The 115,343-nt window shown below is 56.0% G+C and carries 102 protein-coding genes, 1 tRNA gene, 1 other RNA gene and 3 pseudogenes (2 of these 107 cut by a window edge); 41 read left to right on the top strand and 66 right to left on the bottom strand.

The window, feature by feature from the left end; translation table 11 throughout:
- Together BN3002_RS08225 and BN3002_RS08220 are read left to right on the top strand one after the other, a co-directional pair.
- On the top strand, positions 1-2,437 hold the 3' portion of the coding sequence (locus BN3002_RS08225; protein ID WP_058237427.1) for a family 78 glycoside hydrolase catalytic domain. The gene continues 449 nt to the left of window position 1, outside the view; the window shows 2,437 of its 2,886 coding nt (coding positions 450-2,886); the start codon falls outside the window, past its left edge; it ends in the stop codon at positions 2,435-2,437.
- 86 nt (positions 2,438-2,523) lie between these two features.
- Positions 2,524-5,496, top strand: a complete 2,973-nt coding sequence (locus BN3002_RS08220) for a glycosyl hydrolase (protein ID WP_058237426.1) — start codon at positions 2,524-2,526, stop codon at positions 5,494-5,496.
- 94 nt (positions 5,497-5,590) lie between these two features.
- Here BN3002_RS08220 and BN3002_RS08215 read toward each other — a convergent pair whose 3' ends face one another.
- Complete coding sequence (locus tag BN3002_RS08215) at positions 5,591-6,880, bottom strand: glycoside hydrolase family 1 protein (RefSeq protein WP_058237425.1); 1,290 nt, start codon at positions 6,878-6,880, stop codon at positions 5,591-5,593.
- A 22-nt stretch (positions 6,881-6,902) separates the two neighbouring features.
- Positions 6,903-8,303, bottom strand: coding sequence for an MFS transporter (locus BN3002_RS08210; protein ID WP_058237424.1), 1,401 nt, complete (start codon positions 8,301-8,303; stop codon positions 6,903-6,905).
- A gap of 179 nt (positions 8,304-8,482) precedes the next feature.
- Here BN3002_RS08210 and BN3002_RS08205 point away from each other — a divergent pair, with 179 nt between their 5' ends.
- The 6 genes from BN3002_RS08205 to BN3002_RS08185 all read left to right on the top strand — a co-directional run bounded on the left by BN3002_RS08205 (position 8,483) and on the right by BN3002_RS08185 (position 15,451).
- Positions 8,483-9,070 carry a TetR/AcrR family transcriptional regulator gene (locus tag BN3002_RS08205; RefSeq protein ID WP_058237423.1) on the top strand — a complete coding sequence of 196 codons (588 nt, stop codon included), beginning with the start codon at positions 8,483-8,485 and terminating at the stop codon, positions 9,068-9,070.
- A 129-nt stretch (positions 9,071-9,199) separates the two neighbouring features.
- Positions 9,200-9,295, top strand: an RNA gene (ffs, locus tag BN3002_RS10800) — signal recognition particle sRNA small type.
- Positions 9,296-9,363: 68 nt separating this feature from the next.
- Positions 9,364-12,351 carry a DNA polymerase III subunit gamma and tau gene (locus BN3002_RS08200; RefSeq protein ID WP_058237422.1) on the top strand — a complete coding sequence of 996 codons (2,988 nt, stop codon included), beginning with the start codon at positions 9,364-9,366 and terminating at the stop codon, positions 12,349-12,351.
- Between the two features lie 9 nt (positions 12,352-12,360).
- Entirely contained in the window at positions 12,361-12,957 is a 597-nt protein-coding gene (recR, locus tag BN3002_RS08195; RefSeq protein WP_058237421.1) for a recombination mediator RecR, read from the top strand.
- A 101-nt stretch (positions 12,958-13,058) separates the two neighbouring features.
- Positions 13,059-14,375 (top strand): aspartate kinase, encoded by a 1,317-nt coding sequence (locus tag BN3002_RS08190; protein WP_058237420.1) that lies wholly within the window; start codon positions 13,059-13,061, stop codon positions 14,373-14,375.
- A complete protein-coding gene (locus tag BN3002_RS08185) occupies positions 14,372-15,451 on the top strand; it encodes an aspartate-semialdehyde dehydrogenase (RefSeq protein ID WP_058237419.1) in 1,080 nt (359 codons plus the stop codon). Before BN3002_RS08190 ends, BN3002_RS08185 begins: the two co-directional genes overlap by 4 nt.
- A 92-nt stretch (positions 15,452-15,543) precedes the next feature.
- Here BN3002_RS08185 and trxA read toward each other — a convergent pair whose 3' ends face one another.
- The 3 genes from trxA to BN3002_RS08170 all read right to left on the bottom strand — a co-directional run bounded on the left by trxA (position 15,544) and on the right by BN3002_RS08170 (position 17,444).
- On the bottom strand, positions 15,544-15,909 hold the full coding sequence (gene trxA, locus BN3002_RS08180) for a thioredoxin (protein ID WP_058237418.1): 366 nt from the start codon (positions 15,907-15,909) through the stop codon (positions 15,544-15,546).
- A gap of 161 nt (positions 15,910-16,070) precedes the next feature.
- Entirely contained in the window at positions 16,071-16,841 is a 771-nt protein-coding gene (locus tag BN3002_RS08175) for a TetR/AcrR family transcriptional regulator (protein ID WP_058237417.1), read from the bottom strand.
- 114 nt (positions 16,842-16,955) lie between these two features.
- Positions 16,956-17,444, bottom strand: a complete 489-nt coding sequence (locus tag BN3002_RS08170) for a (deoxy)nucleoside triphosphate pyrophosphohydrolase (protein WP_307781422.1) — start codon at positions 17,442-17,444, stop codon at positions 16,956-16,958.
- Positions 17,445-17,521: 77 nt separating this feature from the next.
- On the opposite strand from BN3002_RS08170, the gene BN3002_RS08165 reads away from it, so the two are divergent.
- A tRNA-Gly gene (locus BN3002_RS08165) sits at positions 17,522-17,595 on the top strand.
- Positions 17,596-17,744: 149 nt separating this feature from the next.
- Here BN3002_RS08165 and BN3002_RS08160 read toward each other — a convergent pair.
- The 15 genes from BN3002_RS08160 to BN3002_RS08090 all read right to left on the bottom strand — a co-directional run bounded on the left by BN3002_RS08160 (position 17,745) and on the right by BN3002_RS08090 (position 35,790).
- The gene (locus BN3002_RS08160; protein WP_048707901.1) at positions 17,745-19,136 is read right to left on the bottom strand and encodes an ABC transporter ATP-binding protein; all 1,392 of its coding nucleotides are present in this window, start codon (positions 19,134-19,136) and stop codon (positions 17,745-17,747) included.
- Entirely contained in the window at positions 19,133-19,819 is a 687-nt protein-coding gene (locus BN3002_RS08155) for an energy-coupling factor transporter transmembrane component T family protein (protein ID WP_005395771.1), read from the bottom strand. Before BN3002_RS08155 ends, BN3002_RS08160 begins: the two co-directional genes overlap by 4 nt.
- Positions 19,812-20,408: an MptD family putative ECF transporter S component gene (locus BN3002_RS08150; RefSeq protein ID WP_058237416.1), complete on the bottom strand. Its 597-nt coding sequence runs from the start codon at positions 20,406-20,408 to the stop codon at positions 19,812-19,814. Before BN3002_RS08150 ends, BN3002_RS08155 begins: the two co-directional genes overlap by 8 nt.
- 36 nt (positions 20,409-20,444) lie before the next feature.
- Positions 20,445-22,193 (bottom strand): ABC transporter ATP-binding protein, encoded by a 1,749-nt coding sequence (locus BN3002_RS08145; RefSeq protein WP_058237415.1) that lies wholly within the window; start codon positions 22,191-22,193, stop codon positions 20,445-20,447.
- Positions 22,190-23,977: an ABC transporter ATP-binding protein gene (locus BN3002_RS08140; RefSeq protein WP_058237414.1), complete on the bottom strand. Its 1,788-nt coding sequence runs from the start codon at positions 23,975-23,977 to the stop codon at positions 22,190-22,192. Before BN3002_RS08140 ends, BN3002_RS08145 begins: the two co-directional genes overlap by 4 nt.
- Before the next feature lie 85 nt (positions 23,978-24,062).
- Positions 24,063-25,640 (bottom strand): recombinase family protein, encoded by a 1,578-nt coding sequence (locus BN3002_RS08135; protein WP_048707915.1) that lies wholly within the window; start codon positions 25,638-25,640, stop codon positions 24,063-24,065.
- Complete coding sequence (locus BN3002_RS08130; RefSeq protein ID WP_048707918.1) at positions 25,637-26,887, bottom strand: recombinase family protein; 1,251 nt, start codon at positions 26,885-26,887, stop codon at positions 25,637-25,639. The genes BN3002_RS08135 and BN3002_RS08130 overlap by 4 nt, the downstream gene beginning before the upstream one ends.
- Positions 26,888-26,933: 46 nt before the next feature.
- A complete protein-coding gene (locus BN3002_RS08125) occupies positions 26,934-27,143 on the bottom strand; it encodes a hypothetical protein (protein ID WP_048707921.1) in 210 nt (69 codons plus the stop codon).
- A 512-nt stretch (positions 27,144-27,655) separates the two neighbouring features.
- Positions 27,656-28,471, bottom strand: coding sequence for an N-acetylmuramoyl-L-alanine amidase (locus tag BN3002_RS08120; RefSeq protein ID WP_048707924.1), 816 nt, complete (start codon positions 28,469-28,471; stop codon positions 27,656-27,658).
- A complete protein-coding gene (locus BN3002_RS08115; protein WP_048707927.1) occupies positions 28,468-28,929 on the bottom strand; it encodes a phage holin family protein in 462 nt (153 codons plus the stop codon). Before BN3002_RS08115 ends, BN3002_RS08120 begins: the two co-directional genes overlap by 4 nt.
- A gap of 80 nt (positions 28,930-29,009) precedes the next feature.
- A complete protein-coding gene (locus BN3002_RS08110) occupies positions 29,010-29,201 on the bottom strand; it encodes an acetyl-CoA carboxylase (protein ID WP_227469296.1) in 192 nt (63 codons plus the stop codon).
- 26 nt (positions 29,202-29,227) lie between these two features.
- Positions 29,228-29,650: a DUF1617 family protein gene (locus BN3002_RS08105; RefSeq protein ID WP_048707932.1), complete on the bottom strand. Its 423-nt coding sequence runs from the start codon at positions 29,648-29,650 to the stop codon at positions 29,228-29,230.
- 16 nt (positions 29,651-29,666) lie between these two features.
- Positions 29,667-32,348 carry a phage tail spike protein gene (locus tag BN3002_RS08100; RefSeq protein ID WP_058237413.1) on the bottom strand — a complete coding sequence of 894 codons (2,682 nt, stop codon included), beginning with the start codon at positions 32,346-32,348 and terminating at the stop codon, positions 29,667-29,669.
- 71 nt (positions 32,349-32,419) lie between these two features.
- Positions 32,420-33,112 carry a hypothetical protein gene (locus tag BN3002_RS08095; RefSeq protein WP_048707938.1) on the bottom strand — a complete coding sequence of 231 codons (693 nt, stop codon included), beginning with the start codon at positions 33,110-33,112 and terminating at the stop codon, positions 32,420-32,422.
- Positions 33,112-35,790: a phage tail protein gene (locus BN3002_RS08090; protein WP_058237412.1), complete on the bottom strand. Its 2,679-nt coding sequence runs from the start codon at positions 35,788-35,790 to the stop codon at positions 33,112-33,114. Before BN3002_RS08090 ends, BN3002_RS08095 begins: the two co-directional genes overlap by 1 nt.
- Before the next feature lie 77 nt (positions 35,791-35,867).
- Between BN3002_RS08090 and BN3002_RS08085 the strand changes: the two genes are divergently transcribed.
- Together BN3002_RS08085 and BN3002_RS08080 are read left to right on the top strand one after the other, a co-directional pair.
- Positions 35,868-36,053: a hypothetical protein gene (locus tag BN3002_RS08085; protein WP_048707943.1), complete on the top strand. Its 186-nt coding sequence runs from the start codon at positions 35,868-35,870 to the stop codon at positions 36,051-36,053.
- A complete protein-coding gene (locus BN3002_RS08080; RefSeq protein ID WP_048707946.1) occupies positions 36,050-36,673 on the top strand; it encodes an alpha/beta fold hydrolase in 624 nt (207 codons plus the stop codon). Before BN3002_RS08085 ends, BN3002_RS08080 begins: the two co-directional genes overlap by 4 nt.
- A gap of 190 nt (positions 36,674-36,863) precedes the next feature.
- Here the strand turns inward: BN3002_RS08080 and BN3002_RS08075 are convergent, their stop codons facing one another.
- Together BN3002_RS08075 and BN3002_RS08070 are read right to left on the bottom strand one after the other, a co-directional pair.
- Positions 36,864-37,289 carry a polysaccharide deacetylase family protein gene (locus BN3002_RS08075; RefSeq protein ID WP_048707950.1) on the bottom strand — a complete coding sequence of 142 codons (426 nt, stop codon included), beginning with the start codon at positions 37,287-37,289 and terminating at the stop codon, positions 36,864-36,866.
- Positions 37,290-37,304: 15 nt separating this feature from the next.
- On the bottom strand, positions 37,305-37,913 hold the full coding sequence (locus BN3002_RS08070) for a major tail protein (protein WP_058237411.1): 609 nt from the start codon (positions 37,911-37,913) through the stop codon (positions 37,305-37,307).
- 60 nt (positions 37,914-37,973) lie between these two features.
- Here BN3002_RS08070 and BN3002_RS08065 point away from each other — a divergent pair, with 60 nt between their 5' ends.
- Positions 37,974-38,486, top strand: a complete 513-nt coding sequence (locus BN3002_RS08065; RefSeq protein ID WP_048707958.1) for a VanZ family protein — start codon at positions 37,974-37,976, stop codon at positions 38,484-38,486.
- Between the two features lie 312 nt (positions 38,487-38,798).
- Here BN3002_RS08065 and BN3002_RS08060 read toward each other — a convergent pair whose 3' ends face one another.
- Positions 38,799-39,500, bottom strand: coding sequence for a TetR/AcrR family transcriptional regulator (locus BN3002_RS08060; protein ID WP_048707960.1), 702 nt, complete (start codon positions 39,498-39,500; stop codon positions 38,799-38,801).
- Positions 39,501-39,593: 93 nt separating this feature from the next.
- On the opposite strand from BN3002_RS08060, the gene BN3002_RS08055 reads away from it, so the two are divergent.
- The gene (locus tag BN3002_RS08055; RefSeq protein WP_048707963.1) at positions 39,594-40,817 is read left to right on the top strand and encodes an MFS transporter; all 1,224 of its coding nucleotides are present in this window, start codon (positions 39,594-39,596) and stop codon (positions 40,815-40,817) included.
- 161 nt (positions 40,818-40,978) lie between these two features.
- Positions 40,979-41,731 carry a GIY-YIG nuclease family protein gene (locus BN3002_RS08050; protein ID WP_053086214.1) on the top strand — a complete coding sequence of 251 codons (753 nt, stop codon included), beginning with the start codon at positions 40,979-40,981 and terminating at the stop codon, positions 41,729-41,731.
- Here BN3002_RS08050 and BN3002_RS08045 read toward each other — a convergent pair.
- The 7 genes from BN3002_RS08045 to BN3002_RS08015 are packed head-to-tail and all read right to left on the bottom strand — an operon-like array spanning position 41,728 to position 46,644.
- The gene (locus BN3002_RS08045; RefSeq protein WP_048707966.1) at positions 41,728-42,075 is read right to left on the bottom strand and encodes a hypothetical protein; all 348 of its coding nucleotides are present in this window, start codon (positions 42,073-42,075) and stop codon (positions 41,728-41,730) included. The genes BN3002_RS08050 and BN3002_RS08045 overlap by 4 nt on opposite strands.
- On the bottom strand, positions 42,072-42,509 hold the full coding sequence (locus BN3002_RS08040; RefSeq protein WP_048707968.1) for an HK97-gp10 family putative phage morphogenesis protein: 438 nt from the start codon (positions 42,507-42,509) through the stop codon (positions 42,072-42,074). The genes BN3002_RS08045 and BN3002_RS08040 overlap by 4 nt, the downstream gene beginning before the upstream one ends.
- Complete coding sequence (locus BN3002_RS08035) at positions 42,509-42,841, bottom strand: phage head completion protein (protein ID WP_058237410.1); 333 nt, start codon at positions 42,839-42,841, stop codon at positions 42,509-42,511. The genes BN3002_RS08040 and BN3002_RS08035 overlap by 1 nt, the downstream gene beginning before the upstream one ends.
- A 15-nt stretch (positions 42,842-42,856) precedes the next feature.
- Positions 42,857-43,174 (bottom strand): head-tail connector protein, encoded by a 318-nt coding sequence (locus tag BN3002_RS08030; RefSeq protein ID WP_048707971.1) that lies wholly within the window; start codon positions 43,172-43,174, stop codon positions 42,857-42,859.
- A 29-nt stretch (positions 43,175-43,203) separates the two neighbouring features.
- Positions 43,204-44,424, bottom strand: coding sequence for a phage major capsid protein (locus BN3002_RS08025; RefSeq protein WP_048707976.1), 1,221 nt, complete (start codon positions 44,422-44,424; stop codon positions 43,204-43,206).
- 25 nt (positions 44,425-44,449) lie between these two features.
- Entirely contained in the window at positions 44,450-45,334 is an 885-nt protein-coding gene (locus tag BN3002_RS08020) for a head maturation protease, ClpP-related (protein WP_048707979.1), read from the bottom strand.
- Positions 45,331-46,644, bottom strand: a complete 1,314-nt coding sequence (locus BN3002_RS08015) for a phage portal protein (RefSeq protein ID WP_048707984.1) — start codon at positions 46,642-46,644, stop codon at positions 45,331-45,333. Before BN3002_RS08015 ends, BN3002_RS08020 begins: the two co-directional genes overlap by 4 nt.
- A 78-nt stretch (positions 46,645-46,722) precedes the next feature.
- Between BN3002_RS08015 and BN3002_RS11165 the strand changes: the two genes are divergently transcribed.
- A complete protein-coding gene (locus BN3002_RS11165) occupies positions 46,723-47,349 on the top strand; it encodes a hypothetical protein (protein ID WP_048707989.1) in 627 nt (208 codons plus the stop codon).
- Between the two features lie 3 nt (positions 47,350-47,352).
- On the opposite strand, the gene BN3002_RS08005 is transcribed toward BN3002_RS11165, so the two are convergent.
- The 7 genes from BN3002_RS08005 to metK form a co-directional block, all read right to left on the bottom strand.
- The gene (locus BN3002_RS08005; protein WP_048707993.1) at positions 47,353-48,957 is read right to left on the bottom strand and encodes a terminase large subunit; all 1,605 of its coding nucleotides are present in this window, start codon (positions 48,955-48,957) and stop codon (positions 47,353-47,355) included.
- Between the two features lie 75 nt (positions 48,958-49,032).
- A complete protein-coding gene (locus BN3002_RS08000) occupies positions 49,033-49,317 on the bottom strand; it encodes an Nmad4 family putative nucleotide modification protein (protein WP_048707996.1) in 285 nt (94 codons plus the stop codon).
- 106 nt (positions 49,318-49,423) lie between these two features.
- The gene (locus tag BN3002_RS07995) at positions 49,424-49,873 is read right to left on the bottom strand and encodes a hypothetical protein (protein ID WP_048707999.1); all 450 of its coding nucleotides are present in this window, start codon (positions 49,871-49,873) and stop codon (positions 49,424-49,426) included.
- Positions 49,867-50,082: a hypothetical protein gene (locus tag BN3002_RS07990; RefSeq protein ID WP_048708001.1), complete on the bottom strand. Its 216-nt coding sequence runs from the start codon at positions 50,080-50,082 to the stop codon at positions 49,867-49,869. The genes BN3002_RS07995 and BN3002_RS07990 overlap by 7 nt, the downstream gene beginning before the upstream one ends.
- A gap of 88 nt (positions 50,083-50,170) precedes the next feature.
- Positions 50,171-51,691, bottom strand: coding sequence for a DNA cytosine methyltransferase (locus BN3002_RS07985; protein WP_048708004.1), 1,521 nt, complete (start codon positions 51,689-51,691; stop codon positions 50,171-50,173).
- A gap of 3 nt (positions 51,692-51,694) precedes the next feature.
- Entirely contained in the window at positions 51,695-52,951 is a 1,257-nt protein-coding gene (locus BN3002_RS07980; RefSeq protein ID WP_048708005.1) for a site-specific DNA-methyltransferase, read from the bottom strand.
- Positions 52,923-54,113, bottom strand: a complete 1,191-nt coding sequence (metK, locus tag BN3002_RS07975) for a methionine adenosyltransferase (protein ID WP_058237408.1) — start codon at positions 54,111-54,113, stop codon at positions 52,923-52,925. The genes BN3002_RS07980 and metK overlap by 29 nt, the downstream gene beginning before the upstream one ends.
- 113 nt (positions 54,114-54,226) lie before the next feature.
- Here metK and BN3002_RS07970 point away from each other — a divergent pair, with 113 nt between their 5' ends.
- Positions 54,227-54,436, top strand: coding sequence for a hypothetical protein (locus BN3002_RS07970; protein WP_257525580.1), 210 nt, complete (start codon positions 54,227-54,229; stop codon positions 54,434-54,436).
- A 22-nt stretch (positions 54,437-54,458) separates the two neighbouring features.
- On the opposite strand, the gene BN3002_RS07965 is transcribed toward BN3002_RS07970, so the two are convergent.
- From BN3002_RS07965 to BN3002_RS07930, 8 genes are all read right to left on the bottom strand, one after another.
- Positions 54,459-55,031, bottom strand: a complete 573-nt coding sequence (locus tag BN3002_RS07965; RefSeq protein WP_058237406.1) for a P27 family phage terminase small subunit — start codon at positions 55,029-55,031, stop codon at positions 54,459-54,461.
- A gap of 245 nt (positions 55,032-55,276) precedes the next feature.
- Entirely contained in the window at positions 55,277-55,654 is a 378-nt protein-coding gene (locus tag BN3002_RS07960; RefSeq protein ID WP_058237405.1) for an HNH endonuclease, read from the bottom strand.
- A 139-nt stretch (positions 55,655-55,793) separates the two neighbouring features.
- Positions 55,794-56,252: an ArpU family phage packaging/lysis transcriptional regulator gene (locus tag BN3002_RS07955; protein ID WP_058237404.1), complete on the bottom strand. Its 459-nt coding sequence runs from the start codon at positions 56,250-56,252 to the stop codon at positions 55,794-55,796.
- A complete protein-coding gene (locus BN3002_RS07950; protein ID WP_058237403.1) occupies positions 56,243-57,616 on the bottom strand; it encodes an SNF2-related protein in 1,374 nt (457 codons plus the stop codon). Before BN3002_RS07950 ends, BN3002_RS07955 begins: the two co-directional genes overlap by 10 nt.
- Complete coding sequence (locus BN3002_RS07945; RefSeq protein ID WP_058237402.1) at positions 57,597-57,875, bottom strand: VRR-NUC domain-containing protein; 279 nt, start codon at positions 57,873-57,875, stop codon at positions 57,597-57,599. Before BN3002_RS07945 ends, BN3002_RS07950 begins: the two co-directional genes overlap by 20 nt.
- Before the next feature lie 140 nt (positions 57,876-58,015).
- Complete coding sequence (locus tag BN3002_RS07940) at positions 58,016-60,277, bottom strand: phage/plasmid primase, P4 family (protein ID WP_058237401.1); 2,262 nt, start codon at positions 60,275-60,277, stop codon at positions 58,016-58,018.
- Positions 60,274-60,711 (bottom strand): DUF7768 domain-containing protein, encoded by a 438-nt coding sequence (locus tag BN3002_RS07935; RefSeq protein WP_048708031.1) that lies wholly within the window; start codon positions 60,709-60,711, stop codon positions 60,274-60,276. The genes BN3002_RS07940 and BN3002_RS07935 overlap by 4 nt, the downstream gene beginning before the upstream one ends.
- Complete coding sequence (locus BN3002_RS07930) at positions 60,708-61,481, bottom strand: phage antirepressor (protein ID WP_048708034.1); 774 nt, start codon at positions 61,479-61,481, stop codon at positions 60,708-60,710. The genes BN3002_RS07935 and BN3002_RS07930 overlap by 4 nt, the downstream gene beginning before the upstream one ends.
- A 156-nt stretch (positions 61,482-61,637) precedes the next feature.
- On the opposite strand from BN3002_RS07930, the gene BN3002_RS07925 reads away from it, so the two are divergent.
- A complete protein-coding gene (locus BN3002_RS07925) occupies positions 61,638-61,820 on the top strand; it encodes a hypothetical protein (protein WP_058237400.1) in 183 nt (60 codons plus the stop codon).
- Positions 61,821-61,823: 3 nt separating this feature from the next.
- Here the strand turns inward: BN3002_RS07925 and BN3002_RS07920 are convergent, their stop codons facing one another.
- The 7 genes from BN3002_RS07920 to BN3002_RS07890 form a co-directional block, all read right to left on the bottom strand.
- Positions 61,824-63,791 carry a DNA polymerase gene (locus BN3002_RS07920; RefSeq protein WP_058237399.1) on the bottom strand — a complete coding sequence of 656 codons (1,968 nt, stop codon included), beginning with the start codon at positions 63,789-63,791 and terminating at the stop codon, positions 61,824-61,826.
- 77 nt (positions 63,792-63,868) lie between these two features.
- The gene (locus tag BN3002_RS07915) at positions 63,869-64,426 is read right to left on the bottom strand and encodes a DUF2815 family protein (protein WP_082628603.1); all 558 of its coding nucleotides are present in this window, start codon (positions 64,424-64,426) and stop codon (positions 63,869-63,871) included.
- Positions 64,427-64,441: 15 nt separating this feature from the next.
- Positions 64,442-65,578: a DUF2800 domain-containing protein gene (locus tag BN3002_RS07910; protein WP_058237398.1), complete on the bottom strand. Its 1,137-nt coding sequence runs from the start codon at positions 65,576-65,578 to the stop codon at positions 64,442-64,444.
- Complete coding sequence (locus tag BN3002_RS07905) at positions 65,565-65,978, bottom strand: hypothetical protein (protein ID WP_058237397.1); 414 nt, start codon at positions 65,976-65,978, stop codon at positions 65,565-65,567. The genes BN3002_RS07910 and BN3002_RS07905 overlap by 14 nt, the downstream gene beginning before the upstream one ends.
- Positions 65,975-66,211 (bottom strand): hypothetical protein, encoded by a 237-nt coding sequence (locus BN3002_RS07900; RefSeq protein WP_058237396.1) that lies wholly within the window; start codon positions 66,209-66,211, stop codon positions 65,975-65,977. Before BN3002_RS07900 ends, BN3002_RS07905 begins: the two co-directional genes overlap by 4 nt.
- 5 nt (positions 66,212-66,216) lie before the next feature.
- Complete coding sequence (locus BN3002_RS07895; RefSeq protein WP_058237395.1) at positions 66,217-66,906, bottom strand: sigma factor-like helix-turn-helix DNA-binding protein; 690 nt, start codon at positions 66,904-66,906, stop codon at positions 66,217-66,219.
- A gap of 351 nt (positions 66,907-67,257) precedes the next feature.
- Positions 67,258-67,401, bottom strand: a complete 144-nt coding sequence (locus tag BN3002_RS07890) for a hypothetical protein (RefSeq protein WP_257525579.1) — start codon at positions 67,399-67,401, stop codon at positions 67,258-67,260.
- Positions 67,402-67,635: 234 nt separating this feature from the next.
- Between BN3002_RS07890 and BN3002_RS07885 the strand changes: the two genes are divergently transcribed.
- The 7 genes from BN3002_RS07885 (at position 67,636) to BN3002_RS07855 (ending at position 78,200) form a co-directional block, all read left to right on the top strand.
- Complete coding sequence (locus BN3002_RS07885; protein WP_058237394.1) at positions 67,636-68,493, top strand: NBR1-Ig-like domain-containing protein; 858 nt, start codon at positions 67,636-67,638, stop codon at positions 68,491-68,493.
- A complete protein-coding gene (locus BN3002_RS07880; protein ID WP_058237393.1) occupies positions 68,490-68,720 on the top strand; it encodes a helix-turn-helix domain-containing protein in 231 nt (76 codons plus the stop codon). The genes BN3002_RS07885 and BN3002_RS07880 overlap by 4 nt, the downstream gene beginning before the upstream one ends.
- The gene (locus BN3002_RS07875) at positions 68,720-70,372 is read left to right on the top strand and encodes a site-specific DNA-methyltransferase (protein WP_058237392.1); all 1,653 of its coding nucleotides are present in this window, start codon (positions 68,720-68,722) and stop codon (positions 70,370-70,372) included. The genes BN3002_RS07880 and BN3002_RS07875 overlap by 1 nt, the downstream gene beginning before the upstream one ends.
- Positions 70,373-70,384: 12 nt before the next feature.
- The gene (locus BN3002_RS07870; protein ID WP_058237391.1) at positions 70,385-73,027 is read left to right on the top strand and encodes a DEAD/DEAH box helicase; all 2,643 of its coding nucleotides are present in this window, start codon (positions 70,385-70,387) and stop codon (positions 73,025-73,027) included.
- A 31-nt stretch (positions 73,028-73,058) separates the two neighbouring features.
- Complete coding sequence (locus BN3002_RS07865; RefSeq protein ID WP_007000771.1) at positions 73,059-73,979, top strand: HamA C-terminal domain-containing protein; 921 nt, start codon at positions 73,059-73,061, stop codon at positions 73,977-73,979.
- Entirely contained in the window at positions 73,972-76,611 is a 2,640-nt protein-coding gene (locus BN3002_RS07860; protein ID WP_231723461.1) for a DEAD/DEAH box helicase, read from the top strand. The genes BN3002_RS07865 and BN3002_RS07860 overlap by 8 nt, the downstream gene beginning before the upstream one ends.
- 707 nt (positions 76,612-77,318) lie before the next feature.
- Positions 77,319-78,200, top strand: a complete 882-nt coding sequence (locus BN3002_RS07855) for an Abi family protein (RefSeq protein ID WP_082628689.1) — start codon at positions 77,319-77,321, stop codon at positions 78,198-78,200.
- Positions 78,201-78,344: 144 nt separating this feature from the next.
- On the opposite strand, the gene BN3002_RS07850 is transcribed toward BN3002_RS07855, so the two are convergent.
- From BN3002_RS07850 to BN3002_RS11495, 6 genes and pseudogenes are all read right to left on the bottom strand, one after another.
- On the bottom strand, positions 78,345-81,362 hold the full coding sequence (locus BN3002_RS07850; RefSeq protein WP_257525578.1) for a type I restriction endonuclease subunit R: 3,018 nt from the start codon (positions 81,360-81,362) through the stop codon (positions 78,345-78,347).
- Complete coding sequence (locus BN3002_RS07845; RefSeq protein ID WP_074026216.1) at positions 81,362-82,618, bottom strand: restriction endonuclease subunit S; 1,257 nt, start codon at positions 82,616-82,618, stop codon at positions 81,362-81,364. The genes BN3002_RS07850 and BN3002_RS07845 overlap by 1 nt, the downstream gene beginning before the upstream one ends.
- Positions 82,615-84,669, bottom strand: a complete 2,055-nt coding sequence (locus BN3002_RS07840; RefSeq protein WP_058237387.1) for a type I restriction-modification system subunit M — start codon at positions 84,667-84,669, stop codon at positions 82,615-82,617. The genes BN3002_RS07845 and BN3002_RS07840 overlap by 4 nt, the downstream gene beginning before the upstream one ends.
- Positions 84,659-84,862: a type II toxin-antitoxin system prevent-host-death family antitoxin gene (locus BN3002_RS07835; protein ID WP_257525577.1), complete on the bottom strand. Its 204-nt coding sequence runs from the start codon at positions 84,860-84,862 to the stop codon at positions 84,659-84,661. Before BN3002_RS07835 ends, BN3002_RS07840 begins: the two co-directional genes overlap by 11 nt.
- A gap of 527 nt (positions 84,863-85,389) precedes the next feature.
- Positions 85,390-87,396, bottom strand: coding sequence for a SpaA isopeptide-forming pilin-related protein (locus tag BN3002_RS07830; protein WP_154955719.1), 2,007 nt, complete (start codon positions 87,394-87,396; stop codon positions 85,390-85,392).
- Positions 87,397-87,757: 361 nt separating this feature from the next.
- A pseudogene (locus tag BN3002_RS11495) lies at positions 87,758-87,863 on the bottom strand (DNA-binding response regulator); the annotation flags it as partial.
- Between the two features lie 82 nt (positions 87,864-87,945).
- Between BN3002_RS11495 and BN3002_RS07825 the strand changes: the two are divergent.
- Entirely contained in the window at positions 87,946-88,839 is an 894-nt protein-coding gene (locus BN3002_RS07825) for a TIGR01777 family oxidoreductase (RefSeq protein WP_058237385.1), read from the top strand.
- A gap of 454 nt (positions 88,840-89,293) precedes the next feature.
- Here BN3002_RS07825 and BN3002_RS07820 read toward each other — a convergent pair whose 3' ends face one another.
- Both BN3002_RS07820 and BN3002_RS07815 read right to left on the bottom strand, forming a co-directional pair.
- Entirely contained in the window at positions 89,294-91,201 is a 1,908-nt protein-coding gene (locus BN3002_RS07820) for an alpha-glucosidase (RefSeq protein WP_058237384.1), read from the bottom strand.
- Positions 91,198-92,565, bottom strand: a complete 1,368-nt coding sequence (locus BN3002_RS07815; RefSeq protein WP_058237383.1) for a glycoside-pentoside-hexuronide (GPH):cation symporter — start codon at positions 92,563-92,565, stop codon at positions 91,198-91,200. The genes BN3002_RS07820 and BN3002_RS07815 overlap by 4 nt, the downstream gene beginning before the upstream one ends.
- Positions 92,566-92,944: 379 nt before the next feature.
- On the opposite strand from BN3002_RS07815, the pseudogene BN3002_RS11490 reads away from it, so the two are divergent.
- Both BN3002_RS11490 and BN3002_RS10930 read left to right on the top strand, forming a co-directional pair.
- A pseudogene (locus BN3002_RS11490) lies at positions 92,945-93,208 on the top strand (helix-turn-helix domain-containing protein); the annotation flags it as partial.
- Positions 93,178-93,843 carry an IS3 family transposase gene (locus BN3002_RS10930; protein ID WP_117394374.1) on the top strand — a complete coding sequence of 222 codons (666 nt, stop codon included), beginning with the start codon at positions 93,178-93,180 and terminating at the stop codon, positions 93,841-93,843. The pseudogene BN3002_RS11490 and the gene BN3002_RS10930, both read left to right, overlap by 31 nt.
- On the opposite strand, the pseudogene BN3002_RS10790 reads toward BN3002_RS10930, so the two are convergent.
- Positions 93,840-94,961 (bottom strand): annotated as a pseudogene (locus BN3002_RS10790) (IS3 family transposase). The gene BN3002_RS10930 and the pseudogene BN3002_RS10790 sit on opposite strands and share 4 nt — an antisense overlap.
- A gap of 170 nt (positions 94,962-95,131) precedes the next feature.
- Here BN3002_RS10790 and BN3002_RS07795 point away from each other — a divergent pair.
- The 9 genes from BN3002_RS07795 (at position 95,132) to BN3002_RS07755 (ending at position 105,739) form a co-directional block, all read left to right on the top strand.
- On the top strand, positions 95,132-95,314 hold the full coding sequence (locus tag BN3002_RS07795; RefSeq protein ID WP_058237381.1) for an LPXTG cell wall anchor domain-containing protein: 183 nt from the start codon (positions 95,132-95,134) through the stop codon (positions 95,312-95,314).
- Positions 95,315-95,649: 335 nt separating this feature from the next.
- Positions 95,650-100,134, top strand: a complete 4,485-nt coding sequence (locus tag BN3002_RS07790; protein ID WP_058237380.1) for a G5 domain-containing protein — start codon at positions 95,650-95,652, stop codon at positions 100,132-100,134.
- Positions 100,135-100,162: 28 nt separating this feature from the next.
- Complete coding sequence (locus BN3002_RS07785) at positions 100,163-101,224, top strand: YPDG domain-containing protein (RefSeq protein WP_058237379.1); 1,062 nt, start codon at positions 100,163-100,165, stop codon at positions 101,222-101,224.
- Between the two features lie 195 nt (positions 101,225-101,419).
- The gene (locus BN3002_RS07780) at positions 101,420-101,653 is read left to right on the top strand and encodes a hypothetical protein (RefSeq protein ID WP_016455163.1); all 234 of its coding nucleotides are present in this window, start codon (positions 101,420-101,422) and stop codon (positions 101,651-101,653) included.
- A 670-nt stretch (positions 101,654-102,323) separates the two neighbouring features.
- Positions 102,324-102,641 carry a hypothetical protein gene (locus BN3002_RS07775; protein ID WP_058237378.1) on the top strand — a complete coding sequence of 106 codons (318 nt, stop codon included), beginning with the start codon at positions 102,324-102,326 and terminating at the stop codon, positions 102,639-102,641.
- A complete protein-coding gene (locus BN3002_RS07770) occupies positions 102,638-103,765 on the top strand; it encodes a hypothetical protein (RefSeq protein ID WP_058237377.1) in 1,128 nt (375 codons plus the stop codon). The genes BN3002_RS07775 and BN3002_RS07770 overlap by 4 nt, the downstream gene beginning before the upstream one ends.
- Positions 103,766-103,962: 197 nt before the next feature.
- Positions 103,963-104,511: a hypothetical protein gene (locus BN3002_RS07765; RefSeq protein WP_058237376.1), complete on the top strand. Its 549-nt coding sequence runs from the start codon at positions 103,963-103,965 to the stop codon at positions 104,509-104,511.
- On the top strand, positions 104,511-105,017 hold the full coding sequence (locus BN3002_RS07760; RefSeq protein ID WP_058237375.1) for a hypothetical protein: 507 nt from the start codon (positions 104,511-104,513) through the stop codon (positions 105,015-105,017). Before BN3002_RS07765 ends, BN3002_RS07760 begins: the two co-directional genes overlap by 1 nt.
- Entirely contained in the window at positions 105,014-105,739 is a 726-nt protein-coding gene (locus tag BN3002_RS07755; protein WP_058237374.1) for a hypothetical protein, read from the top strand. The genes BN3002_RS07760 and BN3002_RS07755 overlap by 4 nt, the downstream gene beginning before the upstream one ends.
- A gap of 105 nt (positions 105,740-105,844) precedes the next feature.
- On the opposite strand, the gene BN3002_RS07750 is transcribed toward BN3002_RS07755, so the two are convergent.
- Both BN3002_RS07750 and BN3002_RS07745 read right to left on the bottom strand, forming a co-directional pair.
- Entirely contained in the window at positions 105,845-107,044 is a 1,200-nt protein-coding gene (locus tag BN3002_RS07750) for a sensor histidine kinase (RefSeq protein ID WP_082628601.1), read from the bottom strand.
- Positions 107,041-107,709, bottom strand: a complete 669-nt coding sequence (locus BN3002_RS07745) for a response regulator transcription factor (protein ID WP_058237373.1) — start codon at positions 107,707-107,709, stop codon at positions 107,041-107,043. Before BN3002_RS07745 ends, BN3002_RS07750 begins: the two co-directional genes overlap by 4 nt.
- 248 nt (positions 107,710-107,957) lie before the next feature.
- Between BN3002_RS07745 and BN3002_RS07740 the strand changes: the two genes are divergently transcribed.
- The 5 genes from BN3002_RS07740 (at position 107,958) to BN3002_RS07720 (ending at position 113,210) form a co-directional block, all read left to right on the top strand.
- Positions 107,958-108,524, top strand: coding sequence for a hypothetical protein (locus BN3002_RS07740; protein WP_154955717.1), 567 nt, complete (start codon positions 107,958-107,960; stop codon positions 108,522-108,524).
- Positions 108,525-108,529: 5 nt separating this feature from the next.
- Positions 108,530-109,684: an efflux RND transporter periplasmic adaptor subunit gene (locus BN3002_RS07735; protein WP_058237371.1), complete on the top strand. Its 1,155-nt coding sequence runs from the start codon at positions 108,530-108,532 to the stop codon at positions 109,682-109,684.
- Positions 109,681-110,445 (top strand): ABC transporter ATP-binding protein, encoded by a 765-nt coding sequence (locus BN3002_RS07730; RefSeq protein ID WP_082628600.1) that lies wholly within the window; start codon positions 109,681-109,683, stop codon positions 110,443-110,445. Before BN3002_RS07735 ends, BN3002_RS07730 begins: the two co-directional genes overlap by 4 nt.
- Complete coding sequence (locus BN3002_RS07725; RefSeq protein WP_058237370.1) at positions 110,429-111,646, top strand: ABC transporter permease; 1,218 nt, start codon at positions 110,429-110,431, stop codon at positions 111,644-111,646. Before BN3002_RS07730 ends, BN3002_RS07725 begins: the two co-directional genes overlap by 17 nt.
- 112 nt (positions 111,647-111,758) lie before the next feature.
- Positions 111,759-113,210, top strand: a complete 1,452-nt coding sequence (locus tag BN3002_RS07720; RefSeq protein WP_154955716.1) for a DUF4232 domain-containing protein — start codon at positions 111,759-111,761, stop codon at positions 113,208-113,210.
- A 94-nt stretch (positions 113,211-113,304) separates the two neighbouring features.
- Here BN3002_RS07720 and BN3002_RS07715 read toward each other — a convergent pair whose 3' ends face one another.
- The 3 genes in view from BN3002_RS07715 to BN3002_RS07705 are tightly spaced (at most 5 nt apart) and all read right to left on the bottom strand, a layout consistent with a single transcriptional unit that may run on beyond the window.
- Entirely contained in the window at positions 113,305-113,913 is a 609-nt protein-coding gene (locus BN3002_RS07715) for a response regulator transcription factor (RefSeq protein ID WP_058237368.1), read from the bottom strand.
- Positions 113,910-115,193 (bottom strand): sensor histidine kinase, encoded by a 1,284-nt coding sequence (locus BN3002_RS07710; protein ID WP_058237367.1) that lies wholly within the window; start codon positions 115,191-115,193, stop codon positions 113,910-113,912. The genes BN3002_RS07715 and BN3002_RS07710 overlap by 4 nt, the downstream gene beginning before the upstream one ends.
- A 5-nt stretch (positions 115,194-115,198) precedes the next feature.
- Positions 115,199-115,343: the end of an ABC transporter permease gene (locus BN3002_RS07705; RefSeq protein WP_058237366.1), read on the bottom strand. It continues 683 nt past the right edge of the window; 145 of the gene's 828 nt are visible here — the last part of the coding sequence; its start codon lies off the right edge, out of view — the gene reads right to left on this strand; the stop codon is at positions 115,199-115,201.

Here is a 115,343-nt window from a genome sequence, read left to right as displayed (position 1 = left end):
TGTAGTCGTGAGGACAGTAGATATTCCGAGCGGAGCGAAGGCAGCTAGAATCTCGGCCACAGCAGGGGGAATATACGAGATCTTCATCGATGGCCGAAAAGCAGGCGACACGGAGCTTGCGCCAGGATGGACTGAATACAGTTCACGCTTCGTTGTTTCTACCTATGATGTGTCAGAGTTCCTGACCCCGGGATCGCACGAAGTGGCGATAATTCTTGGTAATGGATGGTACCGAGGACGACTCACGTGGGAACCAGGTCGCGCCAACGTTTACGGCGATGAATTGTGGCTGCTTGCTGATGTCTCATACCGCGATTCCGATGGAAAACGTGAGACAATAGGCACTGATGAGACGTGGACATGGCGTCCCAGCAATGTCACGAAAAACGATCTGTACGATGGCCAGACGATCGACTTGCGGAGGCCCCATTTAGGTGACCCAGCCGAGGCACGAGAAGTAACCGTCCGCGCATTGTCTCACGCAGCTTTAGTCCCCGAGGTGCTCCCTCTGCCGACAGTGGTACAAACTATTAAGCCGCAGGAAGTAATTACAACGCCGAGTGGGAAGAAAATCCTCGATTTCGGACAGAACTTGACTGGACATCTACAAGTGACCATCCCCAGAGGAAAGAGTGGAGATGTCATCACCATACGGCATGCTGAAGTGCTTGAAAACGGAGAACTCGGTGTCCGACCGTTGCGTAACGCTGAAGCGACTGATCAGATTATTCTGAATGACATCGCGGAAGGCTCGGACGTGAAAGTCCGCCCCACTTTGACTCAGCACGGCTTCCGGTATGCTGAAATCACGGGGTTCCCAGGCGACGACGGTGAGCTAGCCGATTCCATCGAGGCAAAGGTCATTTCCGCCAAGCAACAACGAACAGCATGGTTTGACAGCTCGAATCCAGAACTCAACCGTCTATTTGAAAACGGCTTGTGGTCTACCCTCGGTAATTTCATTACCATTCCGACTGACTGCCCTCAACGAGACGAACGACTTGGCTGGACAGGTGACATTGGCGCATTCGCTCCGGCTGCGCTTGCGCTGACTGATTCAGCCGCATTCCTCAACTCATGGATGGATGACGTAGCAACATCACAAGCCCCTGATGGCGGCATCCCCGTGGTAGTCCCGGACGTCTTGGATGGTTCCAAATTGACATGTGCGTGGGGCGACGCCTGCATCCTGGTGCCTTGGGCTGTCTACCAGGCGACGGGCAACAAGCAGGTGCTTCAGCGATACATTCCTGTAATGAGCGCATTTGTTGACGGTGTGCACGCAATATCCACTGATTACCTGTGGAAAGGCGGTTTCCAGTTCGGCGATTGGCTCGACCCGGATGCTCCGCCGGAAGATCCAGCGGCTGCAAAGGCACACCCAGATGTGGTAGCGACTGCGTATTTTGCGCACTCTGCAGAAATCGTCGCAAACGCATACCGGATTTTGGGAGACAGCAATCGTTCCAAGCAGTACCAGGATCTGGCTGGCAACGTCCGTCAAGCCTATTGCGATGCTTATGTGACTGCTGCAGGGTGGATAGTCTCCGACTGTGCGACTGTCTATTCTCAGGCGCTGTGCTGGAACCTATTAGGTGATGATCGACAGATTCAGGGAGCAGGCGACCGGCTGGCAGACCTTGTCAGACAACGGAATTTCCGTATTTCAACCGGATTTGTTGGAACTCCGTTGGTTCCGCCAGCACTGGTGAAATCGGGGCATCCGCAGGTTGCAATTCGGCTGGTGCTTGAGAGGGGGTGTCCGTCATGGCTCTATCCGGTAACAATGGGAGCGACAACCATTTGGGAGCGATGGGACTCGATGCTGCCCGACGGATCCATCAACCCAGGGCACATGACATCATTCAATCACTACGCGCTGGGCGCAGTAGTTGAATGGCTGCTGACAGACCTGGCGGGCCTCTCAGCTGGAGAAGCAGGCTTCACAAAGACGCAAATCAGGCCACTCCTGACCCGCTCTCTCGACTATGTGCATGCATCACGAATGACGCCAGTAGGCCAGATTGAAAGCGGATGGCGCCTCAATGATGACAAGTCGACTGCGACGGTGAGCGTTGTCATTCCAGTAGGAGCAACCGCCACAGTGCAGCTTCCAGGAATGGAAGAACAAGAGGTCGGTCATGGTCAATACTCATGGACAGTCGAGATTCCCGATTTCCAGCCGATTAGGACTGTGAGAGACGTGATTGACCATGTTGAACTCTGGGAACAGATCTTGGAAGTGATCAAGCAAACTGATGTCAATGAGTTTCAACATGATCCAGAATTCGCCATGATGAACTTCCTCAAGATGGCGTTTGACGCTCCTGCCAGTGAGTTTTCAAATGCTGCCACAGGAGGAGGCTTCATCATCGGAGTCGAGGAAACAAAATCACAGATTGACCAGCTCGTCAGCAGCTATATTGCTCGCGACTAGAACGGAATAGTGGAGGGGGAACGCCAGAAAGCGTTCCCCCTCCACCAATTACTCAACAAACCACCAAGATTCGAAGGAGAACCACCGTGTTTGAAGACCAACACTGTAATGCTTTGTTGGATCCACCAATCGAATTTCGTCCAGAGGTGAGATGGTGGCTGGCTGAAGGTCTCCATACTGATCGCACGCTGCGGCACGAGATCGATTCCGCCCACAAACTTGGATTTGGCGGTATGGAATTTCTTGCAATGGATGAAGGAAATATCGACCATTCACGATATGGATGGGGAGCCGAAGAATGGGTGCATGATTCGCAGATCGTTGTGGAAGAAACAACGAAACGCAACATGTCTTTCAGCTTCACATCTGGAACAAACTGGTCAAACGCCAACTTGCCGACAATCGATCCGGATGATCCAGCTGCTGCTCAGGAACTGGACTATTGCACGGCGGAGTGCACCGCCAAAGAAGGATTCGTCGGGAAAATCCCTCAGATCGATCTGGAGGATGTCAAAGACCTAGGACCAATACCTCTCGGACGCGTTGCGCCAAAGCAACAACACCTTGTCGCAGTAGTAGCGGCACCCATGGCCGAAAGTGACGACAGCGATGAGGCGGAAATTCTTGATATTCATGCGGCAACAGATCTGACTGACTGTGTCCATGATGAGCAACTATCATGGAAGCCTTCTGAAACAGATGACCGAACATGGAAGATCTTCTTCTTCTGGTCGCACGGAACCGGACAAACAGCTTCTCCGTCTGCAAGCGTGAACTACACCGTCAACTATCTTGACAAAGAAGGTGTAGACGCAGCCATTGATTACTGGGAGCATGTCGTTCTGACCCCGGAGCTCCGCAAGCAAATCCAGCAAAATCCCCGAGCGCAGATGTATATGGACTCGCTGGAACTCAACACGTGGGGACGAGGAGGAATGTTTTGGGGGCGTTGCGTTGCCGAGGAGTTCGAAAAACGTCGCGGATACCAGATAACCACGTGGCTCCCCTTCCTCGTGCGCACAACCGGTTTGATGGCGGCGGACACGACTTATCACTATGAAGCATTGGGAGCAGAGGAACAACAACAAGTCGAGAAAGTGAGATTTGACTACGTTCGTACGCTGACCGACCTGTATATCGACCATATGCTCCGTCCGTTTGCAGCTTTTCTCCACGAAAACGGGATCCAACTTCGTTCGGAGATCAGCTACGGACTTCCTTTCGAGCTCACCTGTCCAGGACCTGAAGTTGATGGCATCGAAACCGAGTCTCTAGAATTTGGATCGCAGATCGATGCATACAGGCTCCTCGCAGGGCCGGCTCATTTGTTCGGAAAACAGTATTCATCCGAAACTGGCGCCACTACGCGTAATCACATGCTGGAGCATCGCTTTTATGACCAGATCATTGCGACACAGCTTGCGGCCGGTATTACGAAGACGGTGCTTCACGGGTGGTCAAGTATGGCCGGTGCGCCTGGTGCGACATCCTGGCCAGGCCATGAGGGAATGTGGCCGATGTTCTCAGAGAGATTTGATCTGCGGCAACCTGCTTCAGAGTTCTATCCGCTGTGGAACAAAGCAGTTGGACGCAAACAGTACATTCTGCGTCAGGGCAAGCCGCGAATCGATGTTGGAATCTTGCGTACCGACCACTTCACCGACAACACGTCAGGCACCATATTTCTCGATTCCAGTGGAAAACGAATTCCGGATGAATACGCCTATGGGCACATGTGGATGAGAAATCGGGAAAACCACTGGTGGCAGGATCTGGGCATGCAGGATGCCGGATGGACGTATGAATTCTTTGATCCGACTCTTCTGCTCAGAGACGATGTCTCATGCGATGGAAACACTGTTCAGGAAGACGGGCCAGGATATCAGGCGTTGATCGTCTATCAGGAAGCTCTTGATCTGGATGTCGCTGAGCTCCTGTATCGTTGGGCGCGCCAGGGGCTACCAATTCTCGTTGTCAACGGAGCTCGCGAGCTCAAACTCCTCGCAAAACAGCAGTACATCGTCCATCATCATGCAGCTTCACGAACACCGGGATTAGATGGAAAAGATGATGAACTTCGCGAGGTCATCACCAAGCTTGCTCAGCTGTCAAACGTGGCAGTAACAGACGATCCCGCGCAAACAATCAATGCGCTGCGGGCGTTGGGTGTGCAGGGGCGAGCTGAATTTACCGAGCCTAACCGGCAGCTGCTCACGCACATGAGGCAGGAAGGTCGATACCGGTATCTGTACGTCTACAACTTCCTGTACGAAAACAATGATCGCGCACAGGCGGATATCGTTATTCCTGCCCGTGCCACCGTCAAAGACATCGATTGTTGGACAGGGAAGCTTTACGAGCATCATGGCGTTCAATATCGCGATTCCTCGACCCTTATTCATGTGGATCTTGGTCCAGGTGAAACGGCGATTATGGTGATCGATGAAGAGGCTGCTGACTCATTGATGGAGACTAGCCCGTCGAGTGTCAGGGAGCTGGCTCTGCTCAATCAGTGGGAAATCGAAGTTGAAAGCTGGGACGCTGGCGAAGATGAAGAAGTAACAGAAGATCGCGGCCTGGGATACGTCACTACCGAAGTGCGTCCCACAACCGACATCTCGACAATCAAGGTTTCTGACAGTGAGCTCAAGCCATGGTGCGAACTTGAAGAAGTCGGACCAGAAGTAAGCGGTGTGGGAGAGTATCGTGCAGTCTTCACGATGCCGGAAGAGTGTAACTTGAATGAGCTTGGACGGCTCATTCTGGACCTAGGCAACACAAGCGGCGGACTGGGGTCAGTACAAGTCAACGGAAGTGATCCAGTCGGATTTGATACGTCAAGCCCGACAATTGACATTTCCGGCATGGTGCACTCAGGCAAGAATGAAATTGTCGTGCGCGTGTCGTCTTCACTCAATAATCGTTTGATAGCTCGCGGTTATTACGATGACATTTTCGACGTGATCACGCTTCAGGTCACCGGAAAACAACAACTGCATCAGACGACTGTCAAGGCATACGGTCTACAAGGACCGGTCAGGTTGCTCTCTGTCAAATGATTGAGGGAACGTCAAGCGTGTGTCTTGTCGTTTAACCCTAATTGGACATAATTGTGGGGCTGCTCTGAATTGAGCAGCCCCACAAGCTGTCAGATCAGGCTGACTCAGTCAGTGCACCCCCATTGGTTCGTGAAATCTGACCAATGAGATATCCGGAGGGATTGACGCTGCGCTCGAATGTTGAGCGATCAACGCTGATTACGCCGTATCGCGGCCCATAGCCGAAGATCCACTCAAAATTGTCAAATGCGCTCCAACAGATCCAGCCTCGAACATCGATGCCGTCATTCAAACAGCGTCGTACGCCTAGGAGTGCTCGTCGAATATAATCGACTCGCTGAGCGTCATCATCAGTTGCCAGACCATTTTCTGTTACCAAGACAGGTACACGGGCAATTTCCGCTGCTTGACGGATTGTGGCCTCCAATCCTTCGGGATAGATCTCTTCCCCCGTAGCGGTGGTCGATGCACCTTCCGGTACAATTGCCGGGCCCTCAGCACCCATGAGGTGACGACCATATGTCTGGATCCCCACGAAATCATCATCTCGGCTGACCTCAAGGAAACGCTCGTTGACCTCAGCGCGCATATGCCTTGCACGTTCTTCTCCACCCTCTGCAGCCTGGATATCGGAATTTGCAAGTGTCCATCCCACCGGTGTGTCAGGGCACACAGCCTTAATTGCCTGTCGAGCTTTGCGGTGGGCCTCGACCTTGATGTCAAACCCTTCGCGCGTTGCCGTGAACTGGAATGGTGCAATTTGAGTTGGAAGCAGGTCAAATTGACGGGCTGCTTCCACGAATGCCGGATTATGCTTGCGCTGATCAGGGCTCTTTTCGACAAGTCCCATCTCAGCAAGAAGCCACGGTAGATTTGGTTCATTCAGAGTGCACGCCCAGTCGATGAGGTCACCCAGCTGTTCCATCACAAATGTGCAGTACCGGGCAAAAAGCGCTGGGGTATTACTTGATTCCCAGCCCCCTTGCCGCAGGAGCCAGAGGGGAGAGGTGAAGTGATGCAGAGTCACGACTGTTGTCAGATTGTGTGACTTGCAAGACTCAAGCATTCTGCGGTAGTGGGCGATTGCAGCAAGGGAAAAATGTCCTTCCACCGGTTCAATGCGCGACCATTCCAGAGAAAAGCGATATGTGTTCAGGCCGAGAGATGCGATCAAGTCGATGTCTTCTGCAAAGCGATGATAGTGGTCAATGGCATCGAGAGAAGGCTCATGAAAAAACGTGTCATGCAGGTTTTCGAGGAACCATATGTCGTTATTCGCATTACCTCCCTCGACCTGATGGGACGCTGTGGCAACACCCCACAGGAATGAGTCGGGGAAGTGTGGCGCGCCGGCGGTGGTATTCGTAGATGACGTGGCATACATGAGTTGGCATTCCTTTCTGGACTTACTTGACGCCCTTGATGAGAGGCATCAAAACGAGGTTGAAGGCGCACAAAATGGCCGCAATAATCCACAGCAGCATGTAATTCTTACCGGATCCGATAGCCAGGATCATCGGTGCGACCGCCGGGACGACGATATTGGGGATGTTGAGCGCCAGACCGAAGACAGCCATGTCTTTACCAACGTCTTTCTGATCAGGCAGAACTGACGCGCAAAGTGCCAAGTCCACGGTCAGATACATTGCTTGTCCTACTGCGAATACCAGCCACGCAACGATGAACATTCCAAAGCTGTGTGAGAAGGCTCCGATGACGAGCGCCAGAGACATGAATACTGCTGCAGCTGCGACGAAAGGTTTGCGTGCTCCAATTTTATCGGATAGCCAGCCGGACCCGGTAAAGAAGATGACGGAAATCGGCGCTGACAGCAAAGTGAGCAGACCAGCTTTTTGCCCAACCTCAGGTAGTGGAACATGGATAACGTCGATGAGGTAATACACGAAATATGTCAGCAAAGCAGCCATGGCGATGCCTGCGAGGAATCGTGCGAGCCAGGTGATGCCAAAGTTCGGATGCTTTCGGGGATTGACGAACATTCCTTTGAACATTTGTCCCACGTTCATGTCGGGCACTTGACTGTGGCCGAATTGAGGATCCTTATAGAGAAGCAAGAGAGGAATCGACGTAAGCGCAGCAAGCAGCACCGGAGCACTCATCAAAAGAAGAGGTACCCCAACAAGTGCACCAGTGAGGTAGGTACCGCCGGAAAATGCCAATGCGCCGAACAGCCCCATGATCCCCATCACTCGGGCGCGCATGCGGTCAGGAACTGCTTCAACGGGAATTGCTGCATACGCATTGAAACCGGCCTGCATCGAGCACACGCCAATCACGTATGCAATACCGATGAGGACGACATTCGACGTTGCTCCGACAACGAGTGCGCATACCAAAGTTGTCACAAGACCGGCAATGATCCACGGGCGGCGACGGCCGAGACGTGAGGTTGTACGGTCAGATAACGCCCCCACTAACGGGACAATGACCAACATGAGGAGCGAACCGATTGACACGATTCGTGAATAAATAACATCTTTGGTGTCAGGGGCAACTGAAGCGATTCTCAGCGAAAGTGCGGTGCCGAGACTCATTGCCATGATGTACATTCCGACAGCCGCGATGAGAACGAGGATGATAGTCCGCTTGGGGATACCGAAAACCTGGACAATTCGCGCCTCCTCTTCTTGCTCAGGTGTGAGCTGGGGCGTGTCGTCGTGGCCGATCGCGGCGGTTGTTGCATGGATATTTGCTGGATTTGCACCGGCACTGATCGTGGAAAGCTCGGCCGCAGTGTCGTCCGCAGCTAAAGCAGGATCGGGTGCCTGATTCTTTTCTGGTTTCATTCGAACTCCTTTGAACGATAGTCGGAAGCTGAAGCTCGTCATCAAGCTGTTCCTTATTGAAAGTGAACCAATATGGCACACCTTCGTGTTCTAAAAATACACTATTTTGGAACAAGATGAAAGGTTTCATTTCTACTGTCTTGTAGACTTGAGGTCATGCGCACTGTCGAGGAGGGAAGATGACCGGAAAGCAGCGTGGTCCTTATATGAACAGTCAGCGTCGACGAACAAGGATTATTGCTGCTGCTGCTAAAGCCATCGGTGAAAACGGATTTCGTCACCTCTCGATGCGTCAACTTGCCGATGAAATAGGCATCTCGCATACGACGCTCTTGAGATATTTCGGCTCAAAAGACGGTTTGCTTCAAGCTGTGCTGGAGCAGCGCGAAGAAGGTGAGAGAGACTGGCGATCTGAATTGATTGAACAGCGGGGGCTCTTAGCTGCTCTACCTGAGGTCTTGGCACACAATATGACCATGCCGGCCATTATCAGGTTGGACACAACCTTGACGCTGGAGGCGATCGACGCTGAGCATCCCGCCCATGACTTCGTCCGCCAGCGCGAGGAGGACTTTCAAGAATCATTGTGCATCGAACTGCTTCGGGAACAGCGTGTTGGCAGGCTGTCAAACGACGTTGATGTTGAGCAGTTGGCGCATGAAATTAGGGCGTTAGTCGAAGGTTTGCAGCTGTTGTGGCTCAATGACCCCTCTCTGGATATTGCTGAAACGATGCGCGATTTTATCCAGCACGTGACCGCCTCGTGAATGCCAGTGAGAAAGGGTATGAGGAAACGATTCCTGAATTATCAGCTGGCAACTCATGGCCTCATTGGTCGAAGTAATTGACGAGGGTGACGCGGCGCGCTGAGTGAGCTGGAATTGTGTAGACTAGATGGCGGTCCTCCGCGTGACGGTACCGTCCGAACCTCCCCAGGGCTGGAAGGCAGCAAGGATAAGGGCGCTCTGCCGGGTGCGCGGAGGATCTTTATTATCATCGTCGTTGCTGTTCAGGACGGTTGGTGTCGCCAAATGCCTATGGATACCTTTAAGGTTCGAGTGTGACCACAGCTCTGTACCGCCGCTATCGGCCCGATACGTTTGATGAGATGATCGGCCAGGACCACGTGACGCAGCCGTTACGTGCAGCTCTTCGTGCCGACCGAGTGACACATGCCTACTTGTTCTCAGGACCACGCGGATGTGGAAAGACCACGTCGGCACGAATCCTGGCACGCTGTCTGAACTGCGCGGAGGGGCCGACCGACACCCCATGCGGACAGTGCGAATCATGCCGCGAACTGGCAACTGGCGGGCCCGGTTCCCTCGACGTTGTGGAAATTGACGCAGCCTCACACCGCGGCGTTGACGATGCCAGGGATCTGCGTGAGCGCGCCACCTTTGCGCCCGTGCGCGACCGCTACAAGGTGTTCATTATCGACGAAGCCCACATGGTCACCAAAGAGGGCTCGAACGCGATGCTGAAGCTGGTTGAAGAACCCCCTGAGCATGTGAAGTTTGTGTTCGCCACGACTGAGCCCGAAAAAGTGATCGGGACGATTCGTTCGCGTACTCATCACTACCCGTTCCGACTGGTGCCGCCGGACGTGATGCAACCGTATCTGGAGCATCTGTGTGAGGAAGAAGGGATTCATCCAGACGCGGGCGTGCTTCCCCTCGTGATGCGGTCGGGTGGAGGGTCTGTGCGCGACACGTTGTCGGTCCTCGATCAGCTGATGGCTGGCGCAGTGGAGGGGGCGCTGAGCTATGACCTTGCTGTTGCGTTGCTGGGGTACACCGACACTGCTCTGCTTGATCAGACGGTTGATGCGCTCGCGGGCGGTGATGGTGCTGCCGCTTTCCGAGTTGTGGAGCACATGGTGGAGTCGGGCCATGATCCTCGTCGGTTCGTTGAGGACCTCCTGCAGCGTTTGCGTGACCTCCTGATTATCGCCGTGTCGGGAGATGCGGCAGTCGATGTCCTGGCGGGAACGCCCAGTGACCAGTTTGAACGCATGCAGGTGCAGGCCCGAAATTGGGGGCCGTACCACCTGTCGCGCGCAGCCGATCTGACTGATAAGGCCTTGCGTTCCATGGTGGGCGCGACATCTCCGCGTATACAGCTGGAGTTGTTGTTGGGCCGAATCCTGGTGCCGTCACAGACTTCACCTGCATCCCGCACAGAGGTGGCAGCGCCGCAGGACCAGGAGGGCTTCCCCGGAACGGTGGGAACAGTCGGCGGAGGCGCACCGAATTACCAGTCGCCAGGCGGTGATGCTGGACATGGCAGTGCCGGAAGTGGCAGCGAGTCTGGTCGTGCGAGTGGTGCTGGCGATGGTCAGTATGACCACGAGCGCGGCGGAACTTATGGCGCGGCTCAGGCGAAAGCGGATCTGCGTCGTCGTCGCGAGCAACAATCTCAGCATTCCCAGCAAACCGGGGAGACGCAGGGAGCACCTAGGCCCCAAGCCGGCACGCAGGACAGGCCGGCACACGCAACGCGGGCATCTGACGTGGCACCGGGAGCCGAGCACGGTCAGCCAGAACACAGCCAACATGGCCAGAGCCAGGCTGAACAGCGCCCGACTGAGCAGCGTCAGGCTGAGCAGAGGCGTCCTGAACCTGACCGTCCCGGCCACCACCCTGCGCCTGAACAGCACGCTGTGTCCGAACAACCTCATCGAAGCGGCGCGGTTGCAGATTCGATTCGCATGCGCTGGCAGGAAATTGTCGATCGTATCGCTTCGCTCAGCCGAGCCACATGGTCGCTCGTGGACTCTCACGCCCAGCTGGGAGGAGTGGACGAATCTACCGTGATTCTCAGCTTCACCACTCCAGGATTGGTAAAGGCATTCGACTCGGGTTCCCGAGCCCAGGACGTCGCCCGCGCAGTCCACGACGTGTGCGGTGCAGACGTGCAGGTCAGGGCTCAGATCGCGCAGTCAGTAGGCGGCGCGTCGCTGACTACGCCTGCATCGGTTCCACAGCAATCGCAACGCACTGATCATCAGGCACACGGGCCCAGTAACGAGGGCACGCCCCAGCGCACTGCAGGTCACGAGCCGCCCTTGTCCACTCAGCAGCACGGCGCGATGCCCAGCCAACAGTCGATGCGCTCTGAACAGGCAACGCACGACGAACAGGCAGCGCAGGCGCCGTCACGCCCACAAATTGATCAGCCTTCAGCGCCGCCCTCACCCTCGACTCCGACAGTTAACGACGATGACGATGATGACGGCTGGGGGCCGGTAGCCATACCCGGTGGCGGACGTGCCGAGGCATCTGAACCGGCCGCATCGGCGTCTTCCTCCGAGCCCGTCCACTCTGACCCGGTAGCGCGTGATCACCAGTCAGAGCGTGACGCTCATCCGGCAGCACGCCAGCATCGTCCATTTGAGCGCGAGAATGGCACAGAACAGCCACCTCGAGCCGCACATGGCCCGATCTTTGATGACGAGGACGACGAAAACGACGAGGGCGAGGGAGACGGAGCGACTTCCGGTCGCGCCGAACCCTTGCGCGACCGCGACCATGACGAGCAGAACGCCGAGCACGCCGCACAATTAGTGGAGCAGAAGATCGGCAGTCGCCCTCAAGGAGTGGCACACGCTGTTGAGGACGTGCGTGACAGTGACGACACAGACCAGGCCGTCCCGTCGACAGCTCGCACATCCACACCACCTGAACCGCAGGGTGAGAACACCCCTTCACCAGGCAGCGTGGAGGAGATGCGCGCCGAAGCGATCCGTGAAGTGCAGCAGGAACGAGCTGACGAAGCAGGGGAGCAGGGCACAGGCGATACTCACGCCCACGAGGCAGAGGTGCGCGGTACACGGCCGCATCGCCAGCAGGAGCATTTCGCTGCCCCGTACGGCCACGACGCACCTGGTGGTGAACCTGACCCAGTTATCGTGCCGCCCAATGAGGATGACTCGGCCAGCATGGATGACGTGGATCTGGAGATGTCGACCAGCGTCGGGTTGCCGGCCATACTGGAGATACTCGGCGGTACAGTGATCGAAGAAAAAGACCAGAGCGAAGAAAGATGAGTGTGACTCGTGTTTGAAGGCGCCTTACAGACCCTGATCGATGAATTGGGAATGCTGCCCGGTGTCGGACCCAAGTCAGCTCAACGCATGGCCCTGTATCTGCTCGACGCTGAACCCGATGACGTGACGCACCTGGTGGACGCCATCCAGGCCGTGCGCGAAAAAGTACACCACTGCGAAATCTGCGGTGATCTCACCGAAGCCGACCAGTGCACCATCTGCCGTAACCCCGCGCGCGACGGATCAGTGATCTGCGTTGTCGAAGAGCCCAAAGATATTCGTGCCATTGAGAATGCGAGAGTGTTCAAAGGGCGCTATCACGTCCTGGGCGGAGCGATCGACCCGATTCATGGCGTGGGGCCTGATCAACTGCGTGTGCGTCAACTGCTCACTCGCCTTCAGGACGGCACGGTTCAAGAAGTTATCGTGGCCACGAACCCCACCATTGAAGGCGAAGCAACCGCCTCCTACCTCTCGCGCACCCTGTCCACAATCGGCGTGGTGACCTCGCGCCTGGCTATGGGACTGCCAATGGGTGGCGACCTGGAATACGCAGATCCCGTGACGTTGGGGCGCGCGCTCGAAGGCCGCCGTCGCGCCGAATAACTCCACGCGACCGCATAGCGGGCACCTTTCCGTCACGAGTCGCAGACTCATAGGATGAAGGGGAAACCCATCCCAGGTTGATCACAAGGAAACGAGACAAAGTGGCACTGATTGTTCAGAAATACGGTGGCTCATCTGTCGCAGACGTAGACGCGATGAAGAGGGTCGCCCAGCGTGTCGTGGACACTCGAAATGCAGGACACCAGGTCGTCGTGGTGGTCTCAGCGATGGGTGACACAACAGATGATCTGCTGGACACAGCCGCCCAGATCACCAGCGCGCCACCTGACCGCGAACTCGACATCCTGCTCACAGCCGGGGAAAGAATCTCCATGTCACTGCTGGCGATGGCGGTCAATGAATGCGGCGTGCCTGCACAGGCCTACACCGGTGCACAAGCCGGCATCCGTACCGACACTCACTTCGGTAAAGCGCAAATCGTCGGCATGGTGCCCGAACGCGTAGCGCGCTCCATCCGTGACGGTCAGGTCGCCATCGTCGCAGGATTCCAGGGAATATCAGAAGATGACGAAACGACGACGCTGGGTCGCGGCGGCTCCGATACGACAGCGGTCGCCCTGGCTGCCGCTTTGCACGCCGACGTGTGCGAAATCTACACCGACGTTGACGGGCTGTTCACTGCTGACCCGCGCATCGTGCCGACCGCGCGGCGCGTGCGCACCATCAGTCAGGAAGAAACACTCGAACTTGCCGCACATGGAGCAAAGATTCTGCACCTTCGGGCAGTGGAGTTCGCTCGTCGATACCACGTTCCGCTGCATGTGCGCTCATCTTTTTCCGACAAGAATGGGACATGGATTTCCGACAGACCCGCAAACCCTGCACTGGCCGGCCTCGTCCCTCAAGCTGCGTTAGCTGCCAACCAGGAGGACCCAATGGAAGAGCCGATTATCTCCGGCATTGCTCACGACCGGTCACAGGACAAGATCACCGTGGTCGGCATTGCGAATTCACCCGGCATGGCCGCACGCCTGTTTGAACTGGTGGCGCAGCAAGGTGCGAACATTGACATGATCGTGCAGAACATTCCCGTCACCTTGGAAAATCGCGCCAACATCTCCTTCACACTGCCCGCCGAGGACGCCGACCACGTCATGCAGGCGCTGGAAGCTGCGCGCGAAGAACTGGGCTTCAAGGAACTCAAGTACAACCCCGATATCGGCAAACTGTCCCTGGTTGGAGCTGGCATGCGAACCAACCCCGGCGTATCGGCCAAACTGTTCGGCGCACTGTCCCAGGCCGGCATCAACATTGATCTTATTTCCACCTCAGAGATCCGCATCTCTGTGGTGACCAAGCTGGAAGACCTTGACCGCGCCGTGCAGGCAGTGCACACCGCTTTCGGTCTGGATTCCACCGAATCTGAAGCCGTCGTATATGGAGGAACAGGACGATGACCACGCCTGAAACCCGTAGTCACACCCAGCGCGACTTGAGCGTCGCCGTCGTAGGAGCCACCGGCCAGGTGGGCTCTGTCATGCGCACCCTGCTCGATGAGCGCGACTTCCCGTTGACCAGCCTGCGTTTTTTTGCCACCGCACGTTCAGCAGGCAAGACACTGACCTGGCGTGACCAGGACATCGTCGTCGAAGACGTGGCAACCGCTGACCTGTCCGGTATCGACATCGCAATCTTCTCCGCCGGAGCCACCGCCTCACGTACCTACGCCCCACGTTTCGTTGAAAAAGGCGCGGTCGTGGTGGACAACTCCTCCGGCTGGCGCAAGGATCCGAACGTGCCGCTGGTCGTGTCCGAAGTTAACGGCGAGGATATCGCGCAGCGTCCCAAAGGCATCATTGCGAACCCGAACTGCACCACGATGGCCGCGATGCCGGTACTGAAAGTCCTGCACGACGAGGGTGTCCTGCGCCGCCTCTTCGTCTCCAGCTATCAGGCTGTCTCCGGATCCGGGCTGAAAGGCGTGCGTGAACTGGAAGAAGGTATTCGTGCCGGCGCGCACCAGGATCTGAGCAAACTGACACTGGACGGCCAGGCCGTCACCTTGCCGGAACCGTCCACATACGTCGCACCGATCGCCTTTGACGTGGTGCCCTTCGCGGGGGCGCTCGTCGATGACGGGTCAGACGAAACCGATGAGGAGCAGAAGCTGCGCAATGAGTCGCGCCGCATCCTGCACGTCCCGGATCTGAAGGTGTCGGGAACGTGTGTGCGCGTGCCCGTGTTCACTGGTCACACTCTGACGATCCACGTCGAGTTCGACCGCGCGATCACTCCTGACCGTGCGCGCGAACTGTTGGCCGAGGCTCCCGGAGTGCGCCTGGTGGATGTGCCCACACCGCTCGAATGCGCCGGCATTGATGACGTGCTGGTCGGCAGGATCCGCCAGGATCAGGCCGTTGATGACGGTAAGGGTCTTGTGCTCGTTGTGGCCGGTGACAACCTGCGTAAAGGCGCTGCATTGAACTCGGTGCAACTGGCCGAACTGGTCGCTCAGGAGCTGCTCGCCGGCTAGCTTCCATCCACCTGCGCCCCAGACAAACAGCGTCGCCCTCGTCAATCAATAACTGACGAGGGCGACTGCGTTCACGCGTGAGTGCGAAAAGCCTACTGGTTCTTCTGCTCTGCGATCTTGGCGCGCACATCATCCATGTCGAGGTTCTGAATCTGAGTGATCAGATCCTCCAGCGCGACTGCCGGCAGAGCGCCGGATTGGCGGAAAACGGCAATACCATCGCGGAAACCCATCACCGTGGGGATTGAGCTGATCTGCATGGCGGTGGCCAGTTCCTGCTGCTGATCGGTGTCGATCTTGCCGAAGACGATGTCCTCGTGCTTGTTCGACGCTTCTTCGAAAACAGGGCCGAACTGCTGGCACGGTCCGCACCACGTTGCCCAGAAGTCGACCAGGACAATGTCATTGTCCTTGATTGTCTGCTCGAATGTCTCTTTGGTCAGTTCAACAGTGCTCATAGGGCCTCCCATCATGAGTGGTCTACGGTCGGTCCGCAGCCTTTCACCTATCTCAACTGTGCTGTATGCACGATTATTCCATGACTGGAGCAATCAGGCTGTGAAGATCCTCGCCTCACTGTGAGTCAGGAAACTCGTGCTGAGTGGCCGTATTGTGAGTATCAGCCGTGCGCAACAGGGCAGCGCAGTATCGCGAGAGAATCGGTGCTGCCGGAGGTTTGCGAGTGTGCTCGTTCAAGCTGCTCAGCTGGAGGCAGGGAAACTTCATCGGCCGCCACACCGATCGCTCTGAGAATAAACGCCACGACGGTGCCGATTGTGGCTTCTCGGGCATCGGTGCGGCTCGCGGCATCCTCGTCGCTTCCTGCGCGCGCGTTGTCAGGCGCATCTGCCGGTGAGTCTGCAGGCGAATGTGTCGGTACTCGCACGCCGGCCAGACATGAGTGAATCAGCGCAACCAGCGTCAACAAGTTCTGCTGTGGAATGCGCCCCTGTGCCATTGCTGCTTCCAGGATGTGGAGCAGGATATGCTCAACGATTCCGGCGTGGTCATGGAGGCGGGCAGTGTGCTGTGACGATACCTGCTTGCTCAGCGTGATGCTCGATGCGAGATGAAACTGATCTTTGAGATCGAGATAGGAGCGCAGATATACGGTGAGTTGCTCGATCGGATCGTCAATTCCGGCCAGCTTGTCCCTGAGGAAGTTAGCGAACTTGGCGGTGGCATCCTCCATGAATGCCAGCAGCAGAGCTTCCTTGTCGCTGAAGTGGTTATACACGGCAGTTCGACCCACTTCGGCACGTTCGGCAATCTGTGCCATGGTGATGGCATCGAACGGTTCTTCGGACAGCAGTTCTGACAGGGCAGTAAAAAGTCGGCTGCGAGTCAGCTCGCGATGAGCCGCAAGAGTCGATCCAATAATCTTCGGCATAATTGTATTCTGACAGAAGCGTACTGTGTGTCGTCAAATTATGTTGAAATCTGCTGAGTGCGCGAATAGCGCGGTGCCAGCGGAAAATGAGAGCGGGGATTCACCCGTGTCGGTTCATGCGCACTGGTCAATGATCGCCTGCACGATTGGAAAATCAGGATCCAGCCAGTTCAACCTCAGCGCTTCCTCGAGCGGAACCCATTGAATACGCTGATGGGAGGATCCAGCTCGCGGCGCCTTGGAACCCGGCGAGACCTGCGCCAGCCACACGGCCATTGTGCGTGTCCCAAGGATCGGCCACCATCCGTCGAGCGGTCCTGCGACCTGGGCGCCCAGTTCAATAGTCGTCCCTAGTTCTTCACGCACCTCACGGACGAGGGCATCCATCGCGTTCTCACCTGGCTCCACTTTTCCGCCGGGAAGTTCGAACCGGCCGGCCAACTCGGGTGGATAGGAGCGTGCCGCTGCCAGGAGCTGGTGGGGCCGGTCAAGACTGTCGACGATTGCTGCGCCCACGACGGGGCGTACCGGTTGATGCTGCGTGATGGTCACGGCCTCTATGGTAGGCGTAATGCGTGTGGCGCGATTTGCGTGGGTGTCCACTTTGTGTTCTGAATTGGTGTTAGCGCTCGGAAACAGTTATCATCGTGAAGCGTCTTTGAGAAGAAAGTGACGCCATTGCGGGCGTAGTTCATCGGTAGAACGACAGCTTCCCAAGCTGTAAAGGCGGGTTCGATTCCCGTCGCCCGCTCCACTTAGACGTCGAAAATGATAAGTACCCTTTTGCGTTAGCGAGTATGCCCCAAGGGGGTCAAGAAATTCCCTTCCGTTAGCGAGTGTGTAGCGCGTTTGCTCTGACCTGCAGAAACGCTTTCCTCTCTTTCGACTGAGTGAGCGTTTGCGTTAGCAGGCGTTGATTTGGTCGAGGCGGACGCTATGGTTGGCGGCTTCGGTAACGAGTTCAGCGTCGTGGGTGATGACGATGACGACGGCACCAGTGTCAGCGAGTTTGCGCATCACTTGTGAGATCGCGACGAGGTGCTTGTAGCCCACACCTGATGTCGGCTCGTCGAAAATGTAGACCTTCTTGTTCGCAGCAAGTGCTGTGGCGATGACAAGGCGTTGGCGTTGCCCACCAGACAGCGCTTGCGGATGATCGGACTCGTGGTCGGTGAGGTCGAGTTCTTTAAGGATCGCGTGGGCGTCGATGTGTTGTTTTTCGACTCTGGTTGCCCCGAGCGTAACTTCGTCAATGACTGTGTCTGAGAATAGCTGCCGGGTGGGGTCTTGCATGACAAGGTATGCGTCCCGGCTGGCGAATTTTTGCCCATTGAGTGTGATGGATGCACCTTTGGCTTTTTCGAGTCCGCAGATGATGCGTGCCAGTGTTGATTTTCCTGACCCGCACGGGCCTAACAGTGCGGTGATTTTCCCTGCCGGGAAGAGCAGATGGCCGATGTTGAGAACCGGGTTTCCGTGGCGGTAGGCGAAGGTGAGGTTGTCAATCTCAAGCCCATCTCCTGCCGGTTCCGGAAGTTGTGGCATAGGCACAGTCACTAGGGATCGCAGCCCAAGCTGTTTACGCTCCTCATCTGGCATGGCATAAAACTCCTCGCCGGTTGCGGTGAGGGCGATGTTGCCTTTGTCGAAGCAGTAGACACGGTCAGCAATCTCGGAAAGGAAACTTAGCCGGTGTTCAGCAATGATGATGGTGTGTCCATCGGTTTTGAGCATGGCGATGAGTGTGGCGAGTTGGTCGATAACGTCAGCGGACAAGTTCGCGGTCGGTTCGTCGAACACGATCAGCGACGTGTTGTTGCACATGGCGACGGCGCAGGCCACGCGTTGCATCTGCCCACCCGACAGTTGTGTGACGCGGGATTCCAGCAGGTCAGCGATACCTAACTCGGCTGCAACCTCGTCAATGCGCACACAAATCTCTTGAGGGTCGCGGCCGAGGTTTTCTGGGCCGAAGGCGAGTTCTTGGCGCACGTGGGTGGTGTAGAACTGGGTGCGCGGGTTTTGAAACACTGTCGAACAGTGGTGGGCAAGCTCTGATAGGTCTGCTCGTGCCACGTCAATGTCGTCGACTGTGACGGTTCCGGTGAGGTCGCCGTCGTGGAAGTGCGGGATGAGCCCGTTAAACAGCCGTAGCGCGGTGGTTTTCCCCGACCCTGACGCGCCACACAGCAAGGTGACGGTTCCAGGTGTGATGGTGATGGTTGCGTCATTGATTGAGGGGTGGTCTGCTCCCCGATAGGTGAAGGTGACCCCAGTTGCTTGGGCTGTTGTCATAGGGTGATTCTCCATATCGCGAAGCTGATAACGATGAGCAGAATGACCGCGTCGATCACACGGAATTTCACGACCGTGACTGAGGTGGGCTTTGCGGTTCCGCCCAGTCCGCGTACAAGGGCGGCCGATGCCAGTTCGTCTCCGCTGCGTACCACGGTCGATAGCAGCGGGATTGTGAAGTACTGGGCCGAACGCAGGGAAAGCGCGGACATGCCGCGTAGTTTCATGGCATCTGAGATCGCTTTAACCTCGTGGCCGATCACGGGCAGCACACGTAACGCGACTGAGATCGGGATCGTGAAACAAGTCGGGATCCGTGAGCTGGCGAGTGCTTTTTGCAAGGTGGCAGGTCGGATCACGCCGATCGCGTAGGCTCCCATTCCTGCGCTGACACTGAATCGCCACATCCACTGCAAAAACAGCACGAGGAACGCGCTGGCCGTTGACTTCCACACCAGTGGTATCACGAAGACGAGTGTGCCGAGAGCCGCAAACGTGGCCAGGTAGACGGCCACCCAGCTCGGGCGCACGAGCGTGTTGGGGTTGATCGTAGCGCTCGCCAGCATCACGGCGGCGAATCCGCCCAGAGCACACACGAACCACGGCGAGTAGGCACTGTAGATCGTGGTGGAGACGATGACGAGCGCTACGATAATCGTGCGCGGGTCGGGAAGTTTAGACAAGACCGGCCCGTTCAAAGTGTTTGCGCGCCACTCGGGTTCCCAACAGACCAGCAAGCCAGCCAACGATGAGCATCACGACGAAGAAGCCCAACAGAATCGGAATCGTGACAACCTGCGCCATCTTCGCGGCATACTCGGCACCCATTTGTTCGGCGATCTGCGACATATATGCGTCTTGGTTCATAAATAGCGGCATCCACGGGGAAACATAGATTGGCAGGATAAACAGTGCATATGCCAGCGGGACACGAACTTTCACGTTCTTCGGCCCCTTGGTGATCACCAAGTCAGCGAGCAGGCCGAACACAGCGGCGATCGCGATTCCTCCCACCCAATGACCCGTTACGAAGAAGAGGGCTTCGATGAGGATCAGCATGATGGTCAATGCCCCCATCTTCGGAGTGCGGGCAGTAAACAGCGCGAACACGGTGCCGTTGACGAGAATGGAGAGTAAGAAACCGGCATACATGGCAGCCGGAATGAACCCGAGCATTCCGAATGCAAACACGATGACAAACATCAAAGCGGTGAAGACGCCGATATTGATGAAGTCGCGCGTGTTTAGGCGCGAGGACGTGGGTGTGGACATAGTTATTCCTTTCATGATTGTGAACAGTGCTGTGTTTTAGACGAGTTGCCATCCGGCGGCGTTGATGCGCTCTTGCCAGAAATCGCGGTATTGACCTGGCTGGTTGACCAGCTCGTCGTGGCACCCGCGCTGGGCGATACGCCCACCGTGGGAGAGCACAATGATTTGGTCAGCTTGGCGAATGGTTTCAAGTTTGTGGGCGATCACGATCAGTGTGGAGTGCCTGCGTAGCTCGTTCATCGCCGCAACAATGTTGGCTTCATTTTCCGCATCCAACGCGCTGGTGGCCTCATCGAACAGCACAATTGGGGCTTTCTTCACCAAGGCGCGGGCGATAGAGACGCGTTGGCGTTCCCCACCTGACAGTGCGCGCCCGCCAGCACCCGCCAATGAATTCCAGCCGTCTGGGAGCCGGTTGACGATTTCCGTCACGCCCGACAGGTCAGCCGCCCACCTGATTTCTTCATCGGTGGCTTCTGGGTTGCCAAGGCGAATGTTGGCCTCGAGCGTGTCATTGAATAAATAGACGTCTTGGAAGACCAGGGATATCTGGCGCATCAAATCTTCGGTGGTCTGCTCGCGCACATCAACCCCGCCAACGCGTACGCTGCCGGACTGCACATCCCAGAAACGTGCAACCAACCTCGCGATTGTGGTTTTTCCGCAGCCGGAAGGGCCAACCAGGGCACACATGCCGCCTTGCGGGACATGGAAGGAAGTATCACGGAGAACCGGGGTGTCCGGATCGTAGCCGAAGGCGACGTCCTCGAAACGAACATCACCAGGAGCGCTCACCGGGGTGGAGACATCGGGTTCGGACAGTTCGGGAGCGTCCATGACCTTGTCGACGTGATTCATCTGCTGGCGGCGTTCTTCCAGCCCGGTCATGCAGCCACCGATGTCTTGGAGCATGGTGGTGAACCGCAGGCACATGCCGATGGTGACCACAGCGTTCAACGCATTCATCTGCCCGCCGAGGGCGAGTTGGGCGGTCAGCCAAATCATTACCACGACAAGGGCTTGGACGAACACTCCGTTTATCAGGTTCGCTAATGTTTCGATCCACAATGCTTTGCGGCTTTTGCGGTCAGCCTGTTTGAATGCCCGATCAAGGGCCGGGTAGTCATCGGCGACATGGCAGGAGCGCAGCGCGCCTTGGCAGGTGGCGAATTCGACCATGCGAGCCGCCAGCTCCGATTCTGCTGGTTCGGAAACCTGCTTGCCCTTATCGAGAAGCACACGGGAGATATGAAGGAAGGCGAGCATGATCGGGAAGGCGATCGTCAAGGTCAGTCCCAGCCGCCAATCCCAGAACCACGTGCCCACAGTGATCACCAGCACGGCTGAGAGTTTTTGGACGAGGGAAAAAATGAAATGTGCCGCCGACTCACCCAAGTTCATCATTTCCTGGGTGACCATGCGCGACAGCCGTCCAGAACTACCCGAATCGAACACTCCCAACGGTAGGCGGGCTACCTTGTTGCCGACCGCTTGGTGTACGTCGTGAATGAACCCGAGGGCCCCGATATAGCCGGTGCGCATGCCATAAAACTCCGTGCCCACGCCCAGCACCGCGATTACCGCCAAGGCGATGAGCCATCCCCAAAACGATAACCCCCACACCGGCATTCCGGTCGCTAGGGCACTTGCTGCGGGAAGCAGAGTCAGCAGGGCAAAGCCGTGACACAGTCCTGAGACCGCACCCCACGCTTGACCGACCGAGAGGTCTCGCCACGAGGCGGGTTCCATCAAACGCTTAAAGCGTGGCAGCAATAGTTGATTCATCGTGTCATCTCCTCGCATGCACCTTGGGCAAGAAGTGCCTGATAGTGCGCATTACCCACCAGCTCGTCGTGTTTACCGACCACAGCAATGCGCCCGCGTTCCATGACGACGATTTGGTCTGCCCCTCTGATCGAGGCCAGTCGGTGGGCGATCACAATCACGGTTCTGCCTTTGGCAAGAGTCGAGAGAGCTTGTTGGATTTTCGATTCCGATTCCGGGTCCGCCATCGCCGTCGCCTCGTCCAACACCAACACTGGGGCATCAACCATGAGCGCCCGGGCGATCGCGATACGGGCTGCCTGCCCGCCCGAAACGTGGGTATCCTCACCCAACACAGTGTCGTAACCATCTGGCAGGCTCATGATGAACTCGTCGATCTGCGCCGCCCGCGCCGCCTGCCGCACCTGATCCAAGGTTGCGTCTGGCGCGCCTAGGGCAATGTTGTTGTGGATGGTGTCGCGAATAAGCTGTGCATCTTGCAGGACGAATGCGACCGTCGAATACAACACATCCTGGGAAATGCTCTTTAGATCAACCCCGCCAATAGTGATCGTGCCAGCGTCCGGGTCATCGAAGCGGGCAATCAAACTCGCCAACGTCGACTTTCCCGCACCCGAAGGCCCAACCAGCGCAGTCACCGTCCCCGCCGGAATTCTCAGGCTCACCTCGTCTAACGCTTGGGTCTCGTCATAGGCATACGACACACCCCGAATCTCAATATCATGACCCTTTGGCGTCTGCGGCGCATCGGGCTGACTCAACGCCGGTAGCTCCATGACGTTCACCAACCTCACTGCCGCAGACCCTGCGAGCTGGTACGACCAGGCGATGGTTGCGATTGCCATCAACGCTCCCGGCAACACCAAGGCGATCAACGTGGTCGTTATCACCTCGTAGATGCTCACCCAACCGGCGTTCATCATCAACGCGCCACCGCCAAGGTTCACGATCAACAACACCGGGATCGACACCCACGAAAATGAGGCGACCGACATCGACACCAGCGGCATACACCACGCCCGGTAGAACTTAGAAAACTCGTTAGCTGCATCTAAATAGGCTTTATGTGCTTGGCCGACCTTGCCGAACGCTTTCACCACTGAGATACCGGCAACGAACTCGGCCATCGTTGCCGAAACCTGAGCGAGCTTGGTGTCCATTTGCGCGGTCTTCTCATTCATCCCACGCATCGACATGCCATACATGCCCACATAAATCGGAATCGTCGCAATCGACAGCAGAGCGAGCCGCCAATCCACCACGAACGCATAGGCCAACAAGGCGAGCGGGGATACGATCGCGTTCAGTTTCTCAATCGGCCCGTGCGCAATCACTGTGTGCACCGTGGCCGTATCATCCTGAATGGTCTTGCGGATCTTTCCCTCACCCTCGCGGGTAAACCACGACAGCGGAGCAGTCGACATGCGGGCGGCAATCTGGCGGCGCATTTGATTACGCAACGACAGGTCAATAAAATGCGTCACGCCCAATGCAACAAAATATAAGGTCAACCGGGCCATGTATGCGCTGACGAGGAGCATCACGATCCAGTTCACCCGCGCCGGGTCCACCCGGTCTTGCATCAGCGCAGCTCCCAGCTCCACCAAAGCCACATAGGGTGCGATAGCCAACACACCAGAGGCGAACGCTAAGACCTGCGCGACAAACAGTTTGCCTTTCACTGGCTGCGATAGCTGACGGATCGCGTTCTGGCCAGCGACAGATTTTTCCTTCGCCGACCCATACTCGCCTTCAACAACCTGATCCATTACAATATCGTCCACGCAAACACCATCCTTATTAGATAAGGGTAACCTTACTTTATTTCTGGGAGGTGTACCTAACCGTGCACGTCAACTGATATGAGCATCACCCTTTCAGGGCAATCCTCACCTGTTCACCGGTGCGGAACACGAACCGGATCCCGTCCTCGTCTACGATGGCGTGGTCGATGAGAGCGCTCCACTGTGAGGGGCGGAACTCGCTCACAGGTTCGCCCGTGAGATCGTCGAGGGCTGTAGTCACGGCCGCATGTTTGGCTGTCTTTGCTGTGATGTCGGCTTCGAGGCTTGTTTTACGTGCGAGTGTCTTACGGTAGGCAGTATCGAGTTCGGTGTACTTGTTTTGGTAGGCGTCCTGGTCGAGCGCGCGTTGCTGGTTTTCCGCAATCAGCGCCTCGATTTGCTCGGTCAGCTCCACGATTTTCGCCTGGCAGGCGGCGGCCTGTTCTTCCAACCTGCTCGTATCGAACATGTCGCCAAGCACCTGCGGTAGCTGGCTTTGCTGCGGACGGCAGGCGATCAGTTGATTGAGCGCTTGGACGAAAGAATCCTTGATCTGCTCGTCTTTCACCGTCGCGCTGCTGCAGGGATGTTCGTCTGTGTATTTGTGGTTGCATTGCCATACTGTGTATTTGTATTTCGTGTTCGACGCCCACGTCTTACGCCCATACCACGCCCCACACTGAGAACATTTCAGCCTGGTGGAGAACAAGCCGACTTTCGCTGACGATATGTTGCCATGCCTGGTGGCGAGTTCGTATTGCACCTGATCCCAGATGCGCGGTTCGATAATTGGCTCGTGATTGCCTGTTACGTAGTATTGGGGCACTTCACCCTCGTTGACCTTCATCTTCTTAGTAAGGAAATCGGTGGTGAACGTCTTTTGAAGAAGGGCGTCGCCCTTGTATTTTTCGTTGGACAGGATGGAGCGCACTGTCGAGGTTGACCACACTTCTTTCCCGCGCGGGGTGAGAATCTTGCGGGCAGCGAGCTCGGTTTTAATCTCACTGATCGCCATCCCGTCAAGGAAAAGCTGGTAGATCAACCGCACGGCCGGAGCCTGCGTCTCGTCAATGACGAGGCTGCCATCCGCGCCTTTCTTGTATCCGAGTAGGGATTTGTAGGGAACCATGACTTTCCCATCGGCAAAACGTTTCCTGTGCCCCCAGGTCACGTTCTCGGAGATCGAGCGGGATTCTTCTTGCGCCAAGCTCGACATGATCGTGATCAATAGCTCGCCTTTGGCGTCGAAGGTGTAAATATTTTCCTTCTGAAAATAGACCTCGACACCTGCATCCTTGAGCTTGCGCACGGTAGTGAGCGAGTCGACGGTGTTGCGAGCAAACCGGGACACACTCTTGGTGAGGATCAGATCGATTTTACCTGCCAGGGCGTCATCGATCATGGTTTGGAAACCTTCGCGACGTTTCATAGAGGTGCCAGAAATACCTTCATCGCAGTACATGCCCGCGAACTGCCAATCATTACGTGAGCGAATATAGGTGGTGTAGTAGTCAATCTGAGCCTCGTAGGAGGAGGTTTGTTCTTCCATCTCGGTAGAGACGCGAGCGTAGGCGGCGACCCGCCTGCGTGCCGGTGCGCCAGATGAGGCTGTGAGATTCCCAAGTTTCTTTGTTGCGGGTATCGCGGTGACGGTGCGGTTCATGCCAGCCTCCCCTCACTGGTTAACCCCACTGGTGTCATGGTTCCATCCGCGAGGTGGAAGGTGAGCTGATGCTCGAAGGCCTCGATCATCACGATCTGCTCGCCAACCTGGACGGGGTCGAAACCCTGGGTGCCGAGCATGTCTGCGCAGGCTTGTTCGAGGAGTGTTTCGCGCAGGTTGTGCCCCCTACAGGGATTGCCGTTCCCGGTGCAGGCACTCCAGCAGCGCCAGAACTTGTATGAGGTTCCAGACTTGTAGGTGCGGGTTTTGCGTTGATAGTTCTTCCCACACGCGCCGCAGCAGATCCGCCCGGTGAATACGCCCGTGTTCTTTGACGGAGTGGCAGCCGGGCCCGCCTCACGCCTGTGCGCGATTTCTGCTTGCACCGCGTCAAACATCGCCTCATCAATGATCGCTGGGAGGGCTTGCTCGACCCAGTATCGCGGCAGCTCCCCGTCGTTGAAGGAGCGTGTGGGTGCTTGGATTGTGGGGCGGTACATTTTCTGTAGCATTTGGCAGCCCTTGTACCGCTCATTTTCGAGCATGCGACGAAACACGGATCCGTAGAACCGTCCCCCTCCCCGAGAGCGTTTACCTTCAGCATTGAGCATCGTCGCGGTTTTCTCCGGGCTGATCCCATCGAGATAATTGGCAAACAGTAAGCGCACGATCTTGGCTTCTTCTTCGACGATGGTGAACTGGCAGTCTGCCCATTGGTATCCATAGACAACGAAGGAGTTCGTGCCCCCGCTCTTGTACCGGTTGCGGATCGCCCATTTGACGTTCTGGGATAGTGAGCGTGATTCTTCTTGGGCGAACGAGGCCAGCAAGGTTAACAGCAGTTCCCCGTCAGCGCTAAGGGTGTCGATCTGTTCGCGTTCGAATCGCACGGCCACGCCCAGGTCTTTCAGCTCACGGACCGTAGCGAGCAGATCGACAGTGTTGCGGGCCAGGCGTGAGATCGATTTACACAACACAATATCGACAACCCCACTCCTGGCTGTGTCCATCAGGTCGGCCAGGCCTTGCCGGGATTTCGTTGACGTGCCAGTAATACCCTCATCGGTGAACACGCCCGCATAGGCCCATCCGGGCGTGGACTGGATCAGGCGCGAATAATACGAAACCTGCGCCGATAGGGATGCTAACTGCTCGACGGCGTTGGTTGAGACCCTCGCGTATGCCGCCACGTTGACCAGTTTCGGGGTCGGCGGCCGAACTGGTGTCACCACACTGATGTGTGCCACGTTTTCTCCTTTCGCGTTAGGTCTATACACGCTCTAAAGGCGGTGTTTATCCAGTCGTTTCGCCCACAATCTGTGGTTGATAGATCGGCGTCCACGCCTTCCATAACAACCGGTGAGCACGCTGATACTCTGCGGGTGTGAGCACGCCCCGCCCCGCCAGCACGCTCAACGTGTGAGAGTCCGTGATGAAGGCGAGTTCTCGGGCGAACACGTCAGGCTGTGTCATCTGATCAACCCGAGCCGTGAGAGCGTTCATGGTCGTCCGCCCCTGGTGCCAAAGCGAGCACGCACATAGCAGGCGTGACAGCAAAACTTTTGACCTGGTTTGTCCACGATCGCGAAGCGGCGTCCGCAGTGCGTACAGGTCTGCTCGCGCACAGGCTCGGTTTTCTGTCGATGCCGCCACGCTTTATGCCTGCAGGCGGGCGAGCAAAACCGAGCCCGAGCCCCTCCCTGTATAGGGCTGGCACACCACTGACACACGCGCTCGACCATCACCGGAGCGGCGTCAAGGTTTCGGGTTGTGCAGTACGAGCGGACCTGGTCACGAGTCAGGGCGCAAAACTCGGCAATCGCTTTATACCCCCAGCCCGCCGTGCGCAGGTTGCGGATACGTTGTTCATCAAGATCATTCACAGTGGGGTCACTCCCTTCACCCCACTGCCGACAAACCCCCGATTGTTAAATCCGTCCATGAAACGACGAAAAGCCCCGCCACCACCCATGACGGGTAGCAGCGGGGCTAAGTTTCGCCGGAGCAACGTGGGGTTAGTAGCCGAGCTTGGCATTCACGCGCGCCTGAACAGCGGCGTAGAGGTTGCCCAAGCGGCGCTTACGTTCCTCACCATTGCCATAGTCGCCACGGATCACGGCGTCGGCAAGCGCGTCAATGTTGGGCCCTGCTGGCTTCGCGGCAGGTGCGTTGCCAGAGAGCTTCTCGTTCACGCGAGCCTGAACAGCGGCGTAGTTGGCTCCGAGGCGGAGCTTACGCTCCTCCCCGTTCCCGTACTCGCCGCGAATCACCGCGTCGGCGAGGGCGTCGATGTTCGGTGCTGCAGGAGCGGGTGCTGGTGCGCTACCGCTCATCTGGTCATACCAAGACTGTGCGCGGGACATGTAGGCGGCATGCTGGGAACCAGCCAACGATGCCGGGCAAGCCGTGGCAGAGAAGTTTTTGTGCCCGAAGACGTTCTTGCCCCACTGGGGTCGGCCAAGGCCGTAGAACTTGCAGATCGCGGCGACGAGGTGTGCTCCGTTATCGAGGCACGCCTCCGACACAGCCCACGGGCTGGAGCTCACGTCCGCATGCTCGATGCCGATACTGGTGGTGTTGGCGGCAAAGTTGCCTGCATGCCAGGCGGTGTCGCGATCCCATACGAGCTGGCCGATTGTGCCGTCGGTTTGGACTTGGTAGTGGGCGGAAGCTGGACGGGTTTGCCACACGTCGTAGCAGCCCCTAATGGTGAGGTTTCCGGCGTTGTGGTGGATGATGACCTTATCGATGCGCCTGCCGTTGCGGCCGGGTGTGTAGTGTGTGTTCATGATGAGGTCGATGTCGGCCTCGAGCGCGAGCCAATTCTTCATGACTGGTTCTCCTTTGTATTTTCAGTGGTTGTTTCGGTCAGTGAGGGTCTTGTTTCGGCGCGGTTGGCGATCGCATCGAGCGCCCCACGCATTTGGGGTGGGACGGGTAGGCCGAGGCGGGTGGCGTTTTCGACCAGGGAGATGCCTTCGTTGGATAGGTAGAAGAAGATGACCGCCGCACGTAGCACGCCGGGTGCTCCGAGAATATGGACGTCGATGAGGTGGGCGAGGCCGACGAGGGTGAAGATGAGGATTTTGCGGCTGATACCCCTAAAACCGACGGATGAGCTGAGGCGGCGCTCGTTGATGGCGGCCAGCACCCCGGTGATGTAGTCGGCGATAGCGAAGACGATCAGCGCATAGACGAGGCCGTCGAGCCCTCCAAGATAAGCGGCGAGCCACGCACCAATACCAGCGATGCCGGTTTGGATGGCGTGCCAGATGGCGTGTAGAGACATGAGAATGATTCCTTTCGTGGGCATAAAAATTGCCCACACCCATCTGGGGTGAAGGCATCAAAAATTGGTGTAGCACTGGGCTACATGGTCGGGTCAGTGAGAACTTCGAGAATCGGCTCTGTCAGATCAATCGACGCGACCTGTGGCACTGGGAGTTCTTGGGCTTCGATGGCCTCTGCTGGTGGTGCGGGCGTGGCATCGGATTCGATCGGGACGATGGGTAGCTGTACTTCTTCGCTAGACGTTGACTCATCATCTGAAACGTCGGTCATTTCTGTGTCCTTTTCTTCCTTGGCCTTCATTGGCCACCCTTGGTGATGGCGTCGTAGAGAACGTCGTAGGCTTCCGCCGCCACGCCAGACAGTTCACCCTCATAGCCGTCAAGAAGTGCTTTCACGTCCTTGTCGTGGCCGTCGTAGGTGGGACCCGACACTTCCGCAACCGAGGTCAGCAGATTCTGGCGGGCTTCGAGGAATTCACTGGCTTTGTCGGGGTCGGCGAGGACGAACGTGCCATCGTCGGCGAATATCGGGCGGCCGTTCTCGTCGAGTGTTGCGAATTGGGTGACGAGGTCGTATTCGTCTTCCCCGAACCGTGCAATCGCTTCCTTCACTAGCGTGAGGAGTTTCGAGCGAGCACGGGACTGCGCCGCCTTCAACGGCATATTGGTGAGTAGGTCGGCGATGGGTTGCAAATGGTGGTTGGCGAGCATGATCTTCATGAGGGTTTCCTTTTACTTATGCGAGGTTGGTGGACATGGCCGACAGGCCTGTGTTGGAGAAGTACCGCCACGTGATGTTCGAGCCGGTTCCGGAGATGGATGTGATCCACCCTTGATTGAGCAGGCTGAGGATTGCGTTCATCCTCGACATCAAATCCTTGGTGCGATCAAAGAGACGGGTCATGTTGTAATACGACCCGTTGGTTACGACCATCAGGTCGTAGGTGTGAAACACGACCTTCGCCAGCCCATTGCTCGACGCCCACCCGGCGTAGGTGCCTTTCCCGGTGAGCGTGCAGTCTTGCAAGGTCACGTAGCGTGAGCCGGTGGTGTAGAACTTGTAGCCGTTGGTGCGCAAGTCAGCACCGAGATGAATGCCGGCCTCGCCGTAGAAGCGTCCCTTCGGATCCAGGGTGAGGCAGGTGAAGTAGCCACCGCCGGAAACCGTCTGGTATGTCCAGGCCACATAGTCGCCTTGATAGGCGACCTGGTTGACGACGCCTTGCACGTCGGGCTTGTCCTTGTGGGCACGGCGTGCCATCTCCCCGATGTAGCGGGAGCCGTACCAGAATTTCATCCCGGAACTGGAGATTGTCCCTTCCAAGGTGGAGCCGTTATACCACGCGATCTGCGTCGGCGAAATACGGATCGACTGGTTCCATCCGGCCAAGCCCACTTGGATCGCGTTGGTCGCGAGCTTGTCAGCCGAAATCGAGCGCGCCCCAATCCGAGCCGCCGACAACGTCCCAGTGGTGATCTTCCCAGCATCCAGCGCAGCGATCTTCGCCGACGTGACCGCCGCGTCCTTGATCATCGCATTGGTGATGTATCCGTTGGCGATCGTCAACTTGTCGGACGTGATCGATCCGGCGGCAATCCGCCCAGCAGCCAAATAGTCTGAGGTGATCTTCGAGGCCGAGAGCGACCCGGTTTTCGCGTCGGTGATCGCGGCGTCTGCGATTTGTGCGGTGCCGATGGCGGCGTCTGCGATGTGTGCTTGGCTGATCGCTTTCGACCCGATCATCGCGGCACCGACCGGTGTTTGTTCCCATTGGTTGTTGGTGAGGATGTATTGGCGGGCGATCACGCCGTCTACGCGCACTTGCCATAGCGCGCCCTCCGGTCGGCCAGCCGCGTCCGCTACGTTCGGGTCAACAACGGCAACCGTGAGCCGCCCATCCGAGGTAACCGCAACGTCGTGGGCATCCTGCGCCAACTGGGTAGCACCAGCGGCAGCAGACTTGGCCTGGTCGATCTCCACCTGCGCCGAAGCCATCTGAGTGGCGACAGCATCGGCGGCGGTTTGTGCGTCTTGTGCGGCGGCGAGGGCGTGGTCGACCTCTGCGCGGGCGGCGTCGAGTTCCGCGGTGATCTGTGCATGGTTCAGATCAGTAGCGAGTGCCACCCAGCCGGGCTGCCTGGTGTCGGTGAGCCGGTAGATCCAGATTTCGGTGGTTTCGCCGTTTTGTCGGAACCACGTGTCACCCAGCCTGGCATTGGCGGGCTGGATCCTGCCGTAGTGGTTGGTGTTCTTCCCATCCGCACTAGCCAACGCGAACCCTGCCGCATCCGACGCAGCCACCGCCGTGCTGATGGCGGTTTTGACTTGCCGGGTGACAGACGTGAACTTCCGAGCTACGGTTCCAAGTTCGACCGAGATGTACTGGAGCGTGAGCGGGTTGTACTCGTAGGCCACTACCCGCGCCGTGAGCGCAATCCCAAGATCGGTGTGGCGGACGGTCACCGTGTCACCAATTTCGACGGTTTCTAGCCGTGCGAGGTCTGCGTATTCACGGGTTTGTGAAAGGTCAGTGAAGCGGATCTTGTACGAAGCGGACGGCTCATCCACATGCTTGGCGCTGAATTCTGCCGCCGCTAGACGTCGCAACTGCGCGTGGGCTTGGTCGAGCGGAAGCTCGCCTTCACGCGGGTTGTCTTTATCAGTAATGGCTTTGACTTGTCCGTAGCGGATGACGCGGATACGCGGCACCACATAATCGCCCAACTTCGGCGAATCCACATAGAGTTCAGGCAAGAGTAGGCCGTCGTAGCCGACCGGGAGAATCCGTGTCACCACCGTCGAAAAATCGATAGCCGATTCGAAGCCAGTGAGGTTCTTGCGGTCACGGATGACCACCCCGTGGTTGGCTCCACGCATGGGCCCGTGGTGAATGTGCCAGTTGTCCCGGGTGATCTCACCGCCCCAACGCGCAGCGAACGTGTTGTCCTCGCCCGCATCCATCAGAGCTTGGGCGATGGGCATGCGCACCAACCGCGCCGAAGACCTAGTCACCGTATCCGACGAGGTAGCAGTAAACCCGTGCTTAGTGTTTGCCGCGCCAAGGATTTGAGTGAGTGCGCCTTTCGCGGTTTTGTTGACCACGTAGGTGTCGGCGATGAGGTTCGCCGCCAGATCATAGAAGACATGAAACGCCGTTACTTCCAGCAAACCTTCGATCGTGGTGACGACCTCGCTAATCCGGAAACCCTGACGTTGCTCCAACCCTGGCACGGGCGCTGCCACAATGTTCTCAAGTACGAGGTGCGTGGCTGCAGGTCCATCTGCTGGGTAGGTGAAGGTCAAGGAGAATTCGCCACCTAGTTCTTCAGTCACGATCGGGTTGATGATCTCCCGATCCAAGACTCCTAGCCCGGTGGTGGTGAATGTCGTGGCGGTGCGGTCGTGAACCGTAATCATGAGAGGCCTTCCAAAGACAACAGTGGCCACCCCACGAAGGGATGACCATCGGAACTTGCGTGAGTTGGGTGTTAGGGGTTGCGCCAGTTCGGCGTGATCACGATCTTCGAGATACCAGCGCCGAGCGTGATCCGATTGACCCCAGGCTTCAAAACTGGGAAGGCTTCACTGAGCGCATCGGTCTGGACTTTCCCGTGGGCGTGTGCGACGAGACGCGCGCTGTCGAGCGTGACGGAGCCTGCTGGCGAATTCACCTGATGTACCGTTTTGTTCACCGTCAACGAGAGCATGCCCGTGCCTGTAACAGTGATGATCGGATCCGCATCAAGTAGGCCAGGGTTGGTGATCGTCCCCGACTCCGACATTATTAACGGCTTCAAACCCTCGGTCAGGTAAGTGAAGGGCTGGCAGGTCAGGCGTGCGGTGAAGAACCCCCACCCCGACAGCTCCCGGCGCAGTTCGCTCACTTTGCAGTGCTTAACCTTGCGGTAAACACCAGGCTCGGCAGTCAACGCAATCGTCGAAGCGCCCGTCAGCTCATGGGCGGCTTTCCGGTATTGGTGGAGCCCGTCACGGATAGGCACCGCGAGTTCAAGCTCGAGTTCGGTGTCCTCCCAGCCTATAAACCTGGTCAGGGTTCCGGCGCGGCCTTCGATCTCGATATCGTTCACCGCACGGACGGCGGCGGGTATCGCAACCGGGGCGGTCAAGCGCAGACCAAGCGACGTAGAGGTCACCGTGTCGTTCAAGGTGAACCCATACATTAGTAGCCTCCTGCCATCACGGTCTGCCGCCGATCAAGACGAGCAAGTTGTTTGTCGAGAGCGGGTGCGAGTTTGCCGACCAGCGTCCCATCCGACAACGTCACGCTAATTTCCAGCGAAGACAGGATGCGCTTTGCTGTGGCATCGACGATGCTCGCGACATCCACACGCTCACTATCAGCACCGCCACTCGTATCGCGATTGATAGCTATGGGTTGTGGGGTGAGGTCAACGGCAGGTACCTGCAGGTCTGCCACTGCGTCGATCGGTACATGAAGTCCGTCTTCAAGCTCGCTGAAGGCGTCCATCGTGTCCCTAGCCAAACCAGTGGCAGCAGTGACAGCCTTGTTGCCATCGATTTTGATGGAGCCTGCGAGGCCTTCGACGAGCATCCGTCCTGCCCAGGCCATCTTGCGAGACGGTGAGTGGATGCCGAAGAAGCCAGTGATGGAGTCCCAAATCCCGCTTGCCCAGTTCGAGACCGAATTCCACAACCACCCCGCCAGGGATTGGATTCCGTTCCACAGGCCGTAGACGAGGTTTTTGCCCGCCTCCGCCATCTGCCACATGCCCTGGCCAACGGCCGAGACGATGCCGGTAATGATCTGCGGGATTGCTGCGACGATCGTGGAAATGATCTGGGGTAACGCCCGCACGAGTGCCGTCAAGAGTTGGATGCCTGCTTGGACGAGTTGCGGGATAGCCCCACCAATCGCCGACACAATACTTGCGATAATCTGCGGCAACGCGGCCACAATCGTTGTAATGATCTGTGGCAACGCCCCAATCAACGCCGTCAGCAGTTGAATGCCTGCGTCGATGAGCTGCGGGATCGCACCCACCACGCCGCTGACGATCGCAGTAATAATCTGCGGGAGTGCTGCGACGATTGCTGTGATGATCTGTGGCAACGCCCCAATCAACGCGGTCAGCAGCTGGATTCCTGCTTCGATGAGCTGCGGGATCGCGCCCACAAGGAACGTGACAATCCCGGTGACGACCTGCGGGAGGGCTTCAATAATCACGGGGATTGATGCGATGAGACCTTCGGCAAGTCCGGTGATGAGCTGCAACGCCGCATCAAGAAGCAATGGCAGGTTATCGACGAGCCCTTGGACGAGGGCGACGAGCATTTCCACCGCCGCAGGAACCAGTTCCGGTAGTGCTTCGCCGATACCAGCAACCAGGGTTGCGATGATCTGAATCGCCGCCTCCAACAAAGACGGCAACGCCTCAATGATCGCCTCCACCAGCGCGATAATCAGCGTCACCGCCGTCTCGGCCACTTGTGGGAGGACTTCGATGATGCCCTCTAACAGGGCGGTGAGGATGGACATGCCGGTCTCGACCACCATCGGTAGCTGCTCAGCAATAAATGCGAGGGCTTCCTGTAAGACTTGGCCGAGGGTGTCGATGAGTGCGGGTGTTCCGCCTTCTTCAAACGCTGCGGTCAGTTCGTCGATCCACCCGTTGACCATCGGCAACACCGAACCCGCCAACGCCTCCGACAGACCACCAGCCAACAACCCCTTGAGATTTTCCACCCCATCCTGCATCGTCGCCAACTGGCCGCTAAAGGTCTTGGATTGGGCGTCCATAGCCCCGTAGAAACGCCCGCCTTCAGCAGTAGCACTGGCGAATGCGTCAGCGACCATATCAGCGCTGATCGCGCCCTTCGCCATATCCTCTTTCAGTTCACCAATCGACTTGCCAGTCTTACGCGAGATTTCCTCCAGGGGGTTGAAGCCGGCGTTGATCATCTGCAGCAAGTCCTGACCAGTCAACTTGCCAGTCGAAGACATTTGGGCGAAGGCGAGCGTTAGCGACTCCATCTTCACCGCATCACCTTGGGAGATATCGCCGATTTCGTTCAGGTGCTTTTTCGCATCCTCAAGGCTCATTCCGAAGCTCAGGAGGGTCTGCATGTTGCCCGCGAGGTCCTCCATACCAAACGGAGTCTTCGCCGCCTCAACCTTCAGGTCATTGACCAGTTTCTGAGCCTTGGCTTGATCACCCAGCATCGTGGTAAACGAGGTGGTGTATTGCTCCATGCGGGCGTTGTATTCCACGCCTTCCTTCAAGGCTCCGGCCATGCCGCGCCCAATACTGGCGATCGCATGCCCGATACCCTTGACCCCGGCAATGATGGCTTCGGAGGCGAGGTTGGCTTTCAACACGTCGCCGAAAATGCGGGTCTTGGAGCTGGTGGTGTCCATCTCGTCCCCGAGATCATCCACCGCGCCCTCAAGACGTCCTGCGTCCTTTGCCGCGCCCTTGGCATCGTCACCGGCACCGTCAGCCTCGTCCCCGAAATCCGACAGGGCGTCATTATTCGATTTGAGTTCGCCTTCAAGCCGGTTGAGTTCAGCGCCTGCGTTGTTGAGCTGGATCTGCCAATTCTTCGTCCGGCTATCGTTCTCACCAAAGCTCGTGGCGGAGTTTTCGAGTGCGGCGCGCAGGGTCTCAATCTTCGACTTTTGAGCCTCAATCTCTTTGCCTAAAACCTGGTTACGAGCCGTAAGCGCTGAAGCGGACTTATCGTTCCTATCGAACTGAGAAGCCACCAACTTCATCTCGGATCCCAAAACCCGCATCTCACGATTAATATCCGTGATCGCGCGCTTAAACTCCCGCTCACCCTCAAGTCCAATCTTCAAACCAAAAGACGAATCAGCCATGAGTGTTTACCTTTCTTTCCGGTAACGACAGTTATGGGATAATCAGTGAACGAACACGTAAAAGCGAAAGGGCATATATGGCAAAGAACAATGCGCGAGTGCGTAACTGGTTAATGCTGGTAGCCGTTGGGCTATTATTTGCAGCTATCTGTTTTGCTATTTTCGGGTTCACGCACGTGATTTCACCGGTCACCGCTATCGGAAATGCTGCTGGTTTTCTGATAACTAGCCTGGTTGCAGGTTTTTTCGCGCTGCGTAAATGAGCGATGCGCAAAAGGTAGTGTTCTTGCACGGGTTGGGTGAAACCCGTGATGTTTGGAACCCAGTAATAAAACAGCTGCCACAAACCGAGTGCATATCTCTAGACGTTTTGACAACGAAACCGCCGCTGGCTTCTTGGTTGCTTGAAGACGTATGCGCCCAGATTGCTAACTCGCTGACCGAACCAGTGCACCTGGTCGGGGTATCGTTGGGCGCAGTGATTGCTTTAAATATCGCGCTCACCCATCCGGGCAAGGTGTCCTCACTGTTTGTTTCAGCTCCGCAAGCTAAACCCCCAAAACTGTTGATGAATCTGCAAAAGACACTAATGCGAGTTCTACCAACAAAATGGGTCTGTCCGCCGCAGCTTAGCAAACCTGAGCTGGTGGGCGTGCTCGATAGTTTGAAAGATTTAGACCTTACTTCGCAGCTTCCAGCTTTATCTATGCCCGTAACTGTGGTTTGCGGCAGCAAAGATAAAGCAAACCTGCCTGCAGCCCGCAAAATCGCCGGCCTTATCCCCACAGCTCACCTAGAAGTGATCCAAGGTGCAGGGCACCAGTGGCACGCCGCCCATCCTCAGCTATTCGCCTGTTATCTCACGAAACATTTAGATCGCTAAACCCCAGCAGGAATAATATCGTCGATAAACCAGATGCGTTTCGGCTGGGCTCTGCCGGTTTCGATACGCCAGCAATCCACCAGGTCCAATAGTTCACCGAATATGGTCAGCTCGATTTGCATGCGGGTCAGTCCCAGGTGGGCGAGCCCGATATAGGTCAGGCGGGTAAAGATTGCCTCGTCACTATCTATTAAGTGTCCTTTTTCTTGGTTTGCCCTTTTGGGTCTGGGGTCTCGGTCATGATTGCTCGCCGGGTGCCGCGTTGGAGTGCCTGGGCGATAGCCTCTCGGTAGTCAGCTAAATCTGCAGGCACAGTTAGTAACTCCACTGCTTCTGCGGTCAGCTCTGGGCGCTTATCGTCCGGATGGGTGAGGTTGTGTATTTGTACGGACTGGTTAGCGAGCAGGGCGATGAGCCAGATTACGTCACCGAGTGACTTATCCATATCTTCGCTAGTTTCCAGGGCTTGACCTAAATGTTCTAGCCCTCCGTAACGTTGAGCTATAAGGCGGGTCGCACGGGTAGTGAGGACAAGCTCGTATTCTTGACCTGCGATAGTGATTGTCGCGCTTTTTAAAGAGGTGCTGGCCGGGCTGGTTTGGGTTTTCGCTGTCATGGCTTACCTGCATTTCTAGTTGTTTGTCGGTTTAATGCTGGTTGTAGCGGCAGGCTCATACACCTGCCTGTACCAGTTGGAGATCGTCTCAGCTTTCACGCCGGTGGCTCCTTCGGTGACTTCGGCTTTCCACGGGTGCTTACCGGTAGCGTCTGGTTTGTTACGCCGCAGAATCGTTCCCTCAATACTCGGGGTAGAGAACGTGATCGAATCAGCTTTGGTCGCCAGCGTGGTTCCCGGCAGAGCAAATTTGACGCGGTAAAGCCAAAAATACTGGTACTTCCCGTTAGAGCGTGCAGCTCTAAAACCAATAGCCACGGGTGCGCCACCATCCTCAGAAGTACTGATAAGTACCCCGTTCGCGTCCAGTCTCGCACCAGTTAAGGCAGCTGCAGCCTCAGCCCCGAGATCATCAACCCCAAGAGTGAGCGTTCCAGATTTGAATTCCTTGACAATCTCGGATGCCCCGTCATCGGCATACAAAATTGCCTCAGCCACCTCCACAGACAATTCTGCAGATATTGCTTTAGCCAGCGGTTTAGGAACGGCATAAGTTTCCTCACCGCTAGTGGGATCTTCGCTAATGCTCGCGTAGTAGAGCTTGTCTAAACCAATAGTTGCCATGATGTTTCTCCTTTTGGGTAGTAATTTTCGTTAGATGTCATCGAGAGATAGAATTGGGGCATGAGAGAGAAAACGCGACGCTTGACCTATGCGGTGTTCGGGATTTATCTGCTCTTGTTGTTGTGGATGGTGCTGTTCAAATTCGCCACCAGCGTTGACGACATACTGAGCGTGCGGCATGCGCGCTACTTAAATCTGATCCCATTTACAGATTCTGCGAATCTTTACGGGTCGAACTTCTTTGATGAGATCGTGGTCAACTTCCTTATTTTCATCCCGTTTGGCTTGTACATGAGGATGTTGTTGAAACGGCGCTCATGGTTAATTCAATTGCTCCCACCGTTTTTAGCAAGCGTGGCATTCGAGGTCGTTCAGTACGTTTTCGCTATTGGGGTCAGCGATATCACCGATGTCATAATGAACACTGCTGGAGCCGCTACTGGCTTAGTAGTTTTTGCTCTGCTAGCCAGATTCTGGCCTGAAAAGAGCGAAAAAGTCATTAACGTCATCGGGTTAGTCCTGGAGATCTTGTTCATCGGATTTTTGACTTTCCTGATCATTGCAAACTCTTAAGGACAGGCTCTAAAACTCGAAACATCGATGGAATAGTGGTGAAAACCGGTATCCGCCTCGTATCCGATATAGCGGATTCCTGGGAGAAGCCTGTGTACTGTGAAGGGCGATAGCTAGTTCATTGGTAGTGCAGTATTTGATGTAGTCGTACCAGTTGTTTGGGAAGCTCTGGATATAGTGGATCTTCTTGTATTTATTGGAAAATCGCAGGAAATAGAGGGAGAGGCTGAAAGGCTTTGCTCTTAGCTGGATGCCTTGCGATTTTGGGAAATATTTTATGAGTATTGATGATTTCTCTTGTTCACGGGTTCGTTAGGCGTTTTCGCGAGGCAAGATTGCTATCTCTAAACCGGCGAGTACGACTTCTATGATGATTTCAAAGTATTCCTGACTCATGCGGTCTTCGTTTTTCGGGTTGGCTAGCGGAATTAAGTAGCCCTGGATGATGTCAGCCAGCGTTGTGGAGCAGACAGCTAGGGGCTGAAGTTGGGTAATCATTTGGCCTAGGTCGTGGCGCTGTTCCTGCTTGGTTGGGCTGCGCAAGTTGCGAGCAGTAATGCTCCATAGCATCGTGTTGATGATAATTGAGTATGCGATGTGAATGTACTTGCTAAAACCAGCATCCCGTAGTTTTTCGTAAGCCACCTCCAAGATTGGTATCAACGCGGCGTTCATATGTCCATACATCAGTTTGTCGGTGACTCCGGGGAATTCAAGAAAGACAGGCCTGACATTTTTTGCTAGGGAGATGAACCAATCTTTCCATTCCAGCTGCTCGTCCGGTAGTTCGATGGTGCTAGTGATCTCGCCTATTACAGAAGCGGTAATGGCGTCACGGTTTTGGTAATGGTGGTAGATGACAGAGGGAACTACTCCCAGACGCTGCGCAAGGTCACGAATCGACCATTTTTCTAGACCGCACTCTCGGGTCAGTTCCATTGCGGTGTACATGATCTTTTCCTGCGTCAGCCAGGCGCGTCTACCCGTGTTTACCCGCTTGTCTTTATTCCCCACGAAAACAGCATACCCTCAACCTCGACAATACTAGAACATTGTTCTAGTATTGTCTCAGCTTGATTGGTAGCTCACTTTGGAAAGGATGTTTTAATGTGCGCCACTAATGAACGAAACGAGAAAGTCGAATCAAAAATAGCGGGACTGTTTCCCTTGTTTTTGACGGTGTTACTGGCATATATGGGGCAGATGATTCTTAATCCAATTCTGGCTCCGCTATCGCGCGAAATCGGGCTGAAGGAATGGCACATTGGCGCCACCATTTCGTTAGCTGCCATAATGTTTTCTCTTACCTCCACCAGGTGGGGACGGGTCTCATTGCGATGGGGATCTCGGCGTATCTTGCTTATTGGCATGCTTGCCGGAATCCTGGCTCTAAGCGGATTCGCTATGGTGGTGTGGCTAGGATTTAAGGGTCTGCTCACCGGCATAGCGTTGATCATAGGAGTAGTCATAACTAGGGGAGTGCTGTACGGCGGTGCCATCGCATCAGTTTCCCCAGCCGCGCAAACCTACGTTGTGACTCATACCTACAATGAGACGCAACGGGTAAAGGGTCTGGGAGTCTTGGGTGCTGCACAAGGATTCTCGTCTATTCTTGGAGCCTTATTGGGCGGCAGCCTTGCAGCTATAGGAGGTTTCATGATGCCCTTGCTGGTGATGCCTCTGGTCATGCTTTTAGGCGTTGCCGTTTTGCTGCTAACATTCAAACCCACAGGTAGCGAAGAAAAAGTCGCTCAACCGGCAAAAGTTTCCTATTTTGATTCAAGAGTATTCGTGTTCCTGGCTTGCGGTTTCCTAATGTTTACCGCTTTTTCTACCGTGGCTACACTTTTCGGCTTTTTACTGCAGGATGTTTTGAAGCTAGCGGCCGGCGCAACAGCAGGGCTCACCGCTTTGTGCATGTCAATAATGGGTGTGGTGATGATACTGGCGCAGGCCTTGGTGGCTCCAAGGTTAAACTGGGGTGCTAAAAAACTCTTTAGAAGAGGATTAATAATCGTTCTTCTCGGGTTACTACTCTTGGTTTATCCACTAAATCTTGGACTGTTCATCGTGGCCAGCATCTTGACAGGCTTTGGTCTAGGCCTGGCGATGCCTGGCTACAACACGGCGCCTACTTTGCAAATGAAGCCCGAAGAACAAGGTGGGCTGGCCGGGTTGATTAATGCTAACAATGGTGCTGCCTATGTAGTGGCACCGATAGCCTCTACCGCACTTTACGGACTCTCTCCGTGGCTACCAATGACATGTTGCGCAGTCCTGATAGCTGCGGCAATTTTGCTGAGTTTTTACCATCCCGAGTTCCGCAAATAATCTCTTTATGACTAGAAGCAAAAACCATAAAAATTCCTGCTAAAGCGGTGTTGACTTCAGCAGAACTATGATGTCTAGTCGCTACGAGGTTCAAACAAACTCAAACGTCTCAAAAACCCCATGCAAACACGGGGTCATTCAGCTCAATCGCTTGTAATGGTGTGTATATTCTTCTTGGTAATGACCCTGAAGCTATTGAGAACACTTGGTGCTATATAGGCAAGACAGAAAACTTTGTAGAGCGCCTGCGTGATCATGACAAAAAGAAGCCGCAGTGGGAAAAGGTCGTTATTATTGCTAGCTTGCAGCGGTCTTTTAACGAGGGGCATTGGGGTTATTTAGAAGCCCGTCTGGTTGAAATCGCTAAGAATGCTGAGCGTTGTTCTATGCCTGATAACAGACAAACTCCTCGGGTTAGGAAGCTTTCTGAAGCGCAACGAGCATCAGCCGAGTCGTTCTTAGATAATGTGAAGCTGATTTTGCCGATCCTGGGAGTCAATGTTTTGCGTTCCCTAGAAAATACTGTGCAAGCAGCTACCGCTCAGATAGTTTCTTCGCCTGTTTTCCATCTGCGCAGACAAAAAGATCAGATAGACGCCTCGATGCAGCTGATTGATGGCGAGTTTTTCCTCCTCAAGGGATTAATAGTGGTTGCGAATTGGGAAACCAGTAAAGCCAGAAGTCAGGCAACGGTTAACTCGTATGCGACTATAGCTAGTCGTCACCAAAAGCTAGTTAGTGACGGTTCAATCCGTCTAGAAAATAAGCGGGGCGTGGTTACCCGGGATATTGCTTTTGCTTCTCCTTCTGCAGCAGCGGCCATAGTGTTAGGTACCTCCGCCAATGGTAGAGCGCGCTGGGTCAATGATGAGGGACAAAATTATGGAGTCTGGGAGGAAAGCAACAACTCCTAGAAAGTAGTCGGTGAATAATTCGCGATGTCGATTGAATAGTGGTGGTAGCCGGTATCGTCCTCGTATCCGATATAGCGCCTGCCTGTAATAACCAGGCGAGCGCTAATTAGAGCTTTCGTGATCTGGTCTCTTAGAGCTAAGTAGTTGGTTTTCGTGAACAGGCTGATTCGAGCTTCTTCTATTTCGACGCCTGGGGTGTTGTCGGCGAAGATCTCGAAAGAATCTGTTAACGGGGTGAATACTAGATACGTGTCTGGGGCTGGGGAATCGGTGTAGCAGCTGACTGCATAGGCGAGCCCAAGTTGTTTAGCGATGTGGCTTATGTTTTCTAAAAGCCCGCTCATGGTTTCACCTGCTGGATTCGCGCGGCTAGGGTTTGTTTCATTGCGGTGATTGCGGCTCGCCTGGTTTGTGAACGCGTAGGGGCTAGGAAGGGTCTAGCGGGCTGGTTGGAGCGCCCGTGTTCAAGAACGTTAGCGATTAGTGCGTTAGCTCTACCATCGTCTCGGTTCTCGGCGAAACCAACTTTGACGTTGTAGTCTCCGCGGCTATTGACTTTTACTGGCGCGGTTCCTAACGCTTTGGCGAGCTGACCGGTAGAGCGGGAGGGCTGTTTCGTTGAGCTGCCGATTGCTGCAGAAAGGTTAGAGCGCATACGCGGCTCCACAATATTAGCCCCGGCTTTAAGTACTTGCTCAGCGGAGTTATCAATGAGGCTGCTGGCTGAGTCGAGTGCGTCAATGAAATCGTTGGGAAGCCGGATTTGTACGCGAGCCATCAGGGTGCTCCTTCTGCTTCGGTGCGGTGAGCCAAAATCTCGACATAGCGGCCGAGGCATTCGACCGCATCAATAACGTACCTGCCACGTGCGGAGCTGATTTCCATCGCCTCGGTTATATTTATGCCGGGTATTGCTCGGATCCTAAATAACAGGTCTGCTTTGGTGTAGGCGGCGCGGTTGACCCAAGCCGGTGAAGCGTGCCGCACTTCCATATATGCGCGCACCGAAGCAATAACCTCATCACCAGTAGTGGCGAACCCGGCAGCGTCCTTAACCACTACAGGTTGTATTAGGTCGATGTGCTCGCTCATTTTGCCTAGCGTTGCCACAAGGCGCGTCCTTCTTTAGATTTTCCAGTCCCGATCCAGACGAAGCAGGGTGTTGACTGCGTTCCACACGGCGCGGGCAGCATCGGTTTTGTCTGCCCAAAACCCGGCGGTTGCTCCATCTCTGGATTCGTAGAAATGGGTGGCGAGCATGATAATGCCTTGCCGGGTTGCCTGCGACATGGGCTCCGTTTGGTAGTAGCCCTCGGGCAGATGTTGGTAAGCGGTGGCATAGGAGATGGCAGCCAAAACAAACGAGGCAATCAAAGAATCATCCTCGCTATGGTCGACCAGTAGATTCTGCTTGACTAAAGCCATGAGTTCGTCTGTTTTCATGGCTGCCACCTCCTAACTATTTTTATGGTTTACCCCGCGGTCTTTTGGGTAAGAACCTTGATCGCTTCGGGCAAGACTAGCTTGCCGTCTAGGCGTTGGGAGGCGAGGAACCCGATCTGCCCGGTGGTTGCAAATAGCTCGTTGAGGCGTTTGAAGGAGCGGCCTTGCCGGTCAGCAATCCAATAGAAGCCGAGGTCACCGAACGCTACTGTGCGCGCCCCAGCTTTAAGCTCAGGCACAAACACGGAAGTGTGAACGGGTCGGCCAAGGATCATGTCCGGGGTTCCAGCAGTCAGGGCTGGTTGCCACAGGTACTGCCCGTTACCGTCCTTGAGCTTGCGTACGGTCTTTACTGTTGCATCGTTCATCAGCCACACCGCGCGCGCCCGGTAGGGGGCACGCAAACTATAGTGCAGATCGATGAGTTCATCAGCGCTAATGTCGGTAGGCTTGGCGCTGGTCACGCCAATCTCGGCTCCGCCGGTTGGGTTGAAGATACCGGTGGGTTTACCTTTACCATCGCCAACCAGGAACGCTTCTTCTTCAGCAGCTCCAATACGGCGAGCAAACTCGCTCGCTAAGTATTGTTCAACGTTAAACGCTGCATCGTTGAGCAGTTCTTCGCTGATTTTCAGGAAGGTACCCAGCTTGAACGCCGACAGAGAGATTTGGGTGAAGGCTTCATCGGATTCGCTATATGGTTTGCCTTCATCCAGCCAGGTAGCGGTGCCATGGGTAGACACGACAGGGATCTTTCGGTCCCCGCTAGTGGTCTGAATAACCTTGGCGAGGCTTCGCATGATGTTTTGGTCGGCTAAAGACTGCACTAGGGTGCGTTCGAACTCGTCAGGCACTAGGTATCCGCCCTCAGAATCCACCCCCTCACTTAGCGCATTCCTTACTTCCATGGGGGAGGTGTTAAGCCGCATCGCATCCCAAAACGCCCGCTTGTAGGAAGCTGTAGCACGGGCAGGCTTCGCCTTGCCCACATTCTCGTCTGATCCAGCACCTGGTGTTGCTGTGATGGGTGCCCGAGTCGCCTGCGCGAGGTTGGCTTCTGTGCGTTCGGCCCGCTCGGATCGAGCGATCTCGTTAGAAAGCGCCTCGATCTCAGCCTCCATCTTCGCGTAAGCCGCATCGTCCTCAGCGCTCAGGCAGCCGGTCTCAAAGTTACGGCGCTCATCCAGAAAAGCCTTCGCCTTATTCCAGGTTTCGGCACGGCGAGCATAAAGATCAGTAACAGTAGTCATGATAAAAAGTTCCTCTCTTAAGGGTTTAGTGGGGTTGATCAGTTAGTTGGGCGTATAAATCAACAACCCGCCGACCACAAGAGACAGCGGGCTGCAAAGAACAACGGGTATCAGGAGATGGCAGTGAGCCAGGCGGAGCACTATCTTTTCGCTGGCCAGCTAACTGCGCGACGAGGCGCTGTTCCGCGGCCTTTCTGGAAAACACCACACCACCCTTGTTTTTGGGCGGCAACGGCGGCTTCTTACGGGCAGGGCCTTGCTCGTCATCCCCGCCGGAATCGTCCTCATCCGGCTCGTCTTCACCCGGCTCTTCAGATTCTTCGTCCTCTTTGTCTGGGGTTGGTGCTCGTTTACCAGTCAGCAGCTCGTCGGCGAACCCAAGTTCGATGGCTGCAGTTGCGTCCATCCAGGTCTCGGCATCCATCAACTTCGACAACTTCGCCCTGCTCAACCCAGTCTTGAGCTGGTAAGCATTGATAATCGAGTCCTTGACACTCTCAAGCATGTCGAGGGCACGCGAGAGTTCGGTTTTATCGCCCATCGCCAACGTTGCTGGGTTGTGGATCATCAACATCGACACCGGCGACATCGCCACATGACTTGCTGCCATGGCGATCACGCTCGCTGCGGATGCTGCGATGCCATCAATATTGACTGTCACGGTTCCTGGGTAGTCCAGAAGCATGTTGTAAATCCTGGCTGCCGCCACGACATCGCCACCGGGACTGTTGAGCCAAACAGTGACCGGTCCTGATCCGGCATTTAGTTCAGATGCGAAGATGGCGGGTGTTACGTCATCGTCGAGCCAGGATTCTTCGGCGATAGCCCCGTTGATACGCAAAACCCGAACATCCTCTTGGGTGTCCGGGTTGGTTGTTTCTGGTGGTATCCAGTTCCAAAAACGCTTCACATTCTCCTCCTCAAAATTTGGTTCTTTTCAGGTTGTTCTTCCAGCTGCTCATCGTTAGCTGCGACAGCGTCGGCTTGTTTGGTGGCGGCATAAGCGCCTGCCATATCGAGTGGCAGCATGTTGCCGTTGACCAGGTAGAGATCCCCGCCATCGGCCTCATCGATGCGGTCGAGATTCTCTAGCTCGCGGATGTCGTTGGCGCTCATCCACCCGTTCTGCCTGGCTACCGCGTAGCCCTCCATACGCGACTGGTAATCCCCGCGCAGCAGCCCCTCAACATTGAACTTCACAAACAACTGCTGCTTTTCACGCGGGTTCAAGAGAGTTTTCGTGATTGCTTGTTCCCAGCGGATCACCCACGGATCAAGCGTGTACTTCACAAACTCCAGAGACTGCTGCTCAATATTAGAAAAGGAACTCTTTTCCAGATCGCCGATCATGTGCGGCGGAATACGGAAAATCCGGGCAATCTCGTTGAGCTGAAACTTCCGTGTTTCAAGAAACTGTGCCTGCTCCGGAGACACGCTAATAGGCGTGTACTTCATGCCCTCTTCTAAAACAGCGACCTTATTGCCGTTCTTCGCACCACCAAAGGTAGCCTGCCAAGACTCACGCACCCGAGAAGGATCCTTAATCGTGCCAGGATGCTCCAACACCCCACCAGGAGCAGCACCATTAGCAAAAAACGACGCCCCGTAATCTTCGGTGGCTTGTGCCAGGCCGATAGCATTGCGGGCCATCGCAATCGGTGAATAACCCACTAAACCGTCGAAGCCGAGACCTGGGATATGCAAAACATCGGCTGGGGTCAGCCGGATGGTTTTGTATTCGCCTGCCGGCTCATCCCAGGAGGTCTGGTACTCGTAATACAAAGCCTTAGTGTCCAAGTCTCTGCCTACGCTCATGCGGTTTGGCTGCAACGGATAGAGCCCTATGATTTCACCTAGGCCGTTGCGTACAACCTGGGCGAACGCGTTACCCCACAAAAGCAGATGCGTCATCAAAGTTTCGCGGAAAACAAACGACGTCATCTCGGGGTTCGGCTCATCATGAAGAAGCCGATACAAACCATGATCGGTAGCTTTTTCTTTACCGCCACCTTCCGTATGCCGGTAAACATGCAGTGGCAAACCCGCGATAGCCTCAGCCAGGATACGCACGCATGAATGCACAGCGGTCATCTGCATCGCGCTGCGTTCTGTTACCGGACGACCAGAAGACGTAGGTCCGAACAAGAACGAGTAAGACGAGCCAATCGTATGGTTTTCGGTCTCGCGGGGTCTACCGCGTAGCCAGTTGCGTATCCCCATGGAGCACTCCTTGCATGGATAATTTGTTATGTGAATAAACGTAGATCACCGAAAGAACGCATAAACGAACCAGGCTCAATGCAGTCGGAACGAATCGATGGCTTTGAGAACATAGAAACGGGTACCCCAGTCCTGTACCGGTGGATTTATGACCGAATATTTTGGGATCTCGACCATGCAGAAGTCGAGCTGACAGGAAGTCGCGTCGATTTCGCTAATCTAATTCACGCAGCTGCTCACCTACGTCTCGTTTTGGAGCGCGTAGTTACAGCTTCCTTTGCCGCTAGCAAAAGGCTTTTCGACAAGGCACAGAAAAAGATGGAAAGCGCAAAAGACTTCGGAGAGATGCGAAAACGTTTGAAGGAGCTTAATCCAAACTATTGGCCATGTTCGTTCGGATATGTTACCCATGATGGAACTGTGGGGCAAGGCGTACGACCGGAAGTTGGACTCCAGGAATCCGAAGTCGGACGCAGTTTTGGTCTTGTCAGCGCGATCCTCCATGCACCTAATCCATTCAAAAAGAATGAGACTTCTCCTGAAGAGAACTTCGAAGCACTTAGAGCTTTGTGCCTATTTTTGCGAGAGCTGCTTGAATCCCACATTGTTCAACTTGCAGATTCCTCCGAGTTTCTTCTACTTCGACGTGACGGTAACGGAGAAATTCGAGTTCAAAGTATCAAGACTGACCGACCACTTTTGTAAGTATTAGAGCACAAGTAGTCCCCGCGAGTCGTAAACCGAACCACCACTAAGTGCGTTGCCACACCTGATAGCCCGATCCAAGGCCATGATGGTGGCGACCACCCCGTCGATTTTTTCCGTGGATTTTTGCTTATCTGGCTTGATGTTGCCAGCTGGGTCGGTGCGCACGTGAATGTTATCGACCATCCAGGCCAGCACCGGGTGCCCGCCGTGCGCGAGCTTGCCTTCCAACGCCAGCTTCATCAGTTCCTTGGATGGTGGGGACATGTCTTTGAAGCCTTGCCCAAATGGCACTACCGTGAAACCAGCATCCTCAAGGTTTTGGCTCATTTGGACCGCTCCCCACCGGTCGAAAGCGATTTCTCGGATATTAAACCGGGTGCCAAGATCCTCAATGAACTTCTCGATATACCCGTAGTGCACCACGTTGCCCTCAGTTGTGAGTAGGTGGCCTTGCTGATGCCATAGGTCGTAGGGGACGTGATCCCTAGAAACTCTGAGTTTGAGGTTGTCTTCGGGTATCCAAAACCAGGGTGCAACCGTGTATTTGTCATCGTCATCCGTGGGTGGGAATACGAGAACGAAAGCAGTGATATCGGTGGTAGAGGCAAGATCCAGCCCTCCATAACAGGGTCGTCCCTCGAGGTCGTCTAGATTGACTGGGGTATTGTTTTGATTCCACACGTGCATGGGCATCCATCGCACAGACTGTTTGACCCACTGGTTCAAACGCAACTGTCTGAAGGTGTTTTCTTCAGCCGGATTCTGCCTGGCACTATTACAAGCGTCCCTAACTTTCTGGATTGGCACCGTCACGTCCAAGGATGGGTTGGCTTTATGCCACACGGCTTCATCGGTCCAATCATCATCTTGCGCTGCCCCATATATGACTGGATAGAAAGTGGGGTCGATCTTTTTGCCATCCAGGATGTCTTGGGCTTTTTGGTGTTGTTCGTAGCAGATGCTGTGGGTGTCGGTGCCGGCGGTTGTGATCAGGAAGTACAGTGGCTGGGTGCGAGCATCCCCACTGCCTTTGGTCATCACGTCGAAGAGCGCCCGGTTGGGTTGGGTGTGTAGCTCATCGAATACCACTCCGGAAATATTGAATCCGTGTTTGGAATAAGCCTCGGCCGATAGTACCTGGTAGAAGGAATTGGTGGGGGAGTAGATGATACGTTTTTGGCTTCTAAGGATCTTTACCCGCTTGGCTAGTGGGGGACACATTCTCACCATGTCGGCTGCCACTTCGAACACGATGGATGCTTGTTGCCGATCGGCAGCACACCCATAAACTTCAGCGCGTTCCTCGCCATCGCCGCAACACAGTAAGAGTGCGACGGCGGCGGCAAGTTCACTCTTGCCCTGTTTCTTCGGGATCTCCACGTAAGCCGTAGTGAATTGGCGAAACCCGTCAGGTTTGACCACCCCGAAAAGGTCGCGAATGATTTGTTCTTGCCAATCAATCAACTTAAAAGGTTTTCCTGCCCACCGGCCTTTCGTATGCTTTAAAGCTTCGATAAACGCGACCGCAAAATCAGCTCGGCGCTTGTCATAGCGCGAGCTTTCAGCCATGAACCGGGTCGGGTGATAATCAGCTAGCTCACGCATACGAATCAGTTACCTTCTATTGGTTAAAAAATCAGTTACTACCAGCGATAACAGGCGCCCTCAAGCCTTGTGGGGCTAGGCTTCGGGCAGATTAGCTAACGCCCAGGCGAGCGCGTGACCGTCGTCAGGGAAAATCTGGTCGGCTTGCTTGATCAGTTCGAGGCCGCATTCGATGAAGGACTTACCCTGCCAGGGGTTCTCGGAGGGGGTTTCGGTCAGGTGGTAGATGCAGGCGTCGTTGCCATAAACCCCGCCCTTGTGCCAACTGTAGCTGGTGGCGATCACTAGGTTGCCGTAGCGCACCACCGCACCGTAGCTATCGGTGGCCATTTGCAGGCGTTCCATCGTTGTCGTTTCCATCGCTGTATTTCCTTTCTTCGCGTACCGTTTTGGTATGTATATACAGCCATAGACTTCGCTACTTATCCAGTCATTTTGCCACCTATTTTGCCTAATAAATAGTGGTTTACATCTCTTGGTTAGTGTTTATTAGTGGCGGGGTTTTCCACGCAGAATCACCGCTTAATGGTGCAAGTAAAATCTTGCGTACTTCCTTATGTTCTTTACCAGAAAGTCCGATGCGGTAAAGCAGGGAGCGCAGTTCATACTTCTCATTACTTACCTGTCTTGTACTGCGGGTTACGGTGCGGCGGATCCGTTTAGCGTACGCGATCAGCTTCGTTAAGAACTCGGTGTAGGCAGTGATCTTCTCAAACTCGGGCAGCTCATCCCACCACGGGAAACTCAGCCCCTCACTACTGGTGGTGATGTCGAGCCGGCTCGCGCCGAGCGCTTTAGCGATCAAGTCTTTCTTGGCTGCAATAAGTCCATGCAGCCTTGCCAGCTCAGTCTCATCAAGCGTGGCGGGCAGGGTGACTACGAGCCCGTAGTTTTCAGCCTTTTTGGTGTTCACCATTGCTCATCCTCCTCACCATCAAACTCGATGCTTTGAACGTCCAGCCATGTGCGGATGAGGCGCATGAAGTCGTGTGGGAAGTTGGAGACAATCATTTCTACGTGCTTGTAGCCGTGGTCTTCGGCTGCATCCCACACCGCACCAATATCGGTCAGGTCGACTCCGAGGTTTTCGATTTCTTCTAGATCGGCGTATAGCTGTCCCATCATCACCAAACCCTCTCTTTCTTGCTGGTTGTTTGGTCATGTACATACAGCCATAGGAACGCGTACTTATCCAGTCATTTTCGCCTTAAAATCAAGGAGTTTTAGTGGTCTCGGCGACTATCTGGGAAAGCACGAGTTTGGCGCACGGCAAAGCTATCCCGTTTCCCCACAGCTTGTAGAGTGCCCGGTCGGACGCTGGATTGGTGAGCCAAGAGCGTACTTGGTTGCGGGTTTTAGGTTTTTTCAATCCTTGCACCTTGGCCCAGCTGGCCCAGATCTGCCACCAGTAATCCAACTGTGAATCTGTAGGATCGCTGATTGCTAAATCCTGTGTCCAATCATCAGGGAATCCTTGTAGGCGGGCGCATTCGGTTGGGGTTAAGCGTCTCACGCGGTATTCGGGCATGCCAGGGTCAGTGACCAGGGGCGGCTCAGTTGAGTCCGAAGCCAACAGAGCACCAGCAATATTGACGTTGCCTCGGCAGAAGAAGTCTGCCTTCGAGGCACTCACAACGTCGGGTTCGACGATGGCGATGCCGCCTTGGTTACAGGTCGGAGTTATCCCAGACGTATCGAGCGTCTTGGATACCTCAGTTGAATAACCGTACCTGCCCACTGCCGCGCCGCGTCCCTCATGTAACGCATTGAAACCGTAGGCGGTAGCGATGATGGGAGTATTGCCTCCGCCATTGCCGTAACGAGCGGTCACGGTTGGTGCTATCTGGCATGGTCCGCCCACTCTGGCATCATGAGGATGGTGGTCAAATAGTAGCGGCTCAATAATACTCTGGTCGTTACTGCATCCGAGCGTGCCGGAAAGATTTGTTTGCACGAGCGGGCCTTTACCACCACCAGGTTTACCTGCCCGCATCCGCAAGGCGAACACATCTAAAGATTTGCTTGCCTCGTGAGTGCCTGCTCGAGGATTGGTGGGAGGGTTTTGCTTTTCACTGCAGCCCGGCGCAAGATCCCCGTGCAGGCGCGTGGGCTCAAAGAGTATGTGTCCGGCACGCCCGCTTGCAAAATCGCAGATAAGGTAGATTCTTTTGCGTCGTTGGGGTACTCCGAAAAATTGCGCGTCCAATACTCGCCACGCAATACTCCATTTGTCTGCCACGATCGCTCCGGCTTTTTGCCATTTTTGTACTCGAGGTAGGTCAGCCGCTGCCGTTTCGTCGACAACCGAGATGAGGTTTTGCAGGACGCTGTGGAAGTCTGCCCCTTTATTGCTTGAGAAGGCTCCGGGCACGTTTTCCCAAACAGCGAATCTTGGATATAGACCATGACTTGCCTTTCTCATTTCCTTGATGACTCTGACAGCTTGGTGGAATAGACCCGAGCGTTCGCCAGCTAAACCTGCCCTTTTACCTGCTACCGACAGGTCTTGGCAAGGAGAGCCAAACGTGACCACATCCACCGGCTCTAGCTGACTGCCGTCAATGTTGCAGATGTTGCCTAGGTGTTGCATTTGCGGAAGGCGCGTGGTGGTGACCAGGATCGGGAAAGGCTCAATCTCGCTTGCCCACACAGGTTCGATACCAACCTTTGTTGCCGCGAGTGGGAAACCACCCGAGCCATCAAAAAGCGAGCCAAGCCTTAAAGTTTGTCTCACGAGTTAGCCTTTCTGCTTGGGACGGTCGACCTCTTTCACCAGATCCAGGTAGGCATACTGCTTGCCACCACGCTCACACGTGATCCCTGCTGCGTCTCCGGTTGCTTCGGCATAGCGGCGCAGAATCACGGAAGCGTATTTCTCATCCAGCTCCATGCAATAGCAAGTGCGGTCTGTGGCTTCTGCAGCCATTAGCGTGGAACCAGAGCCAGCAAACGTATCGAGCACGATCGCGTTGGTTTGCGTGGAGTTACGAATCGGATAGGCCAGCAAATCCAGCGGCTTCGAGGTCGGATGGTCACTGTTTTTGCGGGGCTTGGCGAAATTCCACACCGTGGTTTGTTTGCGGTCGGCATACCAAGCGTGAGAGCCGTCTTTCTTCCACCCATACAGCACCGGTTCGTGCTGCCACTGATATGGGGAACGACCAAGCACTAGGGAGTCTTTAACCCAAATACAACAGCCCGACAGGTAGAAGCCAGCATCAAGAAACGCTTTACGGAAGTTGAGGCCTTCGGTGTCGGCATGGAAAACATAGGCTGACCCGCCCTTAGCAAGGGATGCCGCCATGTTGGTGAATGCAGCCAGCAGGAACTGGTAGAAGGTGCCTGCGTCTTGTTTGTCGCCTGCGATTTTCAGGCCGCTGTTCGATTTGAAGTCCACGTTGTAAGGCGGGTCTGTGACCACCAGATTAGCCTGTTTGCCATCCATCAAGGTTTCGACGTCGCTTGGGTTCGTGGCATCCGCGCACATTAGGCGATGCCTACCAACCCTCCAGATATCGCCTTTTTCAACAAAGGCTGCCGCTTCTAGGGCGGCGTTCAGGTCGAAGTTATCGTCCTCGATACTGTCGCTATCAAGAGAACCTATCAACTGTTGTATTTCGGCTTCGTCGAAACCAGTGAGTTCAACCTCGAAATCGGAAGCATCCAGGTCGGCTATGAGCAGGGCGAGTTTGGAATCATCCCAATCGCCACTGATCTTGTTTAGAGCAACATTGAGCGCTTTTTCGCGTGTTTCGTCGACTTCGACGACCACGCAATCCACCGTTTTATAACCCAGATCAGCTAGTACTTTCAGACGCTGATGCCCACCCACAACATTTCCGGTGGTTTTGTTCCAGATGACTGGCTCCACATACCCAAACTCACTTAGCGAGCGTTTTAGTTTGTCGTAGTCCGTGTCCCCAGGTTGTAGGTCTTTGCGGGGGTTGTAGTCAGCTGGGGTGAGATCAGTTAGCGCTATTTGCTTGATGCGCATGGTTTTTCACCGCCTTGACAAGCTCGCGGCTAGTAGTCCAGGTGTCTTCCCACTTGCGTGTGTAATCCCCGAAATGCCCATACGTCGAATAGCGCACATAGCCGGGTGCTCGCAGCCCAAACTGGTCGATGATTGCTGCTGGCCGAAGATTGAACACATCTTGAGCTGCAGCCGTGAGGATCTGGTCGGTGTATTGGCCGGTGCCGAGCGTGTCCACACTGAAAGCAACCGGGTCGGCTTTGCCAATCGCGTAACTAATCGCCACCTGGCACCGGGATGCAAGATCCGCATCCACTATCGTTTTCGCGATCAGGCGCGCCATATATGCACCCGACCGGTCAACCTTAGAAGCATCTTTACCACAGAAAGCTCCACCACCATGTCCGGCCAGCCCGCCATAGGTATCAACCATAAGTTTTCGGCCAGTGAGTCCGGTGTCAGCTTTAGGGCCGCCCTCCACGAACCGCCCGGACGGGTTGATCAACACAACAGTGTCCGCATCTACCGGTAGATATGGCTGACATGCTGGGCCAACAATCAGCGAAGTTATTTCACGGCGCAACACCTCGAAATCCTTGGATTTATCGTGCTGGACGGAAACCACCACCGTCTCTACGGCTTGCGGTTTTCCTGCGTCGTTGTAGCGCACCGAAACTTGTGCTTTACCATCCGAGAAGATCCCAGTAATGGTTCTTTGCTTGCGCGCATCATCTAGCCGCTTACAAATCTCGTGGGCTAAAACAAGAGGCAACGGTAAACGCTCAGGAGTATCAGTGCAGGCATAACCATAGACCGTGCCTTGATCACCAGCACCCTGAAGACAATAAGCAGACTCATCGCCATGGCGAGCCTCTAAAGATGTGCTCACCCCGTCGTTAATATCGTTAGATTGACGCCTCACCCACACATACACCAAAAATCTCCACGGCTTATATCCAGCTGCAGTAAGTGCAGTTCGTACGCAATCACGCAAGTCCACACGAGCATTAGCGTTGATTTCACCAGTGACAATAATGCGTCGCCCAGTAGCCATGACCTCTACCGCGACGCGTGCGTTGGGATCGGCGTAGAGAATTTCGTCGAGAATCTGATCAGCAATTAGATCGCACAGTTTATCGGGGTGACCGATACACACTGCTTCAGCGCTGCGAACCATAGTCATAGGAATGCCCTTTCAGTAGAAAAATCAAAAGAAACAAAAACTCCCCACCATCAGCCAGGAGCAGGGAGCGAAGAAAACGAGGAAAACCCGAGTCATGTGTGATACTGGAATACGTGAAAGACGAAACGAGTAAACCTAATCCGCAGGAGCAGGAGCCTTCTGGTGGCGATGGTAAAGCCGTGGCCTATGGAATGATTGCCGGGATCATGACCAGCATTATCTTTGGGTTCATTATGGACGATAATGCCTTAGCGATAACTATTGGCACAGGAGTTGGAATCGCGCTAGGGGTAGGCTTCAGTGCAAGAAAACGCCCCAAATAAGCTCAAAAACACTAGGATGCGTCTACGAGCGTGCTTTCAACAGCTGCTCCATAACCTCATCACCAGGAGCCGCACCCGAATAGTCACTAGTGCAGTTAGCCCGCACAATCTCAAAAATCTCATACCAATACACATTCGCCTGCTTACCAAAAGACTGGCTCATCGCAACAAACGGGGAAGCGATAGCAGCCCCCGTCGTCGGGTGCTTACCTAGCAAACCAAACTTGGAAATCGCCTGCTCACACTGCACATACCGGGCGAACGCCTGGGCGTAGGCCTCAATCAGACGCTTAGAAACAAACCTCGTGCAGCCACGCTCATCCAACCACCGCCAGGTTTCTCGGTAGACCAGGTCAGCACCCAAGGGTTTGCCATCGCGTTGAACCTCCGACAGATACTCAGACGGCTCCGGCATCACCTCACCAGCAAGCACCGCGCCATCACCAACATCTGCACCCTCAAAATCGAAAGGGCTCGCTAGCGGATCTTCCAGGCGAGTAGCAGGCAGACCCTTGGCGAGTTTCTCGCCCAGCGGGTCGGGTTTCGCGCCTGCTCTGACGCGGCGGCCGCCGCGGTTGGTGCCGTCTTTCGCCATGAAATCTTGCCTCCTTCCAGGCGGTTAGCCCGGTGATGGAGGGCTTGCGGGTTAATACCGTGTTTGAATCGGTCTTTTTGTGTACGGTTGGCCCCGCCCGCTGACCCGTGAACGAGTCGTAGAGATTCGACGGCCCTACCCCTCGTCAGGCTTTCGACGGTGGCTCGTGTTCGGCAAACGCCAGGCGGGTAGGCATCTTTGAGGTTCCAGATGATCGTCGCGCCAACGGGCAACGTGTGGGCTCGTCAGTAGGTGTAGACCCGAGGTTGTTGCCTCCACCTGTCGTCATCCAAGGCTGTCCGCCTGGAGTGGCAGGGCTTGCACAGGCTTCGGAGGTTGTTGAAGTTGTGGGTGCCGCCGTGTTCAACCGGGAGAACGTGGTGGACTTCTTGCACCGGCGTGTATCGCCCAGCCTCTAGGCAGTCTTCGCAGAGCGGGTGGGCGGCGACGTAGGTGGCGCGGATCTTGCGCCACCGTGAGCCGTAGCGGCGGTTGATCTTCGGATCCCGTTGATACTTCCGATACCGGGCGTCTTCTGCCTTCGCGTGGGCGTCGCAGTAGCGTTCGTGGGTGAGCTCGGGGCAGCCAGGGTGGGAGCACGGGGAGGCGGGTTTGACTGGCATCGCTGGCTCCTTCCCCCTGGATGTGGTGAAGCCCCAAGTTCCCGTGTGGGTTCTTGGGGCTTCTCCTAGTTTTCAACCACTTATATGTTCTCACACCGATATGCGGTTTTCTATCGCATGTTTCGGATACCGGCTAACGCTAGAGCTGTCCATATAAGGCGGTGGCGAACCTGTCGAGGGCCCGGTTCTTGCGCCGATAGACCGTGTCACGCTCGACGTAGAAATGGTCGGCGATCATCGATACCTTCTCATCTTGTGTCCCCTCGCTGAGGAAGAAGCCTTCGAGGATGAAGCGGTCGTCTTCAGCGATGACTTCCCACGCAGGCAAGAACCAGTCCATGTACTGGCGGGCCTGTAGGTAGCGAGCCTTGTAGGCGTCGATTCGCTCAATGCTCGCCACGATCCGATTCTCCGAAGCGCGGAGATCGCCAGAAGGTGGTGTGCCGTCCATGCGTGGGGATGCTGGGCTTGCCGCGTCAGCGTAAGCCGTCTTGATCTGCTCGTCGGTACTCTCGATGATCTGTTCCATCACCGCATAATCCTGTAGCGCTGCGATCGCGGCTTTCCTTGTGTCGAGGTATTTGGTCATCACATGCATGAGCTTGTTCTTTCAGTGGTTGTAATTTCTGCTGTGACCGCGTCAATCAACGCAGCCTGAGTAGCGTCTTTCGCATCAAGAGCTTTGAGAACGGTTTCATCGAGCGTCCCTTCCGTAACAAGATGCGTGATCGTCACAGGTTCGGTTTGTCCTTGCCGATAAAGCCGTGCGTTGGTCTGCTGGTAAAGCTCCAAGCTCCACGTGAGCGAGAACCACACCAGCAGATGCCCACCTGATTGGAGGTTCAGCCCGTGGCCGGCCGACGCGGGGTGGATCAGCCCAAGCGCAATCTCGCCTCTGTTCCACGCCTCGATATCCGCGCTCGTTTTCAGTTCGCGAGCCTGCGGGAAGCGGGAGACGATGCGTTCGCGGTCATGGGTAAACCAATAGGCCACCAATAACGGGCTGCCGTTGGCAGCCTCGATGAGGTCTTCGAGGACGTCGAGCTTCCGCTCGTGAACCGCCGTCCACTGACCATCACCGGTGTAGATCGCGCCCGACGCCAACTGCAGCAACTTGCCCGACAATGCAGCAGCATTCGCAGCGTCGATTGTCGCCTCACCGAGGTCGAGGACAAGATCAGATTTCAACTGCTCATACACGCGTCGTTCTTTCGGATACAGCACCACAGGCATTGTCGTCACCGTCAGTTTTGGTAGCTGCAGGTGGTCGGTGGTTCTCATCGACAACGTCATGTCACCAATCGCCGCATAGATCTCATCCTCAGCACCCACGCGGGGCTTATAGGTGAAGATCTGCATCCCATTACGCTTATCGGGCACAAACCAGCGCTCGCGATAACAAATAATGAAACGGCCCAAACGATCCCCGCCGTCGAGGAGCCGGAATTGTGCCCATACATCCATCAGCCCGTTCGACGCTGGCGTTCCGGTCAGGCCAACCCAGCGCTTGACGAAGGGTCGCATTTTCACCAGCGCCGTGAACCGCTTTGCTCGGTGGTTTTTGAAGCTGGAGAGTTCGTCGATGATAACCATGTCGAACGGCCAGCTCCCCCCGAGTTGGCTAATGAGCCATGGGATGTTTTCACGGTTGATGACGGTAACCATCGCAGACGCCGCGAGAGCGTTCAGCCGGTCTTGCTTGGTGCCAACAGCGACCGCGACGGTGAGCCCATCAAGGTGATCCCACTTCGCTATTTCGGCGGGCCAGGTATCACGGGCTACCCGCAGTGGTGCGATGACTAGGACTCGGTGGATGGTGAAGTAGTCGAGCATGAGCTGCCAGATCGCCGTCAACGTGATCACCGATTTGCCCAAACCCATCCCAAGGAAGATTGCGGCCTCGTGATGGTCGATGATGAACTGGGTCGCCTGCCGCTGGTAGTTATGCGGCTGATAGTGCATCAAGCACCTCCTGTATGCCGTCAACCGAATCAACGACCAAAGCGGTGAAACCTTGGTAGCGGAGTTGATTCATCCGGCGCACCTGGATTGGCCTGGGTTGTTTACCTGGTGCTTTGAGCTCAACGAAAACTACGCGGTTTCTCATCAGGCATATCCGGTCAGGTACACCCGTGGTTCCAGGGCAGACAAACTTCCAACACAAGCCGCCAGAGGCTTCAACGGCTTTCTTCAGTTGGTGTTCTATGGTTCGTTCGTTCATGGTCACTCCTTGAATGGTTTCTCAAGGGGTGCAGAGTGGTGCAGGGTATTTCCTAACCTTTTACATAGAGAAAAACACCATGTAATTTCACATGCGTAAGGTAGGAAAACGGGTTGCACCGGTCTGCACCCTCATAACTTTCAGCTGTTGAATTCACTGGTCAGGGCCAGCCCGTAGACGCGGATACCGGACTTGGTTTTCTTGCGCTCGAATCCTGCTTGTTCGCATGCGGCGTTGAAGTCGACCATCGGGCGCGCCCATCCTGAGGTGTTTTGCGCCCACGCCCGATACGTCTGATAGAGGTCACCAGCCCTCTCCGATAATCCGTCCTCGACGTCGCACGAGTCCTCAAGGAACTGCGAGAACCAGTCGTTATCCTCCTTATATGCTTGCGAGGCTTGAACCACCTGAGGCGGGGCTTTGAGCTTGTAGCCCTCAGCATGAATGAGGCGCGCTCCCTCCATGATCCAGGAAAGGATTGCTCCGCCAGCGTGTTCGTAGAGGTGGTCGGCATAGTTCTTCACATCCGTGTCGCCTTCGATGGTGGCGTTGAACGGGATGACGATCAGACGCCGCCAGATGCCTGCGTCCATGGCTCCCACACGCGGCAAATGGTTCGTGTACAAGACCAGCGTGTGGGAGGGGGTGAAGGCGAAGGGGTCCTTGAACTTTTTCTCTGCCGAGATCTGATCGGTCGAAGCCAGCTGTTTGACGTTCGAGGTTGATAGGCGCATGCCTTCTTCGGTTTCAGCCGCGATCAAGAGACGTTTGCCTCTGGCTTCGGCGAGTTCGGGTTTGACGTTGCGGCGCACCCCGACCGTGAGCGCATCTGCTGAGATCGTGCCCGAATACGTCCCCAACACGCGGGCGATGGTGTTCCAAAACGTGGATTTGCCGTTTCGTCCGTCCCCGTAAGCGATGACGAGCGCTTCGACGAAAACCTGACCGATAGCCGCCAACCCCACAATGCGCTGCACGTAACCAATCAACTCAGGATCTGCTTGGAAGAACACGTCGAGCGCGTCGGCCCAGATCTGTGCACCCTCCTCGCTGGGGCTGACAGCGGTCTGCTTGGTCAATAGATCGACAGGGTTGTGCTCGTGGCTACTACCGTCGCGCAGATCCCAGGTACCTGCCGGGGTGTTGAGCTGGTAGGGGTCGACGTCAAGGTCACGGATACGCACCTGCAAGATCGGCCCGGCTTCTTTCAACGTGGCCGTGATATTGCGTGACAAACGCCGAGATAGAACAAACTTGTGGTAGTTCTTTGCCTCATCCCACGCTCGAAACGCGGTCGCTTGCACAGGCGTGAGCTTCGCGATGCCGCGGGCTTTCGACGAGGCGGAGGCCATCACGAGATCTGCGCCGGTTGCCGTCATGGTCTCCCACGTCGATGCGATCAGACGGTCGGCTTCTTCCAGCTGGCGGGAAGTCAATTCCTGAACCACGCCCTGTGCGGATAAGTCGTTCTCATCCCACACGCCATGGTCGTAGACGAGCCACTTGGTAGCCAGTGAGTAGCGGATCTTGTTCGCATACTCGCCAGCCAATGTGTCTGCCTGACCTACATCGGAAAAATCATCCGGACGCAAACCCGCCAACGCCTCATACGCCTCAGGCGGCAGATAGCCTGGATCAGCAGCAACCTTCGAAGCAAACCTGCACGCGCTATTCCAAATCGTCTGTAATTCGCCCTCGCTGAGCGGTGGCTCGCAGAGGTTGGCTTTGCGGTCGAACAAGTCACGCGCCTGGTCTGTATCGCCGTAGCGGATGAGGACCCTGCCTGCGAAGCGTGAGAGTGTAGCGTTACGTGAGCCCTCACCAATGACCAAAGTGCTTTGATCGAAGGCGGCGAACACGTCGATCTCGTCAGCCGCATCAAGCCATGCATCGAGGAGCTGATCACCTTCATGCACCGTCACTACCGCGTTCGACGCCCCGTAGATGAAACGTCCTGCATCCAAAGCATTACGGTCGAAGAAGGAGAACCGTGATGCGAGGCGGTGCTTGAGCCCCGCATAGTCGTCTGCGTCGCGTATTTCATGTATTGGGAAGTAGACGTGGAAACGCGGCCTGGCCGACACCACGCCCTTCGGTTTCTGGTGATTACGAGACGTGGCGGTCATGAACTCCACACCAGCCATCAACTCGGCGAGCTTCTCCGGGGTGACCCACTCGGACTCGGTGTCGGTGTGATCGTTGTCGATATCCATCACCACGCAATCCGAGGAGATGAAGGCTGCAGTTGAGCGGCGATCATTCACATACGTGGCAGCCACGTGATCAAAACCCGCGACCGCGCTCAGCGAGGCCGCGTCAGCGACGATGTGCTGGTTCGGGTAGTGGTTATTGTTCTGCACACCTGTAACCGTGGCAGCAAACAGAGTGAAGGACGTGGTCATGGCGTGACCTCCTTGAAATCAGAATCGAAATACTTAATCGGCAACTCGAGGTCGCGCGCCCACCCGATCTCTAAGCGCATACCAGGGCTCACGCGTCCGACATATGCCCACAGCGCTTCGCACTTGGCGAGCAACACCCTGTTGAAAAACATCGCCAACTCACGCTGATCGGGATCGGCGTCGTCCATGAACTGGGGATAGTGCAGATGCGGAGCGAACGGGATCTTGCCCGCGCTTACTGCAAACCCACAGAATTGACGGGCGAGCTCAACGTTCGCCTCGGTGTCACCTGAGTAGGGCGAGCAGATATAAACCAAGGGTCGGTAACCGAATAGTTCGCGCTGGAGCTTCTTGAGCGCGTGGTAGCTCGTCAGGTCCAGATAGCCTTCGGTGTTCTTCTTCGAAAACCCAATATCAAGAGTCGCGACAGTCATGCTTGCACCTGACTTTCACGCTCAATCACCGGGAGAATGCCGAGCTGGTTCTTGAGCAGGTCGTAGATGAACAGACGTCCCTTCTGGGTCCAGTACATGTGGGTGCGGGTCTGGCCTTCGCCGTATTCGTGGGTCTTGGACTGGGTGTATCCCTGCTCGGCGTACTTCGCGTACAGGAACCACCGGCCCGACTGATGGAACTGCACGCGAGCATCACGCAGGATCCGGTTGAGCTTCTTCGCGGAAAGTCCGTAGTCCTTCGCAATCGCAGTCGTCGTCAACAACGAATCCGATTGCAACACAACGTCGTAGTACGAGACTTTCGGTTCCGCTTCGAGCAGGGCTTGCTCTGCTGCCAGGCGCTTGGCCCGTTCGGCCCGCAGAGTGGCGATGGCATGCTCCAGGAATTCATCGTCAGCGAGTAGTTCGTCGTATGCGTACATGCCGTGGCGGCGAATCGTCGGTAGCACTTCATCGAACACCCAGGCTTCGAACTTCTGTGCTGCCGGGAGCTTTGAAGAGATGATGAGGCGATAGAGGTCACCTTCGGTAATGAAGGTGGCTTCTTGTTCGCGTCCCATGGCATCGACGATGGGGTAACGTTTTAGACCCCCATCGGCGCGAGCATGATCGCGTACTGCCTTGCTGGCGTTAACGTAGCCGAGCGCAGTGGCGACGTCCTTCCCACAAAACAGCGTCTGGCCATCATTGGTGATGGTGCGGATGGTGCCGAACACGTCGTTGGTGAATGTTTGAATCTGGTTTCCCATGGCGGGGTTCCTTCCCGAGACCCCGTCGAGAAAAAGTCGTGCCGGGCGGCACAAGGAGTTAAGGGCCTCACCCCACTGCCGACGAACCTAAAAGTGTTAAATCCATGCAGGGTATACCCCGCAGACAAACAGTGCTACACGAGCGATCATGGAGATATGGGTGAGATTGATAAAGCCACGGTGTGGGCGATGGCAATGTGCATGCGTCTCTTTGCGTTCTTGGAATACTTACACGATCTTGACAACGATCCAGCGCCCTCTGCTGCGAATCAGCAGATCGCCGCGTATCTTCGAGAGTTCATGGAAACCGACCCGAAGCTGCTGCTCGGCGACGAGTAGGAGTTAGTCCTTGCGGTAGTAATCGCATTCGTAGCCGTCGGCGTCGAGTGGGAGCCCTGCTGCCCAGTCGGGCGGTGTCGTCATGAGCTCGCACGCGTCAGCAACGGTGAAGCCCGAATCTGTGGGTTCGTCGATAACGATTTCGTCGTGAACATGCATCACAATCTGGTGCCCTGCCTCGGCGACTGCGTGCATGCCAACCACGAGCAGATCACGAGCGATCGCCTGCACGATATTCTCAACCAACTTCCCTCCGTAGGTTTCGAGATGTCCCCATTTTCTGGCGGTGGTGGTGCCGGTGTAGGTGATGGATGTGCCGCCCCAACGGTTCTCCCCAAGACGCGGCTGCACATACGCAAGTCGTCTGTCTGAGGGGAGTTCGATGAAGAGAATCCCGGACTCGACGGTAAATCGCAGATTCCGCAGCCGGATCGGCTGGCGCAACGTGATTGCAGCGATAGCGGCTTCTTCGACGTCTGCCCAGAGCTGCACGACGTGTGGGTTAGCTTGCCGCCAGGCGTCCACGATCGGTTTGAGCTCATGCTTGGCTAAACCCATGGTGAGTGCTCCCATGCGCTCCAAAGCGCCCGTTGAGCCGCCAAAACCACAAGCCAAAACTGCTAATTTTCCTTTCTGCCGAAGCTCACCATTAACGCCGTGTTTTTCGACTGGCACTCCGAACATACGGCTCGCGGTTTCGCAGTAGAGGTCTTTACCTTCACGGAAGGCTTGAAGGGTGGTGGTTTCTCCTGCGAGCCATGCGATGACACGTGCTTCAATTGCAGAGAAATCAGCAACGATGAACCTGTGCCCAGGTGAAGGGATAAACGCGGTACGGATGAGTTGGCTGAGGGTGTCGGGCACGGACTCGTACAGAAGCTCAAGGGCATCGAGGCTGCCTGTTCTGACGAGCGATCGGGCTTGGTCAAGATCAGGCAAATAATTCCTGGGGAGGTTCTGGACTTGGACGAGGCGTCCGGCGAAACGTCCGGTACGTCCTGCGCCGTAGAACTGGATGAGCCCACGTGTACGGCCATCGGATCCTGCGACGTTTTGCATGGCCTGGTATTTCTTGACGCTTGATTTCGCTAGATCGCCGCGAAGTTCGAGGACTTCTTTCACCTCACCGGTCGCAGTATCGAGGGCTGCATCGACGTCGGCTTTGGTCAGCGATTCGAGTTCGCAGCCGTGCTCGCTCAGCCATTGTTTGAGCTGGATCGGCGAGTTCGGATTCTTCAACCCAGTCAATGTCTGTGCCCGAGCGAGTGTCGCGTTGCGGTGGTGCTCGTCCACGGCAACGGCATTATCGACGAGCGTGTGGTCGAGAAGAATCCCGGCATCATTAATGCGTTGGTCGAGGGCGTAGGTGTCCCATTCGGCATCGGGCATCGGAAAAGACGCCAGTCTGTCGTGGATGGCTTGTTCGACTTCGACGTCGCGCCGGTTGTAGTCGATAAACCGTGCCCAGCCGGTCGGGTCAGCTGATGGTGGGTTCCTGTGTTTGCCGCCGTTCAGGACTGAGGGTGTGGCGGGTGTGCAGAACTGCTTGATCAGCTTGCGCCCCGCAGAATCTTTTTGGACGTCAAGCTTCAAAACTGTGGCTACTGCATCGAGGCTCATCGGGATACCAAGGTAGGCCGACCAGATCATGGTGCAGCGCCACTGCCTTGGGCCAAGAAACCCATCAGCGAGAAGCTCGGGATGATGAGTGCGTAGCCAAGCGGACAAGCAGACTCGCTCGAAGGCGGCGTTATGCGCCCACTTGACCACACCCGAATCCACTAAAGCCGCTAGAACCTCATCGGGCAGGGTCTCGCCGCTGGCAAGATCCACTATTTCGACTGGGCCGCCGTCAATCGAATAGCCGAACAGGAGTAGCTCGAAGTCTGGGTGCTCGGCATACGGGTAAACGCCCGCCTTGGCGAGCTGAACTGGACTGAAAGTCTCGATATCGCAGAAGAGTGTTCGCATGACGGGGTTCCTTTCACATAGAAGAAAAGTGGAGGGAACCAACAAGATGTGCTGATTCCCTCCACGTGTGGGGATGGTTAGTTCAGGAAGTCGTCATCAGCGGCGAAGGCACCGAAGTCGGTCTCAGCGGAAACTCGTCCACCGCCAAGGCTCTCGCCGTCACGGGTCTTTTGGATATTGCCGAGTCCGCAGGCGATGCCTCGGTTGCCATTCGTGTTAAACGCATAGAAACTGAGGCTGACACGGGCATAGCAGCCGGAATACACCTCGGCGCGGTCCAGGATCGGGGCGACGCTCTGATCGACGATCTGCGGAGCGGTCAGGGAGTTGGCGTTGAGGAAGTAGGCGCCCTTGTAGGCTTCGTCGTCACGCTCAATATCCCCATCGCGCAGCGGCAACTTGAGGGCGGCCTTGTTGGGGCGCTTGCCACCAAACTTGGCCGTCCCGGCCTCGATGGCTGCATCCACGGCCTTCTCGATCGCCGCAATCGTGGCAGTATCGGACTTCGGGATAATTAGGGAGACGGAGTACTTCGGTTTGCCTCCCTGGATGGAGTTCGGCTCCCACACGTGTGCGTAGGATAGGCGAACTTCGCCGGTCACAATACGAGTTGTGTTAGTCGTTGACATAATCATTCTTCTTTCTACTCGTTACTTGTTTGGTTGAAAATCGGTGGCCGCACTCACCAGGTCAAGCGCTGGCCGTTTATCGGATGTAGGAACCAACGTAGGTTTTCCTGCAGGCTTGGTCACGAGATCACCGAGGACCTCGTTGAAGGCGGGTTTACCCATGAGGCGTTCCATGGCTGTGAGGGTGATGAGCTTGCGATCCCAGATGTCCCTATATCCAGCCGCCTCAGCCGCTGCAGCGACATCGGTTTCGGAGGTGTATTTGCGTATCGACCGTCCGGCTACGAGCTTGAACCCCTCAAAGACCACTCCCTGGTTGACGGCCTTCGACAGGGCGTAGGCCTCCACATCCGCCGCCCAAGTTTTGAGCTGCGGAATCCTTGCCAGCACGTCAGCGATCTCTGTATCGCTAAGTTCTGCTGGTGGGGCGAACTCCAACCTGGCCAGCGCAAGATTGGCTTCAGCTCGTGCCCGACACGTGGGTGCAATCTTGCAGAACTGACACCACGAGCCCGGACAAAACTCGCCCTCGCCAGCCGCTGCCAGCTCAGCCTTCGGTTTCACTTCCGCTTCGGCCCAGTGCTCGAGTTCAGTGACGGGGATTTCCCAGGTGTCGACGTTCGCCCGGCGCGGCTGGTAGATCGTCACCGCTACGCGCTCGATGTCGTACAGGTCGCCGAAAGTGTGAAGGGCTCCGAGAGCGTAGAGCATCAACTGGGGATTACGCTCAGCCTCAACCAACACACCTTGCCCGTACTTCAGATCAATGATCTGCAAGGTGGGTTCAGCGATGATCACACAATCCCCGGTGCCAAAACCTCCCGGCACCACATGGGAGAAGTCCAGGTGCTGCTCGATCAGCACCTGCGGATCACCACAGGCCTCCCGTGCGATCGAGACGTGCTCCTGGACGAAGGCGACGTAGTCGTCAGTCAAGGTTTCCATCTCGTCATCGATCCAGGCCGAGACAGGCCGCTTCGAGCGCTGCTTGAGCGCCCTGCGGAGTTTGTGTTCAGCCAGTGCATGGGCGGCGGTGCCTTGCTCGGCAGCCGCAGACGTGGATTCTGGCTCATCGGATTCGAGCCGAGCGGAGGGGGTGCAGTTGAGCCACCTGTGAGCACCAGAAGCAGAGAGGAGTGCGTGATCAGACGGTGCCATCAGCAATCTCCTTCGCTCGATCCAGCAGCCAGCCGAACTTCGCCGGATCCACCGCTGAGAGCTTGTCCGCACCAGCCTCGACGATCAGCTCACGAACCTTTGCCGTGTGACCTTGCGTTGAGAGCTCGGAAAGAAAAGCACGTACTTCTTCCAACGTCACCGTCGGTTCAGGTTCAACCTCTGGCTCGTCCGCAAGTAGTTCTGGCTGGGCGTGCGTGGCTGGGATGGTTTCGAAGGGTTCCTTGATCTGCAAGGCAAGCTCCGGGCGTTCACCAGGCATTCCTGCGTGGTCTTCGAAGCTCTCCTCAACGATCTGCTGAGCCCGCGCAAGCAAATCGGCGAGCGACCGCATCGTCTGATTTCCATCACGAATGAAGGCGTTAATTTCCGGCATCATCATTTGGATTCACCCGCCTTGAGAGCATCAGCCAGGGCCATGAGGTCATCGTCGCTGTTTTCGGTGATGTCGATCTGCTTGACCGAGTCACCGGGAACGAGAATCATGACTTTGCGTGGGGTACCAAGCAGTAGGCGCATGAGCCGTTCACGCAGCGTCACATTCTTGGTGGCGACGATTCCGGGGTCGTCAGGGATATGCCGGGCAATATGAAGCTTGAGACTATGTCGAGCCATCGGGCTTACCTTTCTTCCTCATTTGTGGGAGCAGCCCGGTTGGCTTCTCCCTTCACCCCACTGCCGACACCACCGAAAGTGTTAAATCGGGCCTCCTCAACCGCCTGCCGGATCAGCGGTTTTACCTCTGCCACCAGCTGCGATACCCGAGCACGGGTCAACCCCATATCGCGCGCCACCTGTGCCTGATTGAGCTTGTCGGTTGCAAGCAGACGCGTCATCACCTCACGATGCTGAGGATCCAAAGCAGCGATGACGCCACACATGACCTTGAGCTCAAGGACGTGCTGGGCGTTGTCTTCACGTTCAATGACCTGGTCTTCAGCGCTGATACCCGGTGAAGCAGGGTCAAGATCGATCTCGAGCATCTGCTCATACGAAAACGGTGCGTTGTTCGGGACGCGGCATCCACGTCGAGGACCGCACCCAGCCCCACACGTACATTTCTTCTTACCCTTGCCGCGATCGGCGCGAACCGCCTTATGCGTGGCCGTTTCTTCTGCGTTCCACAACTCGTCCAGAATCTTCTGCGGTGTGCAGGGCTTAACCTGGTCGAGCGGAACACCAGTAGCGGCGGCGCGTTGCTGGCGGTCGGTTGCGATCATGAGAGCGAACTCGCCAGGGTCAAAGTCGAAAGTGTCAGTGATGGACTCGTTCTTGTTGTTATCTGCTTCGTGCCTGAAGGTGACCTTCATCGAAGGATCTCCATTTCTCCGGGAATCCCGGTGATTTGGAGACCTGATCTGTTTGGCTCAGATCACTGGTGAGAACTACTTGGAAGACGACAAAGGCGAGCCACCCCACATACCCCTCAGTGAAGAAGGGTTGGGTGAGGTGACCCGCCGAGCGCTCCCAGAGCAGGTCTCACTAGTGATTTGTTTGTCTAACCCCACGGCCTGCACCCGCCATAGGGCTTGCTCATCCGCCAGATGAGCTCCCGAACAATCACGCTCAGGCTTGGAGAACGTCAGTACCGGTGGCCACCAGCGCTACCGTCCCCACCCACCCGGCCCGCACTGTGTCGAAACCGAGTGGGCTGTGTACGGCTACTTGCCGCGCTTGAGCGGCTTAGTCTGCGCCAACGCCGAAGCGGCAACAGACTTCGAGTCCTTGCCATAACGGCCATTGGTCAGAATCTTCGACGCCTTGGACGCCACCTTCGCGGACGTCTGCTTACGGTTCCTCCCCATGTGCTTCACCTCCTTCGCTCTTGCTACGACACCCACCATCACTTGATGCGTGTTCATGAGCGTTAGCGCGAGTCGGCGTGCGATAATGAGATAGAAGTTGTTCGTCTCGTCGGCTCGTGTTTTGCTCACATACTCATCAAACGCTGTGGTTTTGGGACTTCAGATCGTTGAGAGAAGCAAAAACTGGGACTTCTGGGACTAGTTTGGGACTCGGCATAGAGGAGCGTGACGCACATGGGTTTGCCCGAGTTTTGTCGCGCTGTTTACAAGCGGAAGAGTCCCATCACTAACCAGGCAAAATTTGTCCAAGCCGTATTCCAACACGCTGGCAGTGCAGAGCGGTTAGACGACGAGTACGCGCGAAAGATCTTTACCGGAGCGAAACCGATCTCCGAACCGCAATACGAATCATTTCCTACACAGGTGAGCAAGAAATCGTTGCATGATTTCCTTCTTACCCACCTGACGCCCCTCCCAAGCACACGGGCCACATTGGACGACCGCTGCCAAGAAGTCGGCAAAGACACCGGACTGCCCTCAACCCTCACTATCGAACCAGAAGCATTCATTTGGGCACTCACAGATTGGTTCGACGCGATCATCCACGATCCAAACCATTGCGATGTCCTTGAACACTGCTACCGACTTCGCCTTGAAGACCAGGAACCAGAAGAAATAAACCCCGTGCCGCAGCCGCTCTATCAAGGAGATCGCGTCGACGTCACGGAACCGCCCGCACTGCAAAAACACAAGCCAGGATTTTGGGCCGAGTTCACTCACACCTGGACACTGCGCAACGTGGGCAGCATCGACTGGACCAGTCGGACACTCGTCTGTACGAATCCAACAGACCCGCGACTACGACCCGTCGGCACCACACAGATCGCCATTCCTGACAGCCCACCAGCGACAGCGAGGTTCATCAAGATTTCTTGCACGTTTCGGGCGCAAGGCTACGAAGGAGCAGCCTCAAGCCACTGGGAAATGCGCAACCAGGAAGGCGAGAACTGCTTCCCTCGTGAAAGCGCGACCTTCAATGTCGATGTCACAGTTATTAACCCGGATCTTCAAGCGATAAGGCAGGAACGATGAGCGAAGCTGAATTAGAAAACTGGGTCACCATGAAAGAAGCGCAAACTCACCTCGGGGTGCGCCGGGAAACCATCACGAAATGGATAACAACCCATAATCTCCCTGCCTATAAAGTCGGCAGGGTCTGGAAGTTCAAACTCTCAGAAATCGACGAATGGGTCCGCACCGGTCAAGCCGCAGAAGAACCACATCCCAACAACCCTCACGAGCCTAAGGAGGAACGCTAATGCCAGAACTGAACTGGGTCGGCAAAGACAAGGTGATCACCCACCACCTCGACGTTCCCTACCGCGTCCTCGACCGCCAATACTCATATGACGAGCACGGCCAACACGATGGGGACAACGGCTCACAGAACATGATTATTCATGGTGACAACCTCGAAGCCCTCAAAGCTCTACTACCAAAGTACGAAGGCAAGGTTGACTGCATTTATATCGATCCTCCCTATAACACAGGCAACGAAGGCTGGATCTACAACGACGCCGTCAACGACCCACGAATCAAGAAATGGCTTGGCGAAGTCGTCGGCAAAGAAGGCGAAGACCTCTCCCGCCATGACAAATGGCTATGCATGATGTATCCAAGGCTTCGCCTGCTCCAACGCCTGCTCGCACCAACCGGAGCCATCTTCATCTCGGTCGATGACAATGAAGCAGCCAACCTCCGCCTCATCTGCGACGAGATCTTTGGTCTCGCATGCTTTGTTGCCGATATAGCCGTGGTGAACAACTGGAAGGGTCGTAGCGACGCTAAGTATGTCGCTACCGCCCATGAACATCTCCTCTTCTATCGTGGAGTCGATTTCATCACTCGTGGCGTTCCATTGCCCGAGGAGTACGTCAAGGATTACCGGCATGAAGATGAACATGGAAGGTATCGTGAACTAGGTCTCAGGAAACGCGGCGCAGGGGCAAAACGCGAAGATCGACCCAACATGTACTACCCGTTTTCATATAACCGCAAAACTGGTGAACTCAAATTGGGTAACTCGCAGTCAAAAGAAGAAATCGAAATTTATCCACGCTTGTCCGATGGAACCGACGGGCGATGGCGCTGGGGTCGGGAAACTGCCCGAGAACGAATCGGCGAGTTGACGGTAAAGAAGGTTCGCGGTCGTGACGAGTTCGACGTTTTCCAAAAGGATTATCTAGATCTTGGTGGAGTGAGACGCGCCAAGCCTAAATCTGTTTGGATGGGTTCCGAGTTTTCGGCAGAGACCGGCACACTTCAGGTCAAAAAGATATTTGGGCGGCGTGATTTTGACACACCTAAGCCAATTGAGCTGATTCAGCTTTGCCTCGAACAGGCAACAAACAAAGATTCCATAGTCTTGGATTCCTTTGCTGGATCGGGAACAACCGCCCATGCAGTGCTTGCCACAAATCAAGCAGACAATGGAAGCCGAAAGTTTATTCTGGTCGAACTTGGAGACTACGCAAACGAAGTCACAGCTGAACGCGTAAAGCGAGCCATCGAGGGGTACGGCTCTGGCAAGAATAGGACAGGAGGTACGGGAGGTGACTTCTCCTTTTATGAGCTTGGCGCGCCGCTTCTTGTTGAGGGTGATTTGAATCCTGATGTTCCTCTTGAGCGGGTCCGTGAGTATGTGTGGTTCACCGAGACAGGGCAGGCGTTCTCGAATCCGACCAGTGCTCATCCGTATTTCTTAGGACGGCATGAGGATGCGTCGTTGTTTTTCGTGTATGAGCCGGATCGGGCAACGGTTTTGGATCGTGACTATCTGGCTTCGATCCCTCCTGAGTGTGCGGCTAGTTCGTATGTGATTTATGCCGACACGTGTTTGTTGTCTGATGAGGAGCTGCGCTCTCTGAATATCACGTTTAAGAAGATCCCTCGGGATATCACCCGTCTCTAAGGAGTGTTGGTTATGGAGTTGAAGAAGTATCAAAACCGGGTGATCGCCGATCTAGAGGATTACCTCACGCAGCTTAACGAGCAGCCTACGCTGAGCGATGCTTTTAAGATGTTTTGGGAGTCTCGCCAGATTGAGGTTGGCACCCCGCAGATGCCGGGCTACCAGAATGTGATCGTTGGTGTTCCGCACGTGTGTTACAAGGTTCCAACTGGTGGTGGGAAGACGTTCTTGGCTTGTGCGTCGGTGAAGCCGATATTTGAGGCTTTGCCGCCGACGCGGAAACAGGCTGTGGTGTGGCTGGTGCCGTCGGATTCAATTTTGACGCAGACATTGGCTGCGTTGAAGAATCCCTTGCACCCGTATAGACAGAAGCTGAACGCTGATTTTGGTGGCCGAGTTGAGGTGTATTCGAAAGAAGAGCTGCTGGCAGGGCAGAATTTCAGCCCGTCGACCGTGGCTGAGCAGCTGTCAGTGATGGTGCTCTCGTATGATTCGTTCCGCTCACGAACAAAGGACGGACGCAAGGCATACCAAGCTAATGGGAATCTCGCCTCGTTCGCGACCGCGTTTGGTGCCCCGGAGCAGCCGATCGAGAACGCGGATGAAACTGCACTGTTCCAGGTGATTAACCAGTTGAATCCCGTCGTTATCGTGGATGAGTCGCATCACGCGACGAGCACGTTGAGCCAGGAGATGCTCACGAATTTCAACCCTGCATTCATTCTTGATCTAACCGCAACCCCGAAGCGGCAAGCAAACGTGATCTCGTATGTGGATGCGCTCTCACTTAAGAACGAGAGCATGGTCAAACTTCCGGTCATCGCATACAACCGGGCGTCACAAAAGGATGTTGTCACAGACGCGATCGACCTGCGTCGTTCACTAGAAATCGCTGCTACACAGCAGTATGAAAGTGGTGGCGCTTATATTCGCCCAATCGTGTTGTTTCAGGCTCAGCCGAAGACGAGCGAGGACGCTACCTCGTTTGAGCGGCTGCGTGACAAGCTCGTCAAGGCGGGTATTCCTGCAGAGCAGATCGCGATCAAGACCGCCGACGTAAACGAGCTTAAAGGCGTTGACCTGCTCAGCAAGGAGTGCCCGATCAGGTTCATCATCACCGTGAACGCGTTGAAGGAGGGCTGGGATTGCCCCTTCGCCTATATTTTGGCGTCGTTGGCGAACAAGACCAGTCAGGTCGATGTTGAGCAGATCCTTGGCCGTGTTCTGCGCCAACCCCACGCCAGGAAGCAGCCGAACACGTTGTTGAACATGAGTTACGTGTTGACCTCCTCGAACGATTTCGGGACCACGCTCAATCAGATCGTTGCGGGGCTCAACAGTGCCGGATTCTCCAAGCGTGACTTCCGTGCAGCCGATCAAGTAGCTTTCGACTTCACTGGCACGGACCAGCCAAGCAAACCTGCCCCAACGTCCCCAGTCGCAGGGGAAGGTATGGACGTTGAAGAGTTCTTGGAGTTTGACGAAGAACAGGTTGCAGCTGATCTGGATGCGCGAGAAGAATCCGCTAGTTCACCAGAGCCTTCGGCGGATCCGACGGTTGCTTCGATGATTGAGCAGGCGGCTCAGCAGGGTGCGGACTATGAGCAGGAGGTCGAAGAAGCTGCACAGATGGGTGAGGGCTTCGTACCTTCAGATTTGGAGGATGCTGTGGACACGAGCTTCGTCAACCACGAATTTGATGACGAGATCGAAATCCTTCGCCTTCCCCAATTCGTCATCCAAGAACCCGGATCAGCATTGTTCCCGACCGCTCATGAGGGATACAACGAGCTCAAGCACGAGGCACTAGCCGGTGACTTTGACTTAAAGACGAAAGACATCGACATTGACCTGTCGACGGCCGATGAGCAGATGTACAAGATCGACGTGCGAAAGGACTCCGAGGTTCCTAAAGCCTTCCGGATGTCGAGTACCGATCAGAAATTCATGCGCGAACACTTCTCGAAACTGAGCGTCGAAGGACAAAAACGCAACACGGCAATCGCCATCTACGATCGGATCAAACCGATCAATTCGATCACTGACTCTGACTTGCGCGCATACATTGTGCGGATGGTTGAAGCGTTTGGCACCGAGCAGCTGCTGACATTTCAAGAGCATCCGCATGCGGTAGCAAGCAAGGTCAAGCAAAAAATCGATGGTCTTTTGGAAGCGCACAAAGTCAAGAGATTCTATGAGGATATCGAGACCCGCCGCGTTGATGTTCAAGCGTTATACGCGTTTCCGAAAGCGATCCAGCCCATTCATGCCTCCTCCCTCATTGGTGGCTCCCTGTATGAGGCCGAAGACAAGATGAACGGATTTGAGCTCGAACTCGCTGGTCGCTTCTCTGGAATGGACAACGTTCGCTGGTGGCACCGGATCATTGAACGCAAGGGCTTTTGCCTCAACGGTCCGTTCAACCACTACCCAGATTTCGTCGTGATGACCGCTAGCGGCACCATCGTGGTTATCGAGTCCAAGGGCGAGCATTTGAAGAACGACGATTCTAACCGCAAGATCAGGCTCGGCCGGGCGTGGGCGAACATGTCTGGCAATGACTACCGCTACTACATGGTCTTCGAAGATGGCGTCACTCCGCCTGACGGGGCGATCACTTTGTCGGAGCTCGTGCGTATCCTCGAAAAGCTGTAGGCGGGAAGGACACCTCTTGGGAGAAGACGAGATGGCACAGGCAACGATCACGCCAACGCTGCGCGGCGACACATTCGCGTCCACGTTCACCGAAGTGGCCCATTCGAACACGTTAGGTCTTCGAAACGACGAACAGTTACGCCTGTTCCATCTGTCTATCCAAAACAACCGCTTCGACCACACGGCCCTCGTCAAGTTCCTCAAACGCAACGTTGGACGCTACGTCTTCTCCCGCGCCGAATACGAAGGCTACAAACAGCGAGACGATCTCGAAGAAGTTGCTCTCGACGCGGTAAACCGGATGCGTTCACAACAAGACGGCATGGGGTTAGGTGAAATCTTGCTCTACGTCCTGCTCGAACAAATCCTCGAAGCACCCAAAGTGATGAGCAAGATCGAGCTCAACCAGGCCCGAGGCCAGATCCACAGCCGCTGTGACGCCATCCACCTACTCACACCAGACGGTCAGCGAACCACCAGCAGCATCGTGTTTGGAACCTCCAGCGTGGTCGGCAACATTGGGGATGCCATCACTGCAGCATTCGACCGCGTTGTAGATATAGAACAGAATCGCTCAGACGAGGTTCAGCTCGCCGAGCAAACTGTGTTCACCAAGACCCTCGACCCAGCAACAGCAAACTACGTCAAAGATCTGCTAATCCCGAAGCCGGGTGGAGCACCCGAGTTTGATACCGCTTATTCGATGTTCCTGGGCTACGACATCGGTCTCGATCCGAAGAACTATGGCAACCAGCAATATCGGGCTGCGCTCGATCAGAAAATGCAGGGAGATATCGCCGCGCACGCCCAAATCATCGCCAACGAGATCAACACCCGAAACCTCGATAACTACTCGTTCTACATTTACGTTGTGCCTCTCAACGAAGTAGACGTTGACGCGGACGCAATTATGGATGGGCTCGTGGGTGGGCCAGGTGGTAGCCATGTCTGACAAGAAATTAACAGTCGGCGAGCTCGTATTTTCTGACATCGACTCCAACGAATTCCTCAAACAGCTGTACGCCAACCTGCTCTACAACTACGGCTTACATCGATTGGGGCTGGCGGATCGTCACCCATACGACGTGGATCTTGAAGCCGCCCTGCGATTCGCAGACCTGCTGTCGAAATCAATCCACCCCACCAATCGTGACCGACACAGGGTGTGGGCGCAAGAAATCGCGCTCCTGTGCCACATTCTCTACCCACAAGACGCGCGAACGAAAGCATACGTTCCTGCAATCTTCACCACGCTAGGTAACTACCCAGGCCTGAAGCAGTTGGGTGTGACTTCCGATGCGGGCATCCTCGACGCCGCATTCAACGCCTACCAAGCCGAATACCTCACCGTGCCCGGTGATAAGTCGATGAAGTTTTTCGCGCCGCAAAAGAAGATCTACGACCGCCTGAACGACGGCAAGTTTTCCTTCTCGGCCCCAACGTCACTGGGCAAGTCCTTCATCATGCGCACCTTCATCACCAACCAGATCAAATCCGGGGTGACAGCCAACTTTGCGATCATCGTGCCGTCAAAAGCGCTGATCAACGAGACCCGCTCGAAACTGATCGCTGACCTCGGCGAAGACCTTGAACGGCACAACTATCGAATCGTCAGTGCCGCTGGTGACATCGTGCTCGAAGGCGATCACAACTTCATCTTCGTGCTCACCCCAGAACGCTTGCTTTACCTTCTGATCGGCAAACCTGCAATCGAATTCGAGTACGTCTTTTTCGACGAATCACACAAACTCTCAGGCAAGAACAGCCGCGCCCCGTTCTACTACCAAACCGTGACAATCCTTCAACACCGCCACAGACCACCACACTTCATCTTCGCTTCACCCAACATTCCCAACCCAGAGGTATTCCTAAGGCTGGTTGATCCAAACTCTGACGAAAATGAAACCAACGCGGTCGCAACCCAGTATTCGCCAGTCGCGCAATTCAAATACCTCGTCAACCTGCACGAGAACACCATTTCCAGCTACAACGACCACACCCAAGAATTCACGCACCTAGCCTCACTTCAAGCTCAGGACGCTACCGCACAGGGCGTAACCCGATTTGTTAGTGAATCATCACGAGGTTCAGATCATCGTGGGCAAACCATCGTGTTTCATTCTGCCCGACATCACGCAGTGCAAGCGGCGCGTGACTATGCCCAGGGTTTGGCAGACCTCAACGATAAAGACTTGGACGCTCTCGCAAAAGACATCGAACGCGACGTCCACGAGGACTACTACCTCAGCGGTCTCATCCGTAGAGGCGTCAGCTACCACATCGGCTACCTCCCGCCAGCGATCCGCGAACGCATCGAAGGCCTGTTCCGCGAAGGCAAAATCTCGACACTATTCTGCACCAGCACGCTCCTCGAAGGAGTCAACCTTCCCGCCGACAACCTCGTCATCACAACCAACAAAATCGGCAGAGCAGGAATGACAGCAGTCGACTTCAAGAACCTGATCGGCCGAGTCGGGCGTATCGAGTTCAACCTCTACGGCAACGTATTCATCATCGTGGGCAACCAACTTGCATCCGAGCAAAAGGCCAAGGAACTCCTACAAGCGAACGTTCCTGCACAGAAGCTATCCGTGCAAACTGACTCACAAATTATCAGCAAGAAAATGAAGCAAGGTGTCGTCAAGGATCTACAGGAAGGTCGCATCGAATTCTCCAAAGGGAATGAGAGCTATGAGCGTTATGATATGAAACGCAAATTCGGTCTCATGCTCTTGCGCGACATCACTACCGGACGTCAAAGCCTGGTGCGTGAAGAATTCTCTGACTATCTTGACGAACAGGCTACCAACAGCATTATTGCTACTTTCTCGCGACGCGAAGGCCAACAAGATGACGATATCAATGTCTCCGTTGACCAGGCAGAAGCGCTGACGCACGCAATCCAAGCTGGACTCCAGTATCCACAACTTTCTCCAAACGGAAAGTTCAGTTACGACGAGACCCTCGCGTTTCTTCAGCGGCTTGCCTCAATCTTCAAATGGCGAATTTACAATCCCGAGACGTTAGGGAGAACAACCAAGGGAAGTGACCAGCTCGCTATGCTGTCCTGGTACACCGTCCTCCTGTTGCAGTGGATGGAGGGACACGGTTTGCGTTCCATCATGAATCGTGCAATCGAGCATCACCGGAAAACTGGAATTGTGTGGATCAATCGGCAACCGAATCGCTACCTAGATTCGAAAGAACACCGAAACCTTGTTTTTAGTGACACGCTTGAAGCTATTGAGCAAGTAATCCTTTTTGAGCTATCGAATTACTTTCTTAAATTCTCCAACGAATACAAGAAGGTCCACGGAAAAGAGCAGTTCGACAACGACTGGTACGAATACGTCGAGTACGGCACAACGAAACAGGAAACCATCCTTCTCCAACGACTCGGATTCACCCGCGAGAGCGCCACTTACATTCGAATCAACGTCTCCAATGCAATCTTCCTTCACGAAGGAAAACCCCACCTGAACCCGATTCTCCTCGAAAGCTCGAACATCAACGTCCGCAAAGAAGCCAACGAAATCAGATACAACGTGCCAGAAGCCTTCTCGATGCCAGATTTCTTGTTCTAACACCCTCGTCTGATACCCGCTAACGCAAGCATTCCCGCAGACCCCCTCAACCAGAAACGTGCCCCTGCCGCGCGGACGTCATGGCGACGAGCACCAGATCACCGGACCTCCAGCGAGCCAACGAACAACCCCAGAAACGACAAAACCCCTGCTCAACAGGGGTTCAAGGGTTCAAGCGGCTTTTATCATTTTCGACGTCTAAGTATCCACAATGACCCCGGATTTAATAAGGCTGAGGTTGCGTGTGGCGAGTATACCCTTGGGGTCTAGAATCCGGCGAGCGTTGGCGAGTTCACGTTCACGCTTGTCAGACCATTCGCGGGTTCGTGTTTTACTTGGCTAGACAAGGTTTTTTGGGTATAAGAAAGCCAGCCCTCATATTAAGCGGGCGTGATGACAACACGGCTGATTCCTAGCGCCATGGACTATGCATGCTCTCAAAGCATGTGCACAGCGCTAACACCCCTGACACACCGAACAAAACCAACACCGCGTACACACAATCCGGGCATTAACCCCATATTTTCAGCTTTGGTTGGCACTCAGAAACTGGGTGCGGTTATAATGGAAGTAATCGTTCAGCCCGCCCCGACTTAGGTCGGGAGTGGGCTGGATCTCTGTTTGAGGTTGGAGTAGTCGTATTGGGCGAGCCAATAAAGCAAGCAGCAACAGTTTCTCAACACATTAAGTTGTTACGTTCCCGGGGCATGGAAGTTGACCCTGAGCTTGCCAGCCGATGGTTACGTTACGTCAGTTACTACCGACTATCGGCATACTGGTATCCCGCTCGTTTGCTTACTCATGATGGTGTTCGAGACGACGCTTTCCGGTCGGGCACGCGTTTCAGCGACGCGGTATCTTTATACGAATCGGACCGGAAACTTCGTACTCTCGTGCATGATGGTATGGAACGCATAGAGATCGCAATGCGTACCCGTGTAGGGGAAGCCTTGGTCACAACTGATCCACTTTCCTACACCGATCCAAGTCGGTTTCGGCCATCCTTTGACCATCAAAGATGGATGTCAACTCTAGCTAAACGTGTGGCTCGTGCAGGCCGCAGCAACGAAGCCATAAGACATTACCGAGACAAATATGACGACAAATTCCCGTTCTGGGTTCTGGCCGAGGTACTAGATTTCGCCGACATATCGCGTCTCTATGAAGGTCTGCCTGCCGCCGACCAGCGCCTCATCGCCGAAGACCTTGGGATCATCATCAATTTGGGGATGCTGTCGAAACACCAGCGACGCAAAGCAAAACTTCAATCTCCGCTCGTGCGATGGATGGAACAACTCACTATCGTCCGCAATCACTGCGCACACCACGCAAGGCTATGGAATAAATCCTTTGCACCCGCTCCGACAGCGGCACTACGAACCCTGCCGGAATTCATCACACTTCCCCAGGGGCAGAGTGAGAAAATCTTCGGCGTTATCACAGTCATGGCAAACCTCATCCGAGTGACATCGCCCGGAACCACCTGGCCAAGCAAAGTAGCTGCCCTTATCCACAATGAGTTCTTAACGAATCCCCTGGTCAGCCCGACCAGCATGGGCCTACCCGAAGACTGGAGCCTCTCCTTCTAAACGTTCGCCATTCGCACGACGATCCCACACCCCCACTCGCTTCTAGCAAGAACGAGGGCCGAGCTTGCTCAAGCTGTCAGCACGAACGATAAAGGGTCCGCTGTGACATTGGATTTGATCAGGCCGTGGTTGCGTTAGCCTTGGTCATACGTGGTTTTCCGGCGGTATGTTCTCGCCTTTCTTATTGTTGAGGCGTGCGTGAATCAGTGGCAGCAGGACTCGGTCGACGTCGGCTCTGAATTGAGTATCTGAGAGGTATTTGATTGCGAAGTCTTGGTTTTGGTTCATGCGGTCAAGAACAATGTCTTGGATCCGTTCAGAGTAGACGATGGAGAACAAGTCCAGAGAGTTATGGGCTCGAGCCTTGACTTCAGCATCTTCGACCATGTCCTCGGTGAGCTGTTCGATGACTTTGTCCATGTGGGTGAACTCGGTTCCCCAGCGGTCATTGAGCCTGGAGATGATGTTTGACAGGCTGTCCTTCTCGTCTTCGCTTGCGCCTGAAATGTCGGGGTTGTTCGACAGTTGTCCCTCTTCGTCTATCAGGTCGATGGAGTCTTCGTAGACCTTTTGGATGCGATAGTACTGCAGTGCAACCTCGTCCTCCAGATGGGGGGCGGGGTCACCATCGATGTGGAGCTTACGGACGAGGAGTTTGGCGTAGGCGGCAAATCGGTGTAGTCGCTCGTCGTCGTATCGAATGATATGGGTCAAGAAGTCGTAGTTACGGTTGAACTTTCTCATCCGTGCTCGCACTTCAAGCTTGTCTTCATCCTCGAGATCGTTGAATCGTGCAACTGCAGGATCCAGATAGGCGTTTAGGCGGCTGAAGTCCAGATTGGTTTGCTTCGTCTGCTGCGTGAAGAACACTTTCGTGAAGCCTTCAATTTCCTTGTCCGTCCACAGGTGGTAGGAGGCAAGGAAGTGGTACAGGTCGTAGACGATGTTCGGGTCAGTCTCTTCAGTGATACCAGTGGAAATGTAGTAGTCCTGGAAAGACTTTTGGATATCGTCAGCAGTGTTCACGAAGTCAAGCACGAATGTGTCGGTCTTGCCCGGGTACATGCGGTTGATTCGCGACAAAGTCTGTACAGCTTTGACGCCGTGTAGTTTCTTATCGACATACATGGTGTGCAGCAGTGGCTGGTCGAAGCCGGTCTGATATTTCTCGGCAACAAGTAGCAGCTGATACTCGCCGGTAGCGAATCTCTCGGGTAGTTCTGCTTCGGGGATCTGGTTGAGTTGCTCTTCGGTGTATTCCAGTCCTTCTTCCTCGACGGTGCCGGAGAATGCGACCAATACGCCGAGATCCGTGTATCCTCTCTGTCTGATGTAGTCACGGAATGCAAAGTAGTAGCGGACTGCGTGCAGGCGAGACCCAGTCACCAGCATCGCCTTGGCCTTACCGCCAATTTTGTGGGCAACATTGACGCGGAAGTGTTCGATAATGATCTCGGCTTTCTGCCGAAGGCTATAAGGGTGAAGGCTCAGATATTTGCCCAGCGCTTTATTCGCCTGCTTGGTGGAATATTCGGGGTCATCGGCAGCGGTTTTGCCGATCTGGAAGTACGTCTGATATGTGGTGTAGTTCTGCAGCACGTCCAGGATGAAGCCTTCTTCGATGGCTTGTCGCATCGAATACACGTGGAACGGACGCGGAGTTGCATCCAGTACCGGCGTACCAAAGATCTCGAGTGTCTTCTGCTTCGGTGTCGCCGTGAACGCGAAAAAGGAGAGGTTCTTTTGGCGTCCTTGTGTGCGGAGCTCTTCAGCGATCTGCTCATCAATTTCGAGTTGCTCGGCTTCAACCTGCGCCTCGGCAGCCGCGTAGCGCTCGAGGAGATCTTCTTCGGAGTCTTTACCCGCGGTAACGGTATCTGCAAGAATCTGCTTCAACTTCTCCGACGCCTCGCCAGTTTGGGACGAGTGCGCCTCGTCCACGATGATGGCGAACCGCTTACCTGCCGTAGCTACTTTGCTCACGTCAACGAACGGGAATTTCTGCAAAGTCGAGATGATGATCTTCACCCCGTCGGCAAGGGCGCCGGTGAGCTGATGGGAATTCTTATCAACTTTCACCACCACGCCAGCAGTATGATCCATTGAGAAAACAGTGTCCTGCAGCTGCTTATCCAGCACTCGTCGATCAGTGATCACAATGATGGAATCGAAAACCGCGCGCTGTTGATCATCATGCAGATTCGACAGGTGATGGGCTAGCCAGGCGATCGTGTTCGATTTACCCGACCCAGCCGAATGCTGCACCAAGTAATTCTTGCCAGCACCGTAATCCTTCGCATCAGCCACCAGGGCACGCACCGCATCAAGCTGGTGATAGCGCGGAAAAATCAATTTGTCTTTGCGTCGGTCGGACTCATCGGGGACGAACTGGACGAAGCGATGAAGGATGTCGAGCAGGGAATCCTTCGCCAGTACCTCCTCCCACAAGTAAGACGTCTTGTACTTACCTGGCACAGGCGGATTACCAGCACCGTTCTTGTATCCACGATTGAATGGCAAGAACACGGTATCCATCCCGGCGAGCTTCGTAGTCATCCATGCTTCGTCAGTATCGACAGCGAAATGCACCACTGCGCGCCGGTTCAATTCAAACAACAACTCAGTAGCAGGGCGTGAACGCTTGTACTGATCAATCGCATCCCGATACGTCTGGCCAGTCAGCTGGTTCTTCAACTCCAATGTCACCACCGGGATACCATTGACAAACAGCACGGTATCCACTGAGTTCTCATTCTTCGTCGAATAGTGCAACTGGCGCACTACTGTCATCCGGTTCGCCCAGTACTTCTCTGCCAGTAGCTCGTTCAAATCCGAACCGGGAGCGAAGAATACTAACTTGAACCTGGCTCCCAGGTCCTCTACGCCACGACGCAACACTTCGACCACGCCACGATGATCAAGCTCTCGAGCGACCCGCTTGCAGAACTTCTCGCCAGCCTTCGCCCCATGAATACGCTCCAGGCGCTCCCACTGCTGAGGCTGAGTTTCCCGCACAAAATCCAGCAGATCCTCACGATACAAGCCCAGCTGCCTGTCATACCCCGAGGGCGACTTTGACTCGTAGCGGTCGTACTCGAACGGGCCGGCGTGAGTCAACCAATACTCGATCTCGTCTTCAAATCTGCGCTCAGACGTATCCATCACACCGCCTCTTCCACACGAACCTTGCCCGTCACCAGATCATTAATAACCTGCTTGCGATACCTACCCAAAAGCTCAATCTGTTTCTTGATGCCCGCAATCGTCGAATCAATTTCCTTGGACTTCTTATTAAGGAAGTCTGCTATGCGCCCTTGTTCTGCAACGGGTGGAACGGCAATAGAAAGGCTAGCTAGGGTTTTGAATCGAAAATCAACAGTACGCTGTCTTATTCCCCGAGCGAGCGCATCAATATATCCGGCACCAGCCATGTGTCGAAGTAGATAGGCATAGAAGTGTGCGCTACCACCATTTTGAATGCTACATACGGAATAAACCGGGGTGGACTTGCCAGCAGAATCGGAAACTCCTATAGCACCCGCAAACGCATCCATCTCGTGAATTACCAGGTCGCCAACTTCGACACCTTGATACCCGATTTCCTGCAGGGACTCTGTGAATCCCTCAGTTCGCCGATTCCTTCGCAAAGTTACGATGCCATCTCTAAAACAAGTGACAGTCTCAGCGCCTGCTATAACCGGCCGCTGGAGTTTCGTAAATACACGTCTCCCTGCAACCACCTCCCAATGATCAGGAATACGGGGCAACCAGTCGATGCCACTATCTTTCATCGGCACGTCAGGATCCAGTCCCCGAGTCACAGTGTGAGCGATCAACTCACGTCGATACTGCTCCAACAACTCCACCTGTCGAGTCAGTTTCCCAATCAGCCCATCAATCTCAGCAGTCTTGTAACTCAAGAAGTTAATAATGGCTGATTGCTCCTCGCCAGTTGGCACGAGTAGGGGAAGGCTTGAAACGTCGGCGAAAGTCAGGCTTTGACGGACTCCGCCTCCCATTGAATAAAACACTTTGCGAAAGTCATATGCCTTAAGAAGTGCCTCGAAATATGGAGCATTAACGCGGTTTCGCGGCCGCAGTGCCAAGTAGGCTGAAGTTATGATTCCTCGTTCTCGTACAAGTCCTGTTCGCAAGCTCTTTTGATCATTCTGAAGATCTGTGAGTCGCAGGACGATGTCACCCGGTTCGACTATGTTGTAGCCTTCAAATGATTCCGGCAAGAGGCCGCCACGCTGGTTTATATCGCGCCGTACAATTTGCCCGTAGCTGAGAGACAGGAGATTAGTTTCAATTAACCCATGGTTCTTATGTTTATGTTCACAAAACAGGTTCTTTAATCGGACAACCCTCCATTCGGTTGGGCGATGTTTAAGCCATGACAAATTCGGCGGCTTCACTTGTTCACCTGCTCGCTGAAGAGTTTGGCGATGTCGGCTTGGATGCTTGCGGAGAGGGCTTGGATTTCGGTGAGGGTTTCCACTGGGTCGCCTAGTTCTTCGTATTTGTAGAAGTAGCGGGTGAAGGGTATCTCGTAGCCGATTTTGGTCTTAGTATGGTCGATCCAGGCGTCGGGGGCGTAGGGAATGACTTCGCGCTGGAAGTAGGCTTCGATATCTTCGCGGAACGGGATCTGCTCAGTGTCGTGCAGGCCTGAGTCGGGTTCTGGCTTGCCTTTCGTATCGAGGCAGATGCCCGCGTCCGGGTTCCTTACGCCGAGTTCTTCCACGATCTTGCGTAGCACAGGGAGACTGATCTTCCGGCCGCGCTCTTTGATGCCCTCACGGAGCAAGTCAATGAATTCGTCTCGGTTGAGGAACACCCGCTCAGAGCCGAGCCCTTTCAGGGTGCCGATGATTGCGTCTTGTAGGTGCTTGCCTTTCTCAATTTCCTGGGAACGTGCCGGTTCGGCCTTCTTTTTCGAGGTGGCTATCGAGGTGAAAGGTTTGGATTCTTGGAGCGTCTCGATGGCCTCGGGTGTGGCCTGGAAACTGAGCCGCAGGGGGCGTTCGACGGTGACTTCATGGTAGGCGAAGTCCTCGGTGTCGAAGATTTTGGATTCTTCAGTTTCCTGGAACGCACCGTAGATGCGGGTAATGTCGTCAATGTTGTCTTTGCTGAGTTCTTTTCGCTTCTCGCCAAGGGGTTTGCGCATCCGCTGGAAATAGTTGGTGGCGTCAATGAGCTGCACCTTGTTTTTACGGCGGCGTTCTTTGCGGTTGGAGAGTACCCACACGTAGGTGAGGATTCCGGTGTTGTAGAACATCTGATCTGGTAGCGCGATGATCGCCTCGAGCCAATCATTTTCAAGAATCCAACGTCGGATCTCAGACTCGGCCTGACCAGCACCACCGGTAAACAGGGGGGAGCCGTTGAATACGATGCCGATCCGAGATCCTGGCGCGTTAACCGGGTCGCCAGGATCGTACGGTTGCATTTTGGAGATCATATGCTGCAAGAACAGGAACGAACCGTCTGATATTCGCGGCGTCCCGGCGCCAAAGCGACCCTGGTAGCCGTCGCGCTCGGCCTCGTCGAGGATCTTGTCTGCGTACTTCTTCCAATTCACCCCGAACGGTGGATTGCACAGCATGTAATCGAACTTCATGCCTTTGGTCTGGTCGCTCGTCAGTGAGTTACCAAGGTAGATGCGCTCCTGGCGTTCGCCTTTGATCATGATGTCTGACTTCGCCACCGCATAGGTCTGCGGATTGAGCTCCTGACCGAACACCTCGAGGCGCGCCGTTTTGTTCATGTCCGCGACGTGTTGGGATGCAATCGACAGCATGCCACCCGTGCCCACCCCCGGATCGTAGAGGGAAGCCATCGCGCCATCAGTGCAGATCCGATTAGAGTCCTCATCAGGGCTGAAGAGAATGTTGACCATGAGTTGAATGACTTCACGTGGGGTGAAATGCTCACCAGCGGTTTCATTCGAAAGCTCAGAAAACCGGCGAATGAGCTCTTCAAAGATGTAGCCCATCTGGTCGTTGCTGACTACGTCCGGGTGAAGGTTGACTTTCGAGGACGTGAATTCGGAAAGCACCTGAAACAACAGGTTTGCCTTGTCGAGGCGTTCGATGACGTTGTAGAAGTTGTACGCCTCCATCACCTCCCGTGCGGCAGGAGCAAACGCTTGTACGTAGTAGCTCAAGTTCTGTTCGAGATTGTCCGGGTCGTCCAGCAAGGTCTTGAGGGTGAAATTTGAGGTGTTCCAAAACGGATAGCCTGTAGCCTTCGCGTACTGCAGCTCTTTGATCTCCTCCGGCAGTGAGGTGGCCTTGATATCGAGGACTGCATGTTTGGTGTCCACCAGAACGGAATCGAGTCGAGTCAGCACAGTGAAAGGCAAGACGACATCGCCGTATTCGTGTTCCTTATAGTCGCCGCGCAGGATCTCTGCGATATTCCAGATCAATGACACGTGGCTGGAAAGTTTATTAGTGCTCACTCGGGTCGATTCCTTCACTCATCAGTCGTTCGTAGCGTTCGTTGGAGATCACGACGGCAACTGGTTTGCCATAGCGCATAACAAATGCAGACTCATCCTTTTCAGCTACCGCTTTGATCAGGCGTGATGCTTGACCGCGCGAGAGATCTCCGATGTTGATATAGCGCATCGGAACCTTGCGTCGCTTTGCCACCACGGCCTCCCTCAACCTCGAACGTAACGCCTCCAAGTTTCCCACAAACCAGCTGTTTTTAGGGTGATATTGCATGTAAATTCAGGATTATCTCTTCATTAGATATTTCATGTGTCTTTACATGTACTTTGAGCGATGGAAGAGCCAACACCATCTCGCTGCACAAAAGCCGCCCCCGCATTGAACTAGTCAACGCAAAAGCCTAACCAGACCCCTCCCGCCGCGATCTCGCCCCTTATCAAATGCGAGGTCTCTGGCTCCATGTTTCTTGCGTAGCATCAACGAAGAAGCGTGATAATGCGCCGCTGTTTCCGGCGTCCAGCAGTCAGGTCTGCATCACGCAACGCCCGACGGGCGTGCCGAATGAATCAGTGTGGGGCGCATTGTGCGGATGTGTGACCTCCAGATGCTGCGAATCATGATCTGCAGATATGAAAGCCGGGCTCGCTACCGTGAAAGTAACGAACCCGGCCGATATTGAGCGATGCCGTTGAGGGGCGGTCAGTCGACAACCCCCTCGGCAATAGCTACTTGGACGAGCGGCGACGAAGCATCAGCGTCATGCCACCTGCAGCCACCAAGGCGACGCACGCAGCCGCAAGATCTGCAGCGTTGGCGCCTGTGTTCGACAGGACAACTTTTTTGGGCGGGGTCTTCGTCGGCGGTGTTGGAGGCACTTCCGGCGGAGGAACCGGTCCGGGGTTCTTGACTGTCACCGTCGGGGTCGACACAGCCTGGTCGTCAGATGTCTGCAACGGAACATTGAACTGCGTCCACGCATTGTCGATGCGGTAGGGATCGGGAACAGCAACCTCCTTGAGCAGGTAGGTGGTGTCAGACGCCAGTGACTGTTGAGGTGCCGCATAAGCACCTTCAGCGTCAGTGATGATCTTGCCGTCAGTCATGTTGTCTAACGTGATGCGGCGAACCGTCTTGCTGCACTTGGAGGCAGTGTCTTCAGCGCCGTTCTTGAGCGGGCAGATATTCACCGTACTCGTATCGGTCAGATCCGGTTGCACGCCGCAGGCACTGACCGTGGGATCGACAACCTGGTAGAGCTCAAACTCAGCTCCGGCAATGGGAGTCTCATCGAGCGTGCTCACCTTCGACAAGTTGAACGCTCCCTTGATCTTCTCATAGGTGTAGTAGAAGTGCTGAGTCTTTTCATTCGACTTGTGATATCTGGCCGCCACGTTCGGGCCGTCCTGGTATTCAGGCAGGTCGCTGTTGCTCAGGCCCTTATATGCGCCGTTTTTCATCGTCGGCAGGTCGAAGCCGACATACTTGTATCCCGGAATGTCGGCAATGAGGGACTGCGGCGTCGGCTTATATGGGAAAACGAGCTGATTACCATCTTTATCGGTGAATGGCTCAAATTCCCCTGTCTCAGAATTGAGATTCATGTACCTTTGCCCCGAAAGGGAGTCCCACGTCCGTCCGCCGGTGAGGTAATACTGGTAGGGATATCGTGCGAAGAACGCAGTACCCGACGCTGCCTCGAGCGGAACAGCCGCGTCAGAATTCAGGTTCGGGTAAATCTTGTTGATCGGCACTGAATTGGCAAGTTCGGTAAGCTGCTGACCTTCAGCTTCAAGGCAGTCAAGCGTTGTGTAGGTTGAGCCCTCCAATTGGCGACCCCATCCGGCTTGTGGGCGTGCCGTATACTGGTTCTTCAATACTTCGTCTTTGCCAACAATTTCGTTCGGAAGACCTGCCGACTGGGATTCATCGGTCGAGCTGCTGGATGCCTGAGGAAAACCACGAGCTGCACGATACTCGGAGTCGAGGACGTAGCGTACATCCATTTTCGCAGCGATCGGCACAGTCATACCGTTCGCCTTCGCGCCGATCGATCCGCCGTGTGTGTCGCCCGTGGACCCGGTGCCAAAAGTCATGCCGCCCCAGTCAGCGTTGTACGGCAAATAGACGTCGTATTGCATGGTGTGCTCAACGCCCGGGCCGAAGGTGTCTTCAAAGACAAAGTGAATAGGCTCGTAGAACCCCTTGCCGTTGTGCATACGCACAAAATTGCCGTTGCTGTCCTTGACCACCGGATCGTCGGCCTTATAAATGTCGGTTGGCTGCCCGTCGTAAAGGAAATTTTCCACGGGCTTCCAGATATACGCATTGGAATCGGGATTATCGACCTGCGTGTACTGCCACGTCGTGCCGAAGCGGAATTCGAGCGTAGGAGCAGTAGTTTCGGAATCAAGGCTCTTGTCGTAGAACCACCGAACTTTTACGCGCATGCCGTCACACTGGTTGATGGCGGCCGATTCGAAGCCAAAGAAGGGGAGGGGCGCCAGCTCCGGATTTGCTGAGTGAATGCATCCGTCCCCCTCATCGGTCTCAGGATTGAAATTTGGATCTTTCTGTCCAACGATGCGTTGGTACGACAGCTCATAACTGGGGAATGGTCGCTCTGCAGCCTGGCTGCTCTGCTGTATCGGTACAACAAACGCTGTGGCAGCTACGATCGACGCCCCGAGCAGCGCCGCGACTTTTCTGGCACGCACTGTGAAGTGAGATTTCATGGCGTTTTCAGCCCTTTCGCCTGTTGCGTTGCCGACTGATGGCATCGCAACGTCGTAGGTCAGTGAGCACGGACGGGATAGTCGGGCGCTCACAGTTGAGTTAAAGAATCTGTTGAGTCCCATTGCCACCCGATGGGCATCGTGTGTGAAGCGCCACGGCGTCTTATCGTCCTTGTGCAGTGACGAGGGCGTCTGTGAAAACCCGCACTGAATGTCATCAAGTCTAGATGGGATGCAGAAAAATCATAGCAGTCTGGGCAGATTCTGGAGAGAATTTCCTTATTATCGATCGTTTGAAAAGTAAATGAACGGTAAGTATTGCAGAGTGTGAGTTCACGTAGGAGCGTATGCGTAGGAACCAATCGTATCGCAGTGCCGAGGAGAGCAGGTCGGCCAGAGAAACCTCGTCATCGACAATCAGGACGCGGAGGCCTTCCGTCGGCGTGGAGAAGGGGTTGTGAAGTCATGGGGTCATTATCGCAGCGCGCGTCTGAGTCGTGTGGTCGATCGTCTCCACCGAGCACGAACCGTCGTGTAGCATGAGCGCTGATGGTACAGGAAACTGTGGTTGTTGCCGGCGCGTCAGGCCTGATCGGTCGAACCTTGTCGCGATCGTTGCACGAAGACGGGTACCGGGTGATTGCGCTGGTCAGGCGTCCGGCGCGTACCGCGAACGAAGTGCAGTGGGCACCCGGCTCAGCCCCGCTTGACCCTCGCGTGCTCGAGGGTGCTCGAGCCGTTGTCACATTGAACGGCGCGAGCATCGCGTCCTTCCCGTGGACGAAACGGTACCGTGAGACGCTGCTGCATTCGCGTGTGGATCCCACCCGCACTGTTGCTCAGGCATTGGCACAGATCGGGCAGGGTGCGCCGCAGTTTGTGGCCGGATCGGCCGTGGGTATTTATGGGGATCGTCCCGGCGAAGAACTCGATGAAGGGTCGAGTAGCGGTGACACCTATCTGGCGTCGATTTGTCGTGCGTGGGAAGATGAAGCGCGGCAGTCTGAAGACGTGACGACCGTGGCGAGGTGTCGGACATCCTCGATCATCCACCGTGAAGCCCTGTTGAAACCGCTGATTCCTCTGACGAAGTTGCGCGTGAGTGGGCCACTGGGAGATGGCCAGCAGCATATTCCGTGGATCTCTCTGATTGATGAGGTGCGCGCATTGCGATGCGTGATCGACCAACGCCTTGGCGGACCGATCAACCTGACGGCGCCCGAAATGGCAACCATGAATGACATTGGCTCTGAGCTGGCTGATCGGCTGAGCCGCCCCTTCTGGCTCCCGGTTCCGAAGTGGGCGCTGCGCATGTCGCTCACGCGTGATGCCGCCGATTCCTTACTGATGGCCGACCAGCGTGTACATGCGCGCGTCCTGGAAGAAGCTGGCTTCACCTTTGTGCACCCGACCGTGTCGCGCGCAATGTCCTTTGCTCTGTGACGGAGGTCGTCGAGGGTATCCTCGCCCCGCGGTTGAGTCGGTTGCAGATTGGGACCGGGCCGCTTATGGCGCGAGCGTGGTGTGATCGTCTCCGCCTCGTGCACATCTCCCTAAAAAGTAGCGCTCGCGTGCACATACCCCTAGATCTAACGGCTCCTCGTTATGGCATTTTTCTATTTTTGCTGGTCAGAGTGCGTACGGATTTCACTGCTCGGGGCTCGAGGTCTTAAATCTAGGGGTATGTGCATACAGGGCCCCAAAACTAGGGGTATGTGTACAAAGCACTTGTGAATCTAGGGGTATGTGCATGCCAGGGACTTAAATCTAGGGGTATGTGCATAGCCGCGGCGGAGGCGGAGTTGCACCGGCGGAGCGGCACAGAATCGAAAGATCCTGCCGTGGCGAGTATGGGTCTCAGATGCCCACGTGCCGGATCGCGGATCGCTCCTGAGTGTTAGTCGAGCAGGCGGATCAGCACCCCGTACGGCGGCAACTCATCGGGACGAGGGCGTTCGCTCCTAACCGTTGATCCCAGTGATGTCATCACAGTTCGGCCGGGCATCCGTCTCACGCTCAGGGGACGCCTGATCGTTCGCTCTGACAAGTTGACCTCAACCAGGTAGTGCCCGCGCGTCCACGCTGCATAGTGCCCGCTGCGTGTGAGCAGCGTGAAGTCATCGTGTGCAAAGTACTGGCGCACACTGATCAGATAGCGGTAGAAGTTCAGAACCGAATGCTCATCGTCCAGCTGTTCGGCGGCGCTCCATCCCGCCTCCATGTCGGTCCCCGTAATCCACGGCTGGCCAGTCGTGAAGCCACCCTCGACAGTCCAGCGCATGGGGACGCGCGCATGATCGCGTGAACCAGCGAGGATGCGGTCCCAGGCCTCATCGCGCGCCGCACCGCCGTCGATGAGTTCGCGGAAATAGTTCAGTGATTCGACGTCGCGAAGCTGGTCGAGGCTGGTGAAATTCTGGTTGACTGCGCCGAGCTCCTGCCCCTGGAAAATGAAGGGCGTGCCGGGCAGGGTCAGTGAAATCGCGGCGATCAGTTTGGCCACCGCACCGCGCCAGCGCGGATCGAGGGTGATCTTGCTGACGATGCGCGGATTATCGTGATTCTCCGCGAAAATTGCCATCTGGTCGCTGGGCCCCAGACGGCGCAGGTAGCGCAGATAGAAATCCAGGAAGTAGGCGGGAGGATAGCGGTAGTCATCCCAACGGATCTTTCCGGGGGGCTCAAGGACGTCGAAGTTGAAGATCAGATCCATTTCGCGACGCTGCCGATTGGTCAGAAGGCGACCTACCTCGATGCCGATCCCCGGTGTTTCACCCACCATGAGAGCGTGGGAGCCGTCCGGTCGTGTGAAGCCTGCCGACCTCAGCTCACGCAAATAATCGTGCAGATGAGGCCCGATGAAGTAGCGCTCGATGCCGGTGAAACCGACCAGCTCACCCACTGCCGGCACGCCATTGGGCAGGCCCGCGTTTTTCGAAATGTAGTTGATGACATCCATGCGGAAACCGTCGATGCCTCGAGCCAGCCAGAACTGCACAATGTCGGCAACTTCGCGACGAACCGCAGGATTGTCCCAGTTCAGATCCATTTGCGAGGGTGCGAACAGGTGCATGCCCCAACGCTTGATGTCATCAAACCAGCGCCAGGCCGACCCGGAAAAGAATGACACCCAGTTGTTGGGCGGCGCGTCGGAAGAGCCTTCACGAAGGAAGTAGTACGCCGCCTTGTCGCCGTCTGGATCACGCAGCGCTTCCTGGAACCATTCGTGCTCGGCGGAGGAGTGGTTGACAACCAGGTCCAAAATAATGCGCATATCGCGCGCGTGAACCTGTTCGATGAGCTCGTCCAGATCCTCCATCGACCCCATCAGATCCATGACTGCGCGATAATCTCGCACGTCATAGCCCATATCATCGTTGGGTGAATCGAAGATGGGGGAGAGCCACAGGCAGTCAACGCCCAGTGTTTGAAGGTAATCAAGTTTGCCGATGATGCCGCGCAGATCACCGATCCCGTCGCCGTTCGAGTCTGCGAAACTGCGCGGATAGATCTGGTAGAAAACGGCGCCCTGCCACCAGGGGGGCTCGGACTGTCCCTCGGTGTGGGTGTCGGCGTCATCGAGCCGGTCGGGATTCATCTCCAACAAATCCGTGAGCGCCGCGACCAGTCCCGGCGCTGCTCGCCCAGCCACGCGATCCAGAACCGTCAATGGGAGCCGGCGCGTCAGCGGGTTCACGATGAACGAGGGCGACACTCCAATCTGCAACGCGATCTTGTCCAGGACGTCGCGTCCAACAGGGTGGTCGTACACATCACCGAGGGTGCGCACAGGGTGTCGGGTCATCGTGCTTCCTCCTCGGGTGTGCTGGTTTTTTCACTGTCTTGCAGGCTTGCGACAATTGAACTGTATGTGGCTTCGTCAATGCGATAGCCGTGCCGGAACACCAGGAACGCCGCGACGGTCAGAATCAGGGGGACGACCATCATGAACAGCCGGAAAATCCACGTGCCCGACTCGGCGACATCGGCAGAACTGGTGGCGCTCTCCACACCCGACCAGATCAGGCAGATACCCATCAGGCCCGAAGAAATTGCACCGGACAGCTTATAGATGAAGGGCTGCAGGGAAAAAGTAATGGACTCGTTGCGCCGCCCCAGCTTCCATTCGCCGTACTCCACACTGTCCGCGATGTACATCATGAGCAGCACCTGGAACAGTGCCTCCCCGAAGAACAGGAACAACCCGGCGCACAAAATGACGGCCATGTTGCTGCCGGCACAGATGAACACCACGTATCCCACGACGGAAGCGCCGCACCCCAGGGTGAAGACCTGTCGCCTCGGCATGCGGGCAGAAATCAAGGGAAATACCAGCAGCGTGCCCAACTGGGTCACGCCTAGAACCAGCGCGAAAACCGGGTACTTGCCTTCGTCTCCCACCAGGTACTTGAAGTAATGCAGGCCCAGGCTGGTCAGCAGGGTGTAGCCGGACATATACAGCAGGAACGTCAGCGACACCCACAGCAGCTGATCGTTCTTGAAGATGACGCTGACGAGTTCGCGCAGCGGCGTCGACTCCGACTTCACATGCACGGTCTCGTGCGCAAAGATCAGCGTGATGGACTGGAAAGCGATCGCAATGATCGACAGCACGATCGCCAGCAGCTGCCAGGCACGCTGCGCATCCCCCAGCACACCTGTGAGCCACTGAGTCACCGGCACGATGCCGACAACGATGGAGAACAGGCCAATGTTCGCGCAGATACGTGTGACCACTCCGATGCGTTCACGCTCAGCCTTGTCGCGGGTCAGTGACGGCATCATCCCGTAGTAGGAGATGTCGTTCATCGTGTAGGCGACCTCGAACACCAGGTAGACCACGATGAACAGCGTGATGAATTGCCAGCCTCGCACCCCCCAGTCGGTGAACAGCAGCACCGTGCCAATGCACCATCCGCATGCGCCGATCGTGATCCACGGTTTGAATTTGCCCCACCGCGTGCGCGTATTGTCGACGACGTAACCCATAAACGGATCATTCACGGCGTCGAAGATCCGCATGAGCACCAGCACGACGGTGACCGCTGCGAGCGCACCGGTCGACAGGTCCAGGACGTCGGTGAGGTAGAACATGAGGTACATCGACACCATTCCGTACATCATGTCGCGCCCCAGCGTCCCTAAACCGAAACCCAAGGCGTTCTTCATGGCGTCAATCCTCACTGTTTGATGCGCAGCCTGCCAGCGGCAGGTAGCGCCACCATTGTACTGAGTGTGCAGACCGCGTGGCCTTTAATGGAGCATGTCGCTTATGAAGTGTCCCCCGGAAGTTGGACTGGATTATTCAGTTTCTTTTTCCGGGGGACATTTTCATGGTTTCTTCTTTATCTTCATTGACTGAGTCTGATCAGACGCGTTTAGTTGCTTTGTTTGAGCAGGGGTGTGGTGCCGCAGCGGCTGCTTCTTACCTTGGCTTGAGTTTCAAGCCGTGCGATCGTTTCTATAATCGGTGGCGTATTCATGGCAGGCTTGTTCTTGTGAATAAGTCACATAAGCGAGTTTTACCTTTGAAGTCAAACGTGATGCTGTTCAACGCTTTCTGGCCGGCAAGACCCGGATGAGTATCGCGCAGGACTTGGGATTGGCTTCTGTCAACGTGGTGACGAGCTGGGTGCGGATCTATCGCGACCAAGGCGAAGACGGCTTGCGCCCTAAGCCTAAGGGCAGGCGACCTAAGACCGGTCCCAGGGTGTTATCTCAAACTGAGGAACTTGAACAACGGATCAGGGACTTAGAAGCGGAGAACGCCTACCTAAAAGCATTAAGGGACTTGATGAACAACGAGCAATAGACCGAGCTCGAGTAATCGTTACACTCAAGTCCCATCATGATCTCGATGTTCTTTTGCGGGTAGCGCGATTGGCCAGATCAACGTTCTACTACCATCAAGCCCGCCTAGGACAGCCAGATAAACATGCTGATCTTCGAGCCAAGATCAGAACAATTTTTGAAGCTTCGGGCGGTCGGTATGGTCACCGTAGGATCCGACTCGCCCTACACCGCCAGGGCCTGGTGGTCTCTCGTAAACTCGTCGCCAAGCTTATGAAGCGTGAAGGACTGACCTGCCTGGTCCGTCAGAAGAAACGCTATAACTCTTACCGAGGCACACTATCGACCATTGCCCCAAACGTGTTAGCCCGCGACTTCACTGCTACTAGCCCGAACCAAAAATGGGTCTCTGACGTTACCGAGTTCCGTCTCGGATCGTCCAAGATCTATCTCTCACCAATCATCGACTTGTTCGATCACTCAGTCGTTTCCTACACGGTCGGGAAATCAGCCAATCTTGAACTGACCAACACCAGTCTCCGCAAGGCTTTGAACAAGGCTAAGCCGGGCCCGGGTCTGGTAGTCCACACCGACCAAGGATTCCAATACCAGGGGTCTGCTGAGGGTTTGGTTGACAGTTTTCCTTCTGATTTTTAGGCCGCAAGGGATGCGGCTGGTTCCATGATTGTTTCGTATTCGATTGGTGTCAATTTACCCAGTGCTCGTTGCCGTCTTTTCCTGTGATATGTCCGTTCAATCCAGTGAGTGATCGCGGCAGATAATTCACGGCGCCTGTTCCAAGAGCCACGATCAAGAACGTTCTTTTGTACAAGAGCGAAGAAAGATTCCATCGCAGCGTTATCCCCACACGCTCCAACTCTGCCCATAGATCCCCTCGCGCCGTAAGATTTCAGCGCGGCACGGAATATTCTAGAACGAAATTGCGAGCCACGATCAGAGTGAACGATTACGCCATGGGGATTGCCTCGTTTCCTCATCGCATCATCGAGCGCCGCCACCACGAGGCGTGATTTCATTCGCCCACCGGTCGCATAGCCCACGATTCTTCGCGAGCACAGGTCTTTGATCGCACACAGATACAGCTTGCCCTCTTTGGTCCAATGCTCCGTAATATCTGTAGCCCACGCAACGTTGAGCGCATCAGCGTGGAAGTGACGCTGTAACAGGTCATCATGTACTGGAGCACCCGACTTCTTCCCACGCGGCTTACGCCTAGCGATCACCGAGAACACCTGAGCATGAGAACACAATCGCCATACTCGACGCTCAGAAATCTCTATCCCTTGATCATGGAGCTCGTCTGCTATCAGGCGGTAACCAAATTCAGGATCGTCACTGTGAATCTGGCGAATCTTGTCTATAAGCTATACTTCTTGGGCTTGCCTGTTCGAAACTGGCTTAGCAGCCCATTTATAAAATGCTTGGCGGGAAAACCCCAGTACCCGAGCCGCTACCGTCAAGGTCGCCTTACCCGCCTTGATCAGCTTTTCCACGGTCGGGAAGACCCTTTTGGGCGAATCGCTTCTTGAGACAGGTACGCCGCCGCGGCACGTAGCACTTCGTTTTCCATCTCCAACTCGCGAATCCGTTTCAAAGCCTGGCTTATCTCTTTAGCCGCTACCGGATCGGCAGACGGTTGCATCCCCTGAGCCTGCAACCTCGCATCAGTAATCCATTTTTGCAACGAGGAACGCGAGATCCCCAAATCAGCACACACCTGACGGCAAAGTAACCCCAGACTCCACCAACGCCACAGCATCAGCTTTGAACTACTCTGAATACAACTCCAACATAATCAACACCCTTCCCTGCCCCGCCCCAGCGAAACAAGCTAGACGTCAACCAAACCCTCAGCAGACCCGCTAAGCCTGGTGACAAGATCGTAGTTATCGTCAAGGACAAGAACGGCAACGAGATTGATCGCGTGACGGTCACCGTTGAGAAGTCTGCCGCTGGCGATATGACCACCGAGCCGGGAGTCAAGAAGTTTAAGCTTGTACGCACCGGCGCGCAGGTATCAGGACTCGTTGGTATCGCAGCCGCAATGGGCGTAGCAGGCCTTGGCCTGGCGCTCGTGCGACGCCGTCGAGAAGGCGAGGAGAACTAATCGCCTAGCCGACGAAACACCGGCATAACAGTACGGGGGTGAGACCTTAAACGGTCTCACCCCCGTACTCACATAAAACCTCAAACCACAGGCGTGCTACCGGGACAGAGGTCAATAGGCTATTCGTCCCATACAGTGCGTAATATCGCCTGCGTAGTGTATACACTCGCCTGTAAAGCCGTTGTCCGCGAATGGTATAGTATACGGGTGCCCCACGGACGAGAACGAAGTCATAGTGCGTCGGAGGATATGGGCGGCCACAAGTCAATACTTACTTCATTGGGGCCATTGAGACTTCCAGAATGTCCCAGGACTAGTTGGAGGAAGGAAAATACATGCGTATGCCACAACCCGCCACCGAACCAAAACGCGCTTTGCGTCGTTCTTGGGTTACGCTATCAGTCGTAGCTTTGGTAGGAAGCGCGCTTGGAGTTGCACCAAGCTTTATCGCCCCGCAGTCAGCTGCTGCGGCACCATTTACCGGCGGCATCCGCGAAAAATCCGGAGCGATTGAGAAGGATGCTCAGCTGGCCTCGGACTTGCCGGCCGGTTCATGTGTTGTTGAAGACTCGGCCCCGTCTGGCAGTCAGGCAGGCTTCACTTGGAATACATTGGAACCGAGCGCCACCAGCCCTTCTAAGACCGCTTGGGGATTGAGTCTTTCCTTCGATAACTCGAAGGACCGCACGTTCGCTGATTGGATTTTTACTAATTCGGGTCGCCTCTCCGCGTTTTTGAATGCGGCTCCTGTGTCTTCTCTGGACGCTGGCAAGGTCCTTTTCGACGGTGATGGGTTGGTTACCCACAAGGCCGATGAAGACATTCAGATTACCGGAAAAGGGGCTCAAAGGGCCCTTGTGCTTGTAGCGGACTTGACGGAAGATAAGGTAAGTCAGTACGCGCAGGCTGGTTCCGAAAATCCCGTGCGCTACGCGTGGAAGAGTGACTACACGCAGGAAAATACCTCGCCAGGTGGTGCCAAAGCGACGAAAGGCAGCAGTGTTTATTTCTCCGCAGTTGTGAATCCGTGGCCAAGCGAGAACATCGAATGTAACCCGATTACGGTGTCTTGGGAAAGCTTTGAGAAGCACGTGATCGTCCCAGGCGAAGAGACCAAGGTCGGTAAGATCAACATCCCGGCTGTGAGCGGCCAGGGTATGGATGACTCAATGTCCCGTATGGTCGTGGAGGCCTACGACGGCAACGGCAAATTCATCGGCACCTCGGACACGGAGGCGTCCGGTGGTACTCAGAACCCGCGTATCGACGAAACGACCGGCGAGATCTTCTTCACCTGGCCTGAGTACCGCGGTACGGGCCTGGCCACTGACAAGAACGTGAACTTTTCCGTTCTGGCAAAGCCGCGTAGCGTGGACCAGCTGCAAGCTGCTAGCGAAAACAACGACCCGGATGGAGAACCTAAAGCGTTCGAAAGCTCCAACTCGCTGAGCCGTTACAACAAGGCAAACGTCATCGACTCCAAGGCGTTCTCTCTGGACGACACCGAGTATCACAATCCGCAGTATGACAAGACCGATGCCTCCATCATCTCTGGCGTCGATAGCGAAACTGGCCCGTTGGCTACTGCGCCGCAGAAGGTCGTCTTCACCCAGACCCCTGATCTGATTAAGGAACTGAAAAAGAAGAAGGCTGACGGCGGCTTCGAGGCTAAGGTCGAGTTGGACGAGAAGTACGTCTATGAGGGTTGGACCGTTGAGATGGACGGTGACTACAACGTCACCGTCACTGCTCCAGAGAACCCGAAACCGGGTGCTTTCGCGCAGCCGAAGATCACGGTGGAGTACTCTAACGGCTCCACTGACGTGCTACAGCTTATGGTAGTTGTTGATCCGAACAACACGCAGGTGACCGACCTGGTACGCCCGGGCCTGTCCAAGGGCAAACTCAACCAGGAAATCACGTCCCAGGTGGGCACTAGGTCCATCATGAAGGGCCACGAGCCTGTCCACCCGGCCAAGTTCGAGATCGACCCAGCCACCATTCCAGCCGGCTGGACCGTGACCGTCGATGAGACCGGTAAGGTCACCGCGAAGGCAGATGACACCGTTGTCCCGGGCACGATTATTACGCCGAAGCTCAAAGCTACCTACCCGGACCAGACCACGGATGAGATCGAGGTCCAGTTCCAGGCGATCGTGGACATCAAGATCCCGAACTATGACACGGTTGCGGGGCAGCCAAACGCGAACGTCAGCCTTATTCCGGAAATCCCGGAGCGCGGTCTGAGTGGTAACACGTCAGATGAGGCGCCGCAGCGCTACACCTTCGAAGACGGCACGAACGAAACCACTCTTACCAGCAAGGACGGTAAGACATGGACCGTTTACGTCGACGAGAAGACTGGCGAGATCACAACCACGATTCCGAAGGGAGCGCAGGAAGGCGACATCCTGAACGTTCCCGTCCAGGCCCACTACAGTGAGGAAGGCAAGCAGAAGCCGCAGACGGTTATAGGCACTGTCGTCGTCATCAAGGGTGACTTGAAAGCGTCATACGACGTCCAGGTGACCGGGCCGAATCAGGCCGTCGACCACCATGTTGATGGTGCTCCAGACGGCTCCACGTTCTCGTTCGGCTACGCGGACGGCAAGCCCGTGCTGACGCAGACCACGGATAACGGCTGGAAGTACACTATCGATCCTAATACCGGTGTGGTTTCCTCCACTCCGCCGGCCAATTCGAAGCCGGGTGACAAGAACACCGTTACTGTCAAGGTGAATGCGCCTGGCGGTCTGACCACCGAGGTTCCTGTAACCACAGTGGTGAAGTTGATGAACAACTGGGAGTCCAACCCGGTTATCCCGCCGAAGACGGTGTACCCGGGCGACACGGTGACATCGCCGCTGGCAATCGAAAAGCCGGAAGACATCAAGGTTGCTGAGAACAAGCCTTACGAGATTGCTCCGTTACCGGAGCACATCACTCCGACCGGCGACACGAACGAGTTTGGCAACCCGACCTACACGCTGAAGACTGATAACGGCGACTGGATCGTTAGCTTGGATAAAGATGGCCACGTCATCTCCACCGCGCCTAAGACCGCGAAGCCGGGTGACCAGGTCAAGGTTCCCGTAACCGTGACTTATGAGGACGGTTCTAAGGACGTCACGTCCGCTGTGGTCAACGTTGTTAAAGTTCCGGAGCGTGAAGTCCCGTTCAAGGTCGAGTACAAGTACGACGACACCATTCCTGCCGGCGAGTACAAGGTTGAAACTAAGGGCGTGCCTGGCGCTGAGAAGATGAACGCGGACGGCACGTGGGAGGGCACCAAGGCGCCGGTCAACGAGGTTGTCCTCGTCGGTACCAAGCCTGCTGAGAGCGCCAAGGACGTGACCTGGACGGTTCCGATCCCGTACCCAACCGAGGTTCGCGAAAACCCGGATCTAGCCCCTGGTGAGACAAGGGTTGTCCAGGAAGGTGAGAACGGCGAGAAGACCTACACCGCTAAGTTCACCGCTAAGGGTTCCGAGGCTCAGGTTGCAGAGGAACAGACCACCAAGGATGCGAAGCCTCGCATCATCGAGTACGGTCCACGCTTGGGTGCTAGCGAACTGGTCACCACGGTGAAGAAGCCTGTCCCGTTTGAGACTGAAGTTGTCTTCGACGACACTCTGGCAGCTGGTAAACAGAAGGTTGACCAGGAAGGAAAGCTTGGCGAGGACACCGTAACCTCGACGCAGAAGCTTGTTGATGGAAAGCCGAACGGTGATCCAGTGGTCGACACCAAACGCACTGCAGAGCCGGTCAAGCAGATCATTCGCGTTGGCACCAAGACCACCGGCACTGAGACCTCCGAATACGAGGTGGATGTTCCGTTCGAAACCGAGATCATCTTCGATGACACGATGGATGCTGGCAAGCAGGAAACCGTGCAGGAAGGTGTTCTTGGCAAGGATAAGGTAACCACTACCCGGACCATTGAGAACTCGCAGGTTGTGGATACCAAGACCGAAACCAAGCGCGTGGCGGAGCCGGTCAAGAAGATCATCAAGGTCGGCACCAAGGGCAAGCCTGCCTCAACCACGGTTGAGTGGACGGAAAAGACTCCGTTCGAGGTCGAGGTGCGGGTCAACCCTGAACTGAAGCCTGGTGAAACCAAGGTTGTTCAGGAAGGCAAGCAGGGCGAGATCAAGCACACCGTCACGGTGAATGTTGAGAACGGGGAGGTCTCCAAGAAGGATTCCTCCGAGAAGATCAGCGATCCGGTTAAGCACATCGTTGAGGTTGGCCCTGCCAAGACTCAGACAACGTTGACGGACAAGCACACGGAGAAAACTCCGTATGACACTGAGATTGAGTTCGATCCGAACCTCGAAGTTGGCAAGATTGTTGAGGACCAGGCCGGTGTATTCGGCGAGAAGGAAATCACCAAGACCTGGAAGCTCGAGAATGGAGAGCCGGTAGGCGATCCGGAAACGTCCGAGAAGATCATCAAGGATCCGACAACGCGCAAGCTACGCGTTGGCACCAAGTGCGTCTGTGAAGATCCGACGGACCCAGCTAACCCGTGTGACCCGACGGACCCAGCTAACCCGTCTGACCCGACGGACCCAGCTAACCCGTCTGACCCGACGCAACCTGGTGACAACCCAGGTGAGACAACGCCGGGCACGACGCCAAGCGACAAGGTGACTACTCCGAGCACTGAGGGCAGCAAGTCTGCTAAGTCGGGCGTTCAGAGCGGTTCATCACTGGCCCGCACCGGTGTGAGCGTCGAGGGCACACTAGCAGCGGCCGCAGCGTTGCTACTGGCAGGCGCAGGCCTCACCGCGATGCGCAGGCGAAACTCCCAGCGCTAAACGAGCAGTAGCGAGCCTTAGGGTAATAGTGACCGGAGTGTACGGCATAATGCCGTACACTCCGGTCACTAATACCGCCGACTACAATGCAACGGATAAGCCGGCTGCGCCTGGCGTAACGGTTACTCCTGCGTTTAGCGGTGACCTGTCAGCTCTGCCTTCGAAGGTTGAGTGGCGTGACTCCAAGGGCACAGTCTTAAAGACCTGTGAACTTGACCAGTCCAAGGGCATCAAGGCTCAGGTTGCAGCTTGCACCTTTGATATCCCCGAGACTGCCAAGACGGGCGACTACTTCAACGTGGTTCTAGTTTCTGGTGGTAACGATGTGTCCGCATGGACTGTTCTGGTGACCAAGGAATCAGACGAATACGAGCCTGCGTATGAGGGTAAGTTGGTTGTTCCTGGTCAGGAGACGAAGTCTGCTCCTTCCTTTACTGGTAAGGATGGTAAGGGTGTAGATGTTCCTGAGGGTTCGAAGTTCTCGATTGGTGATTACAAGGCTCCTGAGGGTTATGTAGTGACGATCGATGAGAACACTGGTGAGATTACGGTTACGTTCCCGGATGGGTCGAAGCTGAATAAGGACACTGTTGAGAAGTTTGATGTTCCTGTTGTTGTGACCTACCCCGATGGCACCACCGACAACGTGACTGTCACTGTCACGGTTGGCGAACCTGACACCAAGACTCCGGACTGGAAGGACGGCTCTGGCGAACCGGGTGGCAAGGTCGTAATCCCGAACGATGGCGGCCCTGTTGAGGACGGCACGACGGTCGACACCGACGGCCCCGGCAAGGCAAAAATCGATGGCGACGGCAACCTCGTTGTTGACATCGACGACAACGCTAAGCCTGGTGACAAGATCGTAGTTATCGTCAAGGACAAGAACGGCAACGAGATTGATCGCGTGACGGTCACCGTTGAGAAGCCTGCCGCTGGCGATATGACCACCGAGCCGGGAGTCAAGAAGTTTAAGCTTGTACGCACCGGCGCGCAGGTAGGAGGACTCGTTGGTATCGCAGCCGTAATGGGCGTAGCAGGCCTTGGCCTGGCGCTCGTGCGACGCCGTCGAGAAGGCGAGGAGAGCTAATCGCCTAGCCGACGAAACACCGGCATAACAGTACGGGGGTGAGACCTTAAACGGTCTCACCCCCGTCGCCAATTTCTCCTATAGTCCGAACAGTGCTGAACGAAATTTCGGTGAGGCACCAAAACAACGTTGTTTGCTCCGCCCGGCCAAATCCGTGATATGTACGAGCGCAAATTTGTAAGACCTGCATCTCAAGTGAAGTTAAAGTACAAAAGTAACCTTGCCTGTTTTGTTTTGAAAACCAAAACCTTCATTTATGGCACCCTAGTGGACCACGACTACTTCACCGGGCAGCCCTTTGGCTCTTCCAAACCCCAAAATGTTCGCGGTATGGATCACCCCTCAACGGCAATCCAGAACGTTCGTGAAGAAAAAGGTAAGAACGCCGTGCTGCTTCTAGACAACGGCGACGCTGCGCAGGGCTCATGAATCGAAATGGTGTACCACTCGAACCGGACAGATAGCACTGTTGACCCGATGGCTAGTGTGTTCAACTACTTGAAATACGATGCGGTGGGTGCTGGTAACCACGAATTCAACTACGGCCTTGAAGCCCTAACCGCCTAGAATTAAACCAGTCCAACTTTCAGGGGCTAGTTCACTTAACAGGGCATGTCGCTGCGTGGTGGAGCACTGGCGGGGCGTGCCAGGTTGATCTGTCTTCGGCTCTCACGCCCGTCCATATAGTGAAATTCCAGTGCGGAAGCCAGAAATGCCCGGTTCGATGTAGGTGTTTTTGATGTGGTCGATTGCACTATGACGTGTCGGGGACGGGGCTGTGAGGGCCTGCGGTTCCGCTCCTCAATAGTCGTGACGCCCGCGCGCGAGGTAGGAGCGTCGATGAGTGTTCTTCCTCGTGAGAGAGGTGCCCGCGGACGTGGATTATGCAGCCCGGTGGATGCTGGAGGCGGCAAGGCCTCGCTCAGTGTTGGCGTGATTGACGAGGGCGGCCGACCCGCTTGTGACGGGCGCCTGAAAACTGCTCACATTCTGTTTACCCACTGTTTAATCTGAATCCCTAACCTAAGTGCGGCAATCGAAGAGTTGGCGTGGCGCGTTGGTCACGACGTATCTGCGATGAGACATGTAAGGGGATCGTATGGGCGATCTGAAATGGAAGCAGGATCGGTCGCAAGCAGCACAAGCGCGATTGAACGACGCGAACAGCACGTTCGCGGGAGTGAATTTCGGGGCGCCGCCTGATTTTGGCAAGTCCACGGCAAGTGTGAATGCTGTACTGAGCAAGTTTACTGAAGGCCTGAAAGCCCTGGCTGATGGAACAGGGAAGGTGAGTGGCAGTCTGTCGACCGCTGATCAGAATTTCGAAGCTTCAGAAGCTCGAATCTTTAGCGAACTTACCTCGGTTTACCCCCAGGGCGGGGTTTACTATCCCCAGTCAGGAGGAATGGGTAAATGATTGACACCAAGCTCGATATAGAACCCGAAACGCTCTCCTCCTGGAAGAGTGGAGTCCTCCTGCATGGCAGGGGCCAAGTGTACGACGGTATTAAGGACCTCGATCGGGCCAATAGCATCGTGCAGTCTGAGCTGGTGGGCTACACGGCAGCTGAAGCGTCCGCGGCTATCCAGTCTGCCACTAAATCAGCGCAGGAGATCCATGATGAGATCGAAACTTTTGCTGGTGCCGTTGACTCATTTGTGACGTTGATTCGTTCATGTAAGACCCGCCTCAAAGACATTGAAGGTCGGGCGGCAGCAGGCAAGCTGATTGTTATCCCCAAGACTTCAATCGAACTGCCTCCGCCTCCGCCTCCGCTGCCGGTTCCGGCGGATCCGGTGACGAATGCGGCTCTCATCCAGGCGTGGACTGAGTACATGGAAAAGCAGGCCCTCTATTCGACCCTCGCGGGAGAGGTGAGCATCGTCCGCCGCGATGAGGACGTGGCTCACAGTGAGCTGCAGAACGCATGCAGTGCCGTTACTTCCGCCAACTGGCTGGTCAAGGCTTTCACTGGGATGTTCTCAGGTGGCGGTACGACGCTGGGCTTCCTGAAGATGCTGAAGTCCCGCACCGGCGATGCCGTCAAGCTTATCAAGGGCATCAACTTCAAGCTCAACGGTGCCACGTTCGATCCGAAGAGACTCGGAAAGCATTTCAAAGATACGCCAGAGGTTCGGTTCCACACATTTAAAGACAAGATCAACCTTGGTAAGGGATGGGGAGATTCGCCAGAGATCCTCGACAAAGTCAGCAAGGTGACGAAGCATGCTGGGCGTGTGCTCACCGCTGTTGATGCTGGCACCACCGCTTACGACCAGTGGAAGACGGACAGTGCGCTCAATCCTGGTATGGGAACCGGAGAAAAGGTTGCACGTGCCGGAACCCGAACGCTGCTGGAAGTCGGCGGTGGCTGGGCTGGCGGCAAAGCTGGTGCGATGGGTGGCGCAGCTATTGGTATGGCTGTTGGCGGACCGATCGGAGCGGCCGTTGGCGGCATCATCGGTGGCGTTGCGGGTGGTGCCGGCGGTAAGTGGCTTGGCGGAAAGGCAACAGATTTTACCTTCGGCCTGTTCGACTAGCGCCAGCAAGACCGCTACTGATGTGTGAGTGTTGTGCATGGTGATTAACGCTGCAATGCGTAGTGACCTCAAGGTAATCTGACAAGAGCTGAGGATTTGGATGTGGCTGCGGACTGACGGTGAAACCACTTCGCGCGTTGCCCGCCGCTACTCCATCCACGGCAGTACAGGCTCTGTAGCTGAGGATGAGGAAATCGATGGATGATTTTTCGAGTAGTGATACCTTCTGGATGATCACACTGGCATTCTTGTTTGGGGGCCTCATCCTGGCTCAATGGGCTCTTGCGATGTTTTCAGACTCCATGCTCGGAAAACTCGCTCGCTCAGTTGGGAACATCTTCGGATGGTGGAAAAACTCCGAAGCACTGACCACTCCTGCCATCGGTCTGGCGTTCCTGCTTTTCGGAGTTGCATTTACTGCTGGAACACTGGGGATGAGCAAACAGGGAATGCGTATCATCGTCATCGTTGCAATGGCCTGTATGGTCGTCGCGCTGATATCAGTGATCCCTTTCCGTCTGCCTGACGCGATGTATCCGGAGAAGCGGTTGGAAAAACGTCAGCAGCAAGCCCTGACTCAAGTCGATCCGGGCTCGTACCCGGCCGATCGCCTTCGTGCTGAAGGTATCGTCCCGCCTTCCCACAGTGATCCGACTACTTCCCACAGTGATCCAACCCGCCTGACCCAACCCGAACATCAAGAATTTAAGTCCGACAATAACCACCGAAGCGATGGAGGATTTTGATGAGTCCAACGAGTAGTGACGCTGAGTTCGTCACTCTTCCCGCAGACTGGGAAGAACTCAGCACTGAAGAAAAAGTGCAATTCACCCAGCAAGTGCCGGAAGAAGGCCCGACTCAGCAGATGCTCCAGGAAGTTGAGAGCACCTTCCCGCTGATCGCACTTGGTCCTGAAGCTGCATCAGGGTTCCGCCCCAGCCTCGTCGTGACGAAAGCCGCGACCGGGTCGGACGATCCGATCGACTGGTACGACGGCACGTTGCGTCAACTCGTCGAATCTATCCCCGGATTCCTGGTGCTGGAAAACGCAGCATGGGAAAACGAACACCTCAATGGTGTAGCCCGCATGGGGGTCTACATGATGGAGGATCTGTCCGTGTCGTCGTGCCAGTGGCTGTGGGTGAACGGCGAGGCCGGACTGACCGCCACCCTGACATGCGCGACACGCGAATTTGACCCGATGTACGACACGTTTGTTGAAATGTCGAATAGCTTGAGGAACCCACAATGAGCCGTTTTAACCCTGAAGAATCAGCTGCAATTCTCAACGAGGCCGACTGGGAAGCCCTAACCGATTTGCTGGACGGCAAAGCTGACACGAATTCAGACGGCTGGAAGAATCTGGTCGACCTGGGATTCATCAGCGATGAGGAATCCCTGACGGACGGTGCCGAACGCCTCTTCGCCGGTCTGTTCCAGCGTTCCCACATGATTCAACTGACCCGCATCGCACCGTCGGAAGACGTCAAACGGATCACCCTCACCGTGTGGATTTCTTCAACGGACGTCACGTGGATCGTGCCCGAGGGTGACTCGATGAACCTGTTCCGTTCCGACCCGGAAGAAGTTCCCTCACTGATTTTGCGTTGGCTGGTTTTCGGGCCGCACATGAATGTTTTCGACGGCCCACTTCACTTGCCCTCCGACGTCATTCGTCTGGCACACCAAGGTGATGTCGATCAGCTGCAACGCGTCATCGCCAGTGAATGCCGAGGTCACGACGACACAGGATTTGGCAAGGCCGGTCTTGAGGGAACCTGGGCGATGAATGTGTTCGACATTTTCGCCGCGGTGGACGAGCAGATGGCGCCCGCTGGATCCCTGCTCTTTCTGAGTGCTCCGACGTGCCTGTACGCGATGGACGGCACCAAGGCCGATGAACCGGAAGTGGAGTTGGCAGGGCTGACATCGCCGCTCGCGTGGCAGATGATCAACCCCTACCTGTTCGCCTGATCGATCCTGCGGCCTCCACGCGAGGCCGCAGGTCTTTGCTGAGCTGCCCGCCATATCTCTGGGGTGGCAATACTGACCGGGATCACTATCTCTGGCCGGACGTCTTCACGTGGTGCGGGGCGTAGCCCGTGTCGCATCCACTGAACGGCTGGCAATGCGCGCTGTTGCAGGAACGGTGAGTGTCACGCTCAGACCACCCTCGTCGAGTGCGGAAATAGCGACTCTGCCGCGGTGAGCTTGAGCGACAGCCTGCACGATTGCGAGTCCCAGGCCATGTCCGCGCGTGGTACCGGCTGTACGTCTGGATCCACGCACGAAAGGCTCACACAGTGAGCTGACGGTATCAGCATCGACGAGGGGACCGGTGTTGGTCACGTTCAGCACTGCGCAGGAAGCACTGGCATAAGGCGAATGGTGTACCTGCAGGGTGACGTTCACAGATCCATCCGCCTGGTTGTAGGTGACGGCGTTGCGCAGCAGGTTCGAGACTGCCTGGCGCAACAGCACCTGATCTCCAGTAACTGCAGCGGGAGTGATGCTCGTATGGATGGCTATACCATGGTCTTTCGCCAGAGATTCAACTTCATGGACGGCTTGGCGAACAATTTCGGCTAGATCCACCTCTTCGCGCGCCAGCATCCCGCCTTGAGCTGCCGACAGATCCAGCAGCGCATCCACAGTCTGAGCGTTGGCGTGATTGGTTTCGCGTACCCGTCGCAGAAGGTCCCGCAGTTCCTGAGTGGTCGCATCCGGATCAGACAGCGTCACATCAATCATTGTCTGAGTCGTGGCAAGAGGAGTACGCAGCTCATGCGACGCATTGGCCGCGAACTGCTGCTGGGAGCGCAGTGACTGATCGACCGAATCAAGCATCGCGTCGAACATAACGCCCAGCTCGCGCACCTCATCATCCGGTCCCTTCAGGTTCAGGCGGTAACTGTAATCGCCTGATGTTGCCAGAGCTGCAGCTTTCTTCATGTCAACCAGCGGCGCCATCACGCGTCCCGCCACGATCCACCCGACCAGGCCGGAAAGAAGCGTCAGAATCGTCAGAACCAGAAGCGATGTGACCAGCATGGTGTTGAGCATGGAGCGGGCCACTGGGATCACCAGGTCAAAACTGGCGCTTTGCCCGTCAGGCGCGGGAGGAGCGAACGTGGTGTTCAGTCGCATCGGCACCAGGCGCATATAGGCGTACACCAGGCCAATCATCACCAGGCCCACACCGCCCACCAGTCCCGCATACGACAAGGTCAGGCGCATTCGCAGGGTCAGGCGGCGTTCCCCGCGCGGTGTCCTCGTCATCTGTCTGCCTCCCCAAAGCGATATCCTGCGCCCGGCACGGTTTGAATAACCCAGGGGGATCCGAGCCGCTGACGCAGATGTGAAATAGTGACGCGAATCGAATTGGTGAAGGGATCAGCGTTCGCGTCCCATGCGCGCTCCAGCAGCGTTTCCTGGCTGAGGACCCCGCCGTCAGCCTCCATCAGCAATTCCAAAACTGCGAATTCCTTGGGGCTCAGACGGACGAAGCGCCCATTGCGGTAAACTTCGCGACGGAACGGGTCCAGACGCACTCCGCACGATTCAAGGACAGGTTCTCGTGCCGGTTGAGAGCGGCGGCCGAGAGCTCGCAGTCTGGCAACCAGCTCCGGGAACTCAAACGGTTTGACCAGATAGTCGTCAGCTCCCAGTTCGAACCCCGTGACGCGTGCGTTGAGCGTGCGGGCGGCAGTGAGCATCAGGATGCGCACCTCAGGGTAGTGGTGCGCGAGAATCCTGCACACCTCGTCACCATGAGTTCCCGGCAAATCACGATCCAGAACTATCGCGTCGTAGGAAGAACTACGCACCATCTCCAGCGCGTCATCGCCATCGAAAGTCACGTCAACAACCATTGCTTCGCGCCTCAGCCCCTGAGCGATTGCCTGTGCGAGATATTCTTCATCCTCGGCGATGAGAACCTTCATAGTGGTGTGCCTTTCATTCATTCCTCTTGACGAGGGCGACTCAGTTGAGCCCCTTCCGCTGGCGACATCTTAACGATGTCAGTGTTAGCAAAACATAAACAAAAACCGCAACGCTACGGCAACGCATGATGCGTTTAAATCTCTTCAGACGCGTGGAGTACTGATCCGGGTACCTCGCGCAAACTGCAGGACCAAATACGTGGAGGAAATTGACGATGCAACTGCGCATACATGGTAGGGCTTCGAACGTGACGGCAGAGAGTTCAGTTGGAGGCGTGCTGAAAGCTTTCAGGGCGCGCGCGGTGACTGGAGCTGCGCTGATGAGCCTGGTCACGCTTGCAGGCTGTTCGAGCAATATGCCGGTCGGAAGCGACGCAGCCGGATCGGACAGCAACGCTGCGGGCAAGGGCGCTGGCGTATCAGAGTCAGAGACCAAAGCTGTGGAAGAATACAATCTCAAATTCGCTGCCTGTATGCGCGAAGCCGGTGTGAATGTGCCCGACGACCTTCAAAATTACGGCCCGGGCGAAGATTTTGGTGTCGATGCGAACGCGTGGAACACCGCCGTGCAGGGCTGCTGGGAAAAAGTCGGTGACAGCCCAACGGCAGGTGCGGACAGTGAAATGACTGACCAAGAATTCGATCGGCTTGTGCGTGTCGCTCAATGCCTGCGCCAGGACGGCTATCACGTGGAAGATCCAGTGCGAGGCCAGGGAATCCGACTCAACGACGTGCCGCCAGCAGCCATTTCTCAATGCTTCGACAAGGCTGATGCGGCCAATGCCTCCAACACCGGGACGGAGAACACCAAGTGAAAGCTATGACGAAGCGGCGCACGCTTGTCGTCCTCGGCATAGCGGCAATCCTGGTTGTGACGCTGGTGGTGGCAAGTGCCATCTGGCTCAGGCACGGCGGGCAGGCCAATGCCGCACAATCGGGTCAGAGCGGTGCAACGGGGCAGGCAGGCTCTGCAATTGCCACCGAACCCGTTGTGCGCGAGGATCTGCATGGCAGTGTGAATGTTGCCGGCACGTTACATTACGCTGATTCGCACCAGCTTCGTGCCGGATTCGACGGAATCGTGACACAGCTGCCTGAACCGGGCACTCAAATCAGCGCCGGTGCACAGCTGTACCAGGTAGGTGACGACCCGGCCTACCTCATGCGCGGTGCCACCCCTGCGTGGCGTGACTTTGAAGACGGTATGAGTAACGGGCAGGACGTTCAGCAGCTCGAACAGTCCCTCAAGGATCTGGGCTATTTTGCCGATGAGCCAGATGAGCGCTTCGATGCGCAGACGATCAGTGCGATCAGGAACTGGCAGGACGCAGTCGGACTGACACGTAGTGGTCGCCTGCAGCTGGGACGAATCATTTTTGCGCCAGCTGACCTGCGCGTCGGAACACTGTCTACCCGTGTGGGAGATCGAGTCACGCTGGACACCAGCCTTTTCAGCGTGTCCTCCATGCAACAGGTCGTGGATGCGAACGTCTCGCTCGCACAGCAGGACCTGGCTGAAAAGGGCCGCGAGGTGACGATTCAGCTTCCCGACGGGTCAACAACGCCGGGCACCATCAGCTCAGTTGGCACCCCGGTTGAGCGTGGCGCTGGAAACGGTCAGGACAGCCAGGCCGACGGGCAGGGCTCACAGGCAAACCAGGCAGGCCCGGCTGCGGGAAACAAGGAACGCATCCTTCCCATCACCGTGACCCCCTCCGACCCGGAAGCCACATCAACGCTCCAGGAAGCATCCGTGACAGTTGCGCTACCGTCCCAAACCCGCGAAAACGTGCTGACCGTTCCAGTCAACGCCCTGCTTGCCCTGACACCGACACAGTTCGGCGTGGAAATCGCACGCGAGGACGGCTCATTTTCACAGATACCTGTTGAAACGGGACTGTTTGCAGCCGGACGCGTGGAAGTATCCGGAGACGACCTTGCCGAAGGTCAGCACGTGGTGGTGCCATCACGATGACCGACGCATTGGTGCAACTGGATGACGTGACTCGTTCGTTCGGCTCCCCGCCCGTCCAAGCATGTGCGGGTGTGAGCATGACGATTAATCGCGGCGAATTCACGGCCATTGTCGGACCGAGCGGATCAGGTAAAACAACGTTGCTTAACATGATCGGCACACTGGATACTCCCACGTCGGGACGGGTCCTCATTGATGGAATCAACGTCAGTGAACTTGATGATGCAGGTGTGTCAGCGGTGCGCGCCCGCATGATCGGATTCGTCTTTCAACAGTTCCATCTCTCACCGGGAGTGAGCGCACTGGACAATGTGGCTGACGGATTACTGTACCTGGGCGTAGCGCGCTCGCAGCGCCGTGAGCGAGCACGAGCAGCGCTGGAACGCGTCGGACTGGGGCATCGTCTGGAGCACAGACCCCACCAGATGTCAGGTGGAGAACGCCAGCGTGTGGCGATTGCACGAGCCGTTGTCGCTGAACCGCCGCTGCTGCTGGCAGACGAGCCGACAGGCAATCTGGATTCACGCTCGGGTGAATCAATCGTCCAGCTTCTCCACGACTTGAATGAGGCGGGCACAACCATCGTTGTCATTACACACGACAACGACCTGGCTGCGCGCCTGCCGCGCAGAATCGCCATCCGTGACGGACGGATCGTGGCTGACTCGGCCGACGGTGCGGCGGGCGGCGCGACAGGCGGTTCGACTGAATGCCCGGCGGGCGGCGTGGCTGGAAGGGAGCACCATGACTCACACATCTGATCACATTCGTTCAGCGCCGGCCGCGTCAACGCTTCTGGCATCAGATGCGGTGCGGCTCGGCACAGTGGGGCTGCGCTCACGCCCGATGCGTGCCTTCCTGTCAGCACTGGGCATCGCGATCGGGATCGCAGCAATGGTGGCGGTGATCGGAATTTCCACCTCCAGCAGAGCTCAACTGACTCGACAGTTGGACGCCCTCGGCACAAATCTGCTGACAGTCACTGCCGGAAGCGACATGACGGGAGCCGCTGCCACACTGCCACCAGACGCTGCAGCGAAAGTGGCGCTCCTGCCGGGTGTTACCGATGCGACCAGCACAGCTGCCCTGACCGACATCAAGGTCTATCGCAGCTCGCTGATTCCTGCAGAAGAAACAGGTGGGATCGCGACCGTCTCCACTGATCTGACACTGCTGGACGTGGTGGCAGGCGAAGTGGCGCATGGAACGTGGCTCAACGAAGCGCTCGCGCAGTATCCGACAACCGTTTTGGGGGCGAGTGCAGCTCAGCGCCTCGGCATTGTCACTCCCGGAACACAGATCTGGATGGGCAACCAGCTCGTCACGGTGGCCGGTATCCTCAAACCGGTACCACTGGCACCGGAACTGGACTCCGCGGCGCTGATCAGTCGCACAGTGGCGCAACGACTGTACGGCCATGATGACCATCCCACCACAGTGTACGAGCGCAGCGCCGATGACCAGGTCGCCCGGATCCGTGACCTCCTGGCACCGACCATTTCACCGCAGGCATCAGGTGGTATCAAAGTGTCGCGACCTTCAGAAGCGCTCAGTGCGAAAGCCGCTGCCGATCATGCATTCACGACGCTGCTGGCCGGCGTCGGATCAATTGCTCTGCTGGTCGGCGGTATCGGCGTTGCCAACACGATGATCATTTCGGTCCTCGAGCGCCGCCAGGAAATCGGCTTGCGTCGGGCCATGGGAGCAACGCGCGCTCACATCCGTATCCAGTTCCTGTCTGAAGCACTGCTGCTGGCCGGTATCGGCGGAGCACTCGGCTGCATCATCGGCACACTGATCACTGCTGTCGTGGCCACTGTCAGTGGATGGCTGTTCGTCATGCCGCTGTACGTGGTGGCCGCAGGTCTGGCCGTGACCGTGGTGATTGGCGCTGTCGCCGGCCTGTACCCGGCAGTGCGCGCCGCACGCACACCCCCCACAGCCGCCCTGAACTCGCAATAGATCCAGAACTGAGGCTGCAGTCCTGCCCGCGTGGCATGTCCTGCCGGATGTGCCTGTCATCTCTTACAGGCACATCCGGTTGGCTGTGCCGCCTGTGTGGCACACTGACACTGTGAAGAGCACACGGCGGCGGCGCGTACCAACAGGGGCCTGCCCCATCAGGCGCAGACGCAACCTGCTGGGCACCGCAGCGCTCCTCGGCCTCGCACTGAGCGCACTGATCGTCATCACAGGACAGGACATCCGCATGCCCGGTCCCGAACTCCAGTTCGACTGCAATGACTTCCCCGGGCAGTGCCGTGACTACCCCTTCCCCTACGGCTACCTCATCGCGATGCTGCTGCTCATCATTGCCGTTATCGGGCTGTGGGTCGCGCTGGCGCGCCAACTGACAGGCAGCTGGTCGGGGATGCCGCGTTCTGGCGGCTCTGCTGAGCTGTTGGATCAGTCGCGCAAGAGCCCCACGCGTTCACGGACAGCCAGTCAATGGGTCTCCCTCGTCGTTGATGTGGCACTATGCGTCGTTGCGCCGCCGATCCTGGCAGTCGGTGGCCTGGCGCTGGCCTTCGGTGGATACGCCGCGGCACTTGGATTTGCGGGCGTGGCCGGCGTGCTGCTCGCGTTGGTGTTCGCCCTCACGACCAGTATTCAGACTCGCACAACCCGACCCGCCTGGATTGCAGGCGGAGCCGTCGCGCTCACAGCGATCATCGCAGTCTTCATCTCCGGAATCGCGCTGCTTTTCACTGGGCCGGGCCTGTTCGCGGTTCCTGTTATCGGGATTGTCGCCATGCTGCTGGCTCGCGCCGCCGCCTACGAGAGCATTCGCGAAAACTCTGCCGTCGAGTATGAAGGCGGTGCTCCATCCTCGGCAATCATCATCGACGAGGGTGACCCGACCACCGCTGCGTGGCGTCCTATCGCCCGATGCGCGGCGGTGGTGTGCACGGTGGCGGGGATTGTCAGCGTGAGCGCCCTGATGATTCTGCCTGCACCGGCTGACCGGTCGACCCCGATTGATCAGACTCCACCTGCTTCGTCTTCGGTGCCGCCGGAAGAAGCTGAGTCTGGAGCTGCGGTGGCCTCTGAATCTGGGGCGGTCGCTGAGTCTGGGGCGGTCGCTGAGTCTGGAGGTGAAGCGATGTCGGCGGTGGAGCCACTGTGCAGCCCGGACTCTCTTACTGCCGTGCTCGGTCCGGTGCAGGGAGCGCTGGGTGCTCGAGGCGCGATACTGACAGTGATTAACAATGGCGACACCGCGTGCTCTGTGAGCGGTGTGCCCGACCTGCAGATCACGATGAGTGGAGCAGACCTAGCGGTGAGCACTGTTGCCTCGCCCCGCGCCTCGGCGGCCGAATTTGACCGGGGAGTGGATATTCCTGCAGGTGCAAGCGCCGCGATGCAACTATCCTGGCGCGGAGCGGAGACGGAGGAATCTGACACGGTTGATATGACACTGGGCATCGCAGGTGGTGAAGTGCCGGTCGACGTAGCACAGGGCCAGGATGGCGGCAGTCTGGATATGGAGACCGGAACCCAGATCACCTGCGAGCCCTGGCGATAGGAAACGCTCATCGTGCCGATCAGCAGCGGTCAGCACGACGCCTGAACCAGAGGCAGGGCCCCTCGGGCCCCTACGCAAGCCCCGCGGGCAGTCCCTACAGCCACCCGTTGTCGCGGGCGCGGCGCGCGGCATCCATGCGGGATGAGCCACCGGTTTTCGCCATCGCGCTGGTGACATGGTTACGGACGGTGCCCTGAGACAGACCGACTTCACGCGCCACATCAGCAGTGGTGCCGCCGCCCTCGGCCGCACGCAGCACATCGATCTCACGCGGGGTGAGCGGATTGATCCCCAGGCCCAGTGTGCGCGCGGCAAGCTCCTGATCAACAACCTGCTTACCGTCGTTGACCGCGCGGATCGACGCGGCCAGAGCCTCCGCCGGCTGGTCCTTCAACACGAAGCCGGCCGCCCCCAGCGACAGGGCACGCGCCACCCACCCCGGACGGTCAAACGTTGTCAGCATCAACACGCGCGTATGCGGGCTGACTTCCCGCACACGCGGCAAAGCTTGCAGCCCGTCAACACCGGGCATCTCCACATCCAGCAGCATCACGTCAATCTCTGCGCCCATGGTCTCGGCAAGGTCAACCGCTTCGCTGCCGTTGGACGCCTGAGCAACCACCTCAATGTCAGGCTCCAAACCGATCAGCGCGGCGATACCGGCGCGGACAACTCCCTGATCATCGACAACTGCGACCCTCATGAGAGTGCTCCTTCACTGACGGGACGAACAGTGTCGCCCACCATTGACAGGGCAGGAGAATCCGCCCCATCAACAGGATTCACCACGAACGTCACGTGCCAGCCGCCCCCGTCAGCAGGCCCCCAGGTCACGGTGCCCACACCTTCGGCACGTTTTTCCAGCGACTCCAAACCGGTGGAGATGCGCTGTCCCGCGTGAGCGCTCTGCTGACTGTCCGCAATGGTTTTCTGGCCGGCAGCGGCCCGGCTTCGACCCGCGGCAGCCGGCCTGCTGCCCCGACCGTTGTCATGCACGCTCACGCGAACCGGACTGAGCTCCACCCATACCCGGTCAGCACCGGAATGGTGGACGACATTCGCCATCGATTCACGGACCAGGTGAGCGGCAACCTGACTGGTTTTGCCCTCAGGTGGATGCCCCTCATCGCTCAGCGTCAGCACGATGCCCGCAGCGTCCGCCAGGTGCGCGGCCTGCGCCAGCTCCTGATCCAGATCCGCTTCACGCGTGGCGGCAACAACCTGCCTCATCTGCGCCAGGGCGTCATGTGATAATTCCTGGAGCTGTTCAAGGTAGGGGACGCCCTCGTCAATCTTGCCCAACTGGGCGAACCGGGCGACGACCTGCGCGTTGACGTTGATGGCGGTCAGGGTCTGCCCGAGGACGTCATGCAGATCCGCGCTGATGCGGCTGCGTTCTTCTGACTGGGAGGTCTGGACGCGCTCGGCCTGACGGATCCTGTCTTCTCGGTCATTGTCGATGGCGCGACGAGCCATGAACGTCATGAAAATCGTGCACAGCAGGATCGCCAGCCCAAAGGACGCCTCATTGATGTTGGCCAGACGCAGAATCACCAAAAGCACTGCGAGCAGGACTGAGCCGATCAGCAGCGCGCACGCCCACCGCGTGTACAGGTGGCGCGGAAGCTGCAGCACAATCACCGCGCTGATGTACGGCAGAAAAAAGAACACCGACACCGCATCCGAAAACGGCATCATACCTGCGAGCAGGACGCTCATGACGACGATCGTCGCCACCACCCACGGGTCCGTTGACCGTGAAACGGGGGCAGAGTCGGAACGGATCCACGTGGAAACGTACACCAGGATGAACACGGTGAGCCAGGCGAACATGGGCACAGCCTGCTCCGGGCTGCTGCGCACTCCCAGGATGATGCCGATGATCATGAAGATCAGGTACGGCAGTGCCCACGGCAACGAGCTGAGGCGCTCGCGCAGCGAACTTGAAGCCGCCGGTGAGTGCCACAGCCAGCTCCAGCTCATCGGTGTCAGTTCCTTTCAGTACGGCTCGAGCGAGTAAACGTCCAGACAGCTGCGGCCAACATTGCGAGCGACCAGACCGCGATATTGATGACCCAGCTCCATTCGAACGCGGTATCCCAGCCAAGCTGCGGTGCCCGAACAAGATTGATG

It is taken from the genome of Actinomyces ihuae, from assembly GCF_001457875.1.
Taxonomy (GTDB): Bacteria; Actinomycetota; Actinomycetes; order Actinomycetales; family Actinomycetaceae; genus Pauljensenia; species Pauljensenia radingae_A.
The sequence above is the reverse complement of the archived record's forward strand: the minus strand, read 5'-3'. Positions and strand labels throughout refer to the sequence as shown.

Bases quoted from the DNA above. Each gene is read 5' to 3' on its own strand.
- BN3002_RS08015 (WP_048707984.1), bottom strand. From the start codon at position 46,644: ATGGGGATACGCAACTGGCTACGCGGTAGACCCCGCGAGACCGAAAAC.
- BN3002_RS08055 (WP_048707963.1), top strand. From the start codon at position 39,594: ATGTGCGCCACTAATGAACGAAACGAGAAAGTCGAATCAAAAATAGCG.
- BN3002_RS07995 (WP_048707999.1), bottom strand. From the start codon at position 49,873: ATGGTGAACACCAAAAAGGCTGAAAACTACGGGCTCGTAGTCACCCTG.
- BN3002_RS08030 (WP_048707971.1), bottom strand. From the start codon at position 43,174: ATGAAAACAGACGAACTCATGGCTTTAGTCAAGCAGAATCTACTGGTC.
- BN3002_RS07765 (WP_058237376.1), top strand. From the start codon at position 103,963: ATGGATGATTTTTCGAGTAGTGATACCTTCTGGATGATCACACTGGCA.
- BN3002_RS07920 (WP_058237399.1), bottom strand. From the start codon at position 63,791: ATGCGAACACTCTTCTGCGATATCGAGACTTTCAGTCCAGTTCAGCTC.
- BN3002_RS07735 (WP_058237371.1), top strand. From the start codon at position 108,530: ATGACGAAGCGGCGCACGCTTGTCGTCCTCGGCATAGCGGCAATCCTG.
- BN3002_RS07935 (WP_048708031.1), bottom strand. From the start codon at position 60,711: ATGACTGTCGCGACTCTTGATATTGGGTTTTCGAAGAAGAACACCGAA.
- BN3002_RS07910 (WP_058237398.1), bottom strand. From the start codon at position 65,578: ATGGCACCGTCTGATCACGCACTCCTCTCTGCTTCTGGTGCTCACAGG.
- BN3002_RS07710 (WP_058237367.1), bottom strand. From the start codon at position 115,193: ATGAGCTGGAGCTGGCTGTGGCACTCACCGGCGGCTTCAAGTTCGCTG.
- BN3002_RS07965 (WP_058237406.1), bottom strand. From the start codon at position 55,031: ATGGCGAAAGACGGCACCAACCGCGGCGGCCGCCGCGTCAGAGCAGGC.
- BN3002_RS07755 (WP_058237374.1), top strand. From the start codon at position 105,014: ATGAGCCGTTTTAACCCTGAAGAATCAGCTGCAATTCTCAACGAGGCC.
- BN3002_RS08150 (WP_058237416.1), bottom strand. From the start codon at position 20,408: ATGTCCACACCCACGTCCTCGCGCCTAAACACGCGCGACTTCATCAAT.
- BN3002_RS07715 (WP_058237368.1), bottom strand. From the start codon at position 113,913: ATGAGGGTCGCAGTTGTCGATGATCAGGGAGTTGTCCGCGCCGGTATC.
- BN3002_RS08110 (WP_227469296.1), bottom strand. From the start codon at position 29,201: ATGACCGACGTTTCAGATGATGAGTCAACGTCTAGCGAAGAAGTACAG.
- BN3002_RS07930 (WP_048708034.1), bottom strand. From the start codon at position 61,481: ATGGGAAACCAGATTCAAACATTCACCAACGACGTGTTCGGCACCATC.
- BN3002_RS08005 (WP_048707993.1), bottom strand. From the start codon at position 48,957: ATGCGTGAGCTAGCTGATTATCACCCGACCCGGTTCATGGCTGAAAGC.
- BN3002_RS08095 (WP_048707938.1), bottom strand. From the start codon at position 33,112: ATGTATGGGTTCACCTTGAACGACACGGTGACCTCTACGTCGCTTGGT.
- BN3002_RS07725 (WP_058237370.1), top strand. From the start codon at position 110,429: ATGACTCACACATCTGATCACATTCGTTCAGCGCCGGCCGCGTCAACG.
- BN3002_RS07880 (WP_058237393.1), top strand. From the start codon at position 68,490: ATGAGCGAAGCTGAATTAGAAAACTGGGTCACCATGAAAGAAGCGCAA.
- trxA (WP_058237418.1), bottom strand. From the start codon at position 15,909: ATGAGCACTGTTGAACTGACCAAAGAGACATTCGAGCAGACAATCAAG.
- BN3002_RS08125 (WP_048707921.1), bottom strand. From the start codon at position 27,143: ATGAACGCTCTCACGGCTCGGGTTGATCAGATGACACAGCCTGACGTG.
- BN3002_RS07950 (WP_058237403.1), bottom strand. From the start codon at position 57,616: ATGCACTATCAGCCGCATAACTACCAGCGGCAGGCGACCCAGTTCATC.
- BN3002_RS08065 (WP_048707958.1), top strand. From the start codon at position 37,974: ATGAGAGAGAAAACGCGACGCTTGACCTATGCGGTGTTCGGGATTTAT.
- BN3002_RS08215 (WP_058237425.1), bottom strand. From the start codon at position 6,880: ATGTATGCCACGTCATCTACGAATACCACCGCCGGCGCGCCACACTTC.
- BN3002_RS07875 (WP_058237392.1), top strand. From the start codon at position 68,720: ATGCCAGAACTGAACTGGGTCGGCAAAGACAAGGTGATCACCCACCAC.
- BN3002_RS07940 (WP_058237401.1), bottom strand. From the start codon at position 60,277: ATGACCACGTCCTTCACTCTGTTTGCTGCCACGGTTACAGGTGTGCAG.
- BN3002_RS08120 (WP_048707924.1), bottom strand. From the start codon at position 28,471: ATGAAGAATTGGCTCGCGCTCGAGGCCGACATCGACCTCATCATGAAC.
- BN3002_RS07820 (WP_058237384.1), bottom strand. From the start codon at position 91,201: ATGACCCGACACCCTGTGCGCACCCTCGGTGATGTGTACGACCACCCT.
- BN3002_RS07915 (WP_082628603.1), bottom strand. From the start codon at position 64,426: ATGATTATGTCAACGACTAACACAACTCGTATTGTGACCGGCGAAGTT.
- BN3002_RS07865 (WP_007000771.1), top strand. From the start codon at position 73,059: ATGGCACAGGCAACGATCACGCCAACGCTGCGCGGCGACACATTCGCG.
- BN3002_RS08040 (WP_048707968.1), bottom strand. From the start codon at position 42,509: ATGGCTCGCGTACAAATCCGGCTTCCCAACGATTTCATTGACGCACTC.
- BN3002_RS08135 (WP_048707915.1), bottom strand. From the start codon at position 25,640: ATGAACCGCACCGTCACCGCGATACCCGCAACAAAGAAACTTGGGAAT.
- BN3002_RS07890 (WP_257525579.1), bottom strand. From the start codon at position 67,401: ATGGGGAGGAACCGTAAGCAGACGTCCGCGAAGGTGGCGTCCAAGGCG.
- BN3002_RS07750 (WP_082628601.1), bottom strand. From the start codon at position 107,044: ATGACGAGGACACCGCGCGGGGAACGCCGCCTGACCCTGCGAATGCGC.
- BN3002_RS07955 (WP_058237404.1), bottom strand. From the start codon at position 56,252: ATGCATGTGATGACCAAATACCTCGACACAAGGAAAGCCGCGATCGCA.
- metK (WP_058237408.1), bottom strand. From the start codon at position 54,113: ATGACTATGGTTCGCAGCGCTGAAGCAGTGTGTATCGGTCACCCCGAT.
- BN3002_RS08045 (WP_048707966.1), bottom strand. From the start codon at position 42,075: ATGAGCGGGCTTTTAGAAAACATAAGCCACATCGCTAAACAACTTGGG.
- BN3002_RS07790 (WP_058237380.1), top strand. From the start codon at position 95,650: ATGCGTATGCCACAACCCGCCACCGAACCAAAACGCGCTTTGCGTCGT.
- BN3002_RS07885 (WP_058237394.1), top strand. From the start codon at position 67,636: ATGGGTTTGCCCGAGTTTTGTCGCGCTGTTTACAAGCGGAAGAGTCCC.
- BN3002_RS07855 (WP_082628689.1), top strand. From the start codon at position 77,319: ATGGAAGTTGACCCTGAGCTTGCCAGCCGATGGTTACGTTACGTCAGT.
- BN3002_RS07870 (WP_058237391.1), top strand. From the start codon at position 70,385: ATGGAGTTGAAGAAGTATCAAAACCGGGTGATCGCCGATCTAGAGGAT.
- BN3002_RS07960 (WP_058237405.1), bottom strand. From the start codon at position 55,654: ATGCCAGTCAAACCCGCCTCCCCGTGCTCCCACCCTGGCTGCCCCGAG.
- BN3002_RS08105 (WP_048707932.1), bottom strand. From the start codon at position 29,650: ATGAAGATCATGCTCGCCAACCACCATTTGCAACCCATCGCCGACCTA.
- BN3002_RS08185 (WP_058237419.1), top strand. From the start codon at position 14,372: ATGACCACGCCTGAAACCCGTAGTCACACCCAGCGCGACTTGAGCGTC.
- BN3002_RS07925 (WP_058237400.1), top strand. From the start codon at position 61,638: ATGGGTGAGATTGATAAAGCCACGGTGTGGGCGATGGCAATGTGCATG.
- BN3002_RS07760 (WP_058237375.1), top strand. From the start codon at position 104,511: ATGAGTCCAACGAGTAGTGACGCTGAGTTCGTCACTCTTCCCGCAGAC.
- BN3002_RS08210 (WP_058237424.1), bottom strand. From the start codon at position 8,303: ATGAAACCAGAAAAGAATCAGGCACCCGATCCTGCTTTAGCTGCGGAC.
- BN3002_RS08175 (WP_058237417.1), bottom strand. From the start codon at position 16,841: ATGCCGAAGATTATTGGATCGACTCTTGCGGCTCATCGCGAGCTGACT.
- BN3002_RS11165 (WP_048707989.1), top strand. From the start codon at position 46,723: ATGCAGTCGGAACGAATCGATGGCTTTGAGAACATAGAAACGGGTACC.
- BN3002_RS08070 (WP_058237411.1), bottom strand. From the start codon at position 37,913: ATGGCAACTATTGGTTTAGACAAGCTCTACTACGCGAGCATTAGCGAA.
- BN3002_RS08115 (WP_048707927.1), bottom strand. From the start codon at position 28,929: ATGTCTCTACACGCCATCTGGCACGCCATCCAAACCGGCATCGCTGGT.
- BN3002_RS08090 (WP_058237412.1), bottom strand. From the start codon at position 35,790: ATGGCTGATTCGTCTTTTGGTTTGAAGATTGGACTTGAGGGTGAGCGG.
- BN3002_RS08075 (WP_048707950.1), bottom strand. From the start codon at position 37,289: ATGACAGCGAAAACCCAAACCAGCCCGGCCAGCACCTCTTTAAAAAGC.
- BN3002_RS07980 (WP_048708005.1), bottom strand. From the start codon at position 52,951: ATGCGCATCAAGCAAATAGCGCTAACTGATCTCACCCCAGCTGACTAC.
- BN3002_RS07815 (WP_058237383.1), bottom strand. From the start codon at position 92,565: ATGAAGAACGCCTTGGGTTTCGGTTTAGGGACGCTGGGGCGCGACATG.
- BN3002_RS07830 (WP_154955719.1), bottom strand. From the start codon at position 87,396: ATGAAATCTCACTTCACAGTGCGTGCCAGAAAAGTCGCGGCGCTGCTC.
- BN3002_RS08025 (WP_048707976.1), bottom strand. From the start codon at position 44,424: ATGACTACTGTTACTGATCTTTATGCTCGCCGTGCCGAAACCTGGAAT.
- BN3002_RS07770 (WP_058237377.1), top strand. From the start codon at position 102,638: ATGATTGACACCAAGCTCGATATAGAACCCGAAACGCTCTCCTCCTGG.
- BN3002_RS07945 (WP_058237402.1), bottom strand. From the start codon at position 57,875: ATGAACGAACGAACCATAGAACACCAACTGAAGAAAGCCGTTGAAGCC.
- BN3002_RS08145 (WP_058237415.1), bottom strand. From the start codon at position 22,193: ATGAATCAACTATTGCTGCCACGCTTTAAGCGTTTGATGGAACCCGCC.
- BN3002_RS08205 (WP_058237423.1), top strand. From the start codon at position 8,483: ATGACCGGAAAGCAGCGTGGTCCTTATATGAACAGTCAGCGTCGACGA.
- BN3002_RS07745 (WP_058237373.1), bottom strand. From the start codon at position 107,709: ATGAAGGTTCTCATCGCCGAGGATGAAGAATATCTCGCACAGGCAATC.
- BN3002_RS07905 (WP_058237397.1), bottom strand. From the start codon at position 65,978: ATGATGATGCCGGAAATTAACGCCTTCATTCGTGATGGAAATCAGACG.
- BN3002_RS07775 (WP_058237378.1), top strand. From the start codon at position 102,324: ATGGGCGATCTGAAATGGAAGCAGGATCGGTCGCAAGCAGCACAAGCG.
- BN3002_RS07895 (WP_058237395.1), bottom strand. From the start codon at position 66,906: ATGAAGGTCACCTTCAGGCACGAAGCAGATAACAACAAGAACGAGTCC.
- BN3002_RS08000 (WP_048707996.1), bottom strand. From the start codon at position 49,317: ATGGAAACGACAACGATGGAACGCCTGCAAATGGCCACCGATAGCTAC.
- BN3002_RS08080 (WP_048707946.1), top strand. From the start codon at position 36,050: ATGAGCGATGCGCAAAAGGTAGTGTTCTTGCACGGGTTGGGTGAAACC.
- BN3002_RS07730 (WP_082628600.1), top strand. From the start codon at position 109,681: ATGACCGACGCATTGGTGCAACTGGATGACGTGACTCGTTCGTTCGGC.
- BN3002_RS07850 (WP_257525578.1), bottom strand. From the start codon at position 81,362: ATGGATACGTCTGAGCGCAGATTTGAAGACGAGATCGAGTATTGGTTG.
- BN3002_RS08100 (WP_058237413.1), bottom strand. From the start codon at position 32,348: ATGATTACGGTTCACGACCGCACCGCCACGACATTCACCACCACCGGG.
- BN3002_RS08160 (WP_048707901.1), bottom strand. From the start codon at position 19,136: ATGACAACAGCCCAAGCAACTGGGGTCACCTTCACCTATCGGGGAGCA.
- BN3002_RS07990 (WP_048708001.1), bottom strand. From the start codon at position 50,082: ATGATGGGACAGCTATACGCCGATCTAGAAGAAATCGAAAACCTCGGA.
- BN3002_RS07825 (WP_058237385.1), top strand. From the start codon at position 87,946: ATGGTACAGGAAACTGTGGTTGTTGCCGGCGCGTCAGGCCTGATCGGT.
- BN3002_RS07900 (WP_058237396.1), bottom strand. From the start codon at position 66,211: ATGGCTCGACATAGTCTCAAGCTTCATATTGCCCGGCATATCCCTGAC.
- BN3002_RS08085 (WP_048707943.1), top strand. From the start codon at position 35,868: ATGGCAAAGAACAATGCGCGAGTGCGTAACTGGTTAATGCTGGTAGCC.
- BN3002_RS07860 (WP_231723461.1), top strand. From the start codon at position 73,972: ATGTCTGACAAGAAATTAACAGTCGGCGAGCTCGTATTTTCTGACATC.